Origin of the sequence: Kocuria dechangensis, from assembly GCF_014636775.1 — a bacterium.
In the GTDB taxonomy this organism is placed as follows: domain Bacteria; phylum Actinomycetota; class Actinomycetes; order Actinomycetales; family Micrococcaceae; genus Kocuria; species Kocuria dechangensis.
Genome location: NZ_BMEQ01000001.1, coordinates 343,369 through 454,597, shown reverse-complemented (window position 1 = coordinate 454,597; position 111,229 = coordinate 343,369). Strand labels below are relative to the sequence as shown.

Here is a 111,229-nt window from a genome sequence, read left to right as displayed (position 1 = left end):
TACGACCCGGCGGGGCTGCTGTTCGTGGGCCGGGCCGACGAACAGGTCAAGCTCGGGGGCCGGCGGATCGAGCTGGGCGAGGTGGACGCGGCCCTGCAGGCCCTGCCCGGCGTCCAGGGGGCGGCCGCCGCCGTCCAGGAGACCGCCGCCGGCAACCAGGTCCTCGTCGGCTACCTGGTCCCCGAGGGCGCGCTGCGGGGCGCGGCCCCGGAGGAGCTGCCCACCTTCGACACCGCGGCCGCACGGGCCCGCCTGGCCGACGTCCTCCCTGCGGCGCTGATCCCGCTGCTGGCGGTGACCGACGACCTCCCCACCAGGACCAGCGGCAAGGTGGACCGCAAGGCCCTGCCCTGGCCCCTCCCCGGGGCGGGCGCGGACGACGCCGCGGTGGACCTCAGCGGCACCGACGAGGAGGACCGCTGGATCCTCGAGCAGTGGAGCGCGGTCCTGGGGGTGGGCGCGGTGGGTCTGGACGCCGACTTCTTCGCGTCCGGCGGCGGGTCGCTGGCCGCCGCCCAGCTCGTCTCCGTGCTGCGGCAGAAGTACCCCACGGTCACCGTCTCGGATGTCTACGCCCACCCCCGGGTGGGCTCGCTGATCGAGATGGTCCGCCGCGACGCCCCCAAGTCCCGGGCCGCCGCCCACTCCATGGACGAGCGCTCCGTGCGCCGCACCGCCCGCCGGTCCCAGGTCTTCCAGACCCTGATGGGCATCCCCGTGCAGGTCCTCGCCGGGATGCGCTGGCTCACGTGGCTGCTGGTGCTCAACAACGTGCTGGGGGCCATGGGCGTGCTGCCCGCCGCCCCGGTGGTCCCGTGGGGGTGGGTGCTCGCCTCGTGGCTCGTGTTCGTCAGCCCGTTCGGCCGCATGGGCGTCACCGTGCTCGCGGCCCGGACCCTGCTGCGCGGCCTGGAGCCGGGCGACTACCCCCGCTCCGGGAAGGTCCACCTCAGGCTGTGGCTCGTGGAGCAGATCGCGCAGGCCTCCCGCGCGGTGTCCCTGTCCTCCGCCCCGTGGATGCCGTACTACGCCCGCGCCCTCGGCGCGGAGATCGACCGGGACGTGGACCTGCACTCGGTCCCGCCCGTCACCGGCCTGCTGACGGTCGGGCGCGGGGCCGCCGTCGAGCCCGAGGTGGACCTCTCCGGCTGGTGGATCGACGGCGATGTCCTGCACGTCGGCTCGATCGAGATCGGGGCGGGCGCGGTCGTGGGCACCCGCTCCACCCTCATGCCCGGGACCCGGATCGGGCGCGACGCCCGCGTCGAGGCCGGCTCCGCGGTGCTCGGGAAGGTCAAGGAGGGCGTGCGCGTCGCGGGCTCCCCCGCCGAGCGCACGGGCAAGGCCCGGATCCACTGGCCCCAGGAGCCGCTCCTCCGCTCCCGCCTGTGGGCCTCCGTGTACGGCGTCGCCTCCGCGGCGCTCGCGGGCATCCCCTACGTGGCCGCCCTGGTCGCCGCGACGGTCCTGGCCCTGCTGCTGCGCCCGCGGATCGGGTCGGACACGACCCTCGGCGAGCTGCTCGCCGACGGCACGCTGCTGTGGGCCGTGCCCGTGGCGGCGCTGGTATGGTTCTTCGCCTGCGCCCTGCTGGTGCTGCTGGCCGTCCGGGGGCTCGGGCGGGGCATCACCGCCGGGTACCACCCGGTCCGGTCCGCGGTCGGCTGGCGGATCTGGGCCACCGAGCGGGTCATGGACATGGCCCGCGACCTGCTCTTCCCCCTCTACGCCGGGCTCGTCACGCCCGTCTGGATGCGCCTGCTCGGCGCGAGGGTCGGCCGGGACGTGGAGATCTCCACCGCGGTGCTCATCCCCTGCATGACCACCATCGGGGACGGCGCCTTCCTCGCGGACGACACCATGGTCGCCCCGTACGAGCTCGGCGGCGGGTGGATGCGCGTCGGCCCCGTCAAGATCGGCAAGCGCTCGTTCCTCGGCAACTCGGGCATCGCCGCCGCGGGCCGCCGGGTCCGCAAGGACTCCCTCGTGGCCGTCCTGTCCTCGGCGCCCGACAGGGCGAAGTCCGGCTCCTCGTGGCTGGGCTCCCCGCCCATCCGGCTGCGCCGCACCGTGGTCGAGGCGGACCACGCGCTGACGTACGCGCCGCCCGCGCGATTGAAGGTCCTGCGGGGCGCCGTCGAGACGCTGCGGCTGCTGTCCGTCGTGGCGTCCACGGCCCTGGTCTTCCTGGTGGTGCTGGCCCTGGACGAGATCGTCGCCCGCTCGGGCTACTGGCTCGCGGCGCTGCTCTCCGGGGCGGTCCTCATGGGGGCGGGCTTCCTCGCGGCGCTGCTGTCCGTGCTCGCCAAGTGGGCCCTCGTGGGCCGGGTCCGGCCGGGCGAGCACCCGCTGTGGAGCTCCTTCATCTGGCGCAACGAGCTCCAGGACACGTTCGTGGAGCTCGTCGCCGCCCCCTGGTTCGCCCACGCCGCCTCCGGCACCCCGGCCCTCGTCTGGTACCTGCGCGCCCTGGGCGCCAGGATCGGCCACGGCGTGTGGTGCGAGACCTACTGGCTGCCCGAGGCGGACCTGGTGACCCTGGGGCACGCCTCCACCGTGAATCGGGGCACCGTGCTCCAGACCCACCTGTTCCACGACCGGATCATGTCCCTGGACACCGTGGAGCTCGAGGCGGGGGCGACCATGGGCCCGCACGGGGTGATCCTGCCCGCCGCCAGCGTGGGGGCCTCGGCCACCGTCGGGCCCGCGTCCCTGGTGATGCGCGGGGAGTCCGTGCCCGCGGCCTCGTACTGGACCGGGAACCCGGTCCGGCCCTGGTCCCGCAACGTCCCCGACCCGCACACCGGCGCGCCCCGCAGCCGGTGAGGGGCGCCGTCCCCGCCACCCCCACCTCCCCCGAAAGGCCCCGCGTGCCCTCCACCACCTCCGTCCTGGATCCGTACACCCCGTCGTCCGGGACCCCGGACGTCGACGTGCACCGCTACGAGCTGGAGCTGGACTACCGGATGGAGAGCAACAGGCTGGACGGGGAGGCCCTGCTGCGCTGCAGGGCCCGCGTTCCCGTCACCCGGCTCGAACTGGACCTCACCGGCCTGACGGTGGGCAAGGTCCGCGCCGTTCTCGGCGCGCAGCAGGGCGGGAAGAAGTCCGTCCGGTTCGCCCAGCGCCGTGACCGCCTGGTGGTCACGCTCCCGCGCGCGGTCGGGGCCGGGGAGGAGTTCTCGCTGCGGATCCGGTACGGGGGACACCCCGGCCCGGCCGACGGGCCCTGGGGCGAGATCGGGTGGGAGGAGCTCACCGACGGCGTCCTCGTGGCCGGCCAGCCCACGGGCGCCTCCACCTGGTTCCCCTGCAACGACCACCCCTCGCAGAAGGCGACCTACCGCTTCGAGATCTCCACCGACGCGGAGTACTACGTCCTGGCCAACGGCCGGCTCGAGTCCCGGGCCCGGCACGCGAGCCGCTGCACGTGGGTCTACCGGCTCGACGACCCCATGCCGAGCTACCTCGCCACCGTCCAGATCGGCGACTACCGGCGCACGCCGCTGGGGGACGGGCCCGTCCCCCAGTACCTGGTCCACCCGGTGGGGCGGGCCGAGGAGTGCGCCGAGGGCTTCCGCGCCCAGGGGCAGATGATGACGGCGTTCGTGGAGGCCTTCGGCCCCTACCCCTTCGAGGACTACACGGCGGTGGTGGCCGAGGACGACCTCGAGATCCCGCTCGAGGCGCTGGGCTGCTCGGTCTTCGGCCGCAACCACCTCTCGGGCTCCTGGGAGAACCAGCGGCTGATCGCCCACGAGCTGTCCCACCAGTGGTTCGGCAACTCGCTGACCGCCTCGGGCTGGGAGCACATCTGGCTGCACGAGGGCTTCGCCTGCTACGCCGAGTGGCTGTGGTCGGAGGCCTCCGGCGGGTGGTCCGCGAAGCGGCGGGCGCAGCTGGCCTGGGCGAGGCTGAAGCTCGCCCCCCAGGACATCGAGGTGGGCCGGCCCGGCCCCGAGGGCATGTTCGACGACCGCGTCTACAAGCGCGGCGCCCTCACGGTGCACGCCCTGCGGACGGCCGTGGGGGACGACGCCTTCTTCACGATGCTGCGCTCCTGGACCGGACGGCACCGGCACGGGCTGGTGAGCACCGAGCTCTTCGAGGCCCACGTGGCCGGGACCTGCCCGGACCTGCCCGGCGACGACCTCCGCGCCCTGCTCCACGACTGGCTGTTCAGCACGGCCCTCCCCGGGTTCCCCGGCTGAACGCCAGGGCCGTCGCGAACCCGTCCGCCAGTCGGGCGGCGAACGCGGCGGCCCCCTCCCCGGGGCCCGGGTCCAGCCGGTCCCAGGCCAGGACGGGCCGCCAGGGCCTCCCGCGCCGCGGCGGGACCCCGCCCGTCTCGAGGGAGCGGGGATCGGCGACCAGACCGGTGCCGGCGGCCTTGGCCAGGGCCTCCTTGGCCGACCACACGAGGGCCGCGCGGTGGCGGCGCTCCGGCAGGCTCCCGGCTGCCGCCACGTGGGCGCGCTCCGCGGCGGTGAAGAACTGCTCCGCGACCGTGTCCAGGTCCGCCCCGACCGGGGTGACGTCCACGCCCGCCGCCACCGGCCCGGGGGCCCACAGGGCGGCGACCGCGACGTCGCCCGCGGAGCTCACCGACAGCCCGAGCGGGACGCGCACGCCGTCGAGCAGGTACCCCGGACGGCCGTGGTCGCCGGCGCCGGGCTCGCCCGCGGCGGACACCGCCCCGGCGGCGGCGCGCGCAGGAGCTCCCGGGCGGGCCGCGCACGAGGGGCAGCAGTAGGCCGAGACCAGCGCCGCCGGGTCCGCGCCCACGGCCTCGGCCACGAGCCCCCGCACCCAGGTCCGGCGGGCGAGGAAGCGGCGGTGCGCGGCGGGGTCGCGGTAGCGCCGCGCCCGGGCCCGCTCGACGTCGTCCAGGAGCTGGGCCAGGCCCGGGACCCGGGCGAGGTCGGCCGCGCACAGGAGCACGTCCGGTGTCCTCACGCGGGCCTCCTCACTGCGGGGTCCTCACTGCGGGTCCTCACGCCGGGGGCTCCCCCGGGTCAGTACTGCTCGCGGTAGAGCCGGCGGGCGTACCAGACGCCGGCGCCGGCGGCGCCGAGCCCGGCCACGGCCAGCAGGGCGGCCTGCACGCGCTGCCAGAGGACGGTCCCGCCGGTGATGCCGTCGCCGAACTCGCCGGCCTCGTCCGTGGCGACCACGCGCAGCGTGCCGTCCTCGACGGCGAGCAGGGCGTCGGCCTCCTGGTGGAAGTCCTGCTCCCGGGAGCCGGTCTGCGTGCCGCGGAAGACGGTCTCCTCCCCCGCCTCCGGCACCCGGGGGTCCGCCAGGCCGGAGTCGAAGGGCTGCTGCGTGATCGCCTCGTCGGTGGGCAGGACGCCGCGGTAGACCGGGTTGTACGTCTTGGTGCGGAGGTCGTTGGTGAGGTCCTGGTACTGCCCGGAGATCACCCACGAGCGGTCGGCGTAGCCCGCGAGCCTGCGGGAGTCGTCCCAGGCGAGCGCGGCGCTGACGAGCAGCACGAGGCCCAGGATCAGGCCCAGCAGCCCCACGGCGATGGGCTTCCAGGCGATGGCCCGGCGGCCGCGCCCGTCGTCGTCCCGGCGGTCGTCGTCGTTCTCGTCGTCGAACGCGAAGAACGCGTCCGACCGGTCGGCCGTCTCCTCGGTCATGCTGAGCTCCTGGGGAAGGGGTCGGGGAAGGGGGCTCGCCCACGGGCGGCCCGGTGCCACAGTATCGGAGTTCCCGGGACGGGCCCTGGGCGCTCCGGCGCGTGACGCCCGTCTGTGGCCGGTCTCACGACGGCCGGCGGCCCGCTCCCCCTCGCGGGGGAACGGGCCGCCGTGGCGCGGGGCCGGTCAGCCGCGCAGCACGGCCCCGTGGCGCTCTGCGGCCACCGCGACGGCGGCCTCGCGCGCCGCCGAGGCCTCGTCCGCGGTGAGCGTGCGGTCCGGGGCGCGGAAGCGCAGGGCGAAGGCCACGGACTTCCTGCCCTCCTCGATGCCCGGCCCCTGGTAAACGTCGAACACGCGCACGTCCTCCAGCAGCTCCCCCGCCCCCTCCTCGAGGGCGGCGCGCAGCTGCGCGGCCGGGACGGAGGCGTCGATGACCAGGGCAACGTCCTGGGTGGCCGCCGGGTAGCCGGAGATGGGCCGCGCCTGGACCACGTCGAGCTCGGCGTCGAGGAGCGAGCTGAGGTTCAGCTCCATCGCCACCGTGCGCTCGGGCAGGTCCTGGGCCGCCACGAGCTTGGGGTGCAGCTCGCCGGCGTAGCCGACGGGGGTGCCGTCGGCCGTGGCGAGCACCGCGGTCCGGCCCGGGTGGAACGCCTGGTGGGTGCCCTGGCTGACGTCCAGCTCGACGCCGAGGACCTCGGCGGCCAGCCGGGCCGCGTCCAGCACGTCCTGCCAGTCGAACGGCCGCGGGGTCACCCAGGGGCTCTCGGCCGCGTCCTTGCCGACCAGGACCGCCGCGAGGTGGCGCGGCTGGGCGGGCAGCCCGGCCTCGAGGTCGTCGAGGACCTCCTGGGACGGGCGGGCGCCCAGCGGCGGGATGCTCGCGGAGCCCACCCGGTCGCCGGGCCGGAACACGCGCCCGATCTCGTACAGGGCGAGGTCGCGGAAGCCGCGGGAGGTGTTGCGCCGCAGCACGTCCAGCAGGCCCGGCAGCAGGGAGACGCGCAGCATGCCCTGCGCCTCGCTGATGGGGTTGGCCAGCTTCACCGACGGCACCGGGACCCCGGCCTGCGGGGCGCCCCACAGCTCGTTGTCCGCCTGGGACACGAACGGGTAGGCGAGCACCTCGGTCAGCCCGGCGGCCGCGAGCGCGTCGGCCACGCGCTTGCGGGCCTGCTGCTCGGCGGTCAGGCCGCGCCCGGGAGGGGCCACGGGCAGCCGCGACGGGATCCGGTCGTAGCCGTCGAGGCGGGCGACCTCCTCGACGAGGTCCTCCTTGGCGACGAGGTCCGGGCGCCACGTCGGCGGCACGACCCGCCAGCCGTCGTCGGTGGTCTCGACCTGCGCGCCGAGCTCGGTGAGGGTCCCCACGACCTGCTCGGGGGTGTAGTCGACGCCCACGCGGCGGCTCGGGTAGTCCCACGGCAGCTCGATGGGCGCCGGGGCCGTGGTGCGGTCCACGTCCGTCACCTCGGGGCCGGCGGTCCCGCCGGCGAGCTCGACGAGCAGCTCGACGGCGCGCTGGGCGGCGACCGGGGCGATCTGCGGGTCCACGCCGCGCTCGAAGCGCTTGGACGCCTCCGAGGGCAGCCGGTGCCGGCGGGCGGTGCGGGCGATCGAGACCTCGTCGAAGCGCGCGGCCTCCACGAGGACGTTGACGGTGGCGTCCGAGACCTCGGTGGCGGCCCCGCCCATGACCCCGGCCATGCCGATGGGCCCCGAGCCGTCGGTGATCAGCAGGTCCTCGGGGTCGAGGGTTCGCTGCTTGCCGTCCAGCGTGGTGAGGGTCTCGCCCCGGCCCGCCCGGCGCACCACGATGCCGCCGGTGAGGGCGTCGAGGTCGTAGAAGTGCAGGGGCTGGCCGAACTCGAGCATCACGTAGTTGGAGATGTCCACCGGCAGGGAGATCGAGCGGATCCCCGCCAGGCGCAGCCGCGCCGACATCCACGGGGGCGTGGGGGCGGTCGCGTCGACGCCGGTCACCGTGCGGGCGACGAAGCGGGTGCAGCCGGGGTTGCCGTGGATGGGGGCGGCGTCGTCGACCGCCACGGGGAACCCGCCCTGGGTGGGGGCGGGCACGCGGGCGGCCACGGCGTCGGCCGGGTCCGTGAAGGGCGCGTGCACGGCGTGGCAGTACTCCCGGGCCACGCCGCGCAGCGAGAAGGCGTAGCCGCGGTCCGGGGTCACGTTGATCTCCGCGGCCTCGTCGTGGAGCCCGAGCAGCTCCAGGGCATCGGAGCCGATCTCCGGGTCCAGGCCGAGGGTCGAGAGCACCAGGATGCCGTCGTGGTCCTCGCCGATGCCGAGCTCGCGCACGGAGGCGATCATGCCGGCGGAGGTGTGGCCGTAGGTCTTGCGCGCCGAGATCCTGAAGTTCCCGGGCAGGACGGCGCCGGGCAGGGTCACGACGACCTTGTCCCCGACCTCGAAGTTGTGGGCGCCGCAGATGACGCCCTGCACGCCGGAGGGGTCGATGCCCTTGCCGGTCAGCGTCTGCTCCCGGCCCTCCGGGACCACCCGGACGGTGCACCAGTTGACGGTCTTGCCGTTGGAGTGGGTCTCCGGCTCCTTGGAGAGCACCTGGCCCACCACGACCGGGCCGTGGAGCTCGTCCGCGGGCCGGTGGACGGCCTCCTCCTCGAGGCCCACCTTCACGAGGGTCGCCAGGACGTCCTCGGCGGTGGCGCCGGCCGGGACGGGGGCGTGCTCGCGCAGCCATGACAAAGGAACTCGCATGTCTTAGATCTCCATCCCGAAGTGCTCGCTGAAGCGGACGTCGCCCTCGACCATGTCGTGCATGTCCGGGACGTTGTTGCGGAACATCAGGGTCCGCTCGATGCCCATGCCGAACGCGAAGCCGGAGTAGACCTCCGGGTCGATGCCGGCCGCGCGCAGCACGTTGGGATGGACCATGCCGCAGCCGCCCCACTCGATCCACTGCGGGCCGCCCTTGGCGTTCGGGTGCCAGACGTCCAGCTCCGCCGAGGGCTCCGTGAAGGGGAAGTAGTTGGGCCGCAGCCGGATCTTCGCCTCCGGGCCGAACATCTGCCGGGCGAAGTGCTCCAGCGTGCCCTTGAGGTCCGCCATGGACAGGCCCTTGTCCACGGCGAGGCCCTCGACCTGGTGGAAGACGGGGGTGTGCGTGGCGTCGAGCTCGTCGGTGCGGTAGGTGCGGCCCGGGACGACGACGTAGACGGGCAGGTCCCGGGTCAGCAGCGTGCGCATCTGCACCGGGGAGGTGTGCGTGCGCAGCACCAGGTGCGCCTCCGGCGGGTCCACGAAGAACGTGTCCTGCAGCTCGCGGGCGGGGTGGTCCGGCTTGAAGTTCAGGGAGTCGAAGTTGTACCACTCGGACTCGACCTCGGGCCCGTCGGCGACCTCCCAGCCCATGGCCACGAAGGTCTCGCCGACCCGCTCCATGAGGTTGGTCAGCGGGTGGCGCCCGCCCAGCCGCCGGCGACGGCCCGCGGCGGTGACGTCCACGGCCTCCTCGACGAGGATCCGGGCGTCCCGCTCCTCCTCGAGGACCGCGGTGCGGGCGGCGATGGCCTTGTTGACGCGGCCGCGCGCCTGGCCCATGAGCTTGCCGGCCACGGCCTTCTGCGCCTTGTCGAGCGTGCCGATCTGCCGGTTGCCCAGCGCCAGCGGGGACTTCTCCCCGGCGTGGGCGAGCCGGACCTCCTTGAGCTCGTCCAGGTCCTTCGCGTTCTCGACGGCGGCGAGGGCCGCGTCCACGGCGGCGGCGACCGCGGCCTCGTCGGTCGGGTCGACCGCGCCGCTCGGGGCGGTCTCGGGTGGGAGTTCAGACATCAGCACTGACTTCTTCGGCTCGGGGACGGCGTGGCCCGGGCACGCTGGCGCCGCGTTCGCAGCGGGGCGTTCCACGGGGGAGCCCGGATCGGGGCGGATCACGGGCAGGTCTCAGTCTAGTGACTCGTCCCGGATACCAGGAACCGGCCGGGGCGCCGGGGACCTACCCTGGGTGCCATGCGCTCCGACCACCGCCGGGCCGTCCGCCTCCGGGCGGCGTGCAACATGGCGAACCTCTCCACGCCCCTGGGGCTGCTGGTCGCCGCCGCCACCCGCACCAGGGTGGTCCGCGGCCCGGACGGGCTGATCGTCGGCTTCGGCTACCGGCCCCGCCTGCCGAAGGCCGGGGCCTTCACCGTGGGCAACGTGGTCCTCTTCCGCGCCGGGATCGCCGACGTCGCCGCCCGCCCCCGGCTCGTGGCCCACGAGTCGCGCCACGCCACCCAGTACGCGGTGTGTCTCGGCCTGCCGTTCCTGCCCGCCTACCTCGCCGCCGCCGGGTGGTCGCTGCTGCGCTGCGGGCACCCGGCGCTGCGCAACCCGTTCGAGGTGCGGGCCGGGCTCGCCGACGGCGGCTACCGGACGCCCCGCCGCCCCTGACCGGCACCCGGTTCTCCCCGGGCGAGAGGGCGGGGGCACGAGGGCCGCGGAGGGGGTCAGCGGGCGAGCTGCTCCAGCAGCGCGTGCACGATCGGCAGGTCCGCCGGGATCCAGGGCAGCGACAGCACGGCTTCGGGGTCGCCGAGCGGGACCCACCGGACGGCGAGGTGGTCCTCGCCCGCCGCGGGCGCCGGCTGGCCCCCGGCCACCGTGCCCGTCCAGACCCGCATCGCGGCGGTGTCCTTCAGGGGCCAGCCCTGCGGGTGCGGCCCGGGCACCTCGTCCCGCAGCTCGACCCGCACGCCCAGCTCTTCGGCGCACTCCCGGACCAGGGCCTGCTCGCAGCTCTCGTCCGGTTCCTGCTTGCCCCCCGGGAACTCCCAGAGCCCCCGCAGGGCCTCAGGATAGGCCCGCTGCGCGGCGAGGAAGGACGTGGGGCGGGCGGCGTCGTCGAGCAGGGCGGCGCCGACCACCTGGGTGCGGAAGCGGGACGGGAGGCCGGTCGGGCGGGGCTGGGAGGTCACCGGTCCAGTGTGCCACCGGGCCGGTCCCGGGCGCCCGGGGTGCTCCATCCCGGACACTTGCACTTACCCTGTAACCATGCTGATCACCACTGCGGCCCTGCCCGCCCGCACCACGGTCCCCCCGGAGGTCCTCCGATGAGCGGCGGTCTGGTGGCCCTGCTCGACGACGTCGCCGCCCTGGCGCGCGTCACCGCCGCCTCCGTGGACGACATCGGTGCGGCCGCCGGCCGGGCGAGCATGAAGGCCGCGGGCGTCGTCGTCGACGACACCGCCGTGACCCCCCAGTACGTCCACGGCATCTCCCCGGCGCGGGAGCTGCCGATCATCTGGCGCATCACCAAGGGCTCGCTGCGCAACAAGCTCATCTTCATCCTCCCGGTGGCCCTGCTGCTGAGCCAGTTCGCGCCGTGGCTGCTGACCCCGATCCTCATGCTCGGCGGCAGCTACCTGTGCTTCGAGGGCGCCGAGAAGATATGGGCCAAGCTCTCCGGCCACGGGGCCAAGACGAAGACGCCGGTGGTCCAGAAGGGCAAGGAGGCCGAGGACACGATGGTGGGCGGCGCGGTGCGCACCGACCTCATCCTCTCGGCCGAGATCATGGTCATCTCCCTCAACGAGGTGGCCGAGGAGACGCTGTTCTCGCGCGCGGCCATCCTGGTGGTCGTGGCCATCGGCATCACCGTCCTGGTCTACGGCGTGGTGGCGCTGATCATCCGCATGGACGACTTCGGCCTGCACCTGGCCGAGCGGACGTCCCCGGCCGCCCAGAAGATCGGCCGCGGCCTGGTCAAGGGCATGCCCGCGCTGCTCACCGTCATCTCGGTCGTCGGCACGGCCGCCATGCTGTGGGTGGGCGGGCACATCATCCTCGTCGGGGTCGACGAGCTGGGCTGGCACGCCCCGTACGAGGCCGTGCACCACGTCGAGGTCCTCGTGCACGACGCGGTCGCCGGCGGTCTCGGCGCGGCGCTCGCCTGGCTCACGAACACCTTATTCTCCGCGGTCCTGGGCGTGCTGTGGGGCGGGGTCCTGGTGCTGGTGTGGGAGCTGCTGCCGTTCGGCAAGGGCGAGCACGAGGCCGACCACGCCGAGCACGGAGCCCACGAGGCCGCCGGCGAGCACCATGGCAAGCACTCCACGGCGGCCTCCCCGGCCCAGGACGGCACCGCCGCGTCCGACGGTCCCGCATCCCCTTCCGACGGCGGGTCCACCGCGACCCGGTGACGGCCGGGACTCCCCTCAGGACTCGCGCTTCGCCCGGGCGGACGGGTCCGGATCGAAGATGGCCAGCAGCCCGGCCACCTCGTGGGCGGCGGTGGCCGGGTGGCGGAAGTGCTGGTGCCGGTCCACGGTGTAGTGGCTGCGCCGCCCCACCCTGTGGCGGGTGAGGAAGCCGGCGGACTCGAGGTCCTTGAGAATGGCAAGGGTCGCGCGCACGGTGATCCCGACCTGGTCGGCGATCTCGGTGACCCGCGCGTCCGGGGAGCCGGCCACGGCCAGCAGGACGTGGCCGTGGTTGGTGAGCAGCGTCCACGACGGTCGCCGGGGCCCGCCGGGATCCCGCGGCCCGGGCTCGTCGTGATCGTGACGGGGCGAGGCCTCGGCGTCGTCGGGCCGGGAGCTGGAGGTCATGCCCCGGATTCTCCCCCATCGGGACCGGCTGCCGGGCTCTCGGCCCGGCCCCCGGGACCGGTCCGTGTCACCGCTCCCGCTGGTGCGGGACCGGTGAGCGATCTGCTCGGCGGCCCCAGACCGGTTCCAGGGCGCTGTCCTCCTCCTTGGTGGCGACCCGGAACGGCGGGTCGGGCAGGGTCTCCAGCGCGCGGCGGCCCTGGCCGCGGGTGGCCCGTAGGCTGAGGGCGATCGAGACGGTGATGATCGAGGCCACGACCGCCAGGGAGACCGGGGTGGGGATGTAGAAGAGGTCGATCTTCAGCAGCATCTTGAGCCCGACCCAGATCAGCACCAGGGCGAGGCCGGTCTTCAGGTGGACGAACCGGTGGATCAGGTCGGCGAGCAGGAAGTACATCGCCCGCAGCCCCAGGATCGCGAACGCGTTGGCGGTGAAGACCAGGAACACCTCGTCGGTGACGGCGAAGATCGCCGGGATCGAGTCGACGGCGAAGACGATGTCGGTGACCTCGATCAGGACCAGCACCGCCAGCAGCGGGGTGGCCAGCAGCACCCCGTCCCGGCGCACCAGCAGCTTCTGGCCGTGGTAGGCCTCGGTCATCGGCACGAACCGGCGGAAGCCGCGCAGCACCGCCGACCGCTCCGGGTCCAGGTGCTCGTCGCGCCGCCGGATCATCCGGTAGCCGGTGAACAGCAAGAACGCGGCGAAGACGTAGAGGACCCAGGAGAAGTGCTGGATCAGCAGGGCCCCGGCTGCGATGAAGATCCCGCGGAAGACCAGTGCGCCCAGCACCCCCAGGAACAGCACCCGGTGCTGGTACTGCCGCGGCACGGCGAAGTGGCTGAAGATGATCGCCCAGACGAAGACGTTGTCCACCGCCAGGGACTTCTCGATGAGATAGCCGGCGAAGTACTGCTGGCCGTACTCCGCTCCCCAGACGGCCCAGACCAGCGCGCCGAAGCCCACGCCGAAGGCGACCCACACCCCCGACCACGCCGCGGCTTCGCTGACCCCGATCACGTGGGCGTGCCGGTGGGCGAACAGGTCGACGGCCAGCATCACCACGATGAAGCCGAGCACCGCGGCCCAGATCCAGAACGGGACATCCATCACGACACCTTCCGATCGCTCCGATCGGAGGTCTCTCCCGGCCCCGGACGGGCCCGCCCGCCGGGCTCCTCACGCGGGGCCGTAGTGACGACGGAACGCTGGTGGGATACTCCCCTCCCTGTGCCAAACAGTGAAGCATTCTTCACCTGTTTGTTCAAGGGCTCGTCCCGGGACCACGAGCGGACCGCGCCCCGAGACGAAGAACGGCGCGGAGCCCGCAGGCTCCGCGCCGTCGTTCCCGGCGGACCGTCAGGGCCGGTCCGCACCCCTGCGCTGCGCGCGGGCCGAGGCGTAGAGGCACACCGTGGCGGCCGTGCCCACGTTGAGTGACTCGGCCCGTCCGTGGACGGGCACGGCGACCCGGTGGTCCGCCAGGGCCTTTTCCTGCGCGGAGAGGCCCTGCGCCTCGTTGCCGAACAGCCACACGGTGGGCCGGGCGAGGTCGTAGACCGCGTCGACGCCCTCGGCGCCGGCGGCCCGGGCCGCGGAGGCGTCCTGGAGCCGGTCCAGGTCCACGTCCCCGTGGCCGTCGGCGGCCAGGACCCCGCAGCCGGCCTCGCGCGCGGCGCGCAGCAGCTCCGGCAGGTCCGCGCCGACCACCACGGGCAGGTGGAACAGGGACCCGGCGGTCGAGCGCACGGTCTTGGGGTTGTAGACGTCCACGCTGCCGGCGGTGAGCACGACCGCGTCGGCCCCCGCGGCGTCCGCCGCGCGCAGGACGGTGCCCGCGTTGCCGGGGTCCTGCACGCGGGCCAGGACGGCGACGAGCCGGGGCCCGGCCGCGAGGACCTCCTCCGCGGCCACGTCGAGGGACGGGCACACGACGACGACGCCCTGCGGGGTCACGGCGTCGCTCATGGCGGCGAGCACCTCCCGCGTCACGAGGCGCACGAACACGGAGCGGTCCCCGGCCACGCGCTCGAGCAGGGCCGCGATGTCCGGGTGGCGGCCCAGGGCGTCCTCGGTGACGTAGACGGCGTCCACGCACGGGGACTCGAGATGGCGGGCCAGCGCCTCCCGGGCGTTCTGAGGGCCCTCGGCGAGGAAGAGACCCCGCTTGGAACGAGCGGAGCGCCCGGCCAGCCCCGCGACGTCCTTGACCCGATCGGCTCGGGGGTTGGACATCGGCTGGGCGGCCAGGCGCTCCGTGAGGTTCACTGCCGGTGCAGTGCTCAGACCGAGGCTTCGCGCGGCGCGGAGGTGTCCTCCGGCAGGGCGTTCTTCGCGATCTCGACCAGGGCGGCGAAGGCGGCCTGGTCGTTGACGGCCAGCTCGGCGAGCATGCGGCGGTCGACCTCCACCTCAGCGGCCTTCAGGCCCTGGATGAAGCGGTTGTAGGTCAGGCCGTTGGCGCGGGCCGCGGCGTTGATGCGCTGGATCCACAGGCGGCGGAAGTCGCCCTTGCGCTTGCGGCGGTCGTTGTAGCTGTAGACGAACGAGTGGGTGACCTGCTCCTTCGCCTTGCGGTAGAGGCGCGAGCGCTGACCGCGGTAGCCGGAGGCCTGCTCGAGGATCTCCCGGCGCTTCTTGTGGGCGTTGACCGCCCGCTTCACACGTGCCACGTGTGTACTCCTTCACTTCGGTCCCGGCCGGTCGGCCGGGAGGTCAAATCTGTGCGGGGCGGGGAGCGGTGCTCCCCGGAGGATGCGAGGGGGCTTACTTGCCCAGCATCTTCTTGATGACCTTGGCCTCGCCGGGGGTCACGATCTGGTCGGAGGCCAGGCGGCGGGTCAGGCGGGAGGACTTGTGCTCCAGGTAGTGGCGGCGGTTGGCCTGCTGGCGCTTGACCTTGCCGGTACCGGTGAGCTTGAAGCGCTTCTTCGCCCCGCTGTGGGTCTTCATCTTCGGCATGGGAGCCGTTCTCCTTATAGATCGTCCGGCGATATCCGCCGGAGGGCACGACGGACGTCGTCGTGCCTCTTCGGTGCCCCGTGCGCACAGCCGGGAGCGGCCGCGCGCACAGGGCGCTGTCAGTTCTGCTGCCCGCCCGGGGGCGGGATCAGGCCTTCGGGCCCGGCCGAGGGCCGGGACGAGGTGCCTTCGGGGCGGGCTTCGCGGACTGGGCCGGGGTCGGCACGGGCTTCGCCGCGGGCTTGGGGGCCGCGGCCGGCTTCGCCGCAGGCTTCTCGACCTTCGGCGCCGCCACGGGCTCCTCGACCTTCGGGGCCTCCGCAGGCTCCTGGGCCTTCGGCGCCGCCACGGGCTCCTCGACCTTCGGGGCCTCCGCAGGCTCCTGGGCCTTCGGGGCCTCCGCGGGCTCCTCCGCCTTCGGGGCCTCCGCAGGCTCCTCGGCCTTGGGGGCCTCCACCGGCGTCTCCACCTTCGGGGCCTCCACGGGCGTCTCGGCCGGCTGCTCGACCTCGGGGGCCTCGACGACCGGGGCCGTCTCCTCGGTCCGGGGAGCCTCGACGGTCTCCTCGGCCTGGACGGCCCGCTCGAGCAGCTCGGCGGGGAACGCGTCCCCGATGGTCTGCGTCACGGGCGCGGCGGAGGAGGTGTCGATCTTCTCGGTCGCCTTGCGCTCGTTGTCGGCCTTGGCCTCCTCGCGCTGCTTCTGGCGGCGCGCCTCGGCCTTGGCCTCGGCCTTGTTCTTCAGCGGCCCGACCACCATGACCATGTTGCGACCGTCCACCCGCGGGCTCGACTCCACGGACCCGACCTCGGCGACGTCGTTCGCGAAGCGCTCGAGCAGGCGCACGCCCATCTCCGGGCGCTGCTGCTCACGGCCGCGGAACTGGATCATGGCCTTGACCTTGTCGCCGGCGGCGAGGAACCGCTTGGCGTGGCCGACCTTGGTCTCGTAGTCGTGCGTGTCGATCTTCAGCCGGAACCGGACCTCCTTGAGGACCGTGTTCGTCTGGTTCTTGCGGGCCTCACGGGCCTTGACCGCGGCCTCGTACTTGTACTTGCCGAAGTCCATGAGCTTGGCCACCGGCGGCTTGGCGTTGGGTGCCACCTCGACCAGATCAAGATCCGATTCGCGGGCCAGCCTCAGCGCGTCCTCGACGCGGACGATGCCGACCTGCTCGCCTGCGGGTCCGACGAGGCGGACTTCCGGGACGCGGATTCTGTCATTGATGCGTGGATCGCTGATGCCGTGCTCCTGCTCTTTCGCGTGCTCCCCGGCGACTACCGGGAAGCGTCATGGTTCGGTTGCGGTCCGCAACGACAAAAGCCCCCGCTGCGGTCGGCAAGCGGAGGCTCATCGGCACGGCGCCCCGGAGGGAGCCGCGATGCGTGACGCCGGCAGGCGGACCCGGCCGGGCGTCGTGCGGACGATGATCGTCGCGGACCCGGCGGCTCGAGGTCGTCGTCCACGGGGATCGACGACAGGGGCCGGCGCGGGTGGGAGTCTCCTCCACTTGCACACTGCCACACAGTCTAGCCCATCGGCCGCGCGTTGCCGAAACGAACGCACGGCCCGCGTGTCACTCGTCCTCGGTGCTGTGCAGTCCCCGGCGGGCGGAGAGCAGCTCGATCTCCGGCCGCCCCGCCACGAAGCGCTCGATCTGGTCCAGCACGGCGACGAGGTGGGCCGCGTCCCCGGCCACCGCCGAGGCCCCCACGAGGGCCCGGCGGTGCAGCTCCTGGTGGCCCGTCTCCGCGACGCTCACCGGGAAGCGGCGGCCCAGCTCCGCCACGAGCGGCCGGACCACGGAGCGCTTGGCCTTCAGCGAGTGCACGTCCCCGAGGAGCACGTCGAACTCGATCCACCCGATCCACACGGCGTCCCGCCCTCCTCGCGGCCGGGCGGCGCCCCCGGCTCCTGCCCGCAGTGTAGGCGCGGGCGCGTGCCGGCCGTGTGGCAGAGTTGGACCATGACTTCCGAGAACACCTACCGCTTCGACGACGACGCCGCCCCGTCCGGCCAGGAGATCCCCCAGGAGACGGTCGAGTCCGTCAACGAGCAGATGCGCGACATCGCGGAGGTCCCGGCCATCGAGGTCATCACGACCGCCGCCGTGCACCTCATGAGCGCCGCCGCCGTCAAGTGCGGCCTGGCCGCCGGCGAGGACGCCGATGAGCTCAAGGACCTCGACGAGGCCCGCAAGCTCATCACCGCGCTGGCCGGCTTCGTCACCGCCGCGGCCCCGGAGATCGGCTCCCAGCACGCCGCCCCCCTGCGCGACGGCCTCCGCACGCTCCAGCTCGCGTTCCGCGAGGCGTCCCCGTTCCCGGACGCCCCGGGCCAGGGCCCCGGCGAGAAGTTCACCGGTCCCGTGAACTGAACCGTCCCCCTGCCCGTCCCCGACCTTCTGCGGGCTGATCCGGTGCGTCCGGGTCAGCCCGCCGTCGTGAGACGGAGCTGCATGGAGTCCACGGCCTCCGCGAGGGCGGGCTCGATGCTCAGCCGGGCCTGGAAGCGGGCGACCACGTCGTCGAGCCGGGCCCGGTCCAGGCCGGGCACCAGCTCCAGGACGACCGCGAGCTCGGGTCCGGTCCCGCCGCCGGGCACCACCGTCCCGTCGGCCGCCCGGGAGGCCACCCCCTCGCCGGGGGCCGTGCGGGCCGCGGCGACCCCGGGCAGGCCCGCCGCGGAGCGGGCCACGGCCTCGGCCACCTCGGGCATGCGGTAGGAGGGGAGCCAGGACCTGCTCTGGGCCAGGGCCCACAGGGCGGGCCGGCGCACCACGAAGGGCAGCGCCGAGCCGGGGTCCAGCACGAGCAGCTGCGTGCCGTCCTTGACCGCCGCCACGGCCGCGCGGCGGACGTCGGTGGCCACGGGCCGGGCCGTGGCGTGCCACGCGCTCAGCGCCGCGGTCGAGGTGAAGACGGGGAGCACCTGGCGGCCGTCGGCCGAGCGCAGGGACACAAGGGCCATGTCGGCCTCCTTGTCCGCCACGAGCCCGGCGTCGGTGATCGTGGAGGCCGAGACCTCGGCCACGACCGGGACGAAGACCCGGGTGCCGGCGAGGGCCGCGACCACGGCGGCCTCGTCCCCCTCCCCCGCCCGCAGCTCCGCGAGCGCCCGCAGCACGCCGGGAGCGGCGGCGCCGTCGTCGCCGGGGAAGAGGTGGGTGTGGCTGGTGCCCTCCCCGAGGTTGCGCCCCGCCCAGGCCTGCCCGCCGGTGTCCTCGGTGCCGCCCGCGCCCGCGAGCTGCGCCGCGATGTGCGCCGGGAGCTTCCGCTCCGTCACAGGCCGTCCGGGCGGCCGGCGACGTCGAGCGCCTCCTGGAGCGTGAACCGGCCCGCGTAGAGGGCCTTGCCGACGATCGCGCCCTCCACGCCCGAGGGGACCAGCGTTCGCAGCGCCGCGAGGTCGTCGAGGGAGGAGATCCCGCCCGAGGCGACGACCGGCTTGTCGGTGCGGGTGGCGACCTCCGTGAGCAGCTCGAGGTTCGGGCCCTTGAGGGTGCCGTCCTTGGTGACGTCGGTGACGACGTAGCGGGAGCAGCCGTCGGCCTCGAGGCGGGCGAGCACCTCCCAGAGGTCGCCGCCATCCTCGGTCCAGCCGCGGGCGGCCAGCGTGCTGTTGCGCACGTCGAGGCCCACGGCGATGACGTCGCCGTGCTCGGCGATGACCTTGTGCGTCCACTCCGGGTTCTCCAGGGCGGCGGTGCCGAGGTTGATCCGGGCGGGCTCCAGGGACAGGGCTCGCTCGAGCGACGCGTCGTCGCGGATGCCGCCGGACATCTCGATCTTCAGCTCCAGCTCGGCGGCGACCCGGCGGAGCACGTCGATGTTGTCGCCGCGGCCGAAGGCGGCGTCGAGGTCCACGAGGTGCAGCCACTCGGCGCCGGCCTCCTGCCACGCCAGCGCGGCCTCCAGCGGGTCGCCGTAGCCCGTCTCGGAGCCGGCCTCGCCCTGGACCAGGCGCACGGCCTGGCCTCCGGCGACGTCGACGGCGGGCAGCAGCTGCAGGCGGGGGGTCTCGCTCAGGGGCATGGGTTCTCTTCTCTCGGTGCTCGGGTGCGGGTGGGCGTGCGTTGGGGGTCGGGCGGGGCTCAGCGGCCCTGGAACCAGGCGTACCAGCCGTAGCCGACGAGGGCTGCGGCGATGGCGGCCAGCAGGACGACCGACCAGACGGGCTTCTTCTGCTGCTGGAAGGAGATGGCCCCGCCGGCGACGAACGCCCCGAGCACCATCACGACGACGGCCGCACTCACGCGGCGTCCTCCTGGTCCTCCAGCGTGGGCCGCCCGGCCAGGACGTCCCCGCCCAGGGGGTCGCCGGCCTTGAGGTGGTCGAGGCGGCCCGTGCGCGGGAGGGTGCCGAGCCAGTTGCGCAGCAGCTGGATGCCGGCGTCGGAGGACTTCTCCGGGTGGAACTGGGTGGCGCACAGCGCGCCGTTCTCCACGGCGGCGATGAACCTCCCCCCGTGGTCGGACCAGGTCACCTGGGGGGGTTTCATCTTCTGGATGGACTGGGGGAAGTCCCACTCCTGCACGCCGTAGGAGTGCACGAAGTAGAACCGCTCGTTCTCGATGCCCCGGAACAGGACGCTGCCCTCGGGCGGCTCGACCGTGTTCCAGCCCATGTGCGGGACGACGTCCGCCTTGAGGCGCTCGACGACGCCGGGCCACTCGCCCATGCCCTCGGTCTGCCGGCCGTGCTCCACGCCGGACTCGAACAGGACCTGCAGGCCCACGCAGATGCCGAGGACGGGGCGCCCGCCGGCGAGCCGGCGGCCGATCAGCCGCAGGCCGTCGACGGAGCGCAGCCCGTCCATGACGGCGGCGAACGCGCCGACGCCGGGGACGACCAGTCCGTCGGCGTCGAGGACGGCCTCGGGGTCGGCGCTGAGGACCACGTCCGCGCCGGCGGCCTCGAGGGCGCGCACGGCCGAGCGGACGTTGCCGGCGCCGTAGTCGAGGACGGTGACGGTGGGCCGGCGCTCGGCGCCGGCCCGGGGCTCGGTGGCGGGGGTGTCGGTGCTCACAGGGCGCCCTTCGTCGACGGGATGCCGCTCACCCGGGGGTCGGGCTCGACGGCCTGGCGCAGCGCACGGGCCAGGGCCTTGAACTGGGCCTCGGCGATGTGGTGGGGGTCGCGCCCGGCCAGCAGGGTGATGTGCAGGCAGATCCCGGCGTGGTAGGCCAGGGACTCGAAGACGTGCTGGACCATGGAGCCGGTGAAGTGCCCGCCGATCAGGTGGTACTGCTGCCCCTCGGGCTCCCCGGAGTGGACCACGTAAGGCCGCCCGGAGATGTCGACCACGGCGTTGGCCAGCGCCTCGTCCAGCGGGACCGTGGCCTCGCCGAAGCGGCGGATCCCGGCCTTGTCCCCCAGCGCCTGGCGCAGCGCGTCGCCCAGGACGATCGCGGTGTCCTCGACGGTGTGGTGGACGTCGATGTGGGTGTCGCCCGTCGCCTTGATCCGCATGTCGATGAGGGAGTGCTTGGACAGGGCGGTGAGCATGTGGTCGTAGAACGGCACCGAGGTGTCGATGTCGTGGTGGCCGGTGCCGTCCAGGTCGATCTCGACGGAGACGGAGGACTCGCTGGTGCGCCGCTCCAGGGCGGCGCGGCGCGGGGCGCGGTCGGGGGTCTGGGTGCTCATGACGGGGTGGGACTCCTCGCGGGCGCGGCCCGGCCGTGGGCGGGCCGCGGGGTGGTCGGACCAGGGCCGCTCTCGCGGGCGGCGCGGCGGCCCCGGGTGGTGGTCTGCCTCCATGCTATCGGGGTCCGCGGACCCCGGGCACGGCGGGGCTCAGCGGGCGGAGGCGATGCGCTCCATGGACTCCAGGAACGCCGAGGTCTCCTCCTCGGTGCCGGCGGTGACCCGCAGGTGGCCGGGGATCCCGACGTCGCGCACGAGCACCCCGTCCGCGAGCAGCGCCTCCCACACGGCCCGGGAGTCGCCCATGCCGCCGAAGAACACGAAGTTGGAGTCCGACTCGGAGGGCTCCAGCCCCATGCGCTTGAGCTCGTCGACGATCCGGTCCCGCTGCATCTTGATGTCCTCGACGTTGGCCAGCAGGGACGCCGAGTGGCGCAGCGCGGCCAGGGCCGTGGCCTGGGTGACCGCGGAGAGGTGGTACGGCAGCCGGACCAGGCGGACGGCGTCGGCGACCTCCGGGGCGGCCGCGAAGTAGCCCAGCCGGGCCCCGGCCAGCGCGAACGCCTTGCTCATGGTGCGGGAGACCACCAGGCGGGGCCGGCCCTCGAGCAGGCTCAGCGCCGAGGGGGTGCCGCCGTGGGAGAACTCGGCGTAGGCCTCGTCCACCACGACGACCGTGCTGAACTCCTCCCCCGCCTCGTAGACCGCGGTGACGACGTCCTGGCCCAGGGCGGTGCCCGTGGGGTTGTTGGGCGAGCACAGGAACACGACGTCCGGGCCGTGGCGGCGGACCTGCTCGGCGGCGGACTCGGGGGTGAGCCCGAAGTCGGCGGCGCGCTCCCCCGGGATGAACGCTGTGTCCGTGCCGGAGGCCAGCAGGGGGTACATGGAGTAGGTGGGGACGAAGGTCAGCAGGCTCCGGCCCGGCCCGCCGAAGGCCTGCAGGAGCTGCTGGAGGATCTCGTTGGAGCCGTTGGCCGCCCACAGGTGCTCGGAGCCCAGGCCGTGGCCGAGGTAGCGGGCGAGCTCCTCGCGCAGGGCGGTGAACTCCCGGTCCGGGTAGCGGTTGAGCGTCCAGGCCGCCTCGGTGACCTCCTGCACGATCGCGGCGTGCACGTCCGCCGGCACCGGATGCGTGTTCTCGTTCGTGTTGAGCGCCACGGCGACGTCGAGCTGCGGAGCCCCGTACGGGGACTTGCCGCGCAGGTTGTCGCGGAGCGGGAGGGCGTTGAGTCGGTCCAGGTTCTGCGTCACCCGGACAGTTTAGTGCGCCCGCGCAGCCCCTCCGCTCAGGCGGCCGGGACCTCGAGGACCTGCCCGGCGACGAGCACGGACGTGGCGAGGTCGTTGAGCTCGACGATCTCGTCCATGACGTCGCGGGGGTCCCGCTCGGGGTCCGCGGCCACGGCCAGGTCCCACAGGCTCTCGCCGGGGTGGACCGTGGTGCGCTCGGTGTCCGCGCCGGTGACCGGCGCGCTGGTCGCCGTGGCGGTCGAGGGGACGAGGAAGATCACGGCGAGGACGACGAGTGCGGCGGCGCCGGTCAGCACGGGCAGGCCGTGGAAGAGGAGGCGTCCGCGGCGGGTGAGGGTCAGCGGGGCGCGGGCGGCGGGAGCGGCGGAGCGGACGTGGCGCGCGGCCCGGCCGAGGGCGCGCGGGGCGCGCAGCGGGCGGGACAGGACGGACCCGGCGCCGGCGACGGCACGGGGCGTGGCGCTGGCGGTGGCACTGGCACTCATGGCATGAACTCCTTGACGTTCCCGCACGGGGCGGGCGATCTCGAACACCGGTCCGGTCGAGAGGGGTCTCCCGCCTCCATTCGATCGAACATACTTTCGAACACCGACGACCCATGTCTAGCACGCGTCTACGAACGATGTCGACACCTGCTCGTACATATGTTTGAACACACACCCGCACTCCCCTAGGCTGGGGGCATGTCCGGGCCTCGGTCCGGCGCGCCCCACGATCCCCGGCGCCTGCCGACCGGGGACCATCGAAACACCCGGGTCCGACATCGGAAGCGGACGGGGCGCTCCGGGACCGGCACCACCGGACGGGAAAGGACGACGAGGAATGGCTCAGCCCCCCACCCCCGAGGACTCCCGGGCCCGGCCCGCGCGGTCCGCCGCGCGCCGGAGCGCCCGCGGGCTCAGCCCGCGCCAGCGGACGATCCTCGAGGCCATCCAGCGTTCCATCGCCGATCGCGGCTATCCGCCGTCGATGCGCGAGATCGGGGACCTCGTGGGCCTGGCGTCCCTCTCCAGCGTCACCCACCAGCTCTCCCAGCTCGAGAAGCTCGGCTACCTGCGCCGGGACCCCAAGCGGCCGCGCGCCATGGAGGTCCTGACCCCGCTGCAGCTGCGCGCCGTCCCCGGGCCCGAGGGCTCCGGGGACGGCGCCCCGGAGCCCTCCGCCCCGGGCCGGGCGCGCACCGCGGCCACGGACTCCGTGGCGGAGCTGTCGACCTCGGCGGACGTGACGATGGTCCCGCTGGTCGGCCACATCGCCGCGGGCGGGCCCATCACGGCCGAGCAGTCCGTCGAGGACGTGCTGGCCCTGCCGCGGCAGCTCGTGGGCCACGGCGAGCTGTTCATGCTCCGAGTCAAGGGCGACTCGATGATCGACGCCGCGATCTGCGACGGCGACTGGGTGGTGGTCCGCCGGCAGAGCTCCGCCGACAACGGCGACATCGTGGCGGCCCTGCTCGACGACGAGGCGACCGTCAAGACCTTCCGGCAGCGCGACGGGCACACGTGGCTGCTGCCGCAGAACACGCGCTACGAACCGATCCTGGGCGACCACGCCACCGTGATGGGCAAGGTCGTCTCCGTGCTCCGCAGCCTCTGAGCCGCTGCCCCGCGCGGCGGGACGCCGGGCCCTCCGCCGCAGGCGGGGGGCCCGGCGTCGTCCCAGCCGCGCGTCTCAGCCCGGCGTCGTCTCAGTCCTTCGAGAGGCGCTGCAGCGCGCCGAGGACCACGGAGCGGTCCGTGGTCGTCCACAGCGGCGGCAGGGAGGCGCGCAGGAACCCGCCGTAGCGGGCCGTCGCGATCCGCGAGTCCAGGATCGCGACGACGCCCCGGTCACCGCCCGCGCGGATGAGCCGGCCGGCGCCCTGCGCGAGCCGCACGGCCGCGTGCGTCGCCGAGACCGACATGAACCCGTTGCCCCCGGCGCGCTCCGTGGCCCTGCTGCGGGCCGTGGACAGGGGGTCGTCAGGGCGGGGGAAGGGGATGCGGTCGATCATCACGAGCCGGCACGAGGCGCCCGGCACGTCGACGCCCTGCCACAGGCTCATCGTCCCGAAGAGGCTCGTGGCGGGGTCCTCGGCGAACTCCTGCACCAGGCCCGCCAGCGACGAGTCCCCCTGGCACAGGATCGGCAGGTCCGTGCGCTTGCGCAGCGCCTCGGCGGCCTCCTCCGCGGCGCGGCGGGAGGAGAACAGGCCGAGGGCCCCGCCGCCGGAGGCCTCCACCAGGGCGAGCATCTCGTCGAGCTGCGCCTCCGTGAGCCGGCGGCCGGGCTTCTCGAGGTGCTTGGCGAGGTACAGGATCCCCTGCCTGGGATAGTCGAACGGGCTGCCGACGTCGACGCCCTCCCAGCGCGGGGCGCCCTCGCCCCGCAGCCCCAGGGCCCCGGCGGCGGAGTCGAAGGAGGACCCGACCGACAGCGTCGCGGAGGTCAGGACCACGGTCCGGCCGTCGAACAGGCCCTCCCGCAGGGTCCCGGCGACCGACAAGGGCGCCACGTGCAGGGTCGCGGGGTCCGTGTCCTCCGCGGGCACGTACCCGCGGCCCGGCTCCCAGCCGCCCTGCCGGGAGACCCACAGCACCTCGCGGCCGTCGTCGGCGGAGAGGATCCGCTCGGCGAGCTCCAGGACGTCGCTGACCCGCGAGCGCGCCAGCTGCCGGCCGGAGTCCCCGTCCTTCTCCCCGGAGGTCCCGCCCTTGGTCTCGGTCATGGCGGTGCGGGCGGCGTCGCGGATCTGGGCGACCGCACCCGCCTGGGCGTCGCTGAGACCGCGGTGCATCAGCTCCGCCGGCACGCCCATGAGGGCCGCCTCCAGGTTGGCGGCGCCGGCCGTGAGGGAGTCGGCGCTGGCCGAGGTGTGCTTGCGCAGGGACGCCGCCGCGGAGCGGACCATGGACGCCGAGAGCTGACCGGTGACCGCGCCGGTGACGCGGTCCTGGAGCTCGTGGGCCTCGTCGATGACCACGACGTCGTGCTCGGGCAGCACCGTGACGCCCTCGAACGCGTTGATCGCCAGCAGGGCGTGGTTGGTGATGACGATGTCGGCCTCGCCGGCGCGCTGCTTGGCGAGCTCGGCGAAGCACTCCTCGAACAGAGGGCAGTTGCGGCCCAGGCACTCCTTGGCCGTGACCGAGACCTGCCGCCAGGCCTTGTCGGTGACCCCGGGCACGACCTCGTCCCGGTCGCCGGTGTCGGTGGTGCGGGCCCACTCGCGCAGCCGCAGCACCTCCTGGCCCAGCCGGCCGGTGCTCGCGTCCTCCTCCGCCGGCGAGGCCGGGTGCGAGGCGGCGTCGGGCAGCGCGAAGAGCGCGCCGGGGTCGTCGTCGGACGGGTAGCCGCCCTCGAGCTTGTGCAGGCACGCGTAGTTGCTGCGGCCCTTGAGCAGGGCCACGTCGAGCTCGCGGTCGAGGCTGCCCTCGAGCGCGGTGAGGAGGCGGGGGACGTCACGGCCCACGATCTGCGACTGCAGCGCGAGCGTGGCCGTGGCCACGACCACCGGCTTGTCCGCGCTCTGCGCGTGGGCGACCAGCGGGGCCAGGTAGGCCAGGGACTTGCCGGTGCCGGTGCCCGCCTGGACCAGCAGGTGCCGCCCCCGGTCGAGGGCCTCGGCGACCTTGGCGGTCATCAGCCGCTGGCCGTCCCGGACCTGCCCGCCCATCGCGACCACCGCGGTGTCGAGCAGGTCCAGGGCGTCCTTGGCCCCGGGCAGGGTTTCCGGGCGCACGTCCGAGAGCTCGTGCCCGGACTCGTCCACGAATGCGGCCGCCACGCGCTCAGGCGCTCTCGGCGCCGAAGGCGGGACCCTGCTGCGGGACGAACTCCGCGAGCTCCGCCGCCAGGTCCTCGCGGACCTTCACGAGCAGGTGGGTGCCCTCGGGCAGGTGCTCGGTGCGCAGGATCTCGGCGTCCCAGTCGTGCAGCCGGCTCACGACGTCGCCCCGCTGGTAGGGCACCAGCAGGTCCAGCACCGTCTCCGGGCGCGGGATGGAGTCGCTGATCCGCTGCCGCAGCTCGTCCATGCCCTCGCCGGTGCGGGCGGAGACCACCACGACGTTGCGCTCGCGCTGCTTGAGCCGCTCCACGACGAAGGGGTCCGCAGCGTCGACCTTGTTGAGCACGATGATCTCGGGGATGTTCTGCGCGTCGATGTCGGCGAAGACCTGGCGGACCGCGCGGATCTGGCCCTCCGGGTCCGGGTGGGAGGCGTCCACGACGTGCAGGATGAGGTCCGAGTCCGCGACCTCCTCCAGGGTGGAGCGGAACGCCTCCACGAGCTGCGTGGGCAGCGACCGGACGAAGCCGACCGTGTCCGAGAGCGTGTAGCCGATGCCGTCCGGAGTCTGGGCGCGGCGAACCGTGGGGTCCAGGGTCGCGAACAGGGCGTTCTCGACGAGCACGCCGGCGTCCGTGAGCCGGTTGAGCAGCGAGGACTTGCCCGCGTTGGTGTACCCCGCGATCGCCACGGAGGGCACCGAGTTGCGCCGGCGGTTGAGCCGCTTGGTCTCCCGGGCGGGCTTCATGGCCGCGATCTCGCGGCGCAGTTTGGCCATGCGGGTGCGGATCCGTCGGCGGTCCAGCTCGATCTTGGTCTCGCCGGGGCCGCGGGAGCCGATGCCCTCACCGGCCGCGGCGCGGCCGCCGGCCTGGCGGGACAGGGACTCGCCCCAGCCGCGCAGGCGCGGGAGCATGTACTCCAGCTGGGCGAGCTCGACCTGCGCCTTGCCCTCCTTGGACTTCGCGTGCTGGGCGAAGATGTCCAGGATCAGGCCGGTGCGGTCGATGACCTTGACCTTCACCACGTCCTCCAGCCCGCGGCGCTGCGACGGGGCGAGCTCGGAGTCCACGACGACCGTGTCCGCGCCGGTGGCCGCGACGATGTCCCGCAGCTCCTTGGCCTTGCCGGAGCCCAGGAACGTGGCGGGGTCCGGCTTGAGCCGGCGCTGCACGATGCCGTCGAGGACCTCGGAGCCGGCGGTCTCGGCGAGCGCGGCGAGCTCCCGGAGGGAGTTCTCGGCCTCCTCCAGCGTGCCGCCGGTCCACAGTCCGGCGAGCACCACGCGCTCCAGGCGCAGCTGCCGGTACTCGAGCTCGGTGACGTCCTCGAGCTCGGTGGACAGCCCCGCCACGCGGCGCAGGGCGCGCCGCTCCTCGAGGTCCTGCTGCTCGCCGTCGTGGGCGCTGTGCTCGTCGCCGGCCTCGGCCAGCTCGCGGGCGCGGCCGGTGAACCGGCCGGTGGCGGAGTCCTCGTCGGCCTCGCCGGCGGGCTCGCCGGCCTCCTGCCGGGCGCGCGCCCGGGAGAGGACGCGCTCGACGACGTCCTCCAGGTCCTGCCGGCTCAGGCCGCTCTCGGGCTCCGTCGCGGGGCTCGCGGTGCGGGGCTCGGCAGGGGTTTCACGGGGATGGGTCATGGTTCCTTTCGGAAGGATTCGGTGATGCCTGGATTCTAGTCTCGGCTCCGGACATCGGGGTCCGGCCGGGGGCCGCGCGGTGCGGGCGCGGCGGCCGCGGTCGGTAGCATGGTGCGCTATGGCACCGCGTTCCGACTCCCCCGATCCCGTCGTCGGCCCGGCGACCCCGAACCCGGGGACCGAGCACTACTTCTCCGAGGACCCCGCGACGCCGGAGCTCCGGCGCCCCGTGACCGTGGCCCTGCGCGGGCGGGAGGTCGTGCTGCAGACCTCCAACGGGGTGTTCAGCCCGCGAGGCCTCGACAAGGGAACGTCCGTGCTGCTGGAAAATGTTCCCGATCCGCAGGGCGGGGAGCTGCTGGACGTCGGCTGCGGCTGGGGCCCGATCGCCCTGAGCATGGCCGCCGCGGCGCCCGGCTCGCGCGTCACCGCCGTGGACGTCAACGAGCGCTCCCTGCGCCTGACCCGGGACAACGCCGCTGCCCTGGGCCTGGACAACGTGGTGGCGCTGCTGCCCGGGCAGGTGCCCGCGGAGCGGCGCTTCGACACGATCTGGTCCAACCCGCCGATCCGGATCGGCAAGCAGCAGCTGCACGAGCTGCTGCTGCTGTGGCTGCCCCGGCTCGCCCCGGGCGGGACCGCGTGGCTCGTGGTGCAGAAGAACCTGGGCGCCGACTCGCTGCAGAAGTGGCTCGCGTCCGCCCTGGGCGGGGACTGTGCGGTCTCGCGGCACAGCACCGACCGGGGCTTCCGGGTCCTGCGGGTCGAGCGCCGGGCCTGAGCGGCCCGCGGCTCCCCCGTCCCGGGGGTCGGTCTCAGTCGAGCGTGCCGTGGGCCACGAGCACGGCCGGGCCCGCGAGCACCACGTGCTCGGAGCCGTCGGGGGCCGGGACGAACGTCACGGAGACGACACCGCCGGGCACCTGCACGAGCCACTGGTCCGGGGCGGTGACCCCGCCCCAGAAGCGGGTCGCGGCGGCCGCGGCGCACGCGCCCGTGCCGCAGGACTGCGTCTCGCCGACCCCGCGCTCGTGCACCCGCATCCGGATGCGGCCGACCCCGTCGTCGTCGCCGTCCGCGGGGACCACGAACTCGACGTTGGTCCCGTCCTCGGGGACGGGGCGCACGCCCGGGGCGGTGTGGAGGTCGAGCTGGTCGAGCTTCTCCCCCTCGGCGAGGGCCACGACGGTGTGCGGGTTGCCCATGCCGATGGACAGCGCTGGGCGCGGCACCTTCAGCCCCCGGGCGGTCACGACGGCGTCGGAGCCGCGCGTGCGGGCGGCCTCGCCGTCCAGGAAGCTCCACGGCCCCATGTCCACGGCGTAGCCGGAGGGGGTGCGGCCCACGGTCTTCACGCCCGCGCGGGTGCCGATCCGCAGCACCTCGCCCTCGGGGACGTCCACGAGGCCCTCGCTGATGAGGTGGTGCACGAACACGCGCACGCCGTTGCCGCACATCTCCGCGACCGAGCCGTCGTTGTTGCGGTAGTCCATGAACCACTCGGCGTCCGGGGCGGTCTCCAGCACGGCCGGGCCCTCCGGGAGGGACTCGGAGCGCACGGCCCGGATCAGGCCGTCCCCGCCGATGCCGCGGTGCCGGTCGCACACGAGGGCGACCAGCTCGGCGTCGAGCGCCAGCTCCGCGTGCGGGTCCGTGATCAGGACGAAGTCGTTGCCGGTGCCGTGGCCCTTGGCGAAGGGACGGCCCCGCAGCTCCCCCCAGGGGCTGAGGGCCTCCGGGGCGTGGGCGGGGCGGGTGGTCCGGGTCTGCGTGGAGGTCACCCCGACATGATACGCGGCGCGGCACGACGGCCGCGGGGCCGCCGGCTCAGGCCGCGGCCTGCGCCACGATCTCCACGGCCCGGTCGACCAGCCCCGGGTCGGCCCGGTCCAGCCAGTGCACGCGCGGGTCCGCGCGGAACCAGGTGAGCTGCCGGCGGGCGAACTGCCGGGTGGCCACGACGGTGGCCTCGGCCGCCTCGGCCGCGGTGGCCCGCCCGTCCACGACGTCCAGGAACTGGCCGTAGCCCAGCGCCCGGCGCGCCGTGCGGCCCTCGCGCAGCCCGCGCCCGGCGAGCGCGCGGACCTCGTCCTCGAGGCCGGCCCGGACCATGGCGTCCACGCGGCGGGCGAGCCGGTCGTGGAGCTCGGCGCGGTCCCCGTCCAGGCCGATCTGCACGGCCGGCTCGACGTACTCGCGGCGGGGCATGAAGGAGGTGAAGGGGCGGCCCGTGAGCTCCCAGACCTCCAGGGCCCGCACCACGCGGCGGTCGTCCCGCAGGCGGGCTGCCGAGTCCGGGTCCACCTGCCGCAGCCGCTCCCGCAGGGCCCCGGGGCCCTGCTCGGCCAGCTCCTGCTCGATCCGGGCGCGCACCGCGGGATCCGTGCCGGGCAGTTCGAGGACGTCCAGGGCCGCGCGCACGTACAGGCCCGACCCGCCCACCAGGACTGGGACCCGGCCGCGGGAGCGGATCTCGGCGAAGCAGGCGCGGGCGGCGCGCTGGAAGTCCGCCACCGAGGCCTCCTCCCCGACGTCCAGGACGTCGAGGAGGTGGTGCGGCACGCCGCGCCGCTCCTCGTCCGTGACCTTCGCCGTGCCGATGTCCATGCCGCGGTAGAACTGCATGGAGTCGGCGTTGACGACCTCGCCGTCCAGCCGCAGGGCCAGCTCGACCCCCAGGTCGGACTTGCCGGAGCCCGTGGGGCCCACGACCGCGACGACGGGCAGCTCCCGCGCGGGCCGGGTCACCGGACCGGCAGGCTCGGCATGCCCAGGTCCACCGGGCGGGAGCCGGCGGCCCCGGGCGCGGCCGGGACGCCGCAGGAGGCCGCCTCCTGGCGGTCCCAGGCGTCGCCGGCGCGGGAGCGCCGGACGGCGTAGTCCTGCGGGCCGCGGGGGTCGGCCACGAGGTGGTACGCGGCGGCGCCGGTGACGGTCACGGTCACGAAGTCGCCCGGCCGCGGCGTCTCGGCGCCCTCGGGGACGGCGAAGTGGACGAGCCGCTGGTCCCGGGCGCGGCCCGAGAGCCGGTGCGTCTGCCCGGACTTCCGGCCCTGCTCCGCGGTGACGAGCAGCTCGACCTGCCGGCCCACGACCGCGCGGTTCTCCTCCGCGGCGATCCGGTCCTGCAGGGCCACGAGCCGCTCGAAGCGCTCCTGCACCACGGCCTTGGGCACCTGGTCCGCCATCTCGCCGGCGGGGGTGCCGGGACGGACCGAGTACTGGAAGGTGTAGGCGGAGGCGAAGCGGGAGGCCGCCACGACGTCGAGGGTGGCCTGGAAGTCCTCCTCGGTCTCGCCGGGGAAGCCGACGATGATGTCGGTGGTGATGGCCGCGTCAGGGATCCGCGCGCGCACCTTGTCCAGGATGCCCAGGAACTTCGTGGACCGGTACGACCGGCGCATCTCCTTGAGCACGCGGTCGGAGCCGGACTGCAGCGGCATGTGCAGCTGGGGCATGACGTTGGGGGTCTCGGCCATGGCGTCGATGACGTCGTCGGTGAACGCGGCCGGGTGCGGGCTGGTGAAGCGCACGCGCTCCAGCCCCTCGATCCCGCCGCACGCGCGCAGCAGCTTGGCGAAGGCGCCGCGGTCGCCGAACTCCACGCCGTAGGAGTTCACGTTCTGCCCCAGCAGCGTCACCTCCACGGCGCCCTGCTCCACGAGCGCCCGCACCTCGGCGAGCACGTCCCCGGGCCGGCGGTCCTTCTCCTTCCCGCGCAGGGACGGGACGATGCAGAACGTGCACGTGTTGTTGCACCCCACGGAGATCGAGACCCAGCCGGAGTAGGCGCTGTCCCGCTTGGTGGGCAGCGTGGAGGGGAAGACCTCCAGGGACTCGAGGATCTCGATCTGCGCCTCGTCGTTGTGCCGGGCCCGCTCGAGGAGGGTCGGCAGGGACCCGATGTTGTGCGTGCCGAAGACGACGTCGACCCACGGCGCCTTCTGCAGGATCGTGTCCTGGTCCTTCTGCGCCAGGCACCCGCCCACGGCGATCTGCAGGTCCTTGTTGCGCTTCTTGGCGGGCACGAGCTGGCCGAGGTTGCCGTAGAGCTTGTTGTCCGCGTTCTCGCGCACCGCGCACGTGTTGAACACCACGAGGTCGGGCTCCGCCCCGGCGGCGGGGACGTAGCCCGCGGCCTCGAGCAGGCCGGTGATCCGCTCGGAGTCGTGGACGTTCATCTGGCAGCCGAAGGTGCGCACCTCGTAGGAGCGCGGCGCGGGCTGCGGGGACAGGGCTGTGGGGCTCGACATCACCGGTCAATTGTACGGGCTGGGCGGCCCGCCCACCGCGCGGGCCGGAGGGCGGGCCGGCTCGGGCGCGGCCGGCCCCGGGGACGGCTCACGAGGGGTCCGGGTACGTCCCGTCCAGCTCGCCGTCGAGCTCGGCGCCGTCCGCGCGGGCGGCCAGCTCCTCCTGGACGATCGAGAAGGCCAGGCCGGGGGCGTAGCCCTTCCGGCCGAGCATCCCCACGAGCCGGCGCACGGCCCGGTCCCGCTCGGTGCGGTCGGAGAGGTCGGTGCCCGCGGGCAGCTTCCGGCGGACCAGCTCGGCGGCGTCGGCCCGCTCGTCGTCGTCGGTGCGCTGCTCGAGCGCCTCCTCGGCGACCTCCCCGGTGACCCCGCGCGAGGCGAGCTCGCGGCGGAGGGCGGAGCGGGAGAGCTTGCGGGAGCTCGCACGGGAGCGGACGTAGAGCTCGGCGTACTGGGCGTCGTCGACGAGGCGGACCTCCTCGAAGCGGTCCAGCACCTCGCGCGCCACGTCCTCGGGGACGTTGCGGTCGGCCAGCTTGTCCTCGAGCTGCTTGCGGCTCTTGGCCGAGGCGGTGAGCTGGCGCAGCACGATGGCGCGGGCGACCTCCCGGGGATCGGGCTCCGGGTCCGACGCCGCGGGCGACGACGCCGCCGGGCCCTCCGGCCCGCGGGAGCGGGCGGAGGACCGGCGGCGTCGTCGCGCGTAGGGGCTCTCGGTCACGGGGCTCAGAAGGCGGGGCCGGCGACCTCGGCGGGCAGCCCGGCGACCGGCTCGTCCTGGGCGCCGGCCTCCGGGGCCTCGGCGGAGTCCGGGGCCTCCACAGGCTGGTCGGGGTCGGCCACGATCCCGAGCTTGATGAGGATCCGCCGCTCGATCTCCTCGGCGAGCTCCGGGTTGTCCTTGAGGAACCGGCGGGAGTTCTCCTTGCCCTGGCCCAGCTGGTCCCCCTCGTAGGTGAACCAGGCGCCGGACTTCTTGACGATGCCCTGCTCCACGCCCATGTCGATGAGCCCGCCCTCGGTGGAGATGCCCTCCCCGTAGAGGATGTCGAACTCGGCCTGCTTGAAGGGCGGGGCCATCTTGTTCTTGACGATCTTGGCCCGGGTGCGGTTGCCCACCGGGTTGGCGCCGTCCTTGAGCGTCTCGATGCGGCGCACGTCCACGCGCACCGAGGCGTAGAACTTCAGCGCCTTGCCGCCCGTGGTGGTCTCCGGGCTGCCGAAGAACACGCCGATCTTCTCACGGAGCTGGTTGATGAAGATCGCGGTGGTGTTGGTGTGCGAGAGCCGGCCCGTGATCTTGCGCAGCGCCTGGCTCATCAGGCGGGCCTGCAGGCCCACGTGGCTGTCGCCCATCTCGCCCTCGATCTCGGCCTTCGGCACGAGGGCCGCGACCGAGTCGATGACGATGATGTCGATGGAGCCGGAGCCCACCAGCATGTCCATGATCTCGAGCGCCTGCTCACCGGTGTCCGGCTGGGACACGAGCAGGTTGTCGGTGTCCACGCCGAGCCTCTCGGCGTAGGAGGGGTCCAGCGCGTGCTCGGCGTCGATGAAGGCCGCGATGCCGCCGGCCTTCTGGACGTTGGCCACCGCGTGGAGGGCGACCGTGGTCTTGCCGGAGGACTCCGGGCCGTAGATCTCCACGACGCGTCCGCGGGGGAACCCGCCGATGCCCAGCGCCACGTCCATGGCGATGGAGCCGGTGGGGATGGTCTCGATCTTCGTCGCCGGGCGGTCGCCCAGCCGCATGACGGAGCCCTTGCCGTAGTTCTTGTCGATCTGCGCGAGGACCGTGTCGAGGGCCTTCTCGCGGTCGGAGCCGAACTGCCGGTCGGGGCTCTGCGTCCTGGCCTTGCCTGCCATGATTCACCTCGTGTTCGCGGGGCTCCGCCGGTGGGCCGGAACCGTTCTTGCTGGTGCTGTCGTGTTCTACGGTATCGACGGGGTCGGACACCGTAAGGCCGTGCGCCGGGCCTGGGGACGGGTGCTGGACGCCGCTCCCGGACCGGGTGGGCTGTGCAGTCCGTGCTGTCGCTTCGAATATACCTTCGAATCCGTCCGGGGTCCACGGACGCGCCCGCGGCGGCGGGCGATCAGCTCCGCGGGGGCCGGTCCTCGCCCCACCACCGGGCCTGGGGCACGTCCTGGGCACGGCAGACCGCGAACCACACGGCCTTCGGGTCGACGCCCTGCTCGAGGGCCTCGGCCGCGGTGCGGTGGCCCAGCTCGCCCAGCACGAGGTCGCGGGCCAGCACCCTGCTGTACCCCGCGCCGAACTCGTCGGCCATCAGCTGCCAGAAGCTGCTCAGCCTCATCCGCGCCCTCCTCCGTGCTCGTCCGGGTCCCTTGTCCGGGTGGTCGTCCGGGTGGTCGTCCGGGTCGATTCTCCCATCCCGCGGCGCGGCGGGCGCACGCGGGAGGGCCCGGCGGTCTCGCGACCGCCGGGCCCTCCGGGATGTCGTGGCCGGGCGGCGGGGCCGCCCGGCGGATCAGCGGGCGCCGGCCCCGGCGGTCTCCCCGCCGTTGACGCGGCCGAACTCCCGCGAGAACTGCTCGGTCAGGTCGCTGGGGACCGTGTCCGGCACCATGAGGCCCTCGGCGTAGGCCAGCCGGTCGGCGACCTCCCGCAGCATCTGGGACATCGGGATGTCCAGGGCCGCGCAGATCGACGCGAGCAGCTCGGAGGAGGCCTCCTTCTGGCCGCGCTCGACCTCGCTCAGATAGCCCAGCGAGACGCGGGCGCTGTGGGAGACCTCGCGCAGGGTCCGGCCCTGCCGCTGGCGCACGTTGCGGAGAACCTCGCCGATCTCCTGGCGGAGTACACCCATCTTCATGTCCTTCGTCTCGGTTCGCTCGTCATCGCCCGCGCCCACGTCCTTCCAACGGACGACGCCATTGACGGACACGGGTTGCTTCGTCATGTGAATCGCTAGTCTCCTCATGTGTGCGGCTGCCTCGCCGCCCTCTGCGGAGCGTACCCCCGGCGGTGGCCGGTCAGCACCTTGACTCCGATCGGCTCAACTCGAGCCTGCGATATTTGATAACCACCCTGATGGTCCTATTCTTCCCCTCCGGGCGGACTTTTTCGCTGTGAGTTGTCTGGGAGCACGAGCGCTTCGGTGAGCCGTGCCAGGGCGGCCACCACGGTGGCCGCGCGGACCGCGGCCCGCTCCCCCGGCGCGTCGAGCCCGTGCACCGTGGACCCGCCCGGCCCGGCGACGCCCACGTAGACCGTGCCCACCGGCTTGCCGTCGTGGGGCTCGGGCCCGGCCACGCCCGTGGTCGAGACGCCCCAGTCGGTCCCCAGCCGGCGGCGGACCCCCTCGGCCATGGCGAGCGCCACGTCGGGATCCACCGACCCCCGTTCGGCCAGCAGCGTTTCGGGCACACCCAGGACCTCGGCCTTGACCCGGTTGGAGTAGGACACGACCGCCCCCTCGAAGCAGGCGGAGGCGCCCGGCACGTCGACGATCGCGGCGGCCAGGGCCCCGCCCGTCAGGGACTCCGCGGTGGCGACCGTCTGCCCCCGCCGGACCGCCTCGGCCACGAGCCGGGCCGCCGGGGCGGGCCCGCCCGGAGGCTCCGGCGCCGTCACCGCGCGTCCCGCTCCGCGATGGCCCGGCGGCGCAGCTGGACCGCCTTCACGACGTAGTCGGCGCCCGTGACGACGGTGACCACCAGGGCGGCGCCCATGGCGGTCCAGCCCAGCCACGGCCACCAGTCGCCCACCAGGGGGCTGAGGGGCAGGAGCAGCAGCAGGAGCGCCGCGGTCTGCAGCACGGTCTTGAGCTTGCCGCCCTTCGAGGCCGCCATGACGCCGTACTTGATGACCACGAAGCGCATCAGGGTGATCCCCCACTCGCGCACGAGGATCACCACGGTGACCCACCACCACAGCTCGCCCAGCAGGGACAGCACCACGAAGGCGGCGCCCGTGAGCAGCTTGTCGGCGATCGGGTCGGCGATCTTGCCGAAGCTCGTGATCAGCCCGCGCGCCCGGGCGATGTCGCCGTCGAGCTTGTCCGTGTACATCGCCACCGCGAAGACGGCGAACGCCGCCCAGCGCATCCCGGCGGAGTCCTGCCCCTGGGGGCCCCCGGCCCAGAGGAACCAGACGAAGAAGGGGACGAGCACGATGCGCAGAGCCGTCAGCGCGTTGGGCAGGTTGAGGTTGGAGGCCTTCTGCGTCTCCGCGGGGCTCATCGGTGCTCGCTTCCTGGGAACGGGGTCCCGGCGGGGGGTGGGTGGCGGGGTCAGCGGCCGGTCAGCTGCCAGGCGTCCTCGGAGCCCTCGGCGTCGGCACCGTCGTGGTAGTCCGGGGCGGTCTCGGCCAGGGACGCCTCGACCGGGTCGTCCCCGTAGTCCACGGAGCCGCCCTGCCCGGCGGGAGCGGCGGGCTCCTCGCCCCTGATCACCGCGAGGGTCGCCGCGAGGTCGTCGGGCTTGACGAGGACGTCCCGGGCCTTCGAGCCCTCCGAGGGCCCGACGACGCCGCGGGACTCCAGCAGGTCCATGAGCCGGCCCGCCTTGGCGAACCCCACGCGCAGCTTGCGCTGGAGCATCGAGGTGGAGCCGAACTGGGTCGTGACCACGAGCTCGGTGGCCTGGAGCAGGACGTCGAGGTCGTCCCCGATGTCCTCGTCGATCGTCTTCTTCGGCGCCTCCTGCACCACGTCCTCGCGGTAGCGGGCCTTCATCTGGCTCTTGACGTGGTCGACGACCGCGTGGATCTCCGACTCGGAGACCCACGCGCCCTGCACGCGCATGGGCTTGGAGGCGCCCATGGGCAGGAACAGGGCGTCGCCCTGGCCGATGAGCTTCTCCGCGCCGGGCTGGTCGAGGACCACCCGGGAGTCGGTGACGGAGGACGTCGCGAACGCCATGCGGGACGGGACGTTGGCCTTGATCAGGCCGGTGACCACGTCGACGGAGGGCCGCTGGGTGGCGAGCACCAGGTGGATGCCGGCGGCACGGGCGAGCTGGGTGATGCGCACGATCGCGTCCTCGACGTCGCGCGGGGCGACCATCATGAGGTCGGCGAGCTCGTCGACGATCACGAGCAGGTACGGGTAGGGCCGGATGACACGCTTGGACCCGGGCTCGGGGAGGACCTTGCCGTTGCGCACCGCCTTGTTGAAGTCGTCGACGTGCTTGAAGCCGTAGTGGGACAGGTCGTCGTAGCGGGCGTCCATCTCCCGCACGACCCACTGCAGCGCCTCCGCGGCCTTCTTGGGGCTGGTGATGATCGGGGTGATCAGGTGCGGGACGCCCTCGTAGGCGGTCAGCTCGACCCGCTTGGGGTCGACCATCACCATCCGCACCTCGTCGGGGGTGGCCCGCATGAGCAGCGAGACGATCATGGAGTTCACGAAGCTGGACTTGCCGGCGCCGGTCGCGCCGGCCACGAGCAGGTGGGGCATCTTGGCGAGGTTGGCCACGACGTAGCCGCCTTCCACGTCCTTGCCGACGCCCATCACCATCGGGTGCTCCGTCTTGCGGGCGTTCTGGGAGCGCAGGACGTCGCCCAGGGACACGGTCTCGCGGTCGGTGTTGGGGATCTCGATGCCGATGGCGGACTTGCCCGGGATCGGCGAGAGGATGCGGACGTCGGCGGAGGCCACCGCGTAGGCGATGTTCTTGGACAGCGCCGTGACGCGCTCGACCTTGGTGCCTGAGCCCAGCTCGATCTCGTACCGGGTGACGGTGGGACCGCGGGAGAAGCCCGTCACCACGGCGTCCACGTTGAACTGGTCCAGGACGCTGGTGAGCGAGGCGACCACGGCGTCGTTGGCCTCGGAGCGCTCCTTGGGCGGGGGGCCCTGCACAAGGGAGCCGGCCGTGGGCAGGGAGTAGGCGATGTCGCCGTCGAGCTTGAGCTGCTCGGCCCGGGCGGGGATCGGGGCCTCCGGGGTGTAGGTGCGGGCGGCCACGGCGGTGGAGCCGGTGGCGGGGGCGTCCGCGAGGTCCTCCAGGGCCGGGGAGCCGGAGCCCGCGGCGGTGTCCTCGGCGGTCTCCAGGCCCTGGTGGCGGCGCAGCTGCTGGGCCGCGAGCTGGTCCCGGGTGGGGCGCTTCACGCCCGGGCGGGGGGCGCCGGGGGACTCCCCCGGGGCGTCCTGCGCGGACTCCCCCGGGGCGTCCTGCGCGGTGTCCCGCGGGGCGTCCTGCGGGCCGGCCGCCGCGGCCGCGCGCTCGGCGGTCCGGCGCCGGGCGGCCTTCTGGCGGGCGGCGCGGGAGGAGTCGACGTCGAAGACGCGGGTGGGCGCCTGGCCGTCGGCGGCCTCCTCGTCGACCACGGCGCGCTCGAAGGCCTCGTCCCCGCGGTAGCCGTCGAGGGCGCGCCGGTCGGCCTCGGCCTGCTTGCGCTCGCGGCGCTTCTGCCGGCGGGTCCTGCCGGCCTCGGCCCGGTCGTGGTGCTCGTCGAGGTAGGAGCGGTCGTGCCGCGCCGAGGAGAGGTCCGTCGCGGAGACGGGTCCCTCCTGGCCCATGAGGCGCCAGTAGGCGTGCTCGAGCCGGGGCAGGATGAGGTTGACGGGGGTGGCCGTGATGACGAGCACGGACAGCAGCAGCACGGCGACGAAGATGGCGCCGGCCCCGACGGGCGTCAGGAGCGAGCTCAGGGGGTCCGCGGCGAGGAAGCCGACGTGGCCGCCGGCGGCCGCGACGGCCGCCTGGCCCTGGCTCGGGGACGGCTGCCCGAGGAACAGGTGGGCCAGGCCCGAGCCCGCGACGACGGCGGCGCCCAGGCCGATCGCGATGCGGTTGTTGGCGGAGGTGTCCTCCGGGTGCCGGAACCGGCGCAGGGCCATGGCCCCGAGCGGCAGGGGCAGGACGAGGGCGGTCCAGCCGAAGCTGCCGGCCAGGACCTGGTGCACGACCTCGGCGGGAGCGGCGATCCAGGTCGCCGCGGCGCCGCGGAGGTTCCACCACTCGACGGCGGCCGAGAGCAGCCCCAGGGCGAGCAGGAACAGCCCTCCGCCGTCCCGCAGCTGCTCGGCGGGCACGTCGGTGCGCTGGGTCCCCATCCGGCGCACGGCGCCGCCGACCACGTGGGCGACGCCCGTCCAGGCGCCCCCGACCACGCGGGCGCACCAGAGCAGGACGGCCCCCAGGGCGCGCAGCACCCACGGGGTGGACGCGCCGGAGGACGCGCCGCGCGCGGAGGACCCGCGCGCCGTCGTCGACGTGCCGCGGGAGGAGCTCCGGCTGGATCCCGACGACCGCGCAGAAGACGTGCTGTTCTTGCCACGCGACGTCGAGGCGCCCTTGCGGGCAGGGGAGGTACGAGTCGCCATACCCTCCAGGGTAGACCACGGCCCCCTCCGGTCCGGGGTGTCCCACGGACGGGAGGGGGCCGGGTGCTCAGGCCTCGATGACCACCGGGACGATCATCGGCTTGCGGCGCAGCTTGCGGCTGACCCACGACCCGATCGTCCGGCGCACCACCTGCTGGAGCTGCTGCGTCGTGTGGTTCCGGCCCGAGTGGTTGATCGCGTCCTCGAGGGCGGCGGTGATCTTCGGGATGATGTCGTCGAAGACGCTGTCGTCCTCGGCGACGCCGCGGGCGTGGACGTCCGGACCGGTCACGACCTTGCCGGTGTCCCGGTTGACCACGGCGATCACGGAGATGAAGCCCTCCTCGGCGAGGACCAGGCGGTCCTTCAGGTCCGCGTCCGTGATCGTGCCCACGGAGGAGCCGTCCACGTAGACGTCGCCGCACTCCACCTGGCCGGTGATCCGGGCGGCGCCCCCGGCCATGTCCACCACGGTCCCGTTCTCGGCGAGCAGCACGTGGTCGCTCGGCACGCCCGTCTCCTCGGCGAGCTTGCCGTTGGCGATGAGGTGGCGGACCTCGCCGTGGACCGGCATGACGTACTCGGGCTCGATGATGTTGTAGCAGTACAGCAGCTCGCCCGCGGAGGCGTGGCCCGAGACGTGCACCTTGGCGGTGCCCTTGTGCACCACGTTGGCGCCCAGGCGCATGAGCCCGTTGATGATCCGGAACACCGAGTTCTCGTTGCCCGGGATCAGGGAGGACGCGAGGATCACGGTGTCGCCCTCGTCGAGCTGGACCTTGTGGTCGCCGTTGGCCATGCGCGAGAGCGCGGCCATGGGCTCCCCCTGGGAGCCGGTGCACATGATGACGAGCTTGTGCTCCGCGTGGTCGTCGATCTTCTTCTGGTCCACCAGGGTGTCCGGCGGGACCTCGAGGTAGCCGAGCTTCTCGGCGATGGTCATGTTGCGCACCATGGACCGGCCCATGAACACGACCTTGCGGCCATTCTGGTGGGCGGCGTCGAGCACCTGCTGCACGCGGTGGACGTGGGACGAGAAGGACGCCACGACCACCCGCTTGGGGGCCTTGCCGATCACGTCGGCCAGCACGGGCCCGATGTTCTTCTCGGTGGCCGTGAAGCCGGGGACCTCGGCGTTCGTGGAGTCCGTCAGGAACAGGTCCACGCCCTCCTCCCCCAGCCGCGCGAAGTGGCGCAGGTCGGTGATCCGGCCGTCGAGGGGGAGCTGGTCCATCTTGAAGTCGCCCGTGTGCAGGACGGTGCCCGCCCTGGTGCGCAGGAACACGGCCAGCGCGTCCGGGATGGAGTGGTTGACGGCCACGAACTCGCACTCGAACTCGCCGAGGTGCTCGACCTGCCCCTCCCGCACCGCGAGCGTGTAGGGCTTGATGCGGTGCTCCTGGAGCTTCGCCTCGATCAGCGCCAGCGTCAGCTGGGAGCCGACGACGGGGATGTCGGGGCGGCGCTTGAGCAGGTACGGCACGGCCCCGATGTGGTCCTCGTGGCCGTGGGTGAGCACCACCGCGACGATGTCGTCGAGGCGGTCGATGATGTAGTTGATGTCGGGCAGGATCAGGTCCACGCCCGGGTGGGTCTCCTCCGGGAAGAGGACGCCGCAGTCGACCACGAGCAGCTGCCCGTTGATCTCGAAGACCGTCATGTTCCGCCCGACCTCTCCCAGGCCGCCCAGCGGGACCACGCGCAGCGTGTCCTTGGCGAGGGCGGGGGGAGCGGACAGGTCGGTGTGCCATTGGGTCATGTGACCCCTTTCGTCAGTCGATGTTCTCGAGGAGCGTGTCGGAGATGATCGAGCCGGCCAGGTCCGCGCGGACCAGGGCCGTCTCGGCCTCCGTGGGACGGACGTGCGGGAGCCGCACGGTGTTGCGCGGCAGCTTGCCCTGCCACATGAGAATCGTCTTGGCCGCCACGGCGCCGGGCAGGCGCGTCATGGTCGCGCGGACCACCGGCTCCAGCGCGAAGTTGATCCGCCGGGCGGTGCGCAGGTCCTCGGCGCGGATCGCGTCGATGAGCTCGCGGTACTGCCGGGTGGCCACGTGCGTGGTCACGCCGACCAGGCCGGCGGCACCCAGTGCCATCCACGGCAGGGTCAGCCCGTCGTCGCCGGAGTAGTACAGCAGGTCCGTCTCGGCCATCACGCGGGTCGCCGCGAGCAGGTCCGCCTTGGCGTCCTTGACGGCCACGATGTTCGGGTGGGCGGCCAGGGAGATGAGGGTCTCCGGCTCGATCGGGATGCCCGCGCGGCCGGGGATGTCGTAGAGCATGATGGGGACGTCCACGGAGTCCGCGAGGCTGCGGAAGTGGGCCTCGACGCCCGCCTGGGTGGGCTTGTTGTAGTACGGGGTGACGATGAGCAGCCCGTCCATGCCGATCTTCTCCGCCGCCCGGGAGAGGTAGCGGGAGTGCTCGGTGTCGTTGGAGCCGGTGCCCGCCAGCAGCGGCACGCGGGAGCCCACGGCGTCCTTGACGGCGCGGAAGACTGAGAGGTTCTCGTCGTCGGTCATCGTGGAGTACTCCCCCGTGGTCCCGCAGACCACCAGCCCGTCGCACCCCTCGTCCACCAGGCGCACGGCCTCCGCGGCCGTGCCGTCCAGGTCCACGGAGCCGTCCTCGGCGAAGACGGTGATCATGGCGGTCAGCAGCGTCCCGAACAGGGGCTTGTCCTCGGTCGCGGGACGGTCGGCGTGCGGGGTTCCAGGAATGGCAGTCATGGGTGTCAGATTACCGCCATCGTGTCCGGGCCGCCGTCCGGGCCGCTTCCCGGGGCGCCGTGGAAGCGCCCCGCCGCGGCCAGGATCAGGTCCCGTGCGGCCAGGACGTCCCCGTGGCCGCGGCCGGGGACCAGCTCCAGGCCGGTCCGGGTGCCGTGCTCCCGCAGGATCCGCACGGCGGCCCGCGAGTCCTCGAGCTGGGGGGTGTCCCGCTCCCCCACCACGAACAGCGTGGGCACCGTGATGGCGGCCAGCTCGTGCGGGGTCAGCCCGGGCTGCTCCTCGGTGCGGGTCGTGTAGGCGAGCATGGCGCGGGCGTCGTTGGCGAGCATGGCGGCCCGGGTGGCCGGGTCCAGCCGGTGGCCGATCGTGGCTTCCCAGTCCTCGACGAACGCGCCCATGCCCCGCCCGTCGGCGATCCCGGCCCGCAGCGAGTCCAGGAACCCGGGGAAGAACAGCTGCCCGATCCGCCCGCGGGTCCCGCGCCACGTCCCGGCGACGGCGGTCAGGGCGGAGAGGAGCTCCGGGCGCCGGGCGGCCAGGTGGAGGCCGATGCGGGCGCCGTAGCTGTAGCCCAGCACGTGCGCCGGCCCCGCCGCCTCGGCGGCCAGGACGGCGGCCACGTCCCCGGCCACGAGGTCCATGGCGTAGTCCTCGGGGCGCTCCGGCTTCCCGCTGCGGCCGTGGCCGCGCAGGTCCACGGCGATCACCCGGTGGTGGGCGCGCAGGGCCGGGACGAACCCGTAGCCCTGCCAGACGGCCTTGGACAGCGCGGTGCCGTGCAGCAGCACGACGGTGGGCGCCCCGGCCACGCCGTCGTCGGGCCCGGCGGCGCGGTAGGCGATCTCCGTGCCGTCCTCGGGGTTGACGGTGGTGGCCACGGGCTCAGCTCCCCGCCTCGCCCGCGGGGCCGGCGGCCGCCGCGTGGCGGGCGGGGCGGCCGCGGGACAGGGCGACGGCGTCGCGCATGGCGGAGCGGGCCCGGGACCGGTCCCCGGCGGCGGAATAGGCCAGCGAGAGCCGGTACCAGTTGCGCCAGTCCCCCGGCTCGGCCTCGGTCTCGGCCCGGCGGGTCTCGAACCGGGCGTCGGCGGCGTCCCGGTCGATCCGGCCGGCGGGGGTCCGCGGGAGGTCGTCGGGCGGGAGCCCGCCCTCCTCGGCCAGGGTGCGGCCGAGCCGCTCGGTGCGCACCCCGAAGAGCACCTCGCGCACGAGCGCCCAGGCTCCCACGGCGGGCAGCACCAGCATGGCGACGCCGAAACCCTTGACGATCCAGCCGTCGGTGCCCAGCAGCAGCACCGCCCGGTGCAGGCTCAGGCCGAGGTAGACGGCGAGGAGGGTGATCATGGCGGCCGCGAGGAGCTTGCCCTTGCTGGAGGACTCCAGCAGCGTGAAGACGCCCGCGAAGACCAGCACGGCGAGGATCCACAGCTTGGAGGAGCCGGGGATCGGCAGCAGCCACAGCGTCAGCAGGCCGGCCGCGAGCAGCGCCCAGCCCCAGGCCCGGAGGGAGTCCACCGGCTCAGAGGCCCAGGTCGAGATAGTCCTCGAGCCCGTGGGTGAGCCCGGGGTGGGACACCACCTCGCGCACGCCGAGGACCACGCCGGTCATGAAGGAGATGCGGTCGAAGGAGTCGTGCCGGATGGTCAGCTGCTCCCCGAGGTTGCCCAGCAGCGTCTCCTGGTGGGCGACCAGCCCGCGCAGCCGCACCGAGTGGACGTGGACGCCGTCGACGACCGCGCCGCGGGCCCCGTCCGGGTCCTGCTTGGTGGCGTCCGGCGACGGGCCCACCCCGGCGGCCCGGCGGGCCTCGCCCACGAGGGCGGCCGTGCGCGCGGCGGTGCCGGAGGGGGCGTCGACCTTGTCCGGGTGGTGCAGCTCGACGATCTCGACGGACTCGAAGAAGCGCGCGGCCTGGGCGGAGAAGCGCATCGCCAGGACCGCGCCGATCGAGAAGTTGGGGGCGACGAGCACGCCCACCCCGGGGTGCTGCGCGAGCAGCGCCTCGGTGCGGGCCAGGCCCTCCTCGTCCCAGCCGGTGGTGCCCACGACGCAGTGGATGCCGTGCTCCACGGCGAAGCGCACGTTGCCCTCCGTCACGGACGGGACGGTGAAGTCGACGACGACCTGCGCGCCGGCGGTGACCAGGGCCTCCAGGGAGTCCTCGTGGTCGAGCTCGGCGACGAGCTGGAGCCCCTCGGCGCGCCGGACGGCCTGCACGGCCTCGCTGCCCATCCGGCCGCGGGCGCCGAGCACGGCCACCCGGAGGTCGGAGGGCAGGGTCCCGGCGGCGGGTCCGGAGGGCTGGGGGGCGGGTGCGGTGCTGTCGGTCATGGCTCCAACTCTAGGTCAACGTCGATGGGGCGGAGTGGCGGAGGGGGCGGACGGCGGGCGGCGCTCAGCGCCGGCTGGGCGCGACGATGGTGGTCACGACGGGCCCCTCCGCGAGCCACGCGGCCAGCTCCCGGACCTGCCCGGGGGTCACCGAGCGGACGCGGTCCAGGGACTCGTCGATGTCGTAGAACTCCCCCGACTTCAGCTCGGCGGAGCCCAGCCGGGACATGCGCGAGCCCGTGTCCTCGAGGGCGAGCACGGTGCCGCCGCCGAGCTGGCCGACGACCTTGCGCAGCTCGTCCTCGGCGAGGCCGTGCTCGGCGAGCTTCTCCAGCTCGCCGGTCATCAGCGCCACGACCTCGTCGGTGCGGGCCGGCAGGCACCCGGCGTACATCCCGAAGTAGCCGGCGTCCGAGTAGGCGCCGGAGAACGAGAACGTGCTGTACGCCAGGCCCCGCTTCTCGCGCACCTCCTGGAAGAGCCGGGAGGACATGCCCCCGCCCAGGGCGGCGTTGAGCACGGTCATCGCGAAGCGCCGGTCGTCGCCGGCCACGATGCCGGGCCGGCCCACCACGACGTTCGTCTGCTCCACGGGCCGCTCCAGGAAGTGCTCGCCCCAGTCCGGGGCCAGCGGTGCGGGCCTGCGCTCGCGCCGGGGCACGGGGGCGGCGGGGACCGACGGGTCCCAGCCGGCGCGCGCCAGCGCCTCGGTCACGAGGCCGACGACGACGTCGTGCTCCAGCCCGCCGGCCGCCGTGACCACGAGGCCCTCGGGCCGGTAGTGGCGCCGGTAGTGCTCCACGACCGCCTCCCGTGGGACCGCGAGGATCTCCTCGGGGGTCCCGCCGATGGGCCGGCCCAGCGGGTGCTCGCCGAGCACCCGCTGGGTGAACTCCTCGAACGCGACGTCCTCGGGGTCGTCCTTGTCCATCGCGAGCTCCTCGAGGATGACCCCGCGCTCGCGCTCCAGCTCCTCGGGCTCGATCACGGCCGAGGTCACCATGTCGGTGATGACGTCGACGGACATGGGCAGGTCCTCGGCGAGCACGCGGGCGTAGTAGCAGGTGTGCTCCTTGGCCGTGGCCGCGTTGGACTCCCCGCCCACCTCGTCGAAGGCCTCGGCGATCTGCAGCGCCGAGCGCCGCGCCGTGCCCTTGAACAGCAGGTGCTCCAGGAAGTGCGTGGAGCCGAGCCGGCCGGGCTCCTCGTCACGGGAGCCCACGCCCACCCAGAAGCCCACGGTGACGGCCCGCTGGGCCGGCATCCGCTCGGTGAGCACGCGGGTGCCGCACGGCAGGACCGTGCGGCGCACCACGTTGCCGCCCTCCCCCTCGTGGAGGGTGTGCGTGAAGCCGGCCGCGGCGGTGCTCAGGGCCGCGGCGGCGGTGGTCGGTGTACCGGTGCGGACCGCCGAGAGGCGGGCGTCCGGCCCGGGGGTGCTCCCCGGGGCGCGGCCGCCCGCCTCCAGCGGCAGATCGACTGCCGTCATCCAGCTGTGCTGCTTCCTGTGCTCAGAGGCTCCTGTGCGCGGGACGGGCCCGGCTCAGGCCTCCTCGTCGGCGTGCTCGTGGTCGGAGTGCTCGTCGTGGGCGAAGACGTTGGGGTCCTCGGCGACCACGGGGGCCAGCGAGAGCTTGCCGCGGTCGTCGACCTTGGTGATCTCCACCTGGACCTTCTGGCCCACGCCCAGGACGTCCTCGACGTCGGTGACGCGCTTGCCCTCGTTGAGCTTGCGCAGCTCCGAGATGTGCAGCAGGCCGTCCTTGCCCGGGGTGAGGGAGACGAAGGCGCCGAAGGTCGTGGTCTTCACCACGGTGCCCAGGTAGCGCTCGCCGACCTCGGGGACCTGCGGGTTGGCGATCGCATTGATCGCCGCGCGGGCCGCCTCGGCGGAGGGCCCGTCGGTCGCGCCGATGTAGACGGTCCCGTCGTCCTCGATCGAGATGTCGGTGCCGGTGTCCTCCTGGATCTGGTTGATCATCTTGCCCTTGGGGCCGATGACCTCGCCGATCTTGGAGACGGGCACGGTGACGGAGATGACGCGCGGGGCGAACTCGCTCATCTCGTCCGGGCGGTCGATGGCCGCGTTGAGGACCTCGAGGATGTGCAGGCGGGCCTCGCGGGCCTGGGTCAGCGCGGCGTCCAGCACGGAGGAGGGGATCCCGTCGAGCTTGGTGTCGAGCTGGATCGCGGTGACGAACTCGGAGGTGCCGGCGACCTTGAAGTCCATGTCGCCGAGGGCGTCCTCGGCGCCCAGGATGTCGGTCAGCGCCGCGTAGCGGGTCTCGCCGTCGACCTCGTCGGAGACCAGGCCCATCGCGATGCCCGCGACCGGTGCGCGCAGGGGCACGCCGGCGTTGAGCAGGGACAGGGTCGAGGCGCAGACGGAGCCCATCGACGTGGAGCCGTTGGAGCCGAGGGCCTCGGAGACCTGGCGGATCGCGTAGGGGAACTCCTCGCGGGTGGGCAGCACCGGGGTGATGGCACGCTCGGCGAGGGCGCCATGGCCGATCTCACGGCGCTTCGGGGACCCCACGCGGCCGGTCTCGCCGGTGGAGTACGGCGGGAAGTTGTAGTGGTGCACGTAGCGCTTGTGCTTGACCGGGGACAGCGAGTCGATCTGCTGCTCCATCTTGAGCATGTTCAGCGTGGTGACGCCCATGATCTGGGTCTCGCCGCGCTCGAAGATCGCCGAGCCGTGCACGCGCGGCAGGACCTCGACCTCCGCGGTGAGCTGGCGGATGTCCGTCAGGCCGCGGCCGTCGATGCGGACCTGCTCGGTGAGGATGCGCTGGCGCACGGTCTGCTTGGTCAGGGCCTGGTAGGCGCCGTTGACCTCGTCCTTGCGGTCGGCGAACTGCTTGCCCTCGCCCGCGAGCTCGGCGAGCACGGACTGGTGCAGCTCGTCGGTGGCGACCTCGCGCTCCTGCTTGCCGGCGATCGAGTAGACCTCGGCGAGCTTGGCGGCGGCGAAGCCGGCGACGGCGTCCTTGATGTCGTCGCCGAAGCCGCCGAAGCGCGGCAGCTCCATGGCGGGCTTGCCCGCGCGGGCCTTGAGGTCCGCCTGGGCGTCGCACAGGGCCTTGATGGGCGCCTTGGCGGCCTCGAGCCCCTCGGCCACGAGCTCCTCGGTCGGGGCGACCGCGCCGTTGCTCTTGATCAGGTTCCAGGAGTTGTCGGTGGCCTCGGCCTCGACCATCATGATCGCGACGTCTTCGGAGCCGTCCTTGGCCGTCACGACGCGGCCGGCCACGGCCATGTCGAACACGGCGTTCTCGAGCTGCGAGTGCTTGGGGAAGGCCACCCACTGGTGCCCGCCGTCCTCGCCGGCCATCAGGGCCATGCGGACGCCGCCGACCGGGCCCTGGAAGGGCATGCCGGAGAGGGTGGTGGACATCGACGCGGCGTTGATCGCCACAGTGTTGTAGATCTCGTCCGGGTTGATGGACAGGACCGTCACGACGACCTGGACCTCGTTGCGGATGCCCTTGCCGAAGGCGGGGCGCAGCGGGCGGTCGATCAGGCGGCAGGTGAGGATCGCGTCCGTCGAGGGGCGGCCCTCGCGGCGGAAGAACGAGCCCGGGATGCGCCCGGCGGCGTACATGCGCTCCTCGACGTCCACCGTGAGCGGGAAGAAGTCGAAGCCCTCGCGCGGAGACTTGCCCACGGTCGTGGCGGAGAGCATGGTCGTGTCCTCGTCGATGGAGACGAGGGCGGCTCCGGCGGCCTGCTTGGCGAGGCGGCCGGTCTCGAAGCGCACGACGCGCTTCCCGTAGGAGCCGTTGTCGATGACGGCTTCGGCGTACTGGATCTCGGGACCCTCCACGGGTCACCTCCGTTTCGTGTCGGCGGGACGCCCCACGACCACCCGGTCTTCGATCGAGATCCACGGAAGTCCCGGGGCCTCACGAGGCCGTCCGGTGTCCGGAGATCACTACCGAGGACCGCGAATGGTCCGCGCGGTCGTCCTGCTGCGTGTTCGGTTGTGGGGGTGCCCGCCCGGCGTCCGCGCCGGGGGGCGGTGAAGCGCGGCGGTGTCCCCCCGCTGCCGGGGGGACACCGCCGGGGCGGCCGACTAGCGGCGCAGACCGAGTCGCTCGATGAGCGAGCGGTAGCGCTCGATGTCGGTGTCGCGCAGGTAGCCCAGCATGCGGCGACGACGACCGACCAGGGCCATCAGGCCGCGGCGGGTGTGGTGGTCGTGCTTGTGCTGCTTCAGGTGCTCGGTCAGATCGGAGATCCTGCGAGACAGGACAGCGATCTGCACCTCGGGCGAACCGGTGTCGCCCTCGTGCGTCGCGTACTCCTTGATGATCTCCTGCTTGATGGCGGCGTCAAGTGCCACGTGTAACTCCGTTCGAGTCAGTACCGTGCGGCCCGGGCGACGGAATCTGCCGCCGGGTCCCGGGCGGGCCCGGGGGCCCGACAACCACGGACTGCAGTCGGACCGCGGTCCAGTCTAGCGGACGCCCCGTCCCCGCCCCACACCGGGCCCCACGGCGCGCTGCGCTGTGCCCTTCCGCGCCGGTGGGCCAAGATGGGAGGGACACGACGACGAGGCACCGGCCGGTCCGGCCCGGCGCCGAGGAACAGGAGCAGCGCGTGAGCAAGGACAAGCACGACGACGGCCTGGAGCCGGCCGGCCGCACCCACGTGATGCGGGACTCCCACCGCATCCCGGCGATCGGCCTGGGCACCTACCCGATGGACGACGCCGAGGCCGAGGCGAACGTCGCCGAGGCCCTGATGCTCGGCTACCGGATGGTGGACACCGCCGTGAACTACGGCAACGAGACCGGCGTCGGCCGCGGGGTGGACGCGTCCGGGGTGCCGCGCTCCGAGCTGTTCCTCACCACCAAGCTGCCCGGCCGCGACCACGGCACCGACTCCGTCCGGCGGTCCCTGGAGGGCTCGCTGCGGCGGCTGGGCACCGACTACCTCGACCTGTACCTGATCCACTGGCCGAACCCGTCGGTGGACCGCTACGTGCAGACGTGGCGGACCATGCTCGAGCTGCGCGACGAGGGGCTCGTCCGCTCCGTGGGGGTCTCCAACTTCACCCCCGCGCACATCCGGCGGCTGGTCGCGGAGACCGGGGAGACGCCGGCCGTCAACCAGGTGGAGCTGCACCCCCAGTACCAGCAGGAGCGGCTCCGGGCGTTCCACGAGGAGCAGCGGATCATCACCCAGGCGTGGTCCCCGCTGGGCCGCAAGACCGAGATCCTGAAGCACGAGTGGATCGCCCGGATCGCCCGCGAGACGGGCCGCACCCCCGCCCAGGTGATCCTGCGCTGGCACCTGCAGTCCCGCACCGTGCCGGTCCCGAAGACCTCGGACACGCGGCGGATGGCCGAGAACCTGGACGTGTTCGGCTGGGAGCTGGACGAGAAGCAGATGCAGCGGATGCGGATGCTGCACACGGGGCTCAGCGGCTCGGGCTACGACCCGAACACCCACGAGGAGATGTAGCCGCCCCGGCCCTCGCGCGGCGGGGTCAGGCCTCGGCGGCGAGGATCTCGCGGGTCCGGGCCACGTCGTCGTCCATCTGGGCGATCAGCTTGTCGACGCCCTCGTAGGCGACCATCCCGCGCAGCCGCTCGACGAACTCGACGACCACCTGCTGGCCGTAGAGGTCGAAGTCCTCCACGGGCTCGTGCGGGCGGTCGATGACGTGCGCCTCGACCTGGCGGGGGACGTTGACGAACGTGGGGTTGGAGCCCACGGAGATCGCGGTGGGCCAGCGGGTGCCCTGGGCGTCGACCAGCCACCCGGCGTAGACGCCGTCGGCGGGGACGAACCCGGTGGCGTCCGGGGACAGGTTGGCGGTGGGGTAGCCCAGCTCCCGGCCGCGGGCGGCCCCGTGCACGACCTCCCCGCGCATCCGGTGGTTGCGCCCGAGCAGCCGGGCGGCGGCGCGCACGTCCCCCGCCTGGAGGCAGGAGCGGATCCATGTGGAGGAGCACCGCCGCCCGGCAACGGCCTCCGGCGCGTGCGCGGCGTCGTCCCGGGCGAGCGTGTCCAGGAGGTCGTCGACGACGACGACCTCGAACCCGTGGCGCTCCCCCAGCTCGCGCAGGGTGTCGACGTTGCCGGTGTTCCCCCGGCCCAGGCGGGTGTCCGAGCCGACCACCAGGCACCGTGCGCCCAGCGGGCCCACGAGCGTGCCCAGCACGAACTCCTCGGTGGACTGGCTCGCGAACTCGAGCGTGTAGTCGACCACGAGCACCGCGTCCACGCCGGTGTGCTCCAGGGCGTCGAGCTTGTCCTCGGTGCCCATGATGAGCCCGGGGTGCGTCTCCGGCCGGTGCACCTGTGCGGGGTGCGGGTCGAACGTCACGACCACGGAGGCCCATCCGCGGTCCCGGGCGAGGTCCACGACCTGCCGCATCACCTGCTGGTGGCCCCGGTGGACGCCGTCGAAGTTGCCGATGGTGACCACGGACGGGCCGAAGCCCTGGGGGACGTCAGAGAGCTCTCGCCAGCGGAACACGGTTCTCCTCGCAGGAACGGGTAGGGATCGGGGGGCAGAGGGCGGCGCGGTGAGCGGCGGGCCGGCTCACGGCCGGCGGTCCGTGTCCACGGGACGCGCGGGGGCCGGCGGCGGGGGGCCGTCCCACGGCATCTGCGGGGAGCGGGGGTCCCCCGCCCCCAGGGTCAGGAGCCAGGCGTCCACCGAGGCGCCGCGCTGCTCCATGAACCCGTCGATCCGCACCGGTGACCGGAAGCCCAGCTTCCAGGCGAGCTTCCGGCTGGCCCAGTTGGGGACCTTGGCCATCCAGTAAGCATAGGTGAGGCCCAGCTCGGCGAAGGCGTAGTCCAGCAGCAGCCGGCAGGCGGCCTCGGCGGCGCCCGTGCCGCGGGCGTGCGGGCCGAAGTTGAGCCCCACGTCGGCCGTGGTCCCCCGCAGGGCGTTGAGCCCGACCGTGCCCCAGAGCCGGTCCGTGGCGGCGTCCGCCGCCGCCCAGTTGTACTCGCGCCCGGTGCGCCAGGCCTCGGGCACGAACTCCTCGACGTACCAGCGGGCGTCGTCCTCGGTGTAGCCGAGGGGCACGGTGGTGTACTCCGCCGCGACCGGGTCCGCGCAGTTCGCGGCCAGCTGGGGGACGTCCCGGGTCTCGAGCCGGCGCAGGACCACGGTGCCGTCGGTGAGGACGGGCACCTCGTAGTTCTCGGCGCCCTCGGGGCGTGCAGGCATGGACGGGATTCCTTTCGGGACGGCGCGGCGCCGGGGCGACCGGTGCCCCGATGAGCCTACCCGCTGGGCGGCGCGGGGCCGGGTCGTGCCGCCCGGCCCCGGCGGCGGAGGGCTCAGGCCCCTGCGTCGCCGGTGCCGCGCCGCGGGCGGGACCGCCACAGCCAGGCGAGGCCGACCAGCGGCAGGACCAGGGGGACGTAGCCGTAGTCCTGCCCGAAGTGCGACCACACGCTCGCCTCGGGGAACAGGGCCGGGGCCAGCACGGAGAGCAGCCCCACGCCCAGCACGCCGAGCAGCTCCACACCCACGGCGGCCGTGGCCACCCGGTGCCAGCGCGGACCGGTCCGGGCGAGGGCGACGGTGGCCAGGACGTAGACCGCCGCCGCGAACGCCGAGAGCAGGTACGGCAGCGGGGCCGCCCCGAGGTCGGTGGTGATCTGGTAGAGCGAGCGGACCCCGGCCGAGAGCGAGAAGACGGCGTAGACCACGATGACGATCCGGCCGAAGCCGGAGGACTTCCGGTCGGTGCGCACGGCGCCGGGCCGGGGCCCGAAGCGCTGCTGCAGCCGGGTGGGCCCGGGTTCGGGGTGCTGGTGCGTCATCGGGGCGGCTCCTGCGCGGCGGGGAGGGACGGGACGGAGAGGGAGAGCACCGGGCACGGCGCCGGCGGTCCGGGGCTCACTGGTAGTACCAGATGTAGTTCATCCGGTAGACCATGATCACCACGACCGGTCCGGCGGCCGCGAGGACGTAGTTGGACCAGCTCGAGCGCTCCACCAGGGACCACACGAACGTGCCCGCGGGGATCAGCAGGGCGGTGAGCAGGTAGCCCCAGTACTCGAGGGCGGAGCCCGTGGGGCCCGGGCCCACCATGTGCATCAGGACCGACCCGGCCGCGTAGACCAGCAGGAACGCCTCGAGCAGCAGCACGGAGCCCTGCGTCCAGTCGTCCGGCCGTCGCCCGCGCAGCCCCTGGACGGCGCACACCAGGAAGGACAGGGCCCCGAGCACCGCCGAGGCCCAGAACCAGCCGTCGTAGCCCCACAGCATCAGGCCGGCTCCGGGGCCACCGGAGCGGCCGGCACGAAGCGCTCCCCGGGCAGGAAGACCAGGACGGGCTTGGCCGTGCGCTCGCCGCGGTTGCCGCGGTCGCTGAGCAGGCCCACGAGCCGCCCGTCGGGGGCGAAGCCCGCGGTGACGGCGTCGTTGTCGAGCGGCCCCTCCGCGGGGTCGCCGTGGCTGGGCCCCACGCGGCGGCCGTGGGCGACGTCCTCGGCCTCCGCGGCGGTGAGCCGGCGGACCGGGAACAGGCCCTCGGCCGCGTCCTCGAGGGGCGTCACGGGCAGGGGCCGGCCAGCGGCCACCTCGTCCGCGAGCTGCTCCAGGGTGGCGGCGTGCTCCAGCGTGAGGGCGCCCACCCGGGTGCGGCGCAGGGCGGTGAGGTGCCCGCCGACGCCGAGACCGGCGCCGAGGTCGCGGGCCAGGGCCCGGACGTAGGTGCCCGAGCTGCACGTGACGGTGACGTCCACGTCGAGGACGGGCCGCCCGGCGTCGTCGGCGGTCCGGACGATCCGGTGGACGTCGAACGCCGAGACCGTCACGGGACGGGCCGCGAGCTCCACGTCCTGCCCGGCGCGGACCTGGGCGTAGGCGCGGCGGCCGTCGACCTTGATGGCGCTGACCTTCGCCGGGACCTGCTGGAGGGGGCCGGTGAGCCGGGCCACGCCGGCGGCGACGGCGGCGTCGTCCACCGCGGCCACGGCGTCGGGGTCCGCGACGGCGAGGAGCTCGCCCTCGGCGTCGTCGGTCACGGTGGTCTGGCCCAGCCGGATCGTCGCCTCGTACGTCTTGTCCTGCCCGACGATCCACGTCAGGAGGCGGGTCGCCCGGTCGACCCCGGCGACCAGGACGCCGGTGGCCATCGGGTCCAGGGTCCCCGCGTGGCCGACCTTGCGGGTGCCGGCGAGGCGGCGGAGCCGGGCGACGACGTCGTGGCTGGTCCAGCCGGCGGGCTTGTCGACGACCACGAGCCCGGAGACCGTCGGCAGGGACGGGTCCGGGCTCGGGACGTCAGGCTTGGTGCGGGTCACGCGTCCGGTGCCTCCGCCTGCTCAGCGGGCCTCGGAGGACTCGTCGTCCTCCTCGACCGGCTTGCGGTAGGGGTCCTCCCCCGCGGCCCAGGAGGCGCCGGCGGCCTGGGCGGCCACCTCGGCGTCCTTCTCCTTGGCGGCGCGGAGCACCTCTTCGAGATGGGAGGCGTTGACGGGGATCTCGTCGGGGACGAAGGTCAGCGTGGGCGTGAGGCGGGCCGTGATGTTCCGTCCCACCTCGCTGCGCAGGATGCCCTTGGCGGACTCGAGGGCCGCCCGGGTGTTCTGCTGCTCCTCCGCGGTGCCGAACACCGTGTAGTACAGGGTGGCGTGCTGGAGGTCGTTGGTGACCCGCGCGTCCGTGATGGTCACGAAGCCCAGCCGGGGGTCCTTGACGCGGCGCTCGAGCGCGTGGGCCACGACGACCTTGATCCGGTCCGCGAGTCGGGCGGCGCGTGCTGCGTCGGCCATGGTGGGGTGCTCCTCGGGTCTTGAACGGGTCTGGAACGGGTGTGGAAGGGGGACGGTCGGCGGCACGGGCGGGCGCGGGGCCCGCCCGTGCCGCCGACCGGAGGGGGTCCCGCACCCGGGGGTGCGGGACCCGTGACGGGTCAGGCGCGCGGCTTCTCGCGCATCTCCCACGTCTCGATGATGTCGCCCTCGTGGATGTCGTTGAAGGAGCCGAGCCCGATACCGCACTCGTAGCCCTCGCGGACCTCCGTCGCGTCGTCCTTGAACCGGCGCAGCGAGTCGATCGTGAGGTTGTCCGCCACGATGTTGCCGTCCCGGACCAGCCGGGCCTTGGCATTGCGGCGGATGACGCCCTTGGTGATGTAGGCGCCCGCGATGTTGCCCCACTTCGAGGAGCGGTACACCTCGCGGATCTCGGCGGTGCCGAGCTCCACCTCCTCGTACTCCGGCTTGAGCATGCCCTTGAGCGCGCTCTCGACGTCGTCGATGGCGTTGTAGATCACCGAGTAGAACTTCATGTCGACGCCCTCGCGGTCGGCCAGCTCCGCCACGCGCTCGGCGGGACGGACGTTGAAGCCGATGATGACCGCGTTGTCGACGGTCGCCAGGTTGACGTCGTTCTGGGTGATGGCGCCGACGCCGCGGTGGATGACGCGCAGCTGGACCTCCTCGCCCACGTCGATCTTGAGCAGCGAGTCCTCGAGCGCCTCGACGGCACCGGACACGTCGCCCTTGATGATGAGGTTGAGCGTGTCGATCTTGCCCGCGGCCACCGCCTCGTCGAAGGACTCGAGGGTGATCCGCTTGCGGCGCTTCGCGAGCTGGGCGTTGCGGTCCGCGGCCTGGCGCTTCTCGGCGATCTGGCGCGCGGTGCGCTCCTCCTCGGTCGCGAGGAAGGTGTCACCGGCCCGGGGCACCGAGTTCAGGCCCAGGACCTGCACCGGACGCGACGGTCCCGCCTCCTCCACGGACTTGCCGTTCTCGTCGAACATGGCCCGCACACGGCCGTACGCCGCGCCGGCGACGATCGCGTCGCCGACCTCCAGCGTGCCGGACTGCACGAGCACGGTCGCGACCGCGCCGCGCCCCTTGTCCAGGTTGGCCTCGATGGCCACGCCGCGGGCGTCCTTGTTCGGGTTCGCCTGCAGCTCCAGGGCACCGTCCGCCGTCAGCACGATCGCGTCCAGGAGGTCGTCGATGTGCAGGTTCTGGCGGGCGGAGACGTCGACGAACATGGTGTCGCCGCCGTACTCCTCGGGCACGAGACCGTACTCGGTGAGCTGGCCGCGGATCTTCTCCGGGTTCGCCTCGGGCTTGTCGATCTTGTTGACCGCCACGACGATCGGCACACCGGCGGCCTGGGCGTGGTTGAGCGCCTCGACCGTCTGCGGCATGACGCCGTCGTCGGCGGCGACCACGAGCACGGCGATGTCCGTCACCTGGGCACCACGGGCACGCATGGCGGTGAACGCCTCGTGGCCCGGGGTGTCGATGAACGTGATCTGCCGCTCCTGGCCGTCCAGCTCCGTGCTGATCTGGTAGGCGCCGATGTGCTGCGTGATGCCGCCGGCCTCCCCCTCGATCACCTTGGTGTTGCGGATGGCGTCGAGCAGGCGGGTCTTGCCGTGGTCGACGTGACCCATGACGGTGACGACCGGCGGGCGGGCCTCGAGGACGTCCTCGCCCTCGGCGGCCGCCTCAGCCTCGAGGTCGATGTCGAAGGACTCGAATAGCTCCCGCTCCTCGTCCTCCGGGGAGACCACCTGGATCCGGTAGCCGAGCTCGGCCCCCAGCAGCTGGAACGTCTCCTCGTCGAGGGACTGCGTCTGGGTGGCCATCTCACCGAGGTGGATGAGCACGGTCACGAGCGACGCCGGGTTGGCATTGATCTTCTCCGCGAAGTCCGTGAGGGACGCGCCGCGGCGCAGGCGGACGACCGTGGTGCCGTCACCGTGGGGAACGGAGACGCCGCCGACGGACGGGGCCTTCATCTGCTCGAGCTCCTGGCGCTTCGCCCGCTTCGACTTGCGCTGCTTGCCGCGCGCACCGCCGCGCCCGAAGGCGCCCTGGGTGCCGCCGCGGCCGCCGCGGCCGGGGCCGCCACCGGGACGGGAGAACCCGCCGCCGCCGCCGGCCGGGCCGCCGCCGGCGCCGCGGCGCGGGGCGCCGCCGCTCGGACGGGAGCCGATGGGGGCGACACCGGAGGTGTGGCCGGGCATCATGTTCGGGCTGGGACGGGCTCCCCCGGGACGGGGACCGCCCTGGCCCTGGGGACGGGGACCGCCCTGGCCCTGCGGGCGGGGACCACCCTGGCCCTGCGGGCGGGGACCACCCTGGCCCTGGGGCCGGGGCGCACCGCCCTGGCGGTCGGGGCGGCCGGAGCGCATGCCCTGCTGGGGCGCGAACGGGTTGTTGCCCGGACGGGGACCGGAGGGACGGGGTCCGCCCGGACGCGGCGCGGCCGCACCCGGCCGGGGTGCCGCGGCACCGGGCCGCGGCGCGGCGGCACCCGGACGGGGCGCCCCCTGGCCGCGGGACATGCCCTGCTGGCTCGCGAACGGGTTGTTGCCGGGGCGCGGGGCGGGGCCCGTGGCACCGGGGGCGGCCGGACGCTGCGCGGCCGGACGCTCCGGCGCGGACGGCTGCTGGGCGCGGGGCGCGGGACGCTCGGCGGGCTTCTCCGCCGGCTTCTCGGCCGGCTTCTCAGCCGGACGCTCGGCGGGCCTGCCGGCGGCCGCACCGGGCGTGCCGGGGCGCACCGCGGGCTTGGCTGCCGACGCCGGCTTGGCGGCGGGCTTCGGCGCGGACGGGGCTGCGCTCTTGTCCGCCTTGCCGGCGAACGCGGTGCGCAGCTTCTTGGCCACGGGGGGCTCGACGGTCGAGGACGCACCTCGGACGAACTCACCCAGTGACTGAAGCGTGGAAATCGCTTCCTTGGACGTTATTCCGAGCTCTTTCGCGAGCTCGTGAACGCGGGGCTTGGCCACTTCTCTCCTGTCTCGGTCCGCACCGAAACAGGCACGAACCACTTATTTTCCGTTGAGGCTCCCGGAGCACTCGCGGCCGTCGAGGACGGCACGGGCGGGCAGCGGCGGGAGGCCGTAGGCAGAGCACAGCGAAGTACTCATCGCTGGGCACTCATCGGTTTTCCATCGGTTCTCTGACTCGCTTTCCAGTTCTGACCCGCGGTGTGACGCGGTCACCGGTCCGGTCGGACCGTGCGGGCTGCCGTCCGGGGACGACTGTGGTCGGCACTCGTGCGCCCGGGCCCCCGGCTGTCCGTGCGGACAGCAGGGCGTCCAGCTCGCGGGCGATCCCCTCGGTGTCCACCGGGGCCCGGAATGCCCGCCCGAAGGCGCGCCGGCGCAGGGCCGTCTCCAAGCACTCGAGGGAGGGGTGGAGCCAGGCTCCGCGACCGCCGAGGCGGCCGGTGCGGTCGACGACGGCTCTCAGGCCGCTGTCGTGCGCCTCGGTCGCCACACGTACGAGCTGGTCAGGGTGTTGGGTGGTCCGGCATCCGATGCACGTGCGGCGGGAGTCGTCACTCACTCGCGTCGTACTCCTCGTCTCGCGCCGGGACGTCGGGACGTCCCGCTCGGGCCGGGGAACCGGCGTCGGACAGGGACCACCAACGGTCTGACCGTAGACCAGTCTAGCCCCGCGACCGCCCTGGGCCGAAACCGGGCCCCAGGGCGGTGCGGTGACGCGGGCCGCGGGCGGGCCTCAGTCGCGGGCGGCGGCCTTCGACTCGGGGACGATGTCGATCTTCCAGCCCGTCAGCTTGGCCGCGAGGCGGGCGTTCTGGCCCTCCTTGCCGATCGCCAGGGACAGCTGGGTGTCGGGCACGACGGCGCGCGAGGAGCGGGCGCGCTCGTCGAGCACGGTGACCCGCGACACCTTGGCCGGGGACAGGGCGTTGGCGATGAAGCGCGCGGGGTCCTCGGACCAGTCGACGATGTCGATCTTCTCCTCGTGCAGCTCGTTCGTCACGGCGCGCACGCGGGAGCCCATCTCGCCGATGCAGGCACCCTTGGCGTTGATGCCGGCCTTGGTGGCGCGGACCGCGATCTTGGTGCGGTGCCCCGCCTCGCGGGCGATCGCCATGATCTCCACCGAGCCGTCGGCGATCTCGGGGACCTCCATCTCGAACAGGCGGCGCACCAGGTCGGGGTGGGAGCGGGACAGCGTGATGGACGGGCCCTTCATGCCCCGCTTGACCTCGACGACGAAGGCCCGGATGCGGGCGCCGTGCGGGTACTTCTCGCCGGGGGCCTGCTCGTGCGGGGGCAGCACGCCCTCGACCGTGCCCAGGTCCACCTGGACCATGTGCGGGTTGTGGCCCTGCTGGATCTGCCCGGACACGATCTCGCCCTCGCGGCCCTTGAAGTGGCCCAGCACGGCGTCGTCCTCGACGTCGCGCAACCGCTGCAGGATGACCTGGCGGGCGGTGGAGGCGGCGATGCGGCCGAAGCCGGCGGGGGTGTCGTCGAACTCCCCGACCGGGTTGCCCTCCTCGTCGAGCTCGGGGGCCCAGATGGTGACGTGGCCGGTCTTGCGCTCGATCTCGGCCCGGGCGCCCTGCTGCGCGCCGGGGCTCTTCTGGTAGGCCAGCAGGAGGGCCTGCTCGATGGTGGGGATGAGCAGGTCCACGGGGATGTCGCGCTCACGCTCCAGCAGTCGGAGGGTGCTCATATCGATGTCCATGTCCGGCCTTCCTCACCTGGCGAGACCCCGGGGACGCAACAGCGCACCGCCGCGGGGACGGAGCGCTGCCTCGGGTCGTGCTCGCTCTGTTGTCTTCGTACTCGGTCGTCCGACTGATTCGTCGTCCGGATGCGTCGTGCCGTCGCACTGGTCACCGCGGCTCCGTCCGGTGGGACGGCGTCGCGGTGACAACGGGACATCTTACACTCGCCCCGATCCGCGGCGACCGCCGCGGCCTCAGTCCGTGAACTCGACCTCGACCTTCGCGCGGCGCACGGCGTCGAACGCCCAGGTCTCCGGCTCGAGGAGCTTCGGCGCCATGCCCTTCTTCGCCTGGTGGCTGCGCTGCAGGACCACGCCGTCGTCCCCGACCTCGAGCAGCCGGGCGGTGAACTTCTCCCCCTCCACCGGCGTGACCCGCACGAGCCGGCCCACGGACCGCTTCCAGTGCCGCCGCTCGGTGAGCTCGCGCGTGGCGCCCGGGGAGGAGACCTCGAGCTCGTAGGCGGAGCCGGGCACGGGATCGGTCCGGTCGAGGGTCTCGGACACGGCGCGGGCGACCTCGGCGACGCGGTCGAGGTCCACGCTGCCGGTGCTGTCCTCCGGGAGGTCGACGAGCACCTGGAGCACGAGGCCGGAGCCGCTGGGCTTCAGGGACACGTCCTCCAGGAACAGTCCCGCGTCCTCGACCACCGGGCCCAGCAGCTCGGCCAGTCGCCGGCGGTCGTCGGGTCCGGTGGTGCTGTGCTCGCTCACGGGTGCTCCTGGTGGTCCGGGGAAGACGGGTCTCCGGGAAATCCTACGACGGACGCGGGCCCGGGCCGCTCAGGCGCCGTGCAGCACGTCGAGGCCCAGCTTCAGGATCAGCACCGAGACCACCACGAGGAAGACCACGCGGATGAAGCGGCTGCCGCGGGCGACCGCGGTCCGGGCGCCGAGGTAGCCCCCGACCATGTTCGACAGGCCGAGCACCAGCCCCAGCCCCCACAGCACGGACCCGTGCCCGAAGAAGAACAGCAGCGCGCCCACGTTGGTCGCCAGGTTGACGATCTTGGCCTTGGCGCTGGCGGCCAGGAAGCTGTAGCCGAGGAGCGTGATCATGGCGATCACCAGGAACGACCCGGTGCCCGGCCCCATCACCCCGTCGTAGAAGCCGATCACCGCGCCGATGAGCATCGCGGTCCCGTAGTGCCGCGCCCCGGTGTGCCGCAGCTGCGTGAGCTGGCCGACGGTCGGCTGGGCGACCGTGAACAGCAGCACCGCGATCAGCGCCGCGAGGATGATCGGCCGGAAGACCTCCTCGGGCAGGGACGCCGCGAGCGCCGCGCCGCCGAAGCTGCCGGCCAGCGCGACCGCCGCCATGGGCAGGGCGGTGCGCAGGTCCGGCGAGGTCCTCCGGTAGTACGTCAGGGCGCTGGTGGCCGTGCCGAAGACCGAGCCCATCTTGTTGGTGGCGAGCGCCTGGACCGGGGTGATCCCGGGGATCATCAGCACGACCGGCAGCTGGAGCAGCCCGCCCCCGCCGACCACCGCGTCGACGAACCCTGCCGCGAGGCCGGCCGCGACGAGGAGGGCGACGACCTCGGGTCCGGCCTGCTCCAGCCCCGAGGCCCCGACCAGGTCCCCGAGCGCCTCCACGGGCTCAGCCGCGGACGGCGGCGGCGACCACGGCGGCGACGCCGTCCCTGGCCACGTCCTGGGCCTCGCCGCTGGCGCGGTCCTTGAGCTCGAGGACGCCGTCCTTGAGCCCGCGGCCCACCACCAGGACGGTGGGCACGCCGAGCAGCTCGGCGTCGCCGAACTTCACGCCCGGGGAGACCTTGGGGCGGTCGTCGAAGAGCACCTCGAGGCCCTCGGCCTCGAGCTCGGCGACGATCTTCTCCGCCTCCTCGAGCACCTCCGTGCCCTTGCCCGTGGCGACGACGTGGACGTCGGCCGGGGCGACCTGGCGCGGCCAGAGCAGGCCCTTGTCGTCGTGGTAGGCCTCGGCGAGGGCCGCCACGGCGCGGGTGACGCCCACGCCGTAGGAGCCCATGGTCACGGTGACGAGCTTGCCGTTCTGGTCCAGGACCTTCAGCCCCAGCGCCTCGGCGTACTTGCGGCCGAGCTGGAAGATGTGGCCCATCTCGATGCCGCGGGCCGCCTCCAGGGGGCCGGAGCCGTCCGGGGCGGGGTCGCCCGCGCGGACCTCGGCGCACTCCACCACGCCGTCCCACGTGAAGTCGCGCCCCGCCGTGAGGTCGTAGACGTGCTTGCCGTGGACGTTGGCGCCGGTGATCCAGCGGCTGCCCACCACCACGCGCGGGTCCACGAAGAACGGGATGCCGGTGCTCGACTTCGCCCCGAGCACCGCCTGGTCCGGGGCGAGGCCGGGGCCGATGTAGCCCTTGACGAGCAGGGGGACGGCCCGGAGGTCCTCGTCGGTGGCCTGCTCCACGAGCACCTCGCCGGCGACCTCGAGTAGGGGGCCGATCCCGGCCTCGATGCGCTTGAGGTCCACGGCGCGGTCCCCGGGCAGGCCCACGGCCACGAGCCGGCGCCCGCCGTCGGGCAGGATCACGGCGAGGACCACGTTCTTGAGGGTGTCGGCGGCCGCCCACGGGCCCTCCTCGCGCGGGTGGAGCTCGTTGGAGCGGTCGACGAGGGTCTCGATCGTGGGGCTGTCCGGGGTGTCCAGGACGCGGGCCGCCGGGGCGTCCGCGGGGTCCAGCGCCGGCGGGACCACCGTGGTCACGGCCTCGACGTTGGCGGCGTAGCCGCCGGGCGAGCGCACGAACGTGTCCTCGCCGATCTCAGTGGGGTGCAGGAACTCCTCCGAGCGGGACCCGCCCATGGCCCCGGACTGGGCGGAGACGGCGACGACGGGCAGCCCGAGGCGCTCGAAGATCCGGACGTAGGCGCCGCGGTGGGCGTTGTAGGAGCGCTCGAGGCCGGCGTCGTCGACGTCGAAGGAGTAGGAGTCCTTCATGACGAACTCGCGGCCGCGGATCAGGCCGGCCCGCGGGCGGGCCTCGTCGCGGTACTTGTTCTGGATCTGGTACAGGGTGACGGGGAGGTCCTTGTAGGACGAGTAGAGGTCCTTGACGAGGAGCGTGAACATCTCCTCGTGGGTGGGGGCCAGGAGGTAGTCCGCCTCCTTGCGGTCCTTGAGCCGGAAGAGGTTCTCGCCGTACTCGCTCCAGCGGTTGGTGACCTCGTAGGGCTCGCGCGGCAGCAGGGCGGGGAAGTGCACCTCCTGCGCGCCGATGGCGTCCATCTCCTCGCGCACGATGCGCTCGACCTTGCCGAGCACCCGCAGCCCCATGGGCAGCCAGGTGTAGATCCCGGGGGCCGCCCGGCGGATGTAGCCGGCGCGGACCAGCAGCTTGTGGCTGTCCACCTCGGCGTCGACCGGGTCCTCTCGGAGGGTGCGCAGGAACAGGGAGGAGAGGCGCAGCGCCACGTGGGCTCCGTTTCTCCCGGGGAGCGCGGCGTGGTGGTGCCGGGCCCGGGGCGTCGAGGGGGTGGGCGGCGCCGACGGCACCGCGGATTCCGGTCAAATCTACACCCCCGCCACCGCGCGCCGCGCCGCGCCGGGGACCGGCCCTGCGAGCGGCACCCGGGCCGCTCCCCGGGCCGCTCCCCACGGGGCCTCAGAGCAGGACGGTGGCGAACGTGCCGACGCGCTCGAAGCCCACCCGGCGGTAGGTGGCCAGGGCCGGGGCGTTGTAGTCGTTGACGTAGAGGCTCACCACCGGGGTGCGGCGGCGGGCCAGGCGCACGGCGGCGGCCATGCATGGCACGGCGAGGCCCCGTCCCCGGTGGGCGGGGTCGATCCACACGCCCTGCACCTGCGCCACCCCGCGGGCGACGGAGCCGAGGTCGGCCTTGAACACGACGCGGCCGCGGCCGTCGGTGAGCACGAGGCAGCTCCCCGACTCCACGAGCGCCGCGACCCGGTCGCGGTAGCTGCGGTCCCCGCCCGAGTACGGGGAGTAGCCGACCTCCTCCTCGAACATCGCGGCGCTGGCCGGCAGGACGGCGGGGACGTCGGCGGCCGTCGCGACCCGGACGCCGGGGTGGGGCGCGGGGACGGGGTCGTGGTCGATGGCGAGCAGCGGCTGGACGGGCCGGACGTCGAAGGGTCTCGGCCAGGACCGCTCCAGGCGGGACCACAGGCCCAGGACGAGGTCCGCGGGCCCGAAGACGGACGCGTGCCGGGACCCGCCGCGGCGCAGGTGGTCGGCGACGAGGTCGAGGCCCTCCTCGTCGAGCGCCACGGGCACGACGTTGGTGCCGACCCAGCAGGCGCCCGCCAGGCCGCCGTCGGGGCCCGCCGTGCCGACGACGGGCGGCACCCGCGAGCCGGTCCCGGCCCGGTGGGCGTCGACGTGGGCGGCCACGAAGGCGTGGGCCACGGGGTCGGCCGCCAGCAGCCGGTCCAGCCCGGCGGGGTCCACCTCGCCCGCCGGCACCAGCCGCTGCGCCGTCCTCCCGCGCGTCCTCACGCCTCCGTCACCGTCCCTCCGCAGCGTCCGCTCCGGTCAGCCGACCGACACGACCGGGCTGCCGGCGGCGGCTCCGCCGTCCTCCCCGGCGGCCAGCTCGTCGGCCATCTCGTCGGCCATGCGGTTGGCCTCCGCGAGCAGGGTCTCCACGATCTGGTCCTCCGGGACCGTCCTGACGACCTCGCCGCGGACGAAGATCTGGCCCTTGCCGTTGCCGGAGGCGACGCCGAGGTCCGCCTCGCGGGCCTCGCCGGGGCCGTTGACGACGCAGCCCATGACGGCGACGCGCAGCGGCACAGTGAGGCCCTCGAGCCCGGCGGTGACCTCGTCGGCCAGCTTGTAGACGTCGACCTGGGCGCGGCCGCACGAGGGGCAGGAGACGATCTCGAGCTTGCGCGGGCGCAGCCCGAGGGACTGCAGGATCTGGTTGCCGACCTTGACCTCCTCGACGGGCGGGGCCGAGAGGGAGACCCGGATGGTGTCGCCGATCCCCTGGGACAGGAGGGCGCCGAAGGCGGTGGCGGACTTGATCGTGCCCTGGAACGCCGGGCCGGCCTCGGTCACGCCGAGGTGCAGGGGCCAGTCGCCGCGCTCGGCGAGCAGCTGGTAGGCCCGGACCATGGTGACCGGATCGTTGTGCTTGACGGAGATCTTGAAGTCGTGGAAGTCGTGCTCCTCGAACAGGGACGCCTCCCACACGGCGGACTCGACGAGGGCCTCGGGGGTGGCCCGGCCGTACTTGTCCATGATCCGCTTGTCGAGGGAGCCCGCGTTGACGCCGATCCGGATGGAGACCCCGGCGTCCTTGGCGGCCTGGGAGATCTCCTTGACTTGGTCGTCGAACTGCCGGATGTTGCCCGGGTTCACGCGCACGGCCGCGCACCCGGCGTCGATGGCGGCGTAGACGTACTTCGGCTGGAAGTGGATGTCGGCGATCACCGGGATCGGGGACTTCATGGCGATGATCGGCAGCGCGTCGGCGTCGTCCTGGGAGGGGCACGCCACCCGGACGATGTCGCAGCCGGCGGCGTTGAGCTCCGCGATCTGCTGCAGGGTGGCGTTGATGTCGGTCGTGGGAGTGGTCGTCATGGACTGCACGCTCACCGGCGACTCCGAGCCGACCCCCACGGACCCGACCCGGATCTGCCGGGTCTTCCGGCGCGGGGACAGGACGGGCTGGGGCGCGGCGGGCATGCCGAGGCTGACCGGGGTCAAAGGGTTCCTCCGAAGGATCGAGAGCAGTTGCGTCGGGACCCGTGGGCGGGTCCGTCGTCGGATTCCATTGTGCCCCATGCCCCCGGGACGCACCCCGACCGCGGGCGTGATTCCCCCGACGCCGGACGGGCCGGGCGGGGCCGCGACAGCGGCTCCGGCCGGCACGGCCCGCGCGGGCCGGCTCAGAAGAGCTGGACCGGCTTCACGATGTCCGCGTAGATCAGCAGCACGGACATCCCCAGCATCAGGGCGGCGACCGCGTAGGTGAGGGGCAGCAGCCGGGCGGGGTCGAAGGGGCCCGGGTCGGCGCGGCGCAGCAGGCGCGCGGTCCCGCGGCGCAGGGCCTCCCACAGGGCCCCGGCCACGTGCCCGCCGTCCAGGGGCAGCAGCGGGAGGAGGTTGAACACGAACAGGGCGAGGTTGACCGAGCCCACGAGGCCCACGAGGGAGGCGGCCTTGTCCCGGACCGCGATCTCCTCGTGGGCGGCGATCTCCCCGGAGATCCGGCCGATGCCGACGACGGAGATCGGCCCGTTCGGGTCCCGCGGGGCGTCCGAGAACGCGGCCTCGGCCACGTCGTAGACCCGCTGCGGCAGGTGCAGGACCACCCCGGCGATCTGCCGCAGCCCGTCCAGGACCGCCCCCGGGACGGCCGTGAGCGGCTGCTGCCGGAGCTCGACGGTGGGGCTGATCCCGACGAACCCCACGTCCTCGTAGAGCGGCTCCCCGTCCTCCCCGGTCGCGGCGGCGCCGGTGCCGTCCAAGGCGGGCCGCGAGGACAGGATGGGCGTGATCGTGGCGCGCACGCTCCCCCCGTCGCGCTCGACGACGACGGGGGTGGGCTCCCCCGCCCGCTCCCGGATCCGGGTGGTCAGCTCGTCCCAGGAGGCGACCGGGGCGCCGTCGAACGCCGTGACGACGTCCCCGGGGCGCAGCCCGGCGGCGTTGGCAGGGGCCTGCGGGTCCTCGGGCCCGCACGTCGTCTGCCCGGCGGCCTGCCGCTCGGCGGGCACGACGCACTCGGAGACCGACGCGACCGTGGTGGTGGGCGTCGCGGTGCCGAAGCCGGTGAGCAGCATGGCGATGCACAGGACGCCCAGCAGCAGGTTCATCGCCGGCCCGCCGAGCATGATCACGATCCGCTTCCACACGGGCAGGCGGTAGAACACCCGGTCCTCGTCGCCGGGCCGGAGCTGGTCGGCGGCGGCCCCGCGGGCGTCGGCCGTGAGCTGCTGGAACATCCCCGTGCTCGAGGCACGGGCGGCGGCCCCCTCCCCCGGCGGCGGGTACATCCCCACCATGGAGATGTACCCGCCCAGGGGCACCGCCTTGAGCCCGTACTCGGTCTCCCCGCGGCGGCGGGAGAAGACCGTGCGCCCGAAGCCGATCATGTACTGGGTGACGCGCACGCCGAAGAGCTTGGCCGGCACCAGGTGGCCGATCTCGTGGAGGGCGATGGACGCCACGATCGCGACGGCGGCCAGCAGCACGCCCACGAGGAACAGCACGACGCCCATCCGTCGGACCTCCGGGTTTCGTCGGTGGTCCCCGGCGGTCGCCGGGGACGTGCGGGAGCCGTGCCAGCGGCACGGCGAGGACCAGTGTGCACCAGGATCCTGGGCGCGGCGTGTCAGCCGCGCCCGGCCCCGGGCCGGTGCCGGGCGCCCGGGGGCGCGGCGCCCGGGACGACGGCGGCCGGGACGACGGCGGCCGGGACGACGGCGGCCGGGACGACGGCGGCCGGCCGCCTCCCGTGGGAGGCGGCCGGCCGTCGTGGGGCGCGGGGACCGTCAGCGGCGCAGGATGCGGCGCGCCAGCCGGTTGCCCACCAGCTGCACGAGCTGGACGAGCACCACGATCACGGCGACGGCCGCCCACGTGACCTCGTCGTTGAACCGCTGGTAGCCCAGGCGCAGGGCGAAGTCGCCCAGGCCGCCGGCGCCGATCGCCCCCGCCATCGCGGACATGTCCGTGATGCCGATGACGAGGAACGTGTAGCCGAGCACCAGGGGGCCCAGGGCCTCGGGCAGGATCACCGTGGTGATGATCCTCCCGCGCGAGACGCCCATCGAGCGGGCCGCCTCGACGACGCCGGGGTCCACGCTCATCAGGTTCTGCTCCACGATGCGGGCCACCGCGAACATCGCCCCGATGGTCATGGCGAAGATCGCCGCGTTGGGGCCCAGGCGGGTCCCGACGACGTCCTCGGTGACCGGACCGAGCGCGGCCAGCAGGATGATGAACGGGATCGGGCGCACGAAGTTCACCACGAGGTTCAGCGCCTCGTGGACCGGGCGGTGCTCGAGGATGTTGCCCCGCCGGGTGACGTAGAGCCCCACCCCGACGAGCAGCCCGAGCAGGCCGGCCAGGACGAGGGTGACGGACACCATGTAGAGGGTCTCACCGAGCGCGGAGAGCAGCTCGGGGCCCAGGACGGTCCAGTCGTTCACGCGGCCACCTCCCTGAGGGTCGTGATGCGGGAGAGCTCGTCGACCACGTCCTGCACGGCCGCGTCCTCGCCCGTCAGCTCGAAGGTCAGGGACCCGAAGGACTGCTCCTGGAGCACGCTGATCCCGCCGTAGGCGATGGTGAAGCGGACGCCGCGGGAGGCGCCGTCGGAGAGGACCCCGCCGATGTCCACGCCGTCCCCGACGTCGACGATCACCAGGCGCCCGCGGTGGGCGCGGCGCAGCCGTTCGACCTCGCGGGCGTCGGGCACCGAGTGCAGGACGGAGGAGACGAACCGGCGCGCGGTCTCGGTGCGGGGGCGGGCGAAGATGTCGACGGTGGACCCGTGCTCCACGACCTTCCCGTTCTGCATGACGGCCACGCGGTCGGCGATCGCGCGCACGACGTCCATCTCGTGGGTGATGAGCACGATCGTGATGCCCAGCTCCCGGTTCACCCGCTGCAGCACCTGCAGCACCTCCTGGGTGGTCTCGGGGTCCAGGGCGGAGGTCGACTCGTCGGCCAGCAGGAGCTTGGGGCTGGTCGCCAGGGCCCGGGCGATGCCCACGCGCTGCTTCTGCCCGCCCGAGAGCTGCTCCGGGTAGTTGCCCGCCCGCTCGGACAGGCCCACGAACTCGAGCAGCTCGGCGACGCGCGCCCTGCGCTTGTCCTTGGGCCAGCCCGCCCGCTTGAGCGGGTACTCGACGTTGCCGGCGACGGTCCGGGAGGTGAAGAGGTTGAACTGCTGGAAGATCATCCCGATGTGCTGCCGGACGGGCGCGAGCTCGGTCTCGCGGCGCCCGGCGACCTCGAAGCCCCCCACGGTCAGGGAGCCGGAGGTCACCGGCTCGAGGCCGTTGATCAGGCGCACGAGCGTGGACTTGCCGGCGCCGGAGTAGCCGATCACGCCGAAGATCTCGCCGCGCCGGATCTCCAGGGAGACGCCGTCCACCGCGACCACCTCGCGCCGGGCCTTCGCGGGCCCGGTCACGAAGGTCTTGCTGACGTCCTCGAAGCGGACGACGACGTCGCCGTCGTCGCGGAACAGGCCGCGGTCCGGCTCGGAGGCCGCGGTCACTTCTGGAGGTCCTCGGCGTACTGGTCGACGACCTGGATCAGCTCGTCCTGCGGGATGTCGAGGGACACGGCGGTGTCCTTCGTCTCCGCCTGCTCGGCGGCCAGCACGGCGTCCGTGTGGAACAGGTCCGCCACCTGGTGGAGGGTCTCGTCGTCCTTGTTGGCCCCGGTGGCCGCGAAGAAGTTCACGTAGGGCAGGGCGTTCTCGGTGTCCTCGCCGTCGGAGTACAGGGCCGTGTTGGGGTCGATGTCGGCGCGGGACAGGAAGGTGTTGTTGACCACGGCGCCGGCGGTGGAGCTCAGGGACAGGACGGTCTGCTCCGCCGAGACGGGGGTGACCCTGACCTTCGAGGCCTCCGTGTCGACGTCCAGCTCGGACGGCGCCGTGGTGTCCGAGGTGAACTGGACGAGACCGGCGGACTCGAGCAGCAGCAGGGCGCGGGCCAGGTTGATCGCGTCGTTGGGGACGGCGATCTCGTCGCCCTCCTTGATCTGGTCGAGGGACTCGTAGCGCTCCGAGTAGAGGCCCAGCGGGTAGATCGAGGTGGACCCGATCGGGACGATGTCCTCGCCCGAGTTGTTCCGGTAGTCGGCGAGGAACGCGCCGTGCTGGAACCAGTTCATGTCCAGGTCGCCGCTGGTGAGGGCCGCGTTGGGCTGGTTGTAGTCGGTGAACTCGACGAGCTCGACCTCGATCCCGGCCGCTTCCGCCTCCTTCAGGAACGCCTCGTGCACCTGGGTGCTGCCGTCGGTGCCGATCTTGATGACGCCGTCGTCGTAGGGCGCGGCGGCCTGGTCGCCGCCGCAGGCGGTGAGGGTCAGGCCGAGGGTGGTGGCCAGGGCGAGGAGGGTGAGGCGCTGCGATCGCATGTCGTGCCTTTCCGTGGGTCCGGGGTGTCGGGTGGCGGCGCCATGGCCCGCGGCGCCGGCGGTGTCCACGGTGACGGGCGTCGACGCGCTGGAGAGCGCGGAGCGGTCGTACCGTACTTGCCGCCGACTGCGTCGTCGAGCCGTGGCCGGATGGTCACCTGGGGCACCCCACTACGGGAGAGGGTTGCCGCCCAGCCAGCCAGAGCTTGACGCTGGGACTCGTCATCCGCCGGACAGACTAGCACGCGGCCGCGGTGGGGCGGGTCAGCGGGCGAGGACCTCCTGGGCCCGGCGGCGGGCCCAGCGCTCGGCCTCGAGGACGGCGTCCAGGTCGAGCGGGCCGGCGCCGTCGTGCTCGCCCAGCACCGTGGCGACGGTGTCCACGATCGCCGGGAAGCGGATCCGGCCGTCGTGGAAGGCGTGCACCGCCTCCTCGTTGGCGGCGTTGAACACCGCGGGGAAGGTGCCCCCGCGCTCCCCCGCGGCCTTGATCAGGTCCACGGCGGGGAAGGCCTGGGGGTCGAGGGGCTCGAAGGTCCACTCGGCCGCGCGCGTCCAGTCGCAGGGGGCGGCGGCGCCGGGCACCCGGTGCGGCCAGGCCAGGCCCAGGGCGATGGGCAGGCGCATGTCCGGCGGGGAGGCCTGGGCGAGGGTGGAGCCGTCCACGAACTGGACCATCGAGTGCACCACCGACTGCGGGTGGACCACCACGTCGATGCGCTCGAGCGGGACGTCGAAGAGCAGGTGGGCCTCCAGCACCTCGAGGGCCTTGTTGACCATGGTCGCGGAGTTGGTGGTGACCATCGGGCCCATGTCCCACGTGGGGTGGCGCAGGGCCTCGGCGGGGGTCACGGCCTCGAGCTGCGCCCTGGTCCGCCCGCGGAACGGCCCGCCCGAGGCGGTGAGCACGAGCCGGTCGACCTCCGCCGCGGAGCCCCCGCGCAGGGCCTGCGCCAGCGCCGAGTGCTCGGAGTCCACCGGGATCAGCGCGTCCGGGTCGCCCGTGGCGGCGGCGGCCTCCTTCACCAGGGCCCCGCCGGCGATCAGTGACTCCTTGTTGGCCAGCGCGAGCTTGTGCCCGGCCCGCAGCGCCGCGAGCGTGGGCGCCAGCCCGATCGACCCGGTGATCCCGTTGAGCACGAGGTCGGCGTCCGGGTGCGCGGCGGCGGCCGTGGCGGCGCCGGGGCCGTGGACCACCTCGGGCCGGTAGCCGGCCACCCCCGCCGCGGCAGAGCGGTCGGCGATCAGACGGGCCAGCCGGGCGGCGTCGCCGTCGTCCCCGCTGGTGGCGACCACCGCCGCGCGGGTCTCGACGGCCTGCTCGGCCAGCAGCTCGAGGTTCCGGCGCCCCGCGGCGAGGGCCACGACCCGGAACGGCCCGGTGCCGTCGAGGGCCCGGGCGGCCCGCACGACGTCGAGGGCCTGGGTGCCGATGGAGCCCGTCGAGCCCAGGACCACGACCCGCCGCGGGCCCGCGGCGGCGAGCGCGCGCAGCTCGGGGGTGGGGCGGGTGCGGGGCGGGGCGGCGGGGGAGGTCATGGCCCCAGTATCCCCCACGGTTCCGTCCTCCCCCGGGCGCCCCGGCACGGGCCCGGGACTGGCCCGGGGACGGCGACGAGGCCCCGTCCACCGTTGCCGGTGGGCGGGGCCTCGGAGCGCGTCGGGGCAGGGGGTCAGTGCGTGCGGCCCCGGCGGCCGCTGACCGCGCCCCAGATGAAGAGGACGACGAGGGCTCCGACGACGGCGGTGATGATGGTACCGATGTCGAACGCCGACTCCAGGTCGCCGATGCCGATCAGCGAGCCGAGGAAGCCACCGACCAGGGCGCCGACGATGCCGAGGACGATGGTCACGATGATCCCGCCGCTCTGGTTGCCGGGCATGATGAGCTTGGCGAGAGCACCTGCGATGAGGCCGAGGATGATCCAGCTGATGATTCCCATGACTACTCCTATTCCATCCCGGAGGGACTGTCATTGTAGGCAACCGGCGAGTTTCCCAGGAATACCCTGGGACCGGCTTCTTCTTCAGCGTACCTGATCGTCAGCCCCCTGTCCTTTCGAGACGGTGAACAGCTGTCCCCTCTTCCGGACACGGACCGGCCCGCCGGAGGCTGTGCCTGCCGGCGGGCCGGGTGTCGCCCCTGGTGGGAGCGGGGTGCGAGCGGGGTGGGGTCAGTGGCTGATCGCCTTCTCCGCCCCGACACCTGTGAGGGAGCGCACCTCCATCTCGGACTGCTTGATCGGGTCCTCCAGGCGGCGCTCCGTCATGGAGCCGATGAAACCGAGGAGGAAGGACGCCGGGATCGAGACGATGCCCGGGTTCTGCAGCGGGAACCACGCGAAGTCGGCCCCCGGGATCATCGAGGTCTCCGTCCCGGACATCACCGGGGAGAAGATGATGAGGCCCACGGAGATGAACAGGCCGCCGTACATCGACCACACCGCGCCGCGGGTGGTGAAGCGCTTCCAGTACAGCGAGTAGAGGATGGTCGGCAGGTTCGCGGAGGCCGCCACGGCGAAGGCGAGCGCCACGAGGAACGCGACGTTCTGGCCCTGAGCCCCGATGCCGCCCGCGATGGAGACCAGGCCGATGATCACCACGGTGATCTTGGCGACCTTGAGCTCCTGGCGCGGGTCCGAGTCGCCCTTCTTGATGACGCTCGTGTAGATGTCGTGGGCGAAGGAGGCCGACGCGGTGATCGCGAGGCCGGCGACCACGGCGAGGATCGTGGCGAACGCCACGGCCGCGATGACGCCCATCAGCAGCGACCCGCCCAGCTCGAAGGCCAGCAGCGGCGCCGCGGAGTTCACGCCGCCGGGCGCGGCCGCGATCCGCTCCGCGCCGATCATGGCGGCGGCGCCGAAGCCGAGGACGAGGGTGAAGAGGTAGAACAGGCCGATCAGGGCGATCGCCCAGACCACGGACTTGCGGGCCTCCTTGGCGGTGGGCACCGTGTAGAAGCGCATCAGCACGTGGGGCAGGCCGGCGGCGCCGAAGACCAGGGCCAGGCCCAGCGAGATGAAGTCGAGCTTGCTGGTCTCGCTCACGCCGTACTTCAGGCCGGGCTCGAGCATGGCGGGGTTGCCGGAGGTGGCGACCGCGTCGCCGAGCAGCGAGGACAGGTTGAAGCCGTAGAGCGCCATGATCCACACGGTCATCACCGCGACGCCCGAGACGAGCAGCACGGCCTTGATGATCTGCACGTACGTGGTGCCCTTCATGCCGCCCACGAGGACGTAGACGATCATCAGCACGCCGACGACGACGATGACGAGCGACTGGCCGGCCTTGGAGCTGATGCCGAGGAGCAGGGACACGAGCGCGCCGGCTCCGGCCATCTGGGCCAGGAGGTAGAACGCGGACACGGCGAGCGTCGAGATGGACGCCGCCACGCGCACGGGGCGCTGGCGGAGGCGGAAGGACAGGACGTCCGCCATGGTGAACTTGCCCGTGTTGCGCAGCAGCTCGGCGATGAGCAGCAGCGCCACGAGCCAGGCGACCAGGAAGCCGATGGAGTAGAGGAACCCGTCGTAGCCCTGGACGGCGATCGCGCCGACGATGCCCAGGAAGGAGGCCGCCGAGAGGTAGTCGCCGGCGATGGCGAGGCCGTTCTGGGTGCCGCTGAAGCCGCGGCCGCCCGCGTAGTAGTCGGCGGCGGTGCTGGTGGACTTGGAGGCGCGGAGGACGATCACCATGGTGACGACGACGAACGCGCCGAAGATGGAGATGTTGATCCAGGGCGTGCCGACGGTCTCGGTGGCCTGGGCCGCCATGGGTGCGAGCGCGGTGAGCTGGTGGTGCATCGGTCAGTTCTCCTGTCCGTGGGTGCCGCCGGTGGCCGGCGAGCTGGACTCGAGGCGCTCCCGGATGGCCGAGGCCTTGGGATCGAGCTTGCGGTTGGCGAAGGACACGTACGCGCCCGTGATCGCGAAGGTCGTCACGAACTGGAGCAGTCCCAGCAGGACGCCCAGGTTGACGTTGCCGAAGACCCGGACGGCGAAGAGCTGCGGGACGTACATGGCGAGCACCACGTACAGCAGGTACCAGACCAGGAAGGCGACGGCGAGCGGGAACACGAAGCCCCGGTGGGTCTTCCGCAGCTCCTGGAACTCGGGTGACCGCTGAGCGGCCTGGAAATCGACACCGGCGGTGGGATCCGCGGCACCGACGTGTGGCTGGTGGGACATGGGTTTCCTCCTCATGTGATGTGCACCACACTAGGCCGTTGTATGCACAGCGGCAAGAAGAATCACCGAGAATTCCCAGATCTACCTCGGATTGTGACTTAGGGGCCCGTTTCTGGACGCGCGCGCATCCAGCCTGTATACACAGCGCCGGTCGGACGCCCCGATCACTCCAGGGCGAGGAGGAGCTGGACGACGCGGTCCAGGAAGGCGTCCACCTGCTGCTCCTCGTAGCAGCGCTCCCCCCGCGCGGCGGGGAAGACCGCTCGCCGCACGGCCTGCGCCCCGACTTCGCCCGAGCCCTCGAGGCGGGCGGCGACGCGCTCGCAGAGGACGTCGACGTGGGCGGCGGAGTAGCCCGTCGCACGGGACCGGGACGGGCGGCGGAAGCGCCGGGTCCGGGGCCGCTCGAGCCGGCCGCGCACGGCCGCGGCCAGCTCCTCGAGGTGGCGCTGCCAGGCCTCGGCCCCGTGGGCGGCCAGGAACCGCTCGCGCTCCGCCGCTGCCAGCGCGTCCTCCGCGGCGTCGAGGGCCTCGTCGACCGCCCGCGGCCGGTAGCCGCCCCGGGCGCGGTCGAAGGCGGCGGCGCGCACCTGCGCGCCGGTCACGGGCTGCTCGCGGGCGCCCCGCAGGGTCGCCGCCACGGCGTCCAGGAGCTGCTCGACCGGAACGGGGTCGTAGCCCCACTCGTGCTCGGCGCACCGGGGGAAGCGGTCCGCGGGCGACGGCGCGCCGGAGGGGCGGGGGCACATGCTGGCGCTGTCCCCGCCCTCAGGCGCCCGCGGCGAAGAGCTCGAACAGCAGGTATCCGGCGGGCACCGCGAAGAGGATGGAGTCGATGCGGTCCATGACGCCGCCGTGCCCGGGCAGCAGCGTGCCCATGTCCTTGATCCCGAGCTCCCGCTTGACCATGGACTCGGAGAAGTCCCCGAGGGTGGCCGCGAGGACCAGGGCGACGGCGAGGAGCGCGCCCTCCCACCACGCGTGGTCCAGCAGGAGCACGGCGCAGAGGACGCCGATCAGCACGGACCCCCCGAGGGAGCCGGCGAAGCCCTCCCAGGACTTCTTCGGGCTGATCCGCGGCGCCATGGGGTGCCGGCCCCAGACCACGCCCACGGCGTAGCCGCACGTGTCGGAGCCCACGGCGAGCAGGATGACGGTGAGCACCTTCAGGGGCCCTGCGTCCGTGTGGTAGAGCAGCAGGGCGATGCTCATCATGAAGCTCACCCACACGAGGGCGAAGACGGAGCCCATGATCGAGAGGATCATCCCCTCGCGGGCGCCGAGCGCCCGCCAGACGATGACGAGGGTCAGGCCCACGACCGCCGCCATCATGAGAGCCTCTCCCCCTCCGGCGAAGGCCGCCAGGGGCATGAGCAGCCCCGCCGCGACGGCGGGGGTGCGCGGGATGACGATCCCGCGGTAGCGCAGTGACCGGCCCACCTCCCACACGCCGATCCCGGCGGCCGCGCCGGCGAGCAGGGCCAGCACGACGGGCACCGCGAACAGGCCCACGAGCAGGGTGCCGATCAGGACCACCGCGACGCCCACGGCGGCCGGGAGGTTCCGCCCGGCCCGGGAGGGCGCGGTGTGCCGCCGCTCCGGGACCGCCGGCGCCGCGGGGTCGCCCGGGTCGGCGGGGCCGGTGCGGGCACGTGGGGCGAAGGCCTCCCCGGCGGGTCCCGAGGAAGCCTTCGTCTCGTGGTGCGGTGGGCGCGGGTCGGACATCAGACCTGCAGCAGCTCCGCTTCCTTGTTCTTGAGCATCTCGTCGATCTGGTCGATGTGCTTCTTGGTCGCGCCGTCGAGGTCCTTCTCGGCGCGCTTGCCCTCGTCCTCGCCGATCTCCCCGTCCTTGACGGACTTCTCGATCAGGTCCTTGGCGTGGCGGCGGATGTTGCGCACGGACACGCGCGCCTCCTCCGCCTTGTGGCCGACGACCTTGACGTACTCCTTGCGGCGCTCCTGCGTCAGCTCGGGCATGACCACGCGGATGACGTTGCCGTCGTTGGCGGGGTTGGCCCCGATCTCCGAGTTGCGCAGCGCCTTCTCGATGTCGTTGAGGGCGGAGCGGTCGTACGGGGTGATGAGCAGGGTGCGGGCCTCGGGGTTCTGGAAGGACGCCAGCTGCTGCAGGGGGGTCGGCGTGCCGTAGTACTCCACGAGCACGCTGGAGAACAGCGAGGGGTTCGCGCGGCCCGTGCGGACGGCGGCGAAGTCCTCCTTGGCGCCCTCCACGGCCTTGGCCATCTTGGTCTTCGCTTCGGACAGGATCTCTGAGATCACGTGTGGCTCCTTCGTCGGGTCGCACGGAGTCCTCCGCGCGGGATCGGTCCGACCGGGCGCCGCGGGGCGCCCGGTCCTGCTCCGGCACAGTCTATCGCCGGGCCGGGCCGGGCCGGCTCAGGTGGTGACCAGGGTGCCGATCTGCTCGCCGAGGATCGCGCGGGTCACGTTGCCCTCGCCCTCCATGCCGAAGACGCGCATCGTGACGTTGTTGTCCCGGCACAGGCTGAAGGCCGTCTGGTCCATGACGCGGATGTCCCGGGCCAGCGCCTCGTCGTAGGTCAGCTCGGACAGCCGCACGGCGTGGGGGTCGGTGCGGGGGTCGGCGGTGTAGACGCCGTCGACACCGTTCTTGGCCATCAGCACCTCGGTGGCGTGCACCTCGAGGGCGCGCTGGGCCGCGACCGTGTCGGTGGAGAAGTAGGGCAGGCCGGCGCCGGCGCCGAAGATCACGACGCGGTCCTTCTCCATGTGCCGGATGGCGCGCCGCGGGATGTAGACCTCGGCGACCTGCTCCATCTTGATGGCGGACTGGACACGGGTGTCCACCCCGCACTGCTCAAGGAAGTCCTGCAGCGCCAGGCAGTTCATCACCGTGCCGAGCATGCCCATGTAGTCGGCGCGCGAGCGGTCCATGCCGGCCTGGGAGAGCTCGGCCCCGCGGAAGAAGTTGCCGCCGCCGACCACGATGGAGGTCTCGACCTGCCCGACGGTCGCGGCGATCTGTTCGGCGATGTTGCGCACCACGCGGGTGTCGACGCCGATGGAGCCGCCGCCGAAGACCTCCCCGGAGAGCTTGAGCAGCACGCGCCGGCGCGTGGGGGTGGCTCGGGGGTCCCGGCTCATGCGCAGGGCTTCGTCCTGGATCTCGGACGCAGAAGTGGTGGGCATGGTTCCTCCCGGCGACGACGGTGCGGCGTGACGGGCCCGCGGCCGGGCCCCCATCAGCATACAGAACCCCGGCCGGGGCCCGGTCCGCGGGGCCGGTCCGGACGGCGTCGCCGCAGGCCGCCCCGGGGGTCGTCCCGGGATCGCCCCTGGGCCGGCCGGGGGCCCGTCCGGGGGCCCGTCAGGGGGCCCGTCAGGGAACGACCGAGGGAGCCGCCCCCTGCGGTGCAGGGGACGGCTCCCTCGGTGCGTCTAACCCCGGCGCGCGGGGCCGGACGGATCAGGCGCCGACGCGGAAGCGCGCGAAGGCGGTGGCGGTGGCCCCGGCCTCCTGCAGCACCTGGGTGACGGTCTTCTTGGAGTCCTTGGCGAAGTCCTGGTCGAGCAGGACGACGTCCTTGTAGTAGCCCTTGAGGCGGCCGGTGATGATGTTCGGGATGATCTTCTCCGGCTTGCCCTCGGCGCGGGCGGTCTCCTCGGCGACGCGCTTCTCCGACTCGACGGTCTCGGCGGGCACGTCCTCCTCGGAGAGGAAGGTCGGGGACATCGCGGCGACGTGCACGGCGACGTCGTGGGCGACCTGGTCCGCGTCGGCGCCGGTCACGGCGAGGAGCACGCCGACCTGGGCCGGGAGGTCCTTGGAGGTCTTGTGGAGGTAGACGGCCACGTTCTCGCCCTCGACGCGCGCGAGGCGGCGCACGACGACCTTCTCGCCCAGCAGGGCGCCGGTCTCGGTGACGAGCTCGGAGACGGGGGTGCCGGAGGCCTGGGCGGCCATGAGCTCCTCGAGGGTGGAGGCGTCGGCGGCCACGGCGGCCTCGAGCACCTTGTTGCCGAACTCGACGAACGGGGCGGACTTGGCCACGAAGTCGGTCTCGGAGTTGACCTCGACCATGTAGCCGACGGTGCCTTCGACGCGCGCGGCCACGAGGCCCTCGGCGGTGGCGCGGCCCTCGCGCTTGGTGACGCCCTTGAGGCCTTTGACGCGGATGATCTCCTGGGCCTTCTGCAGGTCGCCGTCGGCCTCGTCCAGGGCCTTCTTGACGTCGAGCATGCCGGCGCCGGTGCGCTCCCGCAGAGCCTTGATGTCAGCGGCGGTGTAGTTCGCCATGTGAACTCCTCACGTAGTCGGTGGTGCCGGCCGGGACGGGCGTGTGCCCGCCCCGGCCGGCGTCCGGTGGGTACGGTGCCCCACCCGGGAGAATGGAAGGTGAACGGAGACTACTCGGCGGCGGTCTCGGTCTCGGCGGGGGCAGCGGCCTCGGCGGGAGCCGCCTCGGTCTCGGCGGGAGCCGCCTCGGTCTCGGCGGGAGCGGCCTCGGCGGGGGCCTCGGTCACGGACGCCTGCTCGGCGGCGTGCTGCTCGAGCAGCTCGCGCTCCCACTCGGCCATCGGCTCGGCGGCCTGGTCGGCGCCGCCGGACTTCTTGTTGTGGCGCTCCATGAGGCCCTCGGCGACGGCGTCGGCGATCACGCGGGTCAGCAGGTTGACGGAGCGGATCGCGTCGTCGTTGCCCGGGATCGGGAAGTTGACCTCGTCGGGGTCGCAGTTGGTGTCGAGGATCGCGACCACGGGGATGCCCAGTTTCTGGGCCTCGTCCACGGCGAGGTGCTCCTTCTTGGTGTCCACGATCCACACCAGCGACGGGGCCTTGGTGAGGTTGCGGATGCCGCCGAGGGTGCGCTCCAGCTTCTCCTTCTCGCGGCGCAGGAGCAGCAGCTCCTTCTTGGTGTACTGCGAGCCGGCGACGTCCTCGAAGTCGATCTCCTCGAGCTCCTTCATGCGCTCGATGCGCTTGGAGACGGTCGCGAAGTTGGTGAGCATGCCGCCGAGCCAGCGGTGGTTCACGTAGGGCATGCCCACGCGGGTGGCCTGCTCGGCGATGGCCTCCTGGGCCTGCTTCTTGGTGCCGACGAAGAGGATGGTGCCGCCGTGGGCCACGGTGGTCTTGACGGCCTCGTAGGCGCGGTCGATGAAGGACAGCGACTGCTGGAGGTCGATGATGTAGATGCCGTTGCGCTCGGTGAAGATGAAGCGCTTCATCTTCGGGTTCCAGCGGCGGGTCTGGTGGCCGAAGTGCACGCCGCTGTCGAGGAGCTGGCGCATGGTAACGACGGACATGTCGTCTCCTTGTTCTCGTGCGGGACGGCGTGCTGCGACGCACGGCCCGCGGGTACGGTTCACGGCTGCGTCCGGCGGACGAGCCCCTGGCACGGCGGTGAGCGGTCCGGGTGGGGTCCGCTGCCGGGCCGCCGTGCCGCGACCCCGTCGGGACGGGGAGCGCGGACCGGGGCGGCCGGGCCGGGAAAGGAGATCCCGGCGGCGCCGTGCGCGAAGTCAGCTGCTCGCCGTCGTGCCACGGGGTCCGGCCGAGGGCCGGTCCGCGGCTGCGAGGGCACGCCACGGGGGCGCAGAGAGCAGACTGCGGGCTCAAGTGTACTACAGGGGGGTCATTGCCCCTGCACACGGGGGCAGGGGGGCTGTCCCGCTCCGGGCCGTCCACAGGACCGGGGGCCGCGGCCCCGCCGGCAGGGTCCGCGGGGCACGCTCGGGCGCATGGACACCTCACGGCACTCCCACCGCCGCTCCCCTGCACGCCGGCTGCCCGGGCTGCTCGTGGTGCTGCTCCTGGTGCTGGGCCTGCCGGGGGCCGCGCCGCCCGCGGCGGGCGCACCGGGCTGGGCATGGCCCCTGGTCCCGCGCCCGCCCGTGGTCGGCCAGTGGGCCCCGCCGGCCCAGCGCTGGGACAGCGGCCACCGGGGCGTGGACCTGGGGGCGCCGGCGGGCGCCCCGGTGCGATCCCCCGCCGACGGCACGGTGAGCTTCGCAGGCGTGGTGGTGGACCGGCCCGTGCTGACGGTGGACCACGGCGACGGGCTGCGCTCCAGCGTCGAGCCCGTGGAGTCGGCGCTGGCCGCAGGGGACCGCGTGCGGCGGGGTCAGGTCGTGGGGGTGCTGCGCGGCCGGTACCACTGCGCCGTGGGCGAGTGCCTGCACTGGGGCGTGCGCCGCGACGGCGAGTACGTCAACCCGCTGCAGTTCGTCGGCTCCCTCGAGCCGTCCGTGCTCCTGCCGGTGCCGCCGGAGTCGGCGGCGGCTCAGCCCTCGTCGTCATCCTGAACGTCCTCGAGGCCCTCCTCGACGCCCTGCCGGACGTCCTCGACGCCCTCCTCGACGTTGCGCTCGGCGTCCTCGACGCCCTGCTGCACCTCGTCGACGGTCTCCTCGACCTCCTGCTCGGGGTTGTCGCAGCCGGTCAGCGCGGCGAGCGCCAGACCGGCCGCGGCCAGGGTCCTCCCCACGGTGCGACGGTTCACGGCGGCGTCCTCTCGATCGGTGTCGGATGGGACCACCAGTGGACCACACCGGGGCCGGTCGCGCACGGGGCCGAACGGGCCGGACGCGGCGCGCTCACGGCCGCACGTAGACCGTCTCCCCGTCCCTGGTGCAGACGATGACGATCTTCCCGGTGCTGTCGGCCTTGCGCGCCTTCGCCGCGTAGCTGGAGGCCCTGCCTCCGCACAGGTCTGCGAGCTTCTTGGTGACGCGGTCCATGGGCGCGTCCTTGAGGTGCACCGTCGTGCCGTGCACGACGTCGGCCCTCCCGTTCCCGTCGGCGTGGGCGGGGCCCGCCCAGGCGCCCGTCAGGAGAGCGGCGCCGAGCGCCGCTCCGACCATCGTCTTCTTCCACGACTTCATGAGGGCCCCCGGTCCGCGATGCAGTGTCACCACCGTAGGGCCCGGACCAGCGGCTTTCGCGATTGTGACGTAGATGTACCAAAGGGAAGAGCCCGTGCCCCGGTGTCCGGGAGCACGGGCTCTGCTGTAGGGCCGGTGGGGCTTGAACCCACGACCGAAGGATTATGGGGTAATGGGTCGGTTTGGGTGCCCGCGGGGCTCCTGTGAGGCTTGATTTCGCGGGTTCTGGAGCGACTCCCCCGCATGATGTTGCTTGACATTCCCGGACGCTACCCGCCATTCTGGACAGGTAATCGGAGGGCAACCTCCAGAAAAAGAAAACCCCCGGCAAGGCTTGCCGGCCTCCCGGGGGATGGAGCAGACGTTGCAACCGTCGGCTCACAGACCAGGGTAAACCAACCCTGACGACGTGACCACCCCGGTTGAGCGCTGCTCCCGGGGTTTTTTGCTTGATCGTCCTTACCCCGTCAAACCGATAGGACGCCCGCTCATAGCCCTGTGAACGTCTCAGAGCGGGGGGACGAGGAACGCCCGGCCAGGCCGACCTAGCTGCCCATATCAAGACACCTCGAATACCGGGGGGTCTAGTTGTCGTGGGCACCTACTCCGTTTGCGGGGGGCCGGTCGATCGGGGCGTTTTGGGGAGAGGGCTTCAGCCTCCAGCGCCCTTTAGGGCTCCGCTTCATTCCCTAGAGGTTCCACCTACCTACCCGAGAGGAACGCACATGGTCCGCATCATCCGAACCCCCGAACAGCTCGAGGCGCTGCCCGATCACGCCGTGGTCGTGGACGCAACAGACCGCATCCGAGAGTGCTGGACGGTCCAGGGCGAACGGCGATGGTTCAAACCCGGAGATGACGCATGGACCGCCGTTGTCCTGCCCGCCGTCCTGCTGCACGTCCGGGAACCGTGACCCACCCATAAGAGAGGAACACCCAATGAGCACCCAACGAACCGACCGCACCCCCGCTGAGCTGATCGGCGGCGCACTCGAGCTTGAGAGCTTCGCCGCGACCCTGGAGCACCGGCTTGCCGGGTACGCCGATTGGGAGAGCATCACCGCGTTTGCCCGTGGCGCTGCCGGAGAGCTGCGGGGCGTGATTGAGCTGTTGCGCTCCGATGCTGAGCACCTGCGCCACCTGGCCTCCATCAAGGCCGACGCCTAACACCACCCAATAGAACGGCCCCGCCCCCGTTGCACCGGGGACAGGGCCAAGACACGAGAGGCAAGTTCCCATGTCAGCACACAACCTTACTCCGGTCCTCCGCAGGGGTCTGCCGTGGCACCAGCGCATCGCACGGGCCGTCACGTTCGGCACGCTCTCCGCTGCTGTCACCCTTGGCCCGTTCAGTCTGGGGGCTCTCATCCTTAACTCGCTGTCCATGTAATAGGGGCTCCCCCGCCCCGTTCGATGAAAGCCTGACCATTTACCCCCACGACTCCGACCCCCCCCTGAGGAGACACCCGTGAGCACCACCATGTTTGACGCCCCGGCTTGCCCCGCTGATTGGAAAGAGGTCGACGCCGGCGAACTCTACGAAGGTCCCGCGTTCTGGCCCCGAAAGGGCTACGACCCCTACGGCGTCGCGGTCATGTGGACGCCCCAGGGTTACGCCTTCTCGCTGCTCGAGAACACTGACTCCGAGACGCTGACCCTTAGCGAGCTGCTGAGCCTCCGCACGTGCATTGACCAGGCTATCCGCGCCCACGAAAAGCTCGACTCCTGACCTCTTAAATGCGGAAAAGCCCCCGGCCTGGTTGCCGGGGGCTTTTCGTTTTCAGCGGACGGGAGATATCTCGAAGGCGGCGTACATGTTGTGGCGCGCAGTGCAGGACACAATCCACCGCGACCGAGCGTTGCCTCCACACCGCTGGGGGTAGTCCTCACTCAACATCTCGTAGATGTCGTCGACGAGCTGATGGGTCGTGAGCAAATTGACGCCGGGGCCGACCCAACGCGCCCATTTCAAGTTCGCATCGATGGTGATCTTCCCGTGCATGCCGGGGGTCCTTTCTGTAGGGCGTCGGACTGGCTCCAAACGCGCTGCTACAACCATCACCGGAACCGAACTGTTGGCGGCGGACCGGGCTTACGGGTGACCGGAAATCATCATGGCAACGACCGCGGCCCGATATGCGTGCCCCAGATCCGCACCCACCCGATACGGTCCGCCGGCTTCGTAGACCACAGTGAGCACCACCAGGGACACGACCACCACCCCGCACGCCGTCACCACCTCACGCACGCGGCTTCCACTCCTCATGGAACCTGAACGCCAGGTCACTAACCGCCCCGCTATCCGCATCCGGCCCCAACAAGTGCCGCGCCCACTCCACAGAACTCGTCGTCCAGAACTCCCCCCGAGCTACTGCCGCCGCCGCCCCGACGTCACGCGCCGTCCGACACAGGCGCATGAACTCGTCCAAGTCGATGTGCCCGCCCCGCCCCGAACGTTTGAACTCCAGCAACGCCCGGTGATACGCCTCGTGCTGCTCCACCACCGGAACCCCGTTGTCCTCCGGGCAGAAATCCACGAACGTCAGGGCACCAGCAGGGACCTGCGCTCGGTGCCGCCTAGCCATGCTGACGCGCCGCCAAGAAACCCCGTGGCTTACCAGCGGAGCCGCCCTCATCATCCGCGAACGGAAGACGCAAAGATGCGAGGTGCTGCCCCAGGAGCTTCGAGCTGTTGCGGATCTCCACCTGCGCAGGATGAACTCGCCGGCCCTGCGGAGAGTCCTGCATGATCCCGTCGCGCTCCACAATCTCCCGCAACTTCTTGAGGTCATCCTTCAACCGGGCGCACTCCGCCAGAATGTTCAGCTCCGATTCCGTGAGGTCAAAATCCTTCACCACGGAACGCCACAGCTCTTTTCCGTCCTTGCCGAGCCCATGAGGAACCCGCGGAGCCCGCCGCACCTCTTCCTTAGCGCCCTCCACAGGGCGCAAATACTGTTCCAAAACAACCACCTTCCAAACACTTACACAATCAAACAACGCACAAACGGCGATCTAAGCGCCCCAAACACCACACCCCTCCACAGGGACACCAGAACCCCATAAAGCCGGGAGAACGCCACACAGAGCCTCCCCCGGGCATGAAAATAGGTCCGTCATACTCACACGACCTACAAGAATGTGGCCAATGCCGGACCAGGGGTATCCAATACCCGGAGGGTAGGGGTAACCGGGTCATGGTCTCTTTTGATTTCAATACCACTTGAACGGCGGGATGCCGTTGTCTTCCGACGGCGGTTTCATATTTCCCCAATAGGTTGTGCGCCTGATGGGTGACGGTGGCGGCGTATCCATGTCGATATCGACGTCTGCGCGTCGTCGTCTGGTGCCGTCGCCCTTTGACCTATTACAACGAGCATGCGAGGCAGCAAAGTTATTGAGGTCAAGCATTGATCCGCCTTGGCTAACAGGTATCTTATGATCCAAATCGAAAGACAATGGCATTCCCGCTTCGCCTTCGTAGTCGATTGGTCCTAGCTTCCCGTCGCAGATATGACACGGCGCGTTCTGTCGGGCGAACATATTCTTTGCGACGTTGCGCCGTTCCCGGTATGTACGGTGTTGTCTGTTGACTGGCATGTGGTCTCCTCGTGCACGGGTGCGGCCCCGCACTGTGTGAGTACGGGGCCGCGTGGTCGTGCTGTGTGGTGCTGTTGGTTAGGCGAAGATAGAACCGCGACGCCGCTTCTTCGAGGCGGTGAGGATCGGCTCAAGGTCCGCGACGGTCTCGAGCTGGTCGTCTCCGATGAGTGCGGCGTACTGGGCGCGGGCCATGGCCCGGGACTCTGCCGAGTGGGGGCTCAGGTCGTCGGTGGCTGCCTCGGCTGCGCTCCACAGCGCGATGGCCTCGGAGGGGTCGTTGACCACCAGTGCGCCCTGGTCTGCGAGGTACACGAGCCAGGTGATCGGGTCGGTGTCCTTGGGGATGCGTCCGCCCCTGGGCTCTTCGGTGTCGAAGCGGGTTGCCGGCGCTGCTGCCGCCCATCGGAGCATGGCCTCGTGGAAGGAGCCCGGCTGCGGGACGGCATTGGGCTTAGCTGCCGCCTGTCGTCGTCCGATCATGTAGGGGTGCACGTTCAGCGGGTCGCCGGTGAACGCGGCGGCGGCGAGGATCGTGACCTCGGGTCCGCTCACGGTGTGCCGGGTAAGTGCCGTGTACGCGTTGACGAGCTGCTGCCACTCGGCGGCGAGCTGCTGGAGCACCTTCCATTCGTTCGCGGCGTCCTTGTCGATCGCTTCCTGTGCGGACAGGGGGCGGTGGCGGAGCCCGTAGACCTTCGATGCGATGGTGGCGACACGTCCCCGGATTTCCTCGCAGACGGCTTCGGTCGAGTCCTGCTCGAGTGCGGTGAGCTGGTGCTCTGCCCGGTCCATGGCGGCGGCGAGGGCTGCGAGGTCGTGCGTCTCGGCCTCCCGGCGGTACTGCTCGGCGCGTGCCTGGTCCAACACGCTCTGCATGGCGGCGGGGCCGTCAGCGGTGAGGAGAGCGTCAGACACGGCGCTGTTCGCCTGGAGGGTGGTGGGGCGGTCGGCCTGTCGGCGCTTGACCTCGGCGCGGAGCCGGGTGGCGGTGTCGCGGAGCGTGGCCCATTCGGGGACGGCGGTCTCGAGGATGTCGGAGGTGATGCCGGTCTTCACGGTGCGGTTAATGCTCATGGTTGTTTCTCCTAGGTCTAAGGGTTACTTGGTGAAGTAGGCGTGGTGGCGGGCGCTGGATTCGCGGCGGGTGGTTTCCCGCAGGATGTACAGCTGGTGATCCCGTAGTGATTCGTCGGACATGGCCTTGATGTAGCCGTTTCCGCCTGGGGCTCCGCGTTCTCCGGTGTTGCGGCGGTGTTCCTGTTCTGCGGCGATTTCGGTGAGGTGCTGCTTAAGGTCTGCGGTGCTGCTGGTGCTGATTTCCATTGGTGTTACTCCTTCGTGGTGATTCGGTGAAATCGGGGTTGCTGTGCTGCGATGACGAGGTCGCCGTTACTTGATGCGATGAGCGCCCGGCCTTTGGCGTTGAATGCCGCTACCGGTGTTTGCGTCCCGTCTGTGAATACCGCGACTAATGGTTGGTAGTTCGGGATCATCGGTCGGCCAGGCCGGCGAAGTGGTCGTTGGTGGCGGTGTCGCGCTTTACGGGCTTTTCCCGGGTGTGGACCTCGAGGGCATCAGCGATCTCGAATGCGAGCCGGCGGGCGGCTTCGGTGGTGAGCACGACTGTAACTCTGCGTCCGGTGAAGATCGCCACGGCCTCGAGCACATCGCCTTCGGGGGTTCGCATGCGGGCGGGTGCTGCTTCGATCGTTTCCGAGACCTTGAGGTTAGTTGCCGCGTTTTCGGGGCGAGTGGTGAACATGGGGATTACTGCTCCTTGGCTTCGTACTGCTCGAGGATGTCGATGAGCTGATCGCTGATAGCGGTGATCTTGTGGATCGGGATGAATACTTGGCGGCTTTCTTTGCCGTCTTCGGTCATGATCATTGCCCCGGGTGTGGCGCTGTTGTCGTCGTGCCAGGACCAGGGGCGTACTCGTGCGCGGGGCATTTCTTTCCTTATCCGAGGAGGGCGAGGGTTACGCGGGCGATGGTGACGGCGATTTCCCAGACGGGGACGATGACGATCAAGGGGGGCTCCTTAAATGGGTGGCCCGTCCCTGGTGATGCCCAGGGACGGGCCGTGGTGGTGCTGCGGTGTTAGCGGAGGGGGTTGGCGTCGATTTCCTCGAGCGTGAGCCCTCCGAGGCGTTTTTCGAATTCCTCGAATGTTAGTCCCGCGTAGTGGGCGAAGAAATCGTCGAGTGTGACTTCCTGGTTTTCCATGTCTCTCCTTATGCGGCGGTGCCGGGGTACGGGGTGGGAAGATCCCCGTCTGCGTAGAACCACACGGTGCCCTGGTAGACCTTTCCGGTCTCGGCCCCGAGGATTCGCAGGAACCCGTTGAAGTAGCTGGTGTTCCGTACGCTGGTGCCGGCGTCGTCAACGACGAGCCCGTTACGCCAGTTCGCCCCGGTAATGCTCTTGGGGCGCAGCCCCACCGGGAGCGGGACGATATTGATGTGGCCGGCGGTGTTCACGCTCACCCCGTTGAACATCACCATGACGAGGTCGTCGCGGCGGCGGATGAACACCGACCCGCCATTCACTGACGCCGTTTTGGTGGTGGTGATGTCTCGGGTTCCGGTGTCCTTGATCCTTGGTTCCAGCGGCTTCGAGGTGACACTCTTCGGGGTTGCGTTGCCCATGGCCGTGTAGGCGGCGGTGTTGGGGTGCAGTCCGTCCCCGGAGTCGTACTGCGCCTGGAGGCCGGTCTGCTCGGGGTTGCCCACCAGGGCCGCGAAGTCGATGATCGATCGCACGCCCTTGGGCATGGTGCGCAGCCAGTCGTTGTAGGCCCGCTGGACGTCCATGACCTCGGTGGTCTTGGTGGATGCCGGGGTGATGGTGGCTGCGTGCACGACCGGGGCAACCTTGTCGCGGAGCAGGTCCACCGTGGTGTTGAACCTCTCCTGCACCGTGGCCAGCGCCACCCCGTTGCCGACGTCGTTCTGGCCCATGAAGTGGATCACCGCGTCGGGCTTGTCCGTGGCCCCGTAGATACCCCAGATGTGGTCACCTGGGGTGAGGTGCTCGGTCATCCCTGTCCCGGGCCAGGCGTAGTGGACGGGCAGGAACCCGTTGAGGCGCCCGTGCTGGGAGGGCCAGGAGTCGAACACCGGGCGGGTCGCACCAGTGCCGGCGGTGATGGAATCGCCGTAGGCTGCCACTGCCGGGACGTGCACGGGCACTTCGGCTTCGATCCACCAGTCGAACGGCACCCGGTTGACCACGGACCCCGCCTCGAGAGCTGTGGTGTCCGCGGCTGCGTAGGTGATCCAGGCGTGGCCCAAGGGGTAGGCGGCGGTGGTGGCGGTGGCGTTGTTGATGCCGAAGCTCAGCAGGTGCTCCACGTCGGCGGGCAGCTCGTGGTTGATCCACGACGAGACCCACTCGGTGGTTCCTGCGGGGATCGTTGCTGCCCCAGCGACCTGCGTCGGGGTCGCGGTGTAGGCCCCGGTGGTGGTGGAGCCCTTGCCGATCCACACCCCGGTGAGGGCGTGGGAGGTGTTGACCGTCCCGCCAGTGCGGGTGTGCCAGTTCCGCACGTGCACCCGCCACCTCGGGATCGTGGCCCCGTACTGGACAGGGACCCGCACGGAGCGGCCGACGATGTCGGTGTTCGTCTCGGTCGTGCCAGCAGTCAGCGCCAGGGGTACGGTCTTCACGCCGGAGCCGGGGGTGGTCTGCTTCGGGGACGCCACGGCGGGGGCGATCTCGGCCCACGGATACCAGACGCCGCCGGTCTTGTGGCGGGTCCATTCCTGGGTGCCGATGACGGGCCGGGTCGTCTGCTTGGTGGTGTTGCCCACGATGAGGTTCTCCACGATGCCGACACCGTTGAAGGGGAGCCCCAGGGCGGTGGAGACCGTGCCAGAGTAGACGTAGAACACGCCCTGATCGGTGAGGGTGTCGAGGTTGTCGGCCGAGGACAGCACGCGGCGGTTCCACAGTTCCGCAGACTGCTTCCACGCACCCCAGGTCCCGTTGGTCTTGTGCCGGACCCAGCTGCCGGCCCCGTCAGCGGGCATCCAGGTGGCGCGCTTGTGGGTGTCGTTGTGGATGATGATTTCCACAACCCCGAATGAGGGGGTGGGCATCCCCAGCGCGGTGGCCGTGGAGGACGAGTTGATCGGGTAGACACCGGAGAAAACGGGGGTGTCCAGCGTGTCACTGGAGCTGAGCGCGGGGCGAAGCCACTTGGAGTTCCGCATGAGGATTCCGACGGTGTCGGCCATGAACTTCGTGCCGGTCTCGAACACGCTGGAAACGCCAGCCTCGAAAGTGGACTCAGAGCCGATGTAGCCGATTCCGTCGGCGTTGGTCTTGGCGTGAAGCGCCATAGTCTTTCATTCCTGTCTGTTGCTTGGCATGGAAAAACCCCACCTGTGCTGCTCGGTGGGGCTTCCGTGAGTGTCTGTGTGGTGCTGCGGGTCAGGGCAGGATGCTCGGTGCGTTCCGCATGGCCCAGTTCCGCCGGGCACCCGCACCGCACTGGCGGAGGTCGTCCACGAACGTCTCGAGCGCGTCCAAGGGCACGACAAACGCACCACCGGGGTGCTCCACCAGGACAGCAGGGTTCTTGCTGCCGGCGTTCGTGGGCTTGAAGTTGAAGCGGTCGCGGTTATGACCGCGGTATGAGTACGTCATCGGGTCTCCTTGGTGGCTCCGCGGTCGATGCTCCAGCAGAGCTGCGCGAGCTGATCTGAGATGTGGTCGTTTGACTTGGCGATCGCGCCGATGTGGCGCTCGATCGCGGTGAGCCGGGCTTCAAGTGCCGCGAACTCTTCATAGAGCGCGGCGATGGTCAACGGGTGCCCCCGTTCAACTTCGCCTGTGCCAGCTGAATGGCTAGTTGGTGATTGAGCTCCTGGAGTCGGTGGTTCCGGCGTTGAAGCTGTTCGGCTGCTTCCTGCCAATCGGCTTTCGTCTTACAGAGCTTGGTGAGGTCCGGCATGGTGTCGGGCATGGATTCTCCTGAGGTGTGAGGGGGCTCTTCCCGGGGCTCTTCCTAGGCACTACCTGTCACCAGGGAGAGCGGAAGTGTAGGGAGAGCAGGAAGAGCGGTTACTGCTGGTCGTCGGTCGTGAGCCTGTATTCCCAATGGGCGGCACCAACCTGTTTCGACTGCCCCAGTTCGCGCATCACCCGTTCAAGGCGAGTTTTCCCGACACCGTTTTCCCTCAAATGCGCCTTCACGTCATTGGGGTTCACCGCGTCCCTGCCCTGCATGAAGCTGCGGAGCAGCATGCGGGCTACCTCATCCGGGTCGGAGCCTCCGGTTGTCTCTCTGGTCTCCTGGTGCCACTTGCCCACAAGCTCCCGCACGGGTTCACCCATGTCCGTGGGGTTAGCGATACGGGCCGTGGTCCCCGGGTCCTCGTCCGTCCTCTCACGTACCTGCACGACGTCCACGTCGAAGCCGATGGCGTTTGCCAGGCCGGTCACGTTGGACTTCTCCGGGCCGATGATGAGTCGCTGAACGTTGTCACCTTCCACCGCCGGCGGACGGGCCGCGTACAGCACCATGCGGGCCTTCTGCCGTAGAGCTGCTGTGCCGCCCATCTTGTTGCGGGTGTTCCCGGTGTCCATCCGGTTCGTGTGTGTGAGAAGCATGACGGAGAGGTCGTGCCGGGACGCCGTGACCTTCCACGGATGAAGGGCCTGCCTCGCCTGCTGCGTGTCTTTGATGTTGAGGTTGCCTTGAACGGTGTCTAGCCAGGCGTCCACCACCAGCAACGCAGGGTTGAGGCTCTCGTCCTCGAGATAGGTCCGGAGGGCTTGGAACGCGCCTTCCTTGGTGCTGTGCCCGAACACGGGAGAGCCCGTGCCGTCGTCGTCAGCGGAGAACACGAACACCCGGTCGAGGTCAGCGCCGGCAACCTTGAGACGTTCCCTCACTTCTCCGGGCCCGTCCTCGGTGATGATGAGCACCACGTCGGCGGGTTCCCGTGCGGGGATGTTGAACGGTGGGAACGGTGTACCCGTGGTGACTGCTGCGGCGACCGCAACCCATGCGAGGGACTTACCGATACCCTCGTCACCCACGAGCACAGTGATTTCGGCGCGGGGGATGAACCCGGTTCCGATCCATCGTGTTGGCGGAGGGGTTTTCATGGTGGAGAGCTTGCGGAGCTGGAGGACAGGCCGGGGCTCTTCCTGCTCTCCCCGCTCTCCCGCACTTCCTAGTGATACGTCAGGGCTAGGAAGAGCCTTAGGAAGAGCCTTTCCGGTGGTGGCGTTCTCCCAGCGGTCGAGCCATTCGGGGCCATATTGCTCTGCCATGTCGGCTACCCATGCGTCACGGGTCGTGCGGGGGAAGCTCGAGTCAATCGGGGGGAGGTCGTACACGTGCCCATCGTCGGAGATGACACCGAACGGGGCCGCGGGGTTGAACTCGGTCACCACGCCCGCACCTCCGGGGACTTCATCCAACGGGCAAGGTCTGCCCGGTTGAGCGGCTGGGAGTGCTTAGCCCTGTAGGTCACCAGGTAGGGGATGAGGTGATCGCAGTCGGGATACCACACCCCGGAAATGTCCTGAGGTGTGGTATTGAATTCTGTCGTCAAGATAACTCCACGGTGTTGATGGTTTCGGCTATCTCTGGATTCGCCGTGGATTCTCGAACTTGTGTAGAGGTCGGTGCCGCTATTGGTTGCGGTGCCGTATAATGGTCAATGTTGATGGTTTGGGGTCGGTCCGTGAGGGGATCGGCCCCAACTTTTTGTTTGCCTAAACGCGCTGCGCTTCCTCCCAAGCCGACAGTGAATCGGAGGAATATCGCACGTGTCGCCCTGCGCGGATGTATTCGGGGCCCGTGCCGGTGGTGTTCCAGTTGTAAACGGTCTTCTTAGGGACCTTGTAGCGGGCGGCTACTTCATCTAGCGTGAACCATTCCATTTATGCCGCCTTTCGTTGGTGCTGCTCCTCGAGGACGTTCCTCACAGCTTGTTCGCCGGTGTCATCCCGGTATGTGATGTGCCGGAAGGCGTCGGGGCGGTTGGTGATCTCTGCGGGAGTGTCCCCGCGCATGATGCGAACCGCGAGTTTGCACGCCTTGCTGAACGTGATTACGGGCTTCCCCTCGTCGTCCACTTCTGCAAGGAGTACGGCGATGATGTCCGTCTTGCTCATGCCTTGTGCGTTCACTAGTTAGACCCCTCCTGCTGCCCCGCCCCGCTCCGTGTAACTGCGGGGCACCTTCCCTGACTCTTACAGCATAGCGGGTAATGTTGCGTTTGTGACTTGCATCCGGCTCTCCAGAGTGCTATGCGTCGAGTTTTCCACAGCTCTTCTGCGTCAAGACTCCCGGGAATCCGGGGAAGTTGGCATCAAGGTGTGGATAATAAGTGTGACTAAGATCACACAAACTTTATGTTCGTCCGTGTCCTACGCGGAACAATCCGGTATATGGTGCGACCTAGCAAAACAAGGCATCACAAGGCATCACAAGTCGTCACAAGGCGTTAGGGGTATCGGCTAGCATGAGCGCATGGGCAGACCAGCATTACCACCAGGAACCCTCGGAGCTATCAGCTACCACCGCGCACCCTCCGGGGCATGGGTGGCGACAGCATGGGCACGAGAGACCACAGGAAAGCGCCGGCGACTAGAACGACGTGGGACCACCCAAGGAGCCGCCAAACGGGCCCTGATGACCGCGCACCGGGACATGCTGCCCACGGGTGGCACCATGAGCGCGGACGAGAAGCTGGGCACCACGGCGGAACGATGGCTCACAGGGATCGAGGGGGCCGACCGATACGCGGCGCAGACCAAACGCCGCTACCGGGAGATTGTCGAGAAGTACATTCGACCCAGGGTCGGAGACCTCCATCTACGTGAGGTCCAGACTGGTCCGGTCGGGGCGTTCCTCCGGGACGTCGAGACCGATCACGGGGCCGCGACCGCGAAACTCTGTCGGACGGTCCTGGTCGGGGTCCTGCAAATCGCCGTGGATCACGGGGCGTTGCAACAGAACCCTGCCAAGGCTGTGTCGATCCCCAAGACGGGCCGGCGCGAGGTTGTCTCACTCAATCCTCGTCAGGCTCACGGGCTGCTGTCGTCGCTGCCTCCCGGGGACGTGCGGGATGCGCTGATGGTCATGCTCGGCACGGGCGCCCGTATCGGGTCGGTCCTGGCCCTGCGCTGGGCTGACGTTGACCTCGAGGCGGGGACGCTAGTGCTCACAGGAACCGTTGTGCGCTCTTCTGCGGGCCTGGAACGGCAGGAACACACAAAGACTCACCAGACGCCGCGCTACAGGCTCCCCGGGGCTCTGGTGGACGTTCTGAGGGCACGATGGGAGTCCCGTGGTTCCGATGACCTGATGTTCCCCAACGCCCGGGGCGGGCTCATGGACCCGCACAACTTCCGCAAGACGTGGCGGACGCAGATGAAGACTGCCGGCTTCGAGTGGGTGACACCCCATGTTGCGCGGAAGTCCGTTGCGACGCTGCTGGCACGGCGTCTCGGGGATGAGGCGGCGCGGGACCAACTTGGTCATGACTCTGTGGCGACGACGAGGGCCCACTACGTCGAGTCGGTCGAGGATGTTCCGGATCACACTGACGTGCTCGGGGAGTTCTTGACACTTTGACCCGTGATTGGGGCGGGTTTAGGTAAGGTGGACATGAAAAAGCCCCCGGCGACCGGGCATAACGCCTAGTCACCGGGGGTTTTGTAGGGCCGGTGGGGCTTGAACCCACGACCGAAGGATTATGAGTCCTCTGCTCTGACCAGCTGAGCTACGGCCCCGCGCCGGGTCGGGCCCGGCGGCGCAGGACAACGTTACCGCACGCGCGAGAACGCGCGGAGCCTGCCGCGCAGGGGCAGCGCCGCGCGCGCCGGCAGGGGCTCCGCGGCCTCTCCGCGGTAGAGGCGCAGGAACGTCTCGAGGGTGCGCGGAAAGCTGTGCCGGGCGACCTTGTGCCGGCTCTCCCGGCCCATCCGCTCGCGCTCCTCCGCCGGAGCGCCCAGCACGCGGGCGAGCTTGCCGGCCAGGTCCCGGGCGTCGCCGGGCGCGAACAGCCACCCGTTGACACCGTCCTCGACCAGGTGCGGCAGGGCCTGGGCGTCGGCGAGCACCACGGGACGGGACGCGGACATCGCCTCGAGCGTCACCAGGGACTGCAGCTCTGCCGTGCCGGGCTGGCAGAAGACGTCCGCGCGCAGGTAGGCGGCACGCAGCTCCTCGTCGGGCACGTATCCCAGGAAGTGCACCCGGTCGGCCACTCCCAGGGCCCGGGCCAGCTCCTCGAGGGCGGGGCGCTGCTCCCCGTCGCCGGCGAGCTCCAGCCGGGCGTCGAGGCCGGCGGGCAGCAGGGACAGGGCCTCGATGAGCACGTCCACGTTCTTCTCGATGGCGAGCCGTCCTGTGAAGAGCACGGTGGGGTGCTCCGCGGGCTCCGGGTGCTCCCCCGGGCGGGGCTCGTAGTCGGCGATCCGGATGCCGTTGGACACGGCCAGCACAGAGTCGGGGAAGCCGTTGCGGCGCATCGTCTCGACCGCCAGCGGGGTGGGCGCGGTGATCACGTCGCAGCGGCCGAAGACGCGCACCATGTCCCGCCAGCACACCGACCGGTACACGGCGAGGAACCACTGCGGGAACGGCAGGAACGGCTCCATGTTCTCCGGGACGAAGTGGTTCGTGCCGACCGTGCGGATGCCGCGGCGGCGCGCCTCGCGTGCGAGCATCCGGCCGATGATGTGGTGGCACTGCAGATGCACCACGTCGGGGCGGACCTCGTCGAACAGCCGGCGGACGTCGGGGGCGATCTCCCACGGCAGGCAGAACCGGAAGTACGGGTGGGTGAACGCGTGGTGGGAGCGCAGCCGGTGCTCCACGATGCCCTCGCGGTCCGCGCGGACGGTGGGCCCCGGCGAGGTGCGGGCACAGGCGACGTGCACCTGGTGGCCCCGCTCCTGCAGCCCCCGGGCCAGGCGGTGGGCGAACTGGGCGGCCCCGTTGACGTCCGGCGGGTACGTCTCCGCACCCAGCAGGACGGTGAGGGGTCGGTCGGGGTTCGTGTTCTCGGCGCTCAAGGGTGGCTTCCCGGTCGGTCGTGTGCTGGTCGGTCGGATGCTGGCGGGGGCGGTGCCGGCACGCCCCGGTCCACCGCGGCCCGGCCCTGCCGGGCGAGGTCGGCGCGGCGCTCGAGGACCTCGGGATGGTGCTGGGAGAGAACGGCGACCCCGACTATAGCAACCGTGCCGGCGGCGGTCATGAGAAGTCCCGTCACCAGGGTGAGGCCCGCCCCGGCCTCGCCCAGGACCAGCAGGCCCAGCAGGACGCCGACCATGGGGTCGATGACGGTCAGCCCGGCGATCACGAGGTCCGGCGGACCGCCGGCGAAGGCGCTCTGCACGAACCACCCGCCGAGCACGGCGGCGGCGACGGCGGCGGTCACCGCGATCCAGTTGACGTCGTCGAACGGTCCCCCGGAGCTGCCCTGGACACGGGTGAGGGTCAGGCGCACGAGCACCGCGACGAAGCCGTACAGCACGCCCGCCCCCACCACGTAGAAGGAGCCGCCGAGGCTGTGGCGGAACAGCGCGGCGGCCGAGCCCAGGACGGCCACGAGGACCACGAGCATCACCACGACGGTGTGCTCGGCCCACGAGGAGATCCCGTGCGCCGGGTCGGTGGCCCCGACCGCGAGCGCCACGAACGCTCCCCCGCCCGCGGTGCACAGGAGGATCGCGGCCCAGGTCCGGCGGTTGATCCGCAGCCGCCGGTGCTGGGCGTGGAGCAGGGTGGTGACGACGAGGGCGATCACGCCGATGGGCTGCACCACGGTCACGGTGGCCAGGCCGAGGGCGGCGACGTTGAGCCCGGTGCCCAGGCCCAGCAGGACGAGGCCGAGCACCCACCGCGGGCAGCGGAGCAGGGCCAGGATCGTGCGGAGGTGCAGGGGTCCCCGGGCGCGGTCGGCGACGGCGCTGCCCTGCTTCTGCGTCCCCACCGCCAGGCACAGCGCGGAGAGCACGGCCAGGCCGACGGCGAGCCACTGGTTCACGACACCCACCGACCTCTGCTCACGTGCGGAAGTCTATCGACTGGGCCGCCCGGCCCGGGCCGCACGCGGTGGACACCGGGTGAACTCACGGCGAGGGCCCGGAAGCCGTTGGCTTCCGGGCCCTCGCCCGACCGGCGCGTCCCCCGTGGTCCCGGGACGCGGGCCGTCAGCGGAACAGCTTGCGGAGGAACACCACGAACGCGCTCCCCGCGACGGCCAGCACCGTCAGGGGCTGCCAGCGCTCGCCGAGACCGGACTGCCCGGCCGGCTTCGTCCCGCGGTGGGCGCCGCCCTGGGCCAGGAGGCCCTTGATGTCCTTGGGGGTCGTCTTCACCGTGCGGGAGGTGCGGTCCACGAAGCCCTTGGTGGAGGACGTGATGGTCTCGGCGCGGCCCTGGACGTCGTCGCGGAGCGTCTTGAGGTGCTCGCGGCGCAGCTTGAGCCGGTGCCGCAGCTGCTCCTCGGTAGGCGCCGGGGGCTTCTGCCGCTCCGGGTCCTGGGCGGCCTCGCGCTTCTCCTGCTCCTTGCGCTCCCGCGCGAGCTGCTCCTCGCGCTGGACCCGGCTCTCGGTGTAGGCGGAGCCCTCCTTGACGACGCCGAGATCGTACTTGACGCCGAACAGGGCCTTGCGCGGGACGAGCGGGAGCGCCTTCTTGATGGTCGACACGCCGATCAGCGCGGCGATCCCCAGGAGGATGAGGAACAGCACGCCCAGCAGCAGGGCCGCGAGCCACGGCTCCATGACCTTGGACAGGGCCGCGATGACCGCGCCCACGAGCGCGATCGTGGCCAGCAGCAGGAACACCAGCCCGACGACGACGAAGGCCGCTCCCTTGCCGAGGGTCTTGGCCTTGTCCGTGAGCTCGAGCTTGGCGAGCTGGAGCTCGTCCTTGAGCTGCTTGGGCAGCAGACGCCCGAACACCTTGACGACGTCGACGATGGACGCCGCACCGGGCTCGGACCGGCCCGCCCCTGTCCCGGCCCTCGGGGTGCCGCCCGCGCCGGGGCCTACCGTGTGACTCATGCCCGCCTCCGTGTGATCTCGTGAAAAGTACGTGGACTGAGCACAAAGCTATCACCGGCCCACCGGCCGGGGGCCGAGGCGTGCGGCGTGGGACCGGAGCGCCGCCGGGACGGGACCGGGCACGAGGAAGGTGCCCGTCCGGCGAGCGGACGGGCACCTTCGATGGACGAGCTCAGAACATCAGTGCTCGTGCTTGTCGTCGTCCTTCTTGTCGTCCTTCTTGTCGTCGTGCCGGTCGCGGTCCCGGTCCCGCCAGTCGTACTTCTTGTCCTTGTTGTCCTCGAACACGACGCGGAACTTGGTGTTCTTGTTCTTCTTGTACTCGCAGGCCTCGACCTTGGTGTCGTCCTTCTCCGCCTTCTTGGCCTTGTACTCCAGCTTGCGCCACGGGACGTCGCAGTACTTGTCGGCGAGCTTGACGGCGTCGCGGATCTTGAGGTCCTTGTGCTCGACCACCTTGTCGCGGCCGTGCCTCTTGTCCTTGTAGATCACCACGTTGACCTTGTCGTCGTCGCGGGTCTTCGAACCGTCCTTGTGATCGCGGTCGTGCGCCGCGGCCGGTGTCGCCAGGCTTCCTGCCAGCAGCATCCCCGCCAGCGCGGTGCCCATCAGGCTTCGGCTCAGAGTTTTCATCGTGTCCCCCCGGATCGGATGAGTAGGTGACACAAATGTAAATCCCCACGTCAGACCTACGTAGCAGTAGGGATGTCGATCGCAAAACGGTCTGATCACAGAAGGGAACTACCGATGGGTCATTCACCTCCGGCCTCCCACCCTTCCGGCGGAGAGGACTGTCCGACAAAGAGAGGGCATTACTTTCGCGACTCGATGTCGCTGAATGGAGATGTGCCGAACAGCAGACACTCACCGCTCCAGGGACACGACCGAAAGGACGCCCCGCCATGACACTCATCGCCCCTTCAGCCCGAACCGACGGCCCCGATCCCGCGGTCCTCGACGGCGTGGTCCAGGCCCTGGCCTCCCAGGGCATCGTGGTCACCGACGTCAACACCTTCTTCGGGGGACGCGGCTGGTCGGTCACCGTCCACCACGCCGCCTCCGGCATGACCGAGACGGAGGTCCGGATCGCGGTGTGGAACACGATCACGAACTACACGGCCATTCTCGGCGCGCCGGAACCCCTCGACGGGGTCAGGGTCCACATCGGCGGCTGACCGCCGCACCGGCGCCGACCCGGGCCACCCCGACGAACGAGGAGAGCCCGTGACTCCCACCGAAGGCCCGGGATCCGAGGAGCGTGAGCTCCGGCTGCACAGGGCCTCCTCCCGCCAGGGCCGCGAGCTGCTCGCCGGCGGCATCGACCGGGCCACGGCGCTGGACCGCCTCCGCGCCCAGGCCCCCGGGTTCGACGAGGACCGCTACGAGACGGCCCTCGACGAGGCCGTCGCCCAGCTCGGCCGGCTGCGCCAGTGGTCCCTGCGACGGCGGGCGCAGGACATCGCCGAGGCCCGGCAGCATGACGTGCTCAACGCCGTGTGCGCCCTGCACTACATCAACCGCCGTTACGGCCGGCAGTACCTCGCCGATGGGATCGGTCCGATCGAGATCCACCGGGTGCTCGGCGACCTGTGGTCCGCCGAGGACGTCGACGAGGCGATCGCCCGGTCCGAGGAGCTGATCCAGGACGGGTGGCAGTACGCGCCGGAGCCGGGCGCGTACGAGGAGCAGTACAGCGAGCTCGCCGCCGCGCATCCCGGCTTCAACCTCCACAACATCAACCGCGCCCTGGACTGGGGCCACACGATGAACCGGTGACGGTGGTCTTCCAGGTGCTCCCGTGGCCGCAGGAGGACGAGCGGTGACGCCGACGCCGCGCTGGGCCGTCGGATGGGCTGCGCGCCGGCCGCGTCCGCCCTGCACGACCTCGGAGCGGGGCTCACCCCCTGGCGCCCAGTAGAGTGCGGTCCATGGCGACGATGCTCTACGAGTCGATGACCCCGGCCCAGGCCGCCGACGCCCTGGATGCGTTCATCGCCGAACGCCCGGCGGCGCTGAAGCAGCTGCGCTCCACATCGGCCGCCCACGGCGGTGACCCCGAGAGGATGCTCGACGGGTCGCTGGACTCCGTCGCCCCGCTTTGGGCATGGCTGACCGACCGGTTCACCGAGCTGGGCGCCGACCCGAGGACGCTGGACGAGGACCCGACCCGGGAGACCTGGCCCAGCTGGGCCCGCCACGGGATGCTCGTAGACCCGCACCCGCCGGCCGAGACCCTCGCTCTGGTCGACGGCTTCACCTCCTACCTCACCCGGATCATCACCGCCGCGGTCCCCGGCACGCAGTGGCTCGTCGGGGAGCACCGCATCGGCACGCACCCGATGCTCAACTACCCGCTCCTGGCCTCCGACCACCACCAGGTCTTCCTGCCGTCCATGCCGCTCTACAGCGCCTATCAGTCCGCCCACGGCCGCGACCCGATGGGCGGGACCGAGATGCTCGCCTACCTCCAGCGCACGATCACCGCGCTGCGCGGTGAAGGCCCGGTGGCCGACGCCACCGAGGAGCCGCTGGTGACGGTGGTCGCCGAGGTCGACTGCTTCGACGTCGGGCTGCGTCCCGACCTCGCAGCGCAGCACCCACAGACGGTGGAGTGGATGATCACCGAGCTCACCGACCGCGACGGCGTCGAATCGGTGCACCGGTACGGGCCCGACGCGCTGGTCGTCGACGCCCCGGACTGGGACGAGACCCGGCTGACGCTGTGGTGCACGCTGTGGCTGCAGCGTCACCTGGCGCGGTGACGCAGCCCCCACGGTCGGTCTCGGCGTACCGAGTACACCGCGGCCTTCCCTCGCGCACATTCCTCCGCCGGCGCGTTCCCGCTTAAGATGGAGTCGCCCCTCCCGTCCCGAGCCCCTCAGGCGCGCGACGGGACCGAGCCCGTTCCCCACAGGACCCTGCCATGCCGTTCACCCACTACCGGCGGATGACCGCTCAGCAAGCCGCCGCCGCCCTCGAGGAGTTCCTCGCGGAACGCCCCGCCGCGTGGGCGGGCCTGTGCGCCGAGCTCACTGCCCACGGGATGGATCCGGACACACTGCTCGACGGCTCCCCTGCCTCCCTGACTCGGCTGTGGCGATGGATCGCCGGCCGGCGTGCGGAGCTCGAAGGCAACCCTGCGGCGAACACCCCGGTGGTGCCCCGCGAGAACTGGCCGTCGTGGGCCCGGCACGCCGTGACCGGCGCGAAGGTCCCGTCGTCGACGATGGTCGTGCTGGTGGACGGGCTGGTCTCCTACCTCGCCATCGTCGTCATCACCGGCGCCCCCAACGCCAAGTGGGGCCTGGGCTCACAGGAGGACCCGAACCACCATCTGCACCACCACCCGGTGCTCACCGGGAGGGGGCACCAGATCTTCGTGCCGACCCTGCCGATGGGCGGGGTGCTCCGGCTCAAGCGCGGTGAGAAGTCGCTGCACGAGACCGAGCTGGAGCAGTACGCGGCCGGTGTCATCGCCGATCTGCGCACGAGCCCGAAAGCTGTTCTCGATCCGGAGGACTCCCCCGTGGTGGTCGTGGCCGAGCCGGAGGCCTTCGACGTCGGCGTGCACGCGGTCATCGCCGATCGCAGTTCCGCTCTGGTCGACCGCATGGCGCACGAGCTCGCCGGCCAGCACGGGGTCGTCTCGGTCCTCCGGCGTGCTCCCGATGCGCTGCAGGTGGACGCCCCGTCCTGGCACACCGATGAGCTGGAGCGGTGGCTGAACGAATGGATGAAGGCCAACGGCCCGTTCATCCGCTGAGCACCCACCCCCGCACCGCCCGTGACGCGCCGGACGCTCCGCGAGCTGACAGCCCGCGCGTCCGGAGCCTGCACCGGGCACGGCCGCGATGGCCCCTGGCACACTCCTTGCGGCGCCGGTCCCGACTGCCCCGGAAGACGTCAAACCGGACCTGTTCCGTATCCAGGCATCCAGCTCAGCGGCCACCTGGGAAGTCACCGCGGCAAGGGTCCGAAGAACGGCCTGACGGCTCGCGGGCTGACGACCATGCACGCCGCCACCATCTTCATCTGACAGATTGGTTGACCATGACGAGACGATGGACCCCCGCCGACAACCTGCACGATCTGGGATCCGGCACCACCCTGGTGACCGGCACCGGCGCCAACTGGGCCGTCGTGCGCAACGGAGACGACTACACCCTCATCGACTGCGGCTACCCCGGGGACACCGGGATGCTCGACGCCTCCCTGGAGGCGATCGGGGTGAAGGGCCTGCCCGCAGCGGTGGTCATCACCCACGCCCACGGTGACCACATCGGCAACCTCCCCCGCTACCTCGCCGCCGGCGTGCCGGTGCACCTGGCCGCCGCCGAGATCCCCAACATCACCGGCGCCAGGCGCGAGCAGATCGGACCCAAGCAGTCCATCCCCCGCGCGCTGCGCTCCTGGCGCTGGGCGAAGTGGTCGATCCACGCCATCCGGGTGGGCGGGCTGAAGGACCACACCGTGCCGGCCGAGGGCCTCACCCCGTTCAGCACCGACACCGAGGTGCTCGACGTCCCCGGCGCCCTGCGCCCGGTGATGTCCACCGGCCACACCTCCGGCCACGCCTCCTACCTGGTCGGCGACACCGGGGTTCTGCTCTCGGGGGATGCCGTGGTCACCGCGCACATGGTCTCCCCCGTCAAAGACTTCCCGCAGCTGCTGGCCGACCCGTACCACGCCGATGTCCGCCACGCCCACCGCACCGCGGAGATCCTGCTGGACTGGGACTCCTTCGACGTCCTGGCCCCGGGCCACGGCGACCCGATCCGGGTTCCCGAAGGCGGCCGGCTGGCGCTGACGCCGGTCAGCTGCTGAGAACTTGCGCTCCGGGCCCGCCGGCCCGGGGCGGAGAGCTACTCGCGCGCACACAACGAACGCCCGCCGGCTTGATCCTCGGCGGGCGTCGTCGTCTTCGGTGGCCGTTCTGGATGCGGGCTGCGGTGAGCGGTTACGTGGGGAGGCGGCCGCTGGTGCCGGGCTTGGGGGCACCGCGTTCCTTGCGCAGCTTGGCCGCGCGGTACTCGTCCCTGGCGAGCCTGAAGGTGTACCAGCCGAGCAGTCCCGCCAGCACCGTCAGGAACAGCGCGCCCCAGAAGGGTTGCCCGCCCTCCCTCACGGGGGCAAGGAGCAGCACCCAGGAGAAGGCGAATCCTGCCCAGAGCACCGCCGTCACGATGCCCATGCCCCACCAGGTGCTCACCTGGACCTGGCCGGCGCCGGGCGTGAACCCGATCTCCTCACCGGCATAGCTGTGCAGTTCGCCGGTGGCCGTCGTGCGCAGCACCCGCTTCTCGCCCCGGGCCAGGGCCTGCTTGTGCTCGGCGTAGACGGCGTCGTTGCGCCGCTCTCGCTCAGGGTCGTACACCACGGTCTGTTCCTGTCGTTGGAGGGGATGGGGCGGCAGAGGAGCACCGTCGAAGCAGACGCCGATGGTTCCCGTTGGCAGGGTCGCTCAGCGTGCGCTTCACAGCGTCAGGGTGACGTCCTCGGCTGTGCAGACGCCCGAGTTGGCGAAGACGGCATCACGGACGGCGTCCTTGGACGCCTGTTCCGGCTCCCCACCGGTCTCGGCCGCCCCGGCGTGGTCGATGGCGATGAGGCTCAGTGCTGCGAAGAGACCGGACACCTCCTCCGGAGCGGTGTCCTTGGCGTCCTCGGACTTCAGGTAGATCTCCTCGTACGCCTCCGGGTCGTCACCGGGGACGGCCGCGTACTGGGCCCAGAGCGCGTTGAACGTCTCGCACGCCTCCTTGACGCCGCCGCCGGCCGCCGTCGCCTCCGGGGATTCCGGGGGCAGGGCCGGGACCGGGATGGTGGCGGACTCCGACGGGGCTGCCGACGGATCGTCCTCCACCGCGGGGCTGGCGGAGCACCCGGTCAGGGCGGCGAGTCCGGCGATGGCTGCGGCGGCGAGCGTTCTCTTCACGGTGTTGCTCCTTGGCGGGGGTCCAGGGGCGGGCGGTCGTCTGTGGCAAAGCCTGTCAATTGTCGGACGAACATGGGCTCGATTGCGGGACGCCGCGCGGTCCGCGGCGGCACCGGTCACGGCCCTCCGTCCGGGACCACCCAGGGGCTGGCCCGTCAGCTCTGTGCACTACCGACGGGCGGGTCGGTGATCGTCGCCTGGGCGCGCAAGACCCGGGACTGCGGGAAGAAGTCCAGCGTCAGGGGGACATGGGGCGAGGGGTGCTTCAGGAACCACTCGTAGGCGTGGACGGTCGTGTCCAGCCGGTTGGACCCGTAGTAGTAGGGGCGGGAGGGGGCGCGTTCGTGGGAGGAGCCGAAGTCGCGCAGCTGCTCGAGGCGCTCGGTGGCGCTCCTGCGGCGGTGTGCAGTGATGGTCATGTCCCTCATGTGTGCGGACCACGTCCGAGAACGTACGCGCCGCCCTCGTGCGCTCGGTGGCCCTGCTGACGCCGGCAGGCCGCCCGCGCGTTACAGTCACCCTCATGGGGCAGCTGCTGTACGAGTCGATGACCGGACCCCAGGCCGCCGACGCGCTCGATGAGCACCTCGCCGAACGCGGCCCGGCGCTGGAGCGGTTGCGCTCCGCGCTCCTCGCCCACGGCCGTGACCCCGCCACGATGCTCGACGGATCACTGGTCTCCGTGGCTCCGCTGTGGGCGTGGATCACCTCTCTGGCCGGGAAGCTCGGCGTGGATCCACGGCCACTGGCCGAGGACCCGACCCGGCCCACGTGGCCCAGCTGGGCCCGCCACGCCACGCTGGTGGACCCGCACCCGCCGGCCGAGACTCTGGCGCTGGTCGACGGCTTCGCCTCCTACCTGGCCCGGATCATCACCGCTGAGGTGCCCGAGGCCCGATGGGAGAGCGGCCACCACCGCATCAACGACTTCCCGTTGCTGAACCGCCCGGAGGCGTCCACCGCCGAGGAGGCGCTGGTGACCGTGGCAGCCGAGGTGGACTGCTTCGACGTCGGGCTGCGCGAGGACATCGTGGCCGGGCATCCGGCGCTGGTGGAGTGGTTGATCGCCGAGCTGAGCGAGCGGGACGCCGTGAAGTCAGTCCACCGCTAGGGGCCTGCCGCTCTGGTGGTCGACGCCCCGCACTCGAACGAGCTCATACTGCGGATGTGGATCCCCCTGTGGCTGCAGCGCCACCTTCCCTGGTGACCCGCCGGTCGTAACACGCCGGTGCCGCGGTGGGCGCACCTACCGTGGGAATCATGAAAGCAAACTCACTCCTCGCCGGCGCCGCCATCACAGCCGCCGTGCTCGTGGCCGTGCGCTCCAGTGTCCACCGCCCCGACCAGCACGGAGCCTGGATCGTCAGCCAGGACGCAGACCTGGAGAACCCGATCCTCGGGATGTTCGGCACCGAGGCCGAGGCCGCCGCGCACGCCGATGCTGTCGCCGACGACTGGCCGGACGGCACCGTTTCCTACGCCCACTACCCGCTGGGATTCGACGGCGGGAGCCGCTCCGCCGGCTGAGCGTCCGGGCCCTCGGTCACGTCTGCCGCTTGCTCCCGGCGCCGGGCCTTCCGCTGCTCGTACAGCGGCGTCCCGAGGAGCGATCCGATGGCCAGCGCACCGAGGGCGCAGAACCCGAGCACGGCGAGCATGCCCCGGGCATTCTGCTTCCGCCGCGCCGGCGTCGCCTCCCCGCCGTGCCGCGGCGCCCTCCCGGTCACCGTCGACCGCCGCCCTCATCACGCAGATCCCGGTACACGCCCATGAGCATGGGCACCCCGCCGACGATCATCGGCCGGCCGAACCACCCGCGGAGAACGACGTCGCGCACCCCAAGAACCAGGAAGCCGGCCGCCACGACGACGAGCAGCCCACGGATCGTGTTCGGCACCTCGCCCACCCCTCTACGTCCGCATCCTGGCACGCCCGCCCGTGCGCTGTCCCTCCCCTTATGTGCACCTGCAACCCCGGCTGAGCGTCGGTAGCGTCAGGTCATGGCCGAGCATGCGCATCGCAACGAGCAGCAGACCGAGCACGTGCCCGTGCCCACCGTCAGGCAGACCCTCGTGCGCACCCTTCCGGCGTCGATGATGCTGTTGATCGGCCCTCCGCTTCTCACCTGGTGGCTGCTCGATGTCGCCGGCCGGCAGATGGACTGGTGGTGGTTGCTGGCGCTCTGCACCTGGCTCGGCCTGTCGCTCCTTGTCCAGCGCGTTGTCCAGGCGCCGCGGCCTCGGCTCGCCAAGCGTGCAGAGCGGAGGGCTTTGGATCAGTGGCTGACGTTCACCGCCAAGGACGGCCGTACGCCGGAGGGCCCGCGCACCCGCACCGCCGCCGGGACGCTCGCCTGCTCCGGTCTGGAGGCTGAACTCGCCACGGCCGCGATGGCTGCCGGAATGGTCCTGGCTCTGCTGATCGCGCCGACCCGCCGTGGTCCATGGCCGCTGTGCCGGTGCTGCTCACCCCGATCTGCTTCCCCCGGCCCCGGCGCAGCCGGCGCTACTTGAAGGCGCTCCCCGCACAGTCGTCCACCGGCTGACGTCGTGCGCCTCGCGGCCTTCCCCGCGCACCCTTCTGCCACCGGCGCCCACCGGACTACGGTGGTGTCCTGTCTTCCGTTTCAACACCATCGGACGCTCGACGGGACGCACTCCGATCCCTACAGGACCCTGCCATGCCGTTCACCCCGTACCGGCTGATGACCGCTCCGCAGGCTGCGGCCGCCCTCGAGGAGTTCCTCGCCGAACGCCCCGCCGCGTGGGTGCGCCTGCGCGCCCGGCTCACCGCCGCCGGCGTGGACCCGGACGCAATGCTCGACGCCTCCCCGGCGTCGTTGACGCCACTGTGGCGGTGGATCACCGGCCACCGCGCCGAGCTGGAAGGCTACGCCGCCCCGGGCGTGCCGGTGCTGCCCCGGGACCAGTGGCCCTCGTGGGCCCGGCACACCATGACCAGGGCAAGGCCACCGTCCGAGACGACGGCCGCGCTGCTGGACGGGCTGGTCTCCTACCTCGCCATCGTCATCATCTCCGGCGCCCCCAACGCCCGCTGGGGCCTGGGTTCCCCGGAGGACCCGCGACACCACCTGCACCACCACCCGGTGCTCACAGGGAGAGGGCACCAGATCTTCGTGCCGACCATGCCGATGGGCGGGCTGCTGAGGATCCAGCGCCGGGAGAAGTCGCTGTACCCCACCGAGCTGGAGCAGTACGCGGCCGGGGTCATCGCCGATCTGCGTACGAGCCCGACGACGGTTCTCGAGCTGGGCGGCTCGCCTGTGGAAGTCGTGGCCGAGCCCGACGGTTTCGACGTCGGTGTCAACGCCGTCATCGCCGCTCGTGGGTCCGCCCTGGTCGATCTGATGGCATTGGAGCTCGCCGGCCTGGAGGGGATCGACGCGGTCCTCCGCCGTGGCCCCGATGCGCTGCTGATCCACGCCCCCACCTGGCACGTCGATGATCTGGAGCGGTGGCTGAACGACTGGATGAAGGCCCACGGCCCGTTCATCCGCTGAGCGTCCTTCACGCCGTGCACCGGGTGCTCCACCCCCACGGTACCTACCAGTCGTTGCGCTTCACCGGCTCCGGGGCCACCACCTGGGACCTGTCCAGCACCCGCTTCACCGGCTGCGTCATCGAGGAACTCGACCTCACCGGCGCCCAGGCCCAGCGGGTCTCGTTCATCGACACCGAGGTCAGCGCCCTCGACGCCTCCGGCGCCCAGCCTGCCGGTCTGTTCTACGCTTCAGGAACACAGACCCACAGGAGGTGCAGTGGCCACGGGAAGAGCTCCGATCAGCGGCGGCTTCGCGATCGCCTGCGGCCTGCTGTTCGCGACCGCCGTCGTCCTCGCGCTGGCATCCGAACTGCTGGCATCCGAGCTGTCGTGGTTCACGGTGGTGAGCGCGTTCGGCACCTTCGTGATCGCTGTGCTCAGCTGGAGACGATTCCAGCGCAGTGACCAGCAGTACCGGGAGCGCATGGAGCGCCTGGACCAGCGCCTGGGCCGGGGGTCGTAGCGCCCGGCCGGCACCGGGCTACCTGGTGGCGGCGATCGCCTGCGTCTGGCGCGCGTCCACCCCGAACCCGGCCACCGCGTCCAGCAGTGCCGCGGTGATGAACCTCAGCTCCCCGTATCCGAAGGCCGATCCGAGCAGCGCGATGACGAGCACGGCGAACACGCCTCGGGTGATCGTGCGCGCGGTCGTCATCATCGGATCCTCCTGCCCTCGTGGTCGCGGACGCGTCTGCCAGCTGCCTGCTGTGCATCCCCTGAACCGGATCCCCGCGCCTTCGCGCGCGGCCCCGCCCTCACTCCGGGTCCCGGGCCGGCCCGCCCGGTGGGACACGTGCGCCCTCTTGTGCTCGAGCACGGAGTGCGTCACCGGCGAGCCGGTCAGGGCGAGCGGCCGGCTGCGATAGCGGAGGTGTGACGAGGTGGTGGAGTGGAGGCCGTGGTGGTGGTGACGACGGGTGGATAGAGACGGTTCACGCCCGCGTGATGGACGTCTGTCGGGGCCGTCCGCCGGAAACCGGCCCCTCCGATGAGATGACGCCCGCCGGCACCATGGCGTGGCACGATGCGAGGACCGGGACGTCCGAGCGAGGAGGGGCCGTGAAGCCGAGGATGCGCACGCTGGGGACGGCGCTGCTCGTGGCGGTCGTGGTGACCGCGTGCGGAGAAACCGAGCCGGCCCAGGGTCGGGACACCATCTACCAGCGCGAGCAGGAACCGGCCGACGTCCTGCCCTCCCACGTCGCCAACGGGGCCGAGATCCAGGCCCAGGACTGGGACCAGCAGAGCTCACGGCTGCTGGCCGCCCACGCCGGGCACGAGTTCTTCGTGGTGCGCTCGGCGACCGAGGGCAACTGCCTGGTGACCGTCGACCAGGACCGGCCGCAGCCGTGGGTCGCCTCGTGCTCGCCCAGCAGCCGGATCGGCATGAGCGGGCCCGCCGGGGTGCGGGCCGAGCTGGACCTCGACGGCTTCGACGAGAACACCCCGCCGCTGGAGGGTTGGACCCGGCCCGTCCCGGAGCTCCAGGTGCTCGTGCCCCGCCGCGCGGACCGGCCGTAGCCAGGTCGGCCGGCACCGGACGGGCCGTGGCACGATGCACGATGCACGGACCAGGAACGACGAGCACGGGCTGACGGACGTGGAGCACCGCTACCTCGACATGGCGAGCAGGGCCCAGCAGCTCGGTCCGGCCTGATCTAACGCACCGAGCATCACCCCGGTTTCCGTCGTGGACATCGGGGCGTTGTGCGTTTCGGTGGCTTCCGGAAGCAGTCGCTCGTGCGACCCTGTGTGGCATGAAGCTGACCATCGCCGAGGCCGGGCGGCTGCAGGCGGTACGCCAGGTCGGGCGGTCGCGGCTCGCCATGACCGTCCTGCGCGAGGCGAAGACAGTCGCCGCGTGAGCACCGAACCCCGCCGGCAGGCAGCAACACCCACCTCAACACCCACCTCATCCTCCGGCCCAGCAAGGGGCACCTCGTGAACACCGCCAACGACAACTTCGTTTCGTCCTTCCCCGCTGACCAGCCCGCGCGTCCTCTGGACTACTGGCTCTCCGCAGAACTGGCCCGGGCCAGCCCACCGCTCGCTCCTTCCCGATTGCGGCAACTGGCCGATGCTCAAGGCACCGTGGCGGCGGCCTGGAGCAGCGCCATCGCCGCAGGACCGGTCCTGGCCGTGACAGGTGGAGTGATCTCCTCAATGTCCGGTGACCCCGTCTGGGTGCTGGTCCTGGGCCTGATGGGGGCTGCCCTGCTCGTGCTGGGACTGATCTCCTGGAAACGAGTGCAGGCCATACTGCCGAAGACCGACAGGCTCATCGTCACCAGAGGCCCTGGATCGGCCCGCGGCGGCATCATGATGGTGTCCGTGCTGGCCGCCGTCCTGGGCGGGCTCCTGGCCACGCCCCTGCCTGCCGCCGCAGCCCAGGGAACCGCGACACTCCTCGCGGTGATCTACACCTACCTGCTCACCGTGGCCCTGCTGGTGGCCTGCATCGTGGTCCCCGCAACGGTGATGGGCCGGGCCCGGTCCTCCTTCCGACGACGGGTCCAGGAGAACCCTGATCTCCGCAGGGCCGTGGAAGACGATCTGACCACCTGGCGCGACCCCCACGGCAACGCCGGTTACGGCCCGCTCTGACCCCATCCCGGCGAAGCGCACGTCACCACGCGTAAGCGCGCCGCGGGCAGCGCCCTGCTGCGGGGCGCCCTGAAGAGGCGTACTCCCCGGTCTCCGTCGTGGAGGCCGGGGCGTTGTGCGTCCAGGGTCGAAGGGGTCAGGCGTTCCGCGCCTCCAGTTCGGCGAGCTCGTCCTCGTCGCAGGAGCTGGTGAGGGCCTCGTTAGGTCGAGGGTGCCCGTCCTTGCCAATCAGCAGGAAGCTGCAGAGCAAGGGGAAAGATCAGGTGTCCCCAAGGGATACCCAACGCCGAGAACGGCGAAGGCCCCCACCGGCGTTTCCGCTGGTGGGGGCCTTCTGTGCTGCTCCCCCGACTGGACTCGAACCAGTAACCCTTCGATTAACAGTCGAATGCTCTGCCAATTGAGCTACGGAGGACCGTGCACGCACGCGTGCAACGAGCCATCACTCTACCGTCCCCGGCGCGGGTTCGCAAAAAAGCCACCCCGCGCGGCGGCCGGCGGGCACGTCAGTCCTGGCGGAGACCGCGGCGCTGCATCTCCAGCTCCAGCAGCTCCCGCTGCAGCTCCTGGTAGCGCTCCCGCTGGCTGGTCGGGTCGGTGCGCTGCAGCTCGGCGAGGCGGTCGGACTTGCGCCGGTTGATCTGCAGCTCGAACAGGCGGTTGAGGATGTCCGAGGTGTAGCGCTCGAGCTGCTGCTCCGTGGTGGCGGGCAGGGGGGTGACCGCGAGCTCCGCGAGATAGCCGTGCAGCGGGTCGGGCAGGCGCCCGCGCACCGCGTCGACCCAGACCTGGCCGCTCGGCACGGTGCCGCCCAGACCGGCCCGCGCGGCGAGCACGGCGTCGTGCACGGCCCCGTGCACGGGATAGCGGAAGACGCTGAGGGAGAACTCCTCCCAGTGCCGGTCCTGGAGCAGCCCGGGGCACTGGATCACGGTCTCCAGGGCCTCCCGCTCCATCCGGGCCACCGGCTCGCGCGGGTCGGGCAGCTGGACGGCGGGGGTCGCCGGCGCCTCCGGCTCCGCGGGGCGGGGCGCGGCCCGGTCCTCGCGCGGGGCCCGGCCCGCGGCGTCGACCGCGCGCTGGACCTCCGAAGGCTCCAGCCCGAGCCAGCCGGCGAGCTGCCGGGCGTAGGCCGGCCGCAGGGAGCGGTCGCGGATCCGCGAGACGATGGGCGCGCACGCGCGCATCGCCCGGATCCGGCCCTCGATGGTGGCCAGGTCGTAGTTCTTGAGCGTGGCCCGGATGGCGAACTCGAACAGGGGCCGGCGGGAGTCGACGAGGTCCGCGACGGCGGCGTCCCCGCGCGCGAGCCGGAGGTCGCAGGGGTCCATGCCGTGCGGCTCGACGGCCACGTAGGTCTGGGCCACGAACTTCTGGTCCTCCTCGAAGGCGCGGAGGGCGGCCTTCTGCCCGGCGGCGTCGCCGTCGAAGGTGAAGACGACCTCTCCCCCGCCGCCGTCGTCGGAGAGGAAGCGGCGCACGATCTTGATGTGCTCGGGGCCGAAGGCGGTCCCGCACGTGGCGACCGCCGTGGTCACCCCGGCGAGGTGGCAGGCCATCACGTCGGTGTAGCCCTCGACGACGACCACGCGCCGCTGACGGGCGATCTCCCGCTTGGCGAGGTCGATGCCGTAGAGCACCTGCGACTTCTTGTAGAGCGCTGTCTCGGGGGTGTTGAGGTACTTGGGGCCCTGGTCGTCGTCGTAGAGCTTGCGCGCGCCGAAGCCGATGACCTCGCCGGCGACCGCCCGGATGGGCCAGACCAGCCGGCCGCGGAAGCGGTCGTAGAGACCACGGTTGCCCTCGGAGAACATCCCGGTGAGCTTCAGCTCCTGGTCCGTGAAGCCGTGCCCGCGCAGGTGCTTGAGGAGGTGGTCCCACCCCTTCGGGGCGTAGCCCACCCCGTAGCGGCGGGCGGCCTCGCCGTCGAAGCCCCGCTCGCCCAGGAACCGCTGGGCGGGACCGGCCTGCCGGGTGTAGAGGCTGCGCTGGAAGAACTCCGCGGCGACCTTGTGGGCGTCGAGCAGGCGCTGGCGCCGCCCGACCTCCTCCTTCTTCGGCCCCGAGCCCTGCTCGTAGCGCAGCTCGTAGCCGATCCGTGCCGCGAGCTTCTCGACGGTCTCCGAAAAGGTGGTGTGGTCGATGTTCATCAGGAACGAGATGACGTCCCCGGACTCGTCGCAGCCGAAGCAGTGGTAGGTGCCCATCTGCGGGCGGACGTGGAAGGACGGGGTGCGCTCGTCGTGGAACGGGCACAGGCCCTTCCAGGACCCGATCCCCGCGCTCTTCAGCGTGACGTAGCCGTCGACGATCTCCTTGATGTCCGTGCGCGAGCGCACTTCGTCGATGTCCTCACGCCTGATCAGTCCTGCCACAGCTTCAGTGTAGGCGCGGGGCCGGACGCCGGCGGGCCGGTCCCCGGGCGCCCGGGGACCGGCCCGCCGGCGTGGGGTCACCAGGAGCGGGCCAGCAGGAGCGGCTCAGGAGCAGCAGGTCAGCGGGAGGACTCCCGCAGCTCGTGCCGGGTCCGCGTGCCGGTGAGGGCCACGCCGCCCAGGGCGCCCACGGCGGCGAAGGCGAAGAACCCCCACGGGTAGGCCAGGCCCGCGCCCAGCAGGGTGCCGCCGATGATCGGCCCGGAGATCGCCCCGAGCCGGCCCACGCCGGCGGACATGCCCAGCGCGGTGGCGCGGACCCGCGGCGGGTGGTTGGCGGCCGTGAAGGCGTAGACCAGCACCTGGGACGAGAACACGAAGCAGCCGGTGACGAAGACCATGACGTAGATGCCCAGCACGGGCAGCTTGATCGCCAGGGCGGCCAGCAGCACCGCGGAGCCGAGGAACCAGATGATGCCCGCCGTGCGCGGGGTGATCCGGTCGGCCACGCGCCCGGCGACGGCCAGGCCCACGATCGCGCCCACGTTGAGGACCAGCAGGAAGCCGAGGGAGTTGCCGAGGTCGTAGTCGGCGGCGCGCATGATCTGCGGCAGCCAGGTGTTGAGCCCGTAGACGAGCAGCAGGCCCATGAAGGACGCGATCCAGATGGCGATCGAGTTGCGGCGCCAGCCGGTGGACAGCAGCATCGCCGCGCCGACCTTCTCGGCCTCCCCCTGCCCGGGGGTGTGGTCCTCGACGTCGACGCCGTAGTGCTCGGCGACGGCGCGGGCCTCGGCGGTCCGGCCCCTGGACGCGAGCCAGGACGGGGACTCGGGGAGGAAGACGATCATCAGCGGCACGAGCACCACGGCGGGCAGGGCGCCCAGGACGAACATCTCCTGCCAGCCGAACTGGCGGACGACGACGATCGCGATCGCCGCGGTGAGCACGGCGCCCACGTGGTAGCCGGTCATCATGACGGTCGTGGCGTTGGAGCCCCGGCCCCGGCGGGCGAACTCGGTGACCATCGCGATGCCGGTGGGCAGGCACCCGCCCAGGCCGAGGCCCGCGAGGAAGCGCAGGAGCCCGAAGACCAGCACGTTCGGCGAGAAGGCCGCGGCGAAGGTCAGCACGGAGAACAGGACCACGGCGCCGATGAGCATCCGGCGGCGGCCGAGCCGGTCGGTGAGGTAGCCCATGGCCAGGGCGCCGATCATCATGCCGACGAGGCCGGCGGTGGCCACGGCGGTGCCCTGGGCGGTCGTCATCCCGAGCTCGCCGTTCTCCAGCATGGTGGGGAGGACAGCCCCCAGGACGACGGCGTCGAAGCCGTCGAGGAGCACCGCCGTCCAGCACAGCGGCGCGACCCACGCGCGGGAGCGCAGGATCGGCGTGCCG

121 protein-coding genes, 2 tRNA genes and 1 riboswitch (2 of these 124 running past the window's edge) are annotated in these 111,229 nt (G+C 72.0%); of the genes, 25 read left to right on the top strand and 98 right to left on the bottom strand.

Annotation, left to right across the window (positions count from 1 at the left end; genetic code table 11):
- Together IEW07_RS02075 and IEW07_RS02070 are read left to right on the top strand one after the other, a co-directional pair.
- Positions 1–2,826: the 3' portion of a Pls/PosA family non-ribosomal peptide synthetase gene (locus IEW07_RS02075; protein ID WP_308738206.1), read on the top strand. The gene continues 1,188 nt to the left of window position 1, outside the view; 2,826 of the gene's 4,014 nt are visible here — the last part of the coding sequence; its start codon lies beyond the left edge, outside the window; it ends in the stop codon at positions 2,824–2,826.
- A gap of 44 nt (positions 2,827–2,870) precedes the next feature.
- Positions 2,871–4,211: a M1 family metallopeptidase gene (locus tag IEW07_RS02070; protein ID WP_229741491.1), complete on the top strand. Its 1,341-nt coding sequence runs from the start codon at positions 2,871–2,873 to the stop codon at positions 4,209–4,211.
- Here IEW07_RS02070 and IEW07_RS02065 read toward each other — a convergent pair.
- From IEW07_RS02065 to pheS, 4 genes are all read right to left on the bottom strand, one after another.
- Positions 4,180–4,956, bottom strand: a complete 777-nt coding sequence (locus tag IEW07_RS02065) for a 4'-phosphopantetheinyl transferase family protein (RefSeq protein ID WP_188534144.1) — start codon at positions 4,954–4,956, stop codon at positions 4,180–4,182. The genes IEW07_RS02070 and IEW07_RS02065 overlap by 32 nt on opposite strands.
- A gap of 59 nt (positions 4,957–5,015) precedes the next feature.
- Positions 5,016–5,645: a hypothetical protein gene (locus IEW07_RS02060; protein WP_188534143.1), complete on the bottom strand. Its 630-nt coding sequence runs from the start codon at positions 5,643–5,645 to the stop codon at positions 5,016–5,018.
- A gap of 186 nt (positions 5,646–5,831) precedes the next feature.
- Complete coding sequence (gene pheT / locus IEW07_RS02055) at positions 5,832–8,384, bottom strand: phenylalanine--tRNA ligase subunit beta (RefSeq protein WP_188534142.1); 2,553 nt, start codon at positions 8,382–8,384, stop codon at positions 5,832–5,834.
- 3 nt (positions 8,385–8,387) lie between these two features.
- Positions 8,388–9,458, bottom strand: a complete 1,071-nt coding sequence (pheS, locus tag IEW07_RS02050) for a phenylalanine--tRNA ligase subunit alpha (protein WP_188534141.1) — start codon at positions 9,456–9,458, stop codon at positions 8,388–8,390.
- 177 nt (positions 9,459–9,635) lie between these two features.
- Between pheS and IEW07_RS02045 the strand changes: the two genes are divergently transcribed.
- Complete coding sequence (locus tag IEW07_RS02045; RefSeq protein WP_229741490.1) at positions 9,636–10,058, top strand: eCIS core domain-containing protein; 423 nt, start codon at positions 9,636–9,638, stop codon at positions 10,056–10,058.
- Positions 10,059–10,114: 56 nt separating this feature from the next.
- On the opposite strand, the gene IEW07_RS02040 is transcribed toward IEW07_RS02045, so the two are convergent.
- On the bottom strand, positions 10,115–10,582 hold the full coding sequence (locus tag IEW07_RS02040) for a (deoxy)nucleoside triphosphate pyrophosphohydrolase (RefSeq protein WP_229741489.1): 468 nt from the start codon (positions 10,580–10,582) through the stop codon (positions 10,115–10,117).
- Positions 10,583–10,717: 135 nt separating this feature from the next.
- On the opposite strand from IEW07_RS02040, the gene IEW07_RS02035 reads away from it, so the two are divergent.
- On the top strand, positions 10,718–11,806 hold the full coding sequence (locus IEW07_RS02035; RefSeq protein WP_188534139.1) for a DUF808 domain-containing protein: 1,089 nt from the start codon (positions 10,718–10,720) through the stop codon (positions 11,804–11,806).
- Positions 11,807–11,821: 15 nt separating this feature from the next.
- Here IEW07_RS02035 and IEW07_RS02030 read toward each other — a convergent pair whose 3' ends face one another.
- The 7 genes from IEW07_RS02030 to IEW07_RS02000 all read right to left on the bottom strand — a co-directional run bounded on the left by IEW07_RS02030 (position 11,822) and on the right by IEW07_RS02000 (position 17,050).
- Positions 11,822–12,214, bottom strand: coding sequence for a helix-turn-helix transcriptional regulator (locus IEW07_RS02030; protein ID WP_308738205.1), 393 nt, complete (start codon positions 12,212–12,214; stop codon positions 11,822–11,824).
- Positions 12,215–12,281: 67 nt separating this feature from the next.
- On the bottom strand, positions 12,282–13,325 hold the full coding sequence (locus IEW07_RS02025) for a TerC family protein (protein WP_188534138.1): 1,044 nt from the start codon (positions 13,323–13,325) through the stop codon (positions 12,282–12,284).
- 249 nt (positions 13,326–13,574) lie between these two features.
- Entirely contained in the window at positions 13,575–14,483 is a 909-nt protein-coding gene (locus IEW07_RS02020) for a TrmH family RNA methyltransferase (RefSeq protein ID WP_229741488.1), read from the bottom strand.
- Between the two features lie 14 nt (positions 14,484–14,497).
- Positions 14,498–14,887: a 50S ribosomal protein L20 gene (gene rplT / locus IEW07_RS02015; protein ID WP_188534137.1), complete on the bottom strand. Its 390-nt coding sequence runs from the start codon at positions 14,885–14,887 to the stop codon at positions 14,498–14,500.
- Positions 14,888–14,981: 94 nt separating this feature from the next.
- Positions 14,982–15,176 carry a 50S ribosomal protein L35 gene (gene rpmI / locus IEW07_RS02010; RefSeq protein ID WP_047803998.1) on the bottom strand — a complete coding sequence of 65 codons (195 nt, stop codon included), beginning with the start codon at positions 15,174–15,176 and terminating at the stop codon, positions 14,982–14,984.
- 148 nt (positions 15,177–15,324) lie between these two features.
- Positions 15,325–16,392, bottom strand: a complete 1,068-nt coding sequence (gene infC, locus IEW07_RS02005; RefSeq protein WP_229741505.1) for a translation initiation factor IF-3 — start codon at positions 16,390–16,392, stop codon at positions 15,325–15,327.
- A 361-nt stretch (positions 16,393–16,753) separates the two neighbouring features.
- Complete coding sequence (locus IEW07_RS02000) at positions 16,754–17,050, bottom strand: DUF503 domain-containing protein (protein ID WP_188534136.1); 297 nt, start codon at positions 17,048–17,050, stop codon at positions 16,754–16,756.
- Positions 17,051–17,143: 93 nt separating this feature from the next.
- On the opposite strand from IEW07_RS02000, the gene IEW07_RS01995 reads away from it, so the two are divergent.
- The gene (locus tag IEW07_RS01995) at positions 17,144–17,554 is read left to right on the top strand and encodes a DUF1844 domain-containing protein (RefSeq protein WP_188534135.1); all 411 of its coding nucleotides are present in this window, start codon (positions 17,144–17,146) and stop codon (positions 17,552–17,554) included.
- Between the two features lie 53 nt (positions 17,555–17,607).
- Here IEW07_RS01995 and IEW07_RS01990 read toward each other — a convergent pair whose 3' ends face one another.
- The 7 genes from IEW07_RS01990 to IEW07_RS01960 form a co-directional block, all read right to left on the bottom strand.
- A complete protein-coding gene (locus IEW07_RS01990; protein WP_188534134.1) occupies positions 17,608–18,462 on the bottom strand; it encodes an SseB family protein in 855 nt (284 codons plus the stop codon).
- On the bottom strand, positions 18,459–19,211 hold the full coding sequence (gene priA / locus IEW07_RS01985; protein WP_188534133.1) for a bifunctional 1-(5-phosphoribosyl)-5-((5-phosphoribosylamino)methylideneamino)imidazole-4-carboxamide isomerase/phosphoribosylanthranilate isomerase PriA: 753 nt from the start codon (positions 19,209–19,211) through the stop codon (positions 18,459–18,461). Before priA ends, IEW07_RS01990 begins: the two co-directional genes overlap by 4 nt.
- Positions 19,212–19,270: 59 nt before the next feature.
- On the bottom strand, positions 19,271–19,432 hold the full coding sequence (locus IEW07_RS01980; RefSeq protein WP_188534132.1) for a CG2302 family histidine operon protein: 162 nt from the start codon (positions 19,430–19,432) through the stop codon (positions 19,271–19,273).
- Positions 19,429–20,205: an imidazole glycerol phosphate synthase subunit HisH gene (gene hisH / locus IEW07_RS01975; RefSeq protein WP_188534131.1), complete on the bottom strand. Its 777-nt coding sequence runs from the start codon at positions 20,203–20,205 to the stop codon at positions 19,429–19,431. The genes IEW07_RS01980 and hisH overlap by 4 nt, the downstream gene beginning before the upstream one ends.
- On the bottom strand, positions 20,202–20,825 hold the full coding sequence (gene hisB / locus IEW07_RS01970) for an imidazoleglycerol-phosphate dehydratase HisB (RefSeq protein WP_188534130.1): 624 nt from the start codon (positions 20,823–20,825) through the stop codon (positions 20,202–20,204). The genes hisH and hisB overlap by 4 nt, the downstream gene beginning before the upstream one ends.
- A 150-nt stretch (positions 20,826–20,975) precedes the next feature.
- Complete coding sequence (locus IEW07_RS01965) at positions 20,976–22,079, bottom strand: histidinol-phosphate transaminase (protein WP_188534129.1); 1,104 nt, start codon at positions 22,077–22,079, stop codon at positions 20,976–20,978.
- Between the two features lie 35 nt (positions 22,080–22,114).
- Complete coding sequence (locus IEW07_RS01960) at positions 22,115–22,564, bottom strand: LysM peptidoglycan-binding domain-containing protein (protein WP_188534128.1); 450 nt, start codon at positions 22,562–22,564, stop codon at positions 22,115–22,117.
- A gap of 337 nt (positions 22,565–22,901) precedes the next feature.
- On the opposite strand from IEW07_RS01960, the gene lexA reads away from it, so the two are divergent.
- Positions 22,902–23,675 carry a transcriptional repressor LexA gene (lexA, locus tag IEW07_RS01955; protein WP_188534127.1) on the top strand — a complete coding sequence of 258 codons (774 nt, stop codon included), beginning with the start codon at positions 22,902–22,904 and terminating at the stop codon, positions 23,673–23,675.
- 91 nt (positions 23,676–23,766) lie between these two features.
- On the opposite strand, the gene IEW07_RS01950 is transcribed toward lexA, so the two are convergent.
- Both IEW07_RS01950 and hflX read right to left on the bottom strand, forming a co-directional pair.
- Entirely contained in the window at positions 23,767–25,845 is a 2,079-nt protein-coding gene (locus IEW07_RS01950; protein ID WP_308738204.1) for an ATP-dependent DNA helicase, read from the bottom strand.
- 4 nt (positions 25,846–25,849) lie between these two features.
- Positions 25,850–27,484: a GTPase HflX gene (gene hflX, locus IEW07_RS01945; RefSeq protein WP_188534126.1), complete on the bottom strand. Its 1,635-nt coding sequence runs from the start codon at positions 27,482–27,484 to the stop codon at positions 25,850–25,852.
- Positions 27,485–27,602: 118 nt separating this feature from the next.
- Between hflX and IEW07_RS01940 the strand changes: the two genes are divergently transcribed.
- Positions 27,603–28,265 carry a class I SAM-dependent methyltransferase gene (locus IEW07_RS01940; RefSeq protein ID WP_188534125.1) on the top strand — a complete coding sequence of 221 codons (663 nt, stop codon included), beginning with the start codon at positions 27,603–27,605 and terminating at the stop codon, positions 28,263–28,265.
- Positions 28,266–28,299: 34 nt separating this feature from the next.
- Here the strand turns inward: IEW07_RS01940 and dapF are convergent, their stop codons facing one another.
- The 18 genes from dapF to rpsO all read right to left on the bottom strand — a co-directional run bounded on the left by dapF (position 28,300) and on the right by rpsO (position 48,441).
- Positions 28,300–29,265 (bottom strand): diaminopimelate epimerase, encoded by a 966-nt coding sequence (gene dapF / locus IEW07_RS01935; protein WP_371870200.1) that lies wholly within the window; start codon positions 29,263–29,265, stop codon positions 28,300–28,302.
- A 46-nt stretch (positions 29,266–29,311) separates the two neighbouring features.
- Positions 29,312–30,232 (bottom strand): tRNA (adenosine(37)-N6)-dimethylallyltransferase MiaA, encoded by a 921-nt coding sequence (gene miaA / locus IEW07_RS01930; RefSeq protein WP_188534124.1) that lies wholly within the window; start codon positions 30,230–30,232, stop codon positions 29,312–29,314.
- Positions 30,229–31,737: a tRNA (N6-isopentenyl adenosine(37)-C2)-methylthiotransferase MiaB gene (miaB, locus tag IEW07_RS01925; RefSeq protein ID WP_188534123.1), complete on the bottom strand. Its 1,509-nt coding sequence runs from the start codon at positions 31,735–31,737 to the stop codon at positions 30,229–30,231. Before miaB ends, miaA begins: the two co-directional genes overlap by 4 nt.
- A gap of 88 nt (positions 31,738–31,825) precedes the next feature.
- Positions 31,826–32,458, bottom strand: coding sequence for a regulatory protein RecX (locus IEW07_RS01920; RefSeq protein WP_188534122.1), 633 nt, complete (start codon positions 32,456–32,458; stop codon positions 31,826–31,828).
- Positions 32,459–32,463: 5 nt separating this feature from the next.
- Complete coding sequence (recA, locus tag IEW07_RS01915) at positions 32,464–33,603, bottom strand: recombinase RecA (protein ID WP_188534121.1); 1,140 nt, start codon at positions 33,601–33,603, stop codon at positions 32,464–32,466.
- A gap of 230 nt (positions 33,604–33,833) precedes the next feature.
- A complete protein-coding gene (locus tag IEW07_RS01910) occupies positions 33,834–34,055 on the bottom strand; it encodes a DUF3046 domain-containing protein (protein ID WP_188534120.1) in 222 nt (73 codons plus the stop codon).
- A 174-nt stretch (positions 34,056–34,229) separates the two neighbouring features.
- On the bottom strand, positions 34,230–34,661 hold the full coding sequence (locus tag IEW07_RS01905; protein WP_188534119.1) for a helix-turn-helix domain-containing protein: 432 nt from the start codon (positions 34,659–34,661) through the stop codon (positions 34,230–34,232).
- A gap of 137 nt (positions 34,662–34,798) precedes the next feature.
- Positions 34,799–35,335, bottom strand: coding sequence for a CinA family protein (locus IEW07_RS01900; RefSeq protein ID WP_188534118.1), 537 nt, complete (start codon positions 35,333–35,335; stop codon positions 34,799–34,801).
- Positions 35,332–35,943, bottom strand: a complete 612-nt coding sequence (gene pgsA, locus IEW07_RS01895; protein WP_188534117.1) for a CDP-diacylglycerol--glycerol-3-phosphate 3-phosphatidyltransferase — start codon at positions 35,941–35,943, stop codon at positions 35,332–35,334. The genes IEW07_RS01900 and pgsA overlap by 4 nt, the downstream gene beginning before the upstream one ends.
- Before the next feature lie 50 nt (positions 35,944–35,993).
- On the bottom strand, positions 35,994–39,032 hold the full coding sequence (locus tag IEW07_RS01890) for a DNA translocase FtsK (protein WP_188534116.1): 3,039 nt from the start codon (positions 39,030–39,032) through the stop codon (positions 35,994–35,996).
- Between the two features lie 67 nt (positions 39,033–39,099).
- Positions 39,100–40,791 carry a ribonuclease J gene (locus IEW07_RS01885; RefSeq protein ID WP_188534115.1) on the bottom strand — a complete coding sequence of 564 codons (1,692 nt, stop codon included), beginning with the start codon at positions 40,789–40,791 and terminating at the stop codon, positions 39,100–39,102.
- Positions 40,792–40,804: 13 nt separating this feature from the next.
- Positions 40,805–41,761 carry a 4-hydroxy-tetrahydrodipicolinate synthase gene (gene dapA / locus IEW07_RS01880; protein ID WP_188534114.1) on the bottom strand — a complete coding sequence of 319 codons (957 nt, stop codon included), beginning with the start codon at positions 41,759–41,761 and terminating at the stop codon, positions 40,805–40,807.
- Positions 41,762–41,766: 5 nt separating this feature from the next.
- On the bottom strand, positions 41,767–42,642 hold the full coding sequence (locus IEW07_RS01875; protein WP_188534113.1) for an alpha/beta fold hydrolase: 876 nt from the start codon (positions 42,640–42,642) through the stop codon (positions 41,767–41,769).
- 4 nt (positions 42,643–42,646) lie between these two features.
- Complete coding sequence (locus IEW07_RS01870) at positions 42,647–43,279, bottom strand: hypothetical protein (RefSeq protein WP_188534112.1); 633 nt, start codon at positions 43,277–43,279, stop codon at positions 42,647–42,649.
- Between the two features lie 4 nt (positions 43,280–43,283).
- On the bottom strand, positions 43,284–44,096 hold the full coding sequence (gene dapB, locus IEW07_RS01865) for a 4-hydroxy-tetrahydrodipicolinate reductase (protein ID WP_188534111.1): 813 nt from the start codon (positions 44,094–44,096) through the stop codon (positions 43,284–43,286).
- Between the two features lie 64 nt (positions 44,097–44,160).
- A complete protein-coding gene (locus IEW07_RS01860) occupies positions 44,161–45,585 on the bottom strand; it encodes a M16 family metallopeptidase (protein ID WP_229741487.1) in 1,425 nt (474 codons plus the stop codon).
- A 54-nt stretch (positions 45,586–45,639) separates the two neighbouring features.
- Positions 45,640–47,922: a polyribonucleotide nucleotidyltransferase gene (locus IEW07_RS01855; RefSeq protein WP_188534110.1), complete on the bottom strand. Its 2,283-nt coding sequence runs from the start codon at positions 47,920–47,922 to the stop codon at positions 45,640–45,642.
- A gap of 249 nt (positions 47,923–48,171) precedes the next feature.
- Entirely contained in the window at positions 48,172–48,441 is a 270-nt protein-coding gene (rpsO, locus tag IEW07_RS01850) for a 30S ribosomal protein S15 (protein ID WP_188534109.1), read from the bottom strand.
- Positions 48,442–48,698: 257 nt separating this feature from the next.
- Here rpsO and IEW07_RS01845 point away from each other — a divergent pair, with 257 nt between their 5' ends.
- On the top strand, positions 48,699–49,565 hold the full coding sequence (locus IEW07_RS01845) for an aldo/keto reductase (protein ID WP_371870199.1): 867 nt from the start codon (positions 48,699–48,701) through the stop codon (positions 49,563–49,565).
- Positions 49,566–49,590: 25 nt separating this feature from the next.
- Here IEW07_RS01845 and IEW07_RS01840 read toward each other — a convergent pair whose 3' ends face one another.
- From IEW07_RS01840 to rpsB, 28 genes are all read right to left on the bottom strand, one after another.
- On the bottom strand, positions 49,591–50,586 hold the full coding sequence (locus tag IEW07_RS01840) for a bifunctional riboflavin kinase/FAD synthetase (RefSeq protein WP_188534108.1): 996 nt from the start codon (positions 50,584–50,586) through the stop codon (positions 49,591–49,593).
- Positions 50,587–50,652: 66 nt separating this feature from the next.
- Positions 50,653–51,291: a GNAT family N-acetyltransferase gene (locus tag IEW07_RS01835; RefSeq protein ID WP_188534107.1), complete on the bottom strand. Its 639-nt coding sequence runs from the start codon at positions 51,289–51,291 to the stop codon at positions 50,653–50,655.
- A gap of 113 nt (positions 51,292–51,404) precedes the next feature.
- Positions 51,405–51,893: a hypothetical protein gene (locus IEW07_RS01830; protein WP_188534106.1), complete on the bottom strand. Its 489-nt coding sequence runs from the start codon at positions 51,891–51,893 to the stop codon at positions 51,405–51,407.
- 76 nt (positions 51,894–51,969) lie between these two features.
- Positions 51,970–52,341 (bottom strand): hypothetical protein, encoded by a 372-nt coding sequence (locus tag IEW07_RS01825; RefSeq protein WP_188534105.1) that lies wholly within the window; start codon positions 52,339–52,341, stop codon positions 51,970–51,972.
- On the bottom strand, positions 52,341–53,381 hold the full coding sequence (truB, locus tag IEW07_RS01820; protein ID WP_188534104.1) for a tRNA pseudouridine(55) synthase TruB: 1,041 nt from the start codon (positions 53,379–53,381) through the stop codon (positions 52,341–52,343). Before truB ends, IEW07_RS01825 begins: the two co-directional genes overlap by 1 nt.
- A 21-nt stretch (positions 53,382–53,402) precedes the next feature.
- Positions 53,403–53,852, bottom strand: a complete 450-nt coding sequence (gene rbfA / locus IEW07_RS01815) for a 30S ribosome-binding factor RbfA (protein ID WP_188534103.1) — start codon at positions 53,850–53,852, stop codon at positions 53,403–53,405.
- Between the two features lie 140 nt (positions 53,853–53,992).
- Positions 53,993–56,839 carry a translation initiation factor IF-2 gene (gene infB / locus IEW07_RS01810; RefSeq protein ID WP_188534102.1) on the bottom strand — a complete coding sequence of 949 codons (2,847 nt, stop codon included), beginning with the start codon at positions 56,837–56,839 and terminating at the stop codon, positions 53,993–53,995.
- Between the two features lie 151 nt (positions 56,840–56,990).
- Positions 56,991–57,401 carry a YlxR family protein gene (locus IEW07_RS01805; protein WP_188534101.1) on the bottom strand — a complete coding sequence of 137 codons (411 nt, stop codon included), beginning with the start codon at positions 57,399–57,401 and terminating at the stop codon, positions 56,991–56,993.
- A 174-nt stretch (positions 57,402–57,575) separates the two neighbouring features.
- The gene (gene nusA, locus IEW07_RS01800; RefSeq protein ID WP_188534100.1) at positions 57,576–58,556 is read right to left on the bottom strand and encodes a transcription termination factor NusA; all 981 of its coding nucleotides are present in this window, start codon (positions 58,554–58,556) and stop codon (positions 57,576–57,578) included.
- A gap of 237 nt (positions 58,557–58,793) precedes the next feature.
- Positions 58,794–59,312: a ribosome maturation factor RimP gene (gene rimP, locus IEW07_RS01795; RefSeq protein WP_188534099.1), complete on the bottom strand. Its 519-nt coding sequence runs from the start codon at positions 59,310–59,312 to the stop codon at positions 58,794–58,796.
- Positions 59,313–59,381: 69 nt separating this feature from the next.
- Positions 59,382–60,194, bottom strand: a complete 813-nt coding sequence (locus IEW07_RS01790) for a TSUP family transporter (RefSeq protein ID WP_371870198.1) — start codon at positions 60,192–60,194, stop codon at positions 59,382–59,384.
- A 4-nt stretch (positions 60,195–60,198) separates the two neighbouring features.
- Positions 60,199–61,998 carry a proline--tRNA ligase gene (locus tag IEW07_RS01785; protein ID WP_188534098.1) on the bottom strand — a complete coding sequence of 600 codons (1,800 nt, stop codon included), beginning with the start codon at positions 61,996–61,998 and terminating at the stop codon, positions 60,199–60,201.
- Between the two features lie 190 nt (positions 61,999–62,188).
- Positions 62,189–63,043: a GNAT family N-acetyltransferase gene (locus IEW07_RS01780; protein ID WP_229741486.1), complete on the bottom strand. Its 855-nt coding sequence runs from the start codon at positions 63,041–63,043 to the stop codon at positions 62,189–62,191.
- A gap of 36 nt (positions 63,044–63,079) precedes the next feature.
- On the bottom strand, positions 63,080–64,258 hold the full coding sequence (ispG, locus tag IEW07_RS01775; RefSeq protein WP_188534097.1) for a flavodoxin-dependent (E)-4-hydroxy-3-methylbut-2-enyl-diphosphate synthase: 1,179 nt from the start codon (positions 64,256–64,258) through the stop codon (positions 63,080–63,082).
- A 182-nt stretch (positions 64,259–64,440) separates the two neighbouring features.
- Positions 64,441–65,775: a M50 family metallopeptidase gene (locus tag IEW07_RS01770; RefSeq protein ID WP_188534096.1), complete on the bottom strand. Its 1,335-nt coding sequence runs from the start codon at positions 65,773–65,775 to the stop codon at positions 64,441–64,443.
- A 273-nt stretch (positions 65,776–66,048) separates the two neighbouring features.
- Complete coding sequence (locus IEW07_RS01765) at positions 66,049–66,648, bottom strand: methionine ABC transporter permease (RefSeq protein ID WP_229741501.1); 600 nt, start codon at positions 66,646–66,648, stop codon at positions 66,049–66,051.
- Positions 66,649–66,704: 56 nt separating this feature from the next.
- Positions 66,705–67,784 (bottom strand): methionine ABC transporter ATP-binding protein, encoded by a 1,080-nt coding sequence (locus tag IEW07_RS01760; protein ID WP_229741485.1) that lies wholly within the window; start codon positions 67,782–67,784, stop codon positions 66,705–66,707.
- On the bottom strand, positions 67,781–68,653 hold the full coding sequence (locus IEW07_RS01755; RefSeq protein WP_188534094.1) for a MetQ/NlpA family ABC transporter substrate-binding protein: 873 nt from the start codon (positions 68,651–68,653) through the stop codon (positions 67,781–67,783). Before IEW07_RS01755 ends, IEW07_RS01760 begins: the two co-directional genes overlap by 4 nt.
- A gap of 108 nt (positions 68,654–68,761) precedes the next feature.
- Positions 68,762–68,880: riboswitch (SAM riboswitch) on the bottom strand.
- A 37-nt stretch (positions 68,881–68,917) separates the two neighbouring features.
- Positions 68,918–70,192, bottom strand: a complete 1,275-nt coding sequence (dxr, locus tag IEW07_RS01750; protein ID WP_188534093.1) for a 1-deoxy-D-xylulose-5-phosphate reductoisomerase — start codon at positions 70,190–70,192, stop codon at positions 68,918–68,920.
- A gap of 134 nt (positions 70,193–70,326) precedes the next feature.
- Entirely contained in the window at positions 70,327–70,596 is a 270-nt protein-coding gene (locus tag IEW07_RS01745) for a GlsB/YeaQ/YmgE family stress response membrane protein (protein ID WP_188534092.1), read from the bottom strand.
- Positions 70,597–70,827: 231 nt separating this feature from the next.
- Positions 70,828–72,459: a monocarboxylic acid transporter gene (locus tag IEW07_RS01740; protein WP_188534091.1), complete on the bottom strand. Its 1,632-nt coding sequence runs from the start codon at positions 72,457–72,459 to the stop codon at positions 70,828–70,830.
- A 3-nt stretch (positions 72,460–72,462) separates the two neighbouring features.
- Positions 72,463–72,843: a DUF485 domain-containing protein gene (locus tag IEW07_RS01735; protein ID WP_188534090.1), complete on the bottom strand. Its 381-nt coding sequence runs from the start codon at positions 72,841–72,843 to the stop codon at positions 72,463–72,465.
- 164 nt (positions 72,844–73,007) lie between these two features.
- Positions 73,008–73,592 carry a DivIVA domain-containing protein gene (locus tag IEW07_RS01730; RefSeq protein ID WP_188534089.1) on the bottom strand — a complete coding sequence of 195 codons (585 nt, stop codon included), beginning with the start codon at positions 73,590–73,592 and terminating at the stop codon, positions 73,008–73,010.
- A 19-nt stretch (positions 73,593–73,611) separates the two neighbouring features.
- Complete coding sequence (locus IEW07_RS01725) at positions 73,612–74,568, bottom strand: phosphatidate cytidylyltransferase (protein ID WP_188534088.1); 957 nt, start codon at positions 74,566–74,568, stop codon at positions 73,612–73,614.
- The gene (gene frr, locus IEW07_RS01720) at positions 74,568–75,125 is read right to left on the bottom strand and encodes a ribosome recycling factor (RefSeq protein WP_188534087.1); all 558 of its coding nucleotides are present in this window, start codon (positions 75,123–75,125) and stop codon (positions 74,568–74,570) included. The genes IEW07_RS01725 and frr overlap by 1 nt, the downstream gene beginning before the upstream one ends.
- 117 nt (positions 75,126–75,242) lie before the next feature.
- Positions 75,243–75,971, bottom strand: a complete 729-nt coding sequence (pyrH, locus tag IEW07_RS01715) for a UMP kinase (protein ID WP_188534195.1) — start codon at positions 75,969–75,971, stop codon at positions 75,243–75,245.
- Positions 75,972–76,293: 322 nt separating this feature from the next.
- Positions 76,294–77,124, bottom strand: a complete 831-nt coding sequence (gene tsf, locus IEW07_RS01710; RefSeq protein WP_188534086.1) for a translation elongation factor Ts — start codon at positions 77,122–77,124, stop codon at positions 76,294–76,296.
- A 110-nt stretch (positions 77,125–77,234) separates the two neighbouring features.
- Positions 77,235–78,134 (bottom strand): 30S ribosomal protein S2, encoded by a 900-nt coding sequence (rpsB, locus tag IEW07_RS01705; RefSeq protein ID WP_188534085.1) that lies wholly within the window; start codon positions 78,132–78,134, stop codon positions 77,235–77,237.
- Between the two features lie 435 nt (positions 78,135–78,569).
- Here rpsB and IEW07_RS01700 point away from each other — a divergent pair, with 435 nt between their 5' ends.
- The gene (locus IEW07_RS01700; RefSeq protein ID WP_188534084.1) at positions 78,570–79,133 is read left to right on the top strand and encodes a M23 family metallopeptidase; all 564 of its coding nucleotides are present in this window, start codon (positions 78,570–78,572) and stop codon (positions 79,131–79,133) included.
- On the opposite strand, the gene IEW07_RS01695 is transcribed toward IEW07_RS01700, so the two are convergent.
- Together IEW07_RS01695 and IEW07_RS01690 are read right to left on the bottom strand one after the other, a co-directional pair.
- On the bottom strand, positions 79,112–79,330 hold the full coding sequence (locus IEW07_RS01695; RefSeq protein WP_188534083.1) for a hypothetical protein: 219 nt from the start codon (positions 79,328–79,330) through the stop codon (positions 79,112–79,114). The two genes, IEW07_RS01700 and IEW07_RS01695, sit on opposite strands and share 22 nt — an antisense overlap.
- A 94-nt stretch (positions 79,331–79,424) precedes the next feature.
- Positions 79,425–79,712, bottom strand: coding sequence for a hypothetical protein (locus tag IEW07_RS01690; RefSeq protein ID WP_188534082.1), 288 nt, complete (start codon positions 79,710–79,712; stop codon positions 79,425–79,427).
- Positions 79,713–80,437: 725 nt separating this feature from the next.
- On the opposite strand from IEW07_RS01690, the gene IEW07_RS01685 reads away from it, so the two are divergent.
- From IEW07_RS01685 to IEW07_RS01675, 3 genes are all read left to right on the top strand, one after another.
- Positions 80,438–80,626: a hypothetical protein gene (locus IEW07_RS01685; RefSeq protein WP_188534081.1), complete on the top strand. Its 189-nt coding sequence runs from the start codon at positions 80,438–80,440 to the stop codon at positions 80,624–80,626.
- A 25-nt stretch (positions 80,627–80,651) separates the two neighbouring features.
- On the top strand, positions 80,652–80,879 hold the full coding sequence (locus IEW07_RS01680; RefSeq protein WP_188534080.1) for a hypothetical protein: 228 nt from the start codon (positions 80,652–80,654) through the stop codon (positions 80,877–80,879).
- A gap of 301 nt (positions 80,880–81,180) precedes the next feature.
- Positions 81,181–81,441 (top strand): hypothetical protein, encoded by a 261-nt coding sequence (locus IEW07_RS01675; RefSeq protein ID WP_188534079.1) that lies wholly within the window; start codon positions 81,181–81,183, stop codon positions 81,439–81,441.
- A 51-nt stretch (positions 81,442–81,492) separates the two neighbouring features.
- Here the strand turns inward: IEW07_RS01675 and IEW07_RS01670 are convergent, their stop codons facing one another.
- The 15 genes from IEW07_RS01670 to IEW07_RS01605 all read right to left on the bottom strand — a co-directional run bounded on the left by IEW07_RS01670 (position 81,493) and on the right by IEW07_RS01605 (position 90,448).
- Positions 81,493–81,714 carry a hypothetical protein gene (locus tag IEW07_RS01670; RefSeq protein WP_188534078.1) on the bottom strand — a complete coding sequence of 74 codons (222 nt, stop codon included), beginning with the start codon at positions 81,712–81,714 and terminating at the stop codon, positions 81,493–81,495.
- 575 nt (positions 81,715–82,289) lie between these two features.
- Positions 82,290–82,685, bottom strand: a complete 396-nt coding sequence (locus IEW07_RS01665) for a terminase (RefSeq protein ID WP_188534077.1) — start codon at positions 82,683–82,685, stop codon at positions 82,290–82,292.
- Positions 82,686–82,925: 240 nt separating this feature from the next.
- Positions 82,926–83,312, bottom strand: coding sequence for an HNH endonuclease (locus IEW07_RS01660; RefSeq protein ID WP_188534076.1), 387 nt, complete (start codon positions 83,310–83,312; stop codon positions 82,926–82,928).
- 78 nt (positions 83,313–83,390) lie between these two features.
- Positions 83,391–84,389: a hypothetical protein gene (locus tag IEW07_RS01655; protein WP_188534075.1), complete on the bottom strand. Its 999-nt coding sequence runs from the start codon at positions 84,387–84,389 to the stop codon at positions 83,391–83,393.
- Between the two features lie 24 nt (positions 84,390–84,413).
- Positions 84,414–84,638 carry a hypothetical protein gene (locus tag IEW07_RS01650; protein WP_188534074.1) on the bottom strand — a complete coding sequence of 75 codons (225 nt, stop codon included), beginning with the start codon at positions 84,636–84,638 and terminating at the stop codon, positions 84,414–84,416.
- 166 nt (positions 84,639–84,804) lie between these two features.
- Entirely contained in the window at positions 84,805–85,077 is a 273-nt protein-coding gene (locus tag IEW07_RS01645) for a hypothetical protein (protein ID WP_188534073.1), read from the bottom strand.
- Positions 85,078–85,082: 5 nt separating this feature from the next.
- Complete coding sequence (locus IEW07_RS01640; protein WP_188534072.1) at positions 85,083–85,265, bottom strand: hypothetical protein; 183 nt, start codon at positions 85,263–85,265, stop codon at positions 85,083–85,085.
- A gap of 149 nt (positions 85,266–85,414) precedes the next feature.
- Positions 85,415–85,540: a hypothetical protein gene (locus IEW07_RS21385; RefSeq protein ID WP_268235511.1), complete on the bottom strand. Its 126-nt coding sequence runs from the start codon at positions 85,538–85,540 to the stop codon at positions 85,415–85,417.
- A gap of 8 nt (positions 85,541–85,548) precedes the next feature.
- Positions 85,549–87,657, bottom strand: a complete 2,109-nt coding sequence (locus tag IEW07_RS01635; RefSeq protein ID WP_188534071.1) for a GDSL-type esterase/lipase family protein — start codon at positions 87,655–87,657, stop codon at positions 85,549–85,551.
- 91 nt (positions 87,658–87,748) lie between these two features.
- Entirely contained in the window at positions 87,749–87,964 is a 216-nt protein-coding gene (locus tag IEW07_RS01630) for a hypothetical protein (RefSeq protein ID WP_188534070.1), read from the bottom strand.
- Entirely contained in the window at positions 87,961–88,125 is a 165-nt protein-coding gene (locus tag IEW07_RS01625) for a hypothetical protein (RefSeq protein ID WP_188534069.1), read from the bottom strand. The genes IEW07_RS01630 and IEW07_RS01625 overlap by 4 nt, the downstream gene beginning before the upstream one ends.
- The gene (locus IEW07_RS01620) at positions 88,122–88,283 is read right to left on the bottom strand and encodes a hypothetical protein (RefSeq protein ID WP_188534068.1); all 162 of its coding nucleotides are present in this window, start codon (positions 88,281–88,283) and stop codon (positions 88,122–88,124) included. Before IEW07_RS01620 ends, IEW07_RS01625 begins: the two co-directional genes overlap by 4 nt.
- 98 nt (positions 88,284–88,381) lie before the next feature.
- Entirely contained in the window at positions 88,382–89,719 is a 1,338-nt protein-coding gene (locus IEW07_RS01615) for an AAA family ATPase (protein ID WP_188534067.1), read from the bottom strand.
- A gap of 327 nt (positions 89,720–90,046) precedes the next feature.
- Positions 90,047–90,214 (bottom strand): helix-turn-helix transcriptional regulator, encoded by a 168-nt coding sequence (locus IEW07_RS21720; protein ID WP_188534066.1) that lies wholly within the window; start codon positions 90,212–90,214, stop codon positions 90,047–90,049.
- On the bottom strand, positions 90,215–90,448 hold the full coding sequence (locus IEW07_RS01605; RefSeq protein ID WP_188534065.1) for a hypothetical protein: 234 nt from the start codon (positions 90,446–90,448) through the stop codon (positions 90,215–90,217).
- A 559-nt stretch (positions 90,449–91,007) separates the two neighbouring features.
- Between IEW07_RS01605 and IEW07_RS01600 the strand changes: the two genes are divergently transcribed.
- A complete protein-coding gene (locus IEW07_RS01600) occupies positions 91,008–91,913 on the top strand; it encodes a tyrosine-type recombinase/integrase (RefSeq protein WP_188534064.1) in 906 nt (301 codons plus the stop codon).
- A gap of 84 nt (positions 91,914–91,997) precedes the next feature.
- Here the strand turns inward: IEW07_RS01600 and IEW07_RS01595 are convergent.
- The 5 genes from IEW07_RS01595 to IEW07_RS01575 all read right to left on the bottom strand — a co-directional run bounded on the left by IEW07_RS01595 (position 91,998) and on the right by IEW07_RS01575 (position 95,989).
- Positions 91,998–92,071 (bottom strand) — tRNA-Ile (locus IEW07_RS01595).
- Between the two features lie 33 nt (positions 92,072–92,104).
- Positions 92,105–93,358: a glycosyltransferase gene (locus tag IEW07_RS01590; RefSeq protein WP_188534063.1), complete on the bottom strand. Its 1,254-nt coding sequence runs from the start codon at positions 93,356–93,358 to the stop codon at positions 92,105–92,107.
- Complete coding sequence (locus IEW07_RS01585) at positions 93,355–94,332, bottom strand: DMT family transporter (RefSeq protein ID WP_188534062.1); 978 nt, start codon at positions 94,330–94,332, stop codon at positions 93,355–93,357. The genes IEW07_RS01590 and IEW07_RS01585 overlap by 4 nt, the downstream gene beginning before the upstream one ends.
- A gap of 166 nt (positions 94,333–94,498) precedes the next feature.
- Entirely contained in the window at positions 94,499–95,356 is an 858-nt protein-coding gene (locus IEW07_RS01580) for a phage holin family protein (protein WP_188534061.1), read from the bottom strand.
- 180 nt (positions 95,357–95,536) lie between these two features.
- Positions 95,537–95,989: a hypothetical protein gene (locus tag IEW07_RS01575; protein ID WP_188534060.1), complete on the bottom strand. Its 453-nt coding sequence runs from the start codon at positions 95,987–95,989 to the stop codon at positions 95,537–95,539.
- Positions 95,990–96,258: 269 nt separating this feature from the next.
- On the opposite strand from IEW07_RS01575, the gene IEW07_RS01570 reads away from it, so the two are divergent.
- The 5 genes from IEW07_RS01570 (at position 96,259) to IEW07_RS01550 (ending at position 100,180) form a co-directional block, all read left to right on the top strand.
- Entirely contained in the window at positions 96,259–96,531 is a 273-nt protein-coding gene (locus IEW07_RS01570) for a hypothetical protein (RefSeq protein ID WP_188534059.1), read from the top strand.
- Positions 96,532–96,580: 49 nt separating this feature from the next.
- On the top strand, positions 96,581–97,132 hold the full coding sequence (locus IEW07_RS01565) for a hypothetical protein (RefSeq protein ID WP_188534058.1): 552 nt from the start codon (positions 96,581–96,583) through the stop codon (positions 97,130–97,132).
- A gap of 152 nt (positions 97,133–97,284) precedes the next feature.
- Positions 97,285–98,118 (top strand): hypothetical protein, encoded by an 834-nt coding sequence (locus IEW07_RS01560; RefSeq protein ID WP_188534057.1) that lies wholly within the window; start codon positions 97,285–97,287, stop codon positions 98,116–98,118.
- Positions 98,119–98,279: 161 nt separating this feature from the next.
- Entirely contained in the window at positions 98,280–99,119 is an 840-nt protein-coding gene (locus tag IEW07_RS01555) for a hypothetical protein (RefSeq protein WP_188534056.1), read from the top strand.
- Positions 99,120–99,406: 287 nt separating this feature from the next.
- Entirely contained in the window at positions 99,407–100,180 is a 774-nt protein-coding gene (locus IEW07_RS01550) for an MBL fold metallo-hydrolase (RefSeq protein WP_188534055.1), read from the top strand.
- 133 nt (positions 100,181–100,313) lie between these two features.
- Here IEW07_RS01550 and IEW07_RS01545 read toward each other — a convergent pair whose 3' ends face one another.
- The 3 genes from IEW07_RS01545 to IEW07_RS01535 form a co-directional block, all read right to left on the bottom strand.
- Positions 100,314–100,733, bottom strand: a complete 420-nt coding sequence (locus tag IEW07_RS01545; protein ID WP_188534054.1) for a hypothetical protein — start codon at positions 100,731–100,733, stop codon at positions 100,314–100,316.
- Positions 100,734–100,829: 96 nt separating this feature from the next.
- Positions 100,830–101,291: a hypothetical protein gene (locus tag IEW07_RS01540; protein ID WP_188534053.1), complete on the bottom strand. Its 462-nt coding sequence runs from the start codon at positions 101,289–101,291 to the stop codon at positions 100,830–100,832.
- Positions 101,292–101,446: 155 nt separating this feature from the next.
- Entirely contained in the window at positions 101,447–101,710 is a 264-nt protein-coding gene (locus tag IEW07_RS01535) for a hypothetical protein (RefSeq protein WP_188534052.1), read from the bottom strand.
- A 104-nt stretch (positions 101,711–101,814) separates the two neighbouring features.
- Here IEW07_RS01535 and IEW07_RS01530 point away from each other — a divergent pair, with 104 nt between their 5' ends.
- Together IEW07_RS01530 and IEW07_RS01525 are read left to right on the top strand one after the other, a co-directional pair.
- Positions 101,815–102,402 (top strand): hypothetical protein, encoded by a 588-nt coding sequence (locus tag IEW07_RS01530; protein ID WP_229741484.1) that lies wholly within the window; start codon positions 101,815–101,817, stop codon positions 102,400–102,402.
- A 149-nt stretch (positions 102,403–102,551) separates the two neighbouring features.
- The gene (locus IEW07_RS01525) at positions 102,552–102,818 is read left to right on the top strand and encodes a hypothetical protein (RefSeq protein WP_188534051.1); all 267 of its coding nucleotides are present in this window, start codon (positions 102,552–102,554) and stop codon (positions 102,816–102,818) included.
- 196 nt (positions 102,819–103,014) lie between these two features.
- Here IEW07_RS01525 and IEW07_RS01520 read toward each other — a convergent pair whose 3' ends face one another.
- The gene (locus IEW07_RS01520) at positions 103,015–103,188 is read right to left on the bottom strand and encodes a hypothetical protein (protein WP_188534050.1); all 174 of its coding nucleotides are present in this window, start codon (positions 103,186–103,188) and stop codon (positions 103,015–103,017) included.
- A 103-nt stretch (positions 103,189–103,291) separates the two neighbouring features.
- Between IEW07_RS01520 and IEW07_RS01515 the strand changes: the two genes are divergently transcribed.
- Both IEW07_RS01515 and IEW07_RS01510 read left to right on the top strand, forming a co-directional pair.
- The gene (locus IEW07_RS01515) at positions 103,292–103,804 is read left to right on the top strand and encodes a hypothetical protein (RefSeq protein WP_188534049.1); all 513 of its coding nucleotides are present in this window, start codon (positions 103,292–103,294) and stop codon (positions 103,802–103,804) included.
- Positions 103,805–103,971: 167 nt separating this feature from the next.
- On the top strand, positions 103,972–104,811 hold the full coding sequence (locus tag IEW07_RS01510) for a hypothetical protein (protein ID WP_188534048.1): 840 nt from the start codon (positions 103,972–103,974) through the stop codon (positions 104,809–104,811).
- 43 nt (positions 104,812–104,854) lie between these two features.
- Here the strand turns inward: IEW07_RS01510 and IEW07_RS21380 are convergent, their stop codons facing one another.
- On the bottom strand, positions 104,855–104,980 hold the full coding sequence (locus IEW07_RS21380; protein WP_268235510.1) for a hypothetical protein: 126 nt from the start codon (positions 104,978–104,980) through the stop codon (positions 104,855–104,857).
- Between the two features lie 89 nt (positions 104,981–105,069).
- Here IEW07_RS21380 and IEW07_RS01505 point away from each other — a divergent pair, with 89 nt between their 5' ends.
- On the top strand, positions 105,070–105,315 hold the full coding sequence (locus tag IEW07_RS01505) for a hypothetical protein (protein ID WP_188534047.1): 246 nt from the start codon (positions 105,070–105,072) through the stop codon (positions 105,313–105,315).
- Positions 105,316–105,333: 18 nt separating this feature from the next.
- On the opposite strand, the gene IEW07_RS01500 is transcribed toward IEW07_RS01505, so the two are convergent.
- Positions 105,334–105,510 carry a hypothetical protein gene (locus IEW07_RS01500; protein WP_188534046.1) on the bottom strand — a complete coding sequence of 59 codons (177 nt, stop codon included), beginning with the start codon at positions 105,508–105,510 and terminating at the stop codon, positions 105,334–105,336.
- A 401-nt stretch (positions 105,511–105,911) separates the two neighbouring features.
- Between IEW07_RS01500 and IEW07_RS01495 the strand changes: the two genes are divergently transcribed.
- Positions 105,912–106,373, top strand: a complete 462-nt coding sequence (locus IEW07_RS01495; RefSeq protein WP_188534045.1) for a hypothetical protein — start codon at positions 105,912–105,914, stop codon at positions 106,371–106,373.
- A gap of 420 nt (positions 106,374–106,793) precedes the next feature.
- Positions 106,794–107,456 carry a hypothetical protein gene (locus IEW07_RS01490; protein ID WP_188534044.1) on the top strand — a complete coding sequence of 221 codons (663 nt, stop codon included), beginning with the start codon at positions 106,794–106,796 and terminating at the stop codon, positions 107,454–107,456.
- Positions 107,457–107,798: 342 nt separating this feature from the next.
- Here the strand turns inward: IEW07_RS01490 and IEW07_RS01485 are convergent.
- From IEW07_RS01485 to IEW07_RS01475, 3 genes are all read right to left on the bottom strand, one after another.
- Positions 107,799–107,871 (bottom strand) — tRNA-Asn (locus IEW07_RS01485).
- A gap of 91 nt (positions 107,872–107,962) precedes the next feature.
- Positions 107,963–109,831 (bottom strand): DNA primase, encoded by a 1,869-nt coding sequence (gene dnaG, locus IEW07_RS01480; protein WP_188534043.1) that lies wholly within the window; start codon positions 109,829–109,831, stop codon positions 107,963–107,965.
- A gap of 119 nt (positions 109,832–109,950) precedes the next feature.
- A protein-coding gene (locus tag IEW07_RS01475) for an MFS transporter (RefSeq protein WP_188534042.1) crosses the window boundary here: on the bottom strand, positions 109,951–111,229 show its 3' portion. 53 nt of this gene lie beyond the right edge of the window; the window shows 1,279 of its 1,332 coding nt (coding positions 54–1,332); the start codon falls outside the window, past its right edge; it ends in the stop codon at positions 109,951–109,953.

Coding starts and splice junctions, on each gene's coding strand:
- IEW07_RS02060 (WP_188534143.1), bottom strand. CDS start 5,645: ATGACCGAGGAGACGGCCGACCGGTCGGACGCGTTCTTCGCGTTCGAC.
- pheT (WP_188534142.1), bottom strand. CDS start 8,384: ATGCGAGTTCCTTTGTCATGGCTGCGCGAGCACGCCCCCGTCCCGGCC.
- pheS (WP_188534141.1), bottom strand. CDS start 9,458: ATGTCTGAACTCCCACCCGAGACCGCCCCGAGCGGCGCGGTCGACCCG.
- IEW07_RS02045 (WP_229741490.1), top strand. CDS start 9,636: ATGCGCTCCGACCACCGCCGGGCCGTCCGCCTCCGGGCGGCGTGCAAC.
- IEW07_RS02035 (WP_188534139.1), top strand. CDS start 10,718: ATGAGCGGCGGTCTGGTGGCCCTGCTCGACGACGTCGCCGCCCTGGCG.
- IEW07_RS02030 (WP_308738205.1), bottom strand. CDS start 12,214: ATGACCTCCAGCTCCCGGCCCGACGACGCCGAGGCCTCGCCCCGTCAC.
- IEW07_RS02025 (WP_188534138.1), bottom strand. CDS start 13,325: ATGGATGTCCCGTTCTGGATCTGGGCCGCGGTGCTCGGCTTCATCGTG.
- rpmI (WP_047803998.1), bottom strand. CDS start 15,176: ATGCCGAAGATGAAGACCCACAGCGGGGCGAAGAAGCGCTTCAAGCTC.
- IEW07_RS01995 (WP_188534135.1), top strand. CDS start 17,144: ATGACTTCCGAGAACACCTACCGCTTCGACGACGACGCCGCCCCGTCC.
- priA (WP_188534133.1), bottom strand. CDS start 19,211: ATGCCCCTGAGCGAGACCCCCCGCCTGCAGCTGCTGCCCGCCGTCGAC.
- hisB (WP_188534130.1), bottom strand. CDS start 20,825: ATGAGCACCCAGACCCCCGACCGCGCCCCGCGCCGCGCCGCCCTGGAG.
- IEW07_RS01960 (WP_188534128.1), bottom strand. CDS start 22,564: ATGAGTGCCAGTGCCACCGCCAGCGCCACGCCCCGTGCCGTCGCCGGC.
- lexA (WP_188534127.1), top strand. CDS start 22,902: ATGGCTCAGCCCCCCACCCCCGAGGACTCCCGGGCCCGGCCCGCGCGG.
- hflX (WP_188534126.1), bottom strand. CDS start 27,484: ATGACCCATCCCCGTGAAACCCCTGCCGAGCCCCGCACCGCGAGCCCC.
- IEW07_RS01940 (WP_188534125.1), top strand. CDS start 27,603: ATGGCACCGCGTTCCGACTCCCCCGATCCCGTCGTCGGCCCGGCGACC.
- miaB (WP_188534123.1), bottom strand. CDS start 31,737: ATGTCGAGCCCCACAGCCCTGTCCCCGCAGCCCGCGCCGCGCTCCTAC.
- recA (WP_188534121.1), bottom strand. CDS start 33,603: ATGGCAGGCAAGGCCAGGACGCAGAGCCCCGACCGGCAGTTCGGCTCC.
- IEW07_RS01910 (WP_188534120.1), bottom strand. CDS start 34,055: ATGAGGCTGAGCAGCTTCTGGCAGCTGATGGCCGACGAGTTCGGCGCG.
- IEW07_RS01905 (WP_188534119.1), bottom strand. CDS start 34,661: ATGACGAAGCAACCCGTGTCCGTCAATGGCGTCGTCCGTTGGAAGGAC.
- pgsA (WP_188534117.1), bottom strand. CDS start 35,943: ATGAGCCCCGCGGAGACGCAGAAGGCCTCCAACCTCAACCTGCCCAAC.
- IEW07_RS01890 (WP_188534116.1), bottom strand. CDS start 39,032: ATGGCGACTCGTACCTCCCCTGCCCGCAAGGGCGCCTCGACGTCGCGT.
- IEW07_RS01885 (WP_188534115.1), bottom strand. CDS start 40,791: ATGACCCAATGGCACACCGACCTGTCCGCTCCCCCCGCCCTCGCCAAG.
- dapA (WP_188534114.1), bottom strand. CDS start 41,761: ATGACTGCCATTCCTGGAACCCCGCACGCCGACCGTCCCGCGACCGAG.
- dapB (WP_188534111.1), bottom strand. CDS start 44,096: ATGACCGACAGCACCGCACCCGCCCCCCAGCCCTCCGGACCCGCCGCC.
- IEW07_RS01860 (WP_229741487.1), bottom strand. CDS start 45,585: ATGACGGCAGTCGATCTGCCGCTGGAGGCGGGCGGCCGCGCCCCGGGG.
- IEW07_RS01835 (WP_188534107.1), bottom strand. CDS start 51,291: ATGCCTGCACGCCCCGAGGGCGCCGAGAACTACGAGGTGCCCGTCCTC.
- IEW07_RS01830 (WP_188534106.1), bottom strand. CDS start 51,893: ATGACGCACCAGCACCCCGAACCCGGGCCCACCCGGCTGCAGCAGCGC.
- IEW07_RS01825 (WP_188534105.1), bottom strand. CDS start 52,341: ATGCTGTGGGGCTACGACGGCTGGTTCTGGGCCTCGGCGGTGCTCGGG.
- rbfA (WP_188534103.1), bottom strand. CDS start 53,852: ATGGCCGACGCAGCACGCGCCGCCCGACTCGCGGACCGGATCAAGGTC.
- nusA (WP_188534100.1), bottom strand. CDS start 58,556: ATGGACATCGATATGAGCACCCTCCGACTGCTGGAGCGTGAGCGCGAC.
- IEW07_RS01770 (WP_188534096.1), bottom strand. CDS start 65,775: ATGGGCGTCGTGCTGTTCCTCGTGGGCGTGCTGCTGGCCGCCGTCGCG.
- IEW07_RS01765 (WP_229741501.1), bottom strand. CDS start 66,648: ATGGTGTCCGTCACCCTCGTCCTGGCCGGCCTGCTCGGGCTGCTCGTC.
- IEW07_RS01755 (WP_188534094.1), bottom strand. CDS start 68,653: ATGCGATCGCAGCGCCTCACCCTCCTCGCCCTGGCCACCACCCTCGGC.
- dxr (WP_188534093.1), bottom strand. CDS start 70,192: ATGACCTCCCCCGCCGCCCCGCCCCGCACCCGCCCCACCCCCGAGCTG.
- IEW07_RS01745 (WP_188534092.1), bottom strand. CDS start 70,596: ATGGGAATCATCAGCTGGATCATCCTCGGCCTCATCGCAGGTGCTCTC.
- IEW07_RS01740 (WP_188534091.1), bottom strand. CDS start 72,459: ATGCACCACCAGCTCACCGCGCTCGCACCCATGGCGGCCCAGGCCACC.
- IEW07_RS01735 (WP_188534090.1), bottom strand. CDS start 72,843: ATGTCCCACCAGCCACACGTCGGTGCCGCGGATCCCACCGCCGGTGTC.
- IEW07_RS01730 (WP_188534089.1), bottom strand. CDS start 73,592: ATGTGCCCCCGCCCCTCCGGCGCGCCGTCGCCCGCGGACCGCTTCCCC.
- IEW07_RS01725 (WP_188534088.1), bottom strand. CDS start 74,568: ATGTCCGACCCGCGCCCACCGCACCACGAGACGAAGGCTTCCTCGGGA.
- pyrH (WP_188534195.1), bottom strand. CDS start 75,971: ATGAGCCGGGACCCCCGAGCCACCCCCACGCGCCGGCGCGTGCTGCTC.
- tsf (WP_188534086.1), bottom strand. CDS start 77,124: ATGGCGAACTACACCGCCGCTGACATCAAGGCTCTGCGGGAGCGCACC.
- rpsB (WP_188534085.1), bottom strand. CDS start 78,134: ATGTCCGTCGTTACCATGCGCCAGCTCCTCGACAGCGGCGTGCACTTC.
- IEW07_RS01700 (WP_188534084.1), top strand. CDS start 78,570: ATGGACACCTCACGGCACTCCCACCGCCGCTCCCCTGCACGCCGGCTG.
- IEW07_RS01690 (WP_188534082.1), bottom strand. CDS start 79,712: ATGAAGTCGTGGAAGAAGACGATGGTCGGAGCGGCGCTCGGCGCCGCT.
- IEW07_RS01685 (WP_188534081.1), top strand. CDS start 80,438: ATGGTCCGCATCATCCGAACCCCCGAACAGCTCGAGGCGCTGCCCGAT.
- IEW07_RS01680 (WP_188534080.1), top strand. CDS start 80,652: ATGAGCACCCAACGAACCGACCGCACCCCCGCTGAGCTGATCGGCGGC.
- IEW07_RS01670 (WP_188534078.1), bottom strand. CDS start 81,714: ATGCACGGGAAGATCACCATCGATGCGAACTTGAAATGGGCGCGTTGG.
- IEW07_RS01660 (WP_188534076.1), bottom strand. CDS start 83,312: ATGCCAGTCAACAGACAACACCGTACATACCGGGAACGGCGCAACGTC.
- IEW07_RS01655 (WP_188534075.1), bottom strand. CDS start 84,389: ATGAGCATTAACCGCACCGTGAAGACCGGCATCACCTCCGACATCCTC.
- IEW07_RS01650 (WP_188534074.1), bottom strand. CDS start 84,638: ATGGAAATCAGCACCAGCAGCACCGCAGACCTTAAGCAGCACCTCACC.
- IEW07_RS01645 (WP_188534073.1), bottom strand. CDS start 85,077: ATGTTCACCACTCGCCCCGAAAACGCGGCAACTAACCTCAAGGTCTCG.
- IEW07_RS01640 (WP_188534072.1), bottom strand. CDS start 85,265: ATGCCCCGCGCACGAGTACGCCCCTGGTCCTGGCACGACGACAACAGC.
- IEW07_RS21385 (WP_268235511.1), bottom strand. CDS start 85,540: ATGGAAAACCAGGAAGTCACACTCGACGATTTCTTCGCCCACTACGCG.
- IEW07_RS01635 (WP_188534071.1), bottom strand. CDS start 87,657: ATGGCGCTTCACGCCAAGACCAACGCCGACGGAATCGGCTACATCGGC.
- IEW07_RS01630 (WP_188534070.1), bottom strand. CDS start 87,964: ATGACGTACTCATACCGCGGTCATAACCGCGACCGCTTCAACTTCAAG.
- IEW07_RS01620 (WP_188534068.1), bottom strand. CDS start 88,283: ATGCCCGACACCATGCCGGACCTCACCAAGCTCTGTAAGACGAAAGCC.
- IEW07_RS21720 (WP_188534066.1), bottom strand. CDS start 90,214: ATGGAATGGTTCACGCTAGATGAAGTAGCCGCCCGCTACAAGGTCCCT.
- IEW07_RS01605 (WP_188534065.1), bottom strand. CDS start 90,448: ATGAGCAAGACGGACATCATCGCCGTACTCCTTGCAGAAGTGGACGAC.
- IEW07_RS01600 (WP_188534064.1), top strand. CDS start 91,008: ATGAGCGCGGACGAGAAGCTGGGCACCACGGCGGAACGATGGCTCACA.
- IEW07_RS01580 (WP_188534061.1), bottom strand. CDS start 95,356: ATGAGTCACACGGTAGGCCCCGGCGCGGGCGGCACCCCGAGGGCCGGG.
- IEW07_RS01575 (WP_188534060.1), bottom strand. CDS start 95,989: ATGAAAACTCTGAGCCGAAGCCTGATGGGCACCGCGCTGGCGGGGATG.
- IEW07_RS01570 (WP_188534059.1), top strand. CDS start 96,259: ATGACACTCATCGCCCCTTCAGCCCGAACCGACGGCCCCGATCCCGCG.
- IEW07_RS01560 (WP_188534057.1), top strand. CDS start 97,285: ATGGCGACGATGCTCTACGAGTCGATGACCCCGGCCCAGGCCGCCGAC.
- IEW07_RS01555 (WP_188534056.1), top strand. CDS start 98,280: ATGCCGTTCACCCACTACCGGCGGATGACCGCTCAGCAAGCCGCCGCC.
- IEW07_RS01550 (WP_188534055.1), top strand. CDS start 99,407: ATGACGAGACGATGGACCCCCGCCGACAACCTGCACGATCTGGGATCC.
- IEW07_RS01535 (WP_188534052.1), bottom strand. CDS start 101,710: ATGACCATCACTGCACACCGCCGCAGGAGCGCCACCGAGCGCCTCGAG.
- IEW07_RS01530 (WP_229741484.1), top strand. CDS start 101,815: ATGGGGCAGCTGCTGTACGAGTCGATGACCGGACCCCAGGCCGCCGAC.
- IEW07_RS01525 (WP_188534051.1), top strand. CDS start 102,552: ATGAAAGCAAACTCACTCCTCGCCGGCGCCGCCATCACAGCCGCCGTG.
- IEW07_RS01515 (WP_188534049.1), top strand. CDS start 103,292: ATGGCCGAGCATGCGCATCGCAACGAGCAGCAGACCGAGCACGTGCCC.
- IEW07_RS01510 (WP_188534048.1), top strand. CDS start 103,972: ATGCCGTTCACCCCGTACCGGCTGATGACCGCTCCGCAGGCTGCGGCC.
- IEW07_RS21380 (WP_268235510.1), bottom strand. CDS start 104,980: ATGAACGAGACCCGCTGGGCCTGGGCGCCGGTGAGGTCGAGTTCCTCG.
- IEW07_RS01500 (WP_188534046.1), bottom strand. CDS start 105,510: ATGATGACGACCGCGCGCACGATCACCCGAGGCGTGTTCGCCGTGCTC.